Genomic DNA, 113618 nt, shown 5'->3' with positions numbered 1-113618 from the left:
CAAGGTCGAGGCGCATCTGACCGATGCCTGCGCGAAAGGCGCGCAGGTTGTCACAGGCGGCGCGCGGATGGAGGGCACCTTCTTTCAGCCCACCGTGCTGACCGGCGTCACCGCCGGGATGGCCGTGGCGCGCGAGGAAACCTTTGGCCCGCTGGCCCCGGTGTTCCGCTTCGATACCGAGGCCGAGGTGATTGCGGCCGCCAATGACACCGAATTCGGGCTGGCCTCTTACGTTTTCACCCGCGATCTTGGCCGGGTCTGGCGGGTGATGGAGTCGCTGGAATACGGGATGGTCGGGGTGAACACCGGCCTCATCTCGACCGAAGTCGCACCCTTCGGCGGCATCAAGCAATCGGGCCTTGGCCGCGAGGGCAGCCGCCACGGGATCGAGGATTATACCGAGCTGAAATATGCCTGCCTAGGGCTCGGGTGATCAGGCTTGGTGCGTGATGGTCCGGGCCGACAGCGGCACCAGCGCGACCAGCCCGGCCAGCAGCCAGAAGGCGACCGACAGGCTGGTCGCCTGTGACAGGGCACCGATGGCGGCGGGGCCGGCAAGGATGCCCGCGTAGCCCGTCGTCGTCACCGCCGCAATGGCCAGCCCGGCGGGCATGGCGGTCTGCCGCCCCGCAAGACTGAACAGCACCGGCACGAGGTTCGAGGCGCCAAGGCCGATCAGCACAAAACCCGCCATGGCAAGGGGGGCGACGGGCAGCACCAGCACGACGGCAAGTCCCGCAATCGCCAATGCGCCGCCCCAGACCAGTACCCGCCGCGCCCCCAGCGCCGCGACCACCCGGTCACCGCTGAACCGGCCCAGCACCATGGCGACCGAGAACAGCATATAGCCCAGTCCACCCAGTTCCGCCGTGGCAAGGCTACGGTCGATGATCAGCAGGGCACCCCAGTCAAGGATCGCGCCTTCCACCAGAAAGGTGACGGCAGCCAGACCGGCGAGGATCAGCACCAACCCCCGCGGCAGGGCAAAGGCCGCAGGCTCCCCCGCCGGGGCGGGCAACAGGCCCGGTGTGGCAAGGATCAGCGCCACCAATGCCAGCCCGCTGCACCAGAGGGCGGAATGGCCCGGTGCCAGCCCCAGCGACAGCAAAAATGTCATCCCTCCGGCACCCACCACGCCCCCCACGCTGAACATCGCATGGAAGCCCGACATCAGCGGCCGGGGCGAGGCACGCTCTACCTCGACCGCATGGACATTCATCGCCACGTCGATCGTGCCAAGCGCACCGCCGCAAACCAGCAGCGCCGCCCCCAGAAACAGCGGGTCCGTCACCACCGCCAGCGCAGGCAGGATCAACACCAAGCCGATGCCCCCCAGCAGGATCATCGGCCGTGCACCGGCGCGTGTGCTGATCCAGCCGGTCAAGGGCATGGCGATCAGCGATCCGACGCCAAGACACAGCAGCAAGAGGCCAAGCTCTGCCTCGCTCGCGCCGGTATTGGCCTTGGCATAGGGCACCAGTGGCGCCCAGCAGGACATGACGAAACCGGCAACGAAAAACGAAAGCCGGGTTGCGCGGCGCGTGGCAGGGGTATTGGCGGATGGTTGCATGTCACGCTCCGGTCGGGGCCAGATGCACCCGCGCCCCTGCCGCGCGAAGGGCGGCAGTGATAGCGGCAGGGGCATCGGCTGCAAGGATGTAATCGTCCACCGCCGCAAGTCCGGCGATGGCATGGGGGGCAGCGGTTTCCAGCTTGGCATTGGTCATCATCAGCGCGGTGGCCGCGCTGCGCTCCAATAGCAGGCGCTTGAAATCCACATCCGCCAGATCGAAACCCGCCAGACCTTCGGTCAACGAGAGCGCACAGGCTCCAAGAAAGCTCAGGTCGAACCGATAAAGCCCCAGCGTGGACAGGGCTGCGCTGTCGGCGCAGCCGCCGGTTACCGGATCGACTCCACCGCCGATCATCACAAGCGTCAGATCGGTGCGGTGCATCAGGGCCGCCGCTGCGGGCAGCGAATTGGTGACGACCCGCAAACCCGGCCGGGCAGGCAGCAGCGCCGCAAGTTCTGCAACCGTGCTGCCGGTATCCAGAAACAGGGTCATGCCGGGGCGGATCAGACCTGCCGCAACCTCTGCCAACGCATGTTTCTGCTTCCGATCCTCGCCGCGCCGCACCACAAGCGGGGACGAGGCCGGTGACAGCGGCAAGGCGCCCCCATAAACCCGGCGGCACAAGCCCTGTTGCGCAAGGGCGCGAAGATCGCGGCGGATTGCATCTTCCGACACGCCAAACTCTGCCGCCAAGTTGCCCGATACGACCGGCTGGCCCCGTGAAATGCGATGGGCAATCTGATCACGCCGGGCGAGGGGGAGGGGTGAATCGTGCATAAACGTGCATTAACCGGAAAAAACCACTACGTCCAGCGCGGTCAAAGCCCCCAGATCAGCAATGGCCCCAGCACGATCCCAAGCAGAAACAGGGTTTCGGCGACAATCATCACCGCTGCTGTCGCCCCCACGGTCATCAGGCCCGGCAGATTGGTGCGCAGCCCGACAGCCCCCACGGCCATCAGAAGGCTCGCCCGGATCAGCGGGTCCAGAAGGTCGCGCAGCATCTGCGGCACGAGGCCGAGCGAATTGGCCCCCGCCAACAGCAGGAAGCCTACCACGAAGCCCGGCACCAGCGGCGGGCGCCGCCCGCCCGTCGCCATGCCGTTGCGCAGTGCCAGCGCACCGATCACGACAACCGGCGCCAGCAGCATGACCCGGAACAGCTTGAACACCGTGGAAATCTCGCCGGTTTCGGGCGAGACCGAAAAACCCGCACCCACCACCTGCGCAACGTCATGGATGGTCGCGCCCAACAGCAGCCCGGTCGAAGCATCGGACAATGCCAAACGGGCAGTCAGCACCGGATAAAGGATCATCGCCAGCGTGGACATCACCGTGACCGCAATGACGGTAAAGGCGATGTCGCGTTCGCGTCGGTCATCCTGCGGCAACAGCGCGCCGATGGCCATGGCCGCCGAGGCGCCGCAGATCGCCACCGCGCCGCCTGTCAGAAAGCCGAAACGGCCGGGTTGCCCCAGAAGCCGCGCCAAAAGAAGACCGAACCCGATGGTCAGCGGCACGGCCACGGCCACGAGGCTCAGCGGGGCAAAGCCAAGACCGGCCAGCGTATCGGCGCTGATGCGGATACCCAGCAGCGCCACACCGATCCGCAACACATGGCGGGCCGCAAGCCCGATGCCCGGCGCGCTGCGGGTATCTTCGCCCAGAAAATTCAGCGCGAGGCCGATCAGGATCGCCATCAGCATGGAGGGCGCACCATAATGATCGGCCAGAAACTGCGCGGCCAGTGCCACGACTGCGGCAATGGCGAAGCCGGGGAAATAGTGGCGGAACAGGGGAACGAGGCGGGTCATGGCAAATCTCTGGGTCATCCGGCCCAGACATTCAACCATGAAGCGCCGGATCGGGGTCGGCAAGCGACGCCGATCCGGCAGAGGTGCTGTTTCAGCCTTGCGCGAACTGCTTTTCGACCGCGCGCTGATGCAGCAGGTATGCGCTGTCGCTGCGCGAGATCAGCGTATAGAACATCGGCACCACGAACAGGGTAAAGACCGTGCCGATCATCAGGCCGGCAAAGATCACCACGCCCATCGCCTGCCGCGCCGCAGCCCCCGCACCTTCTGCGATGATCAGGGGCACCACGGCCAGCGCCATGGCAGCCGTCGTCATCAGGATAGGGCGCAGACGGGTCTTGGCGGCGGCCACGATGGCCTCCTTGCGGGACAGGCCGTGTTCCTCGCGCTGCTGGTTGGCGAATTCCACCATCAGGATGCCGTGCTTGGTAATCAGCCCGATCAGCGTGATCAGCCCGACCTGCGTGTAGATGTTCAGCGTGCTGACCCCAAAGAACAGCGGCAGCACCGCGCCGAAAATCGACAGCGGCACCGACATCATGATGATGAACGGGTCGCGGAAGCTTTCGAACTGCGCCGCCAGCACCATGTAGATGACGACAAGCGCGGCGCCGAAGGCCAGAAGGATGGTGTTGCCTTCCGTCTTTTCCAGCCGCGACTGGCCGGAATAATCGACGAAGAACCCGTCAGGCAGCACCTCGCCCGCGATCCGTTCCAGCTCGGCCAGTGCCACGCCGGTAGACAGGCCGATCATCGGCATGGCGGAAAGCGTGGCGGAATTGAGCTGGTTGAACTGCTCGATAGAAGCCGCCGCCACGCCGGTTTGCAGCGATACGACCGAGGACAGCGGCACCATCTCGCCCGAGCCGGAGCGGACGAAGAACTGTTCCAGCCGTTCAGGGTTGTTCCGCCATTCGCGCGGCACCTGTGTGATGACGTCATAGCTGTTGGAATCGCGGTCGAACTGCGCGATGGCCCCGCCGCCCACCAGCAGGCCCAGCGTATTGCCGATCTCACTGACCGAAACCCCAAGCTCGGCCGCGCGGTCGCGGTCAATGGTGATGCTGACCTGCGGCGCGTCGAAGGCAAGGCTGTTCTGCACCACGATGAACTTGCCGCTTTGCATCGCCTTCATGCGGATTTCATCAGCGATCTCGACCACGCGGTCCGGCGAATGGATCGACTGGATCACCATGGAAATCGGCAGGCCACCGCCGGCACCGGGCAGCGACGGCGGCGCGAAGACATAGCCTTGCAGACCCGGCGTCGCATCCAGCTTGCCCTGAATCTCGGTTTGGATCTCGGCCTGGCTGCGGTTACGCTCCGACCAGTCTTTCAGCGCCCAGATGTAGAACCCCGTATTGTCAGCTCCGCCCATCCCGGCAACCGAGAAGGAGGTATCGACCTCGGGAATATCGGCGGTGCGCTTGCCGATTTCCGTGGTGAAGGCATCGGTATACTCCAGCGTCGCGTAACGCGGGCCGTTCAGGATGGCGAACAGCGCGCCCTGATCCTCTTCCGGGGCCAGTTCGGACGAGGTGTTGAGAAACATGAACCCGGTGGCGCCCAGCAGCGACACCACCATCAGAAGCGTGACCGGACGGTAGTCCAGCGACGAAGAAACGCGCCGCTCATACCAGTTGGCCACCCCGCCCAGCACCCGATCAACAACCCGCTGGAAACGGCCGGGGGCATCGTGGCTCAGCAGCCGGGCCGACATCGTGGGGGTAATGGTCAGCGCGACCACCCCCGACAGGACGACCGATCCGGCCAGCGTCAGCGCGAATTCGGTGAACAGCGATCCGGTCAACCCGCCGGTAAAGGCCAGCGGCGCCAGCACGGCGGCCAGCGTGATCGTCATGGCGATGACCGGGCCGGTGATTTCCTTCATGCCGGTGATGGCGGCGCGGGCCGGGCTTTGCCCGTCGTCAATGTGACGGTGGATGTTTTCCACCACCACGATGGCATCGTCGACCACCAGCCCGATGGCCAGCACCATGGCCAGCAGTGTCAGCAGGTTGATCGAATATCCCAGTGCCAGCATGATCGCGCAGACCCCGATCAGCGACAGCGGAATCGTCACGATGGGCATGAGCACCGACCGCAGCGAGCCAAGGAACAGCAGGATCACCACCACCACGATGGCCACCGCCTCGGCGATGGTCTTGAACACCTCCTCGATCGAGGCCGAGATGGTTTCGGTGGAATCGTAGACCAGCTTTACGGTCATGCCCTTCGGCAACGTGTCATTCAGCGCGGGCAGCGCAGCCAGCACGTTGGCCGCGACATCCAGCTGGTTTTCGCCCGGTGCGGGGATGATGCCGATGAAAGTGCCAGGCTGGCCCGCAAAGGTCACGATCTCGGCGCGTTCGCCCGAAGCCAGTTCGATCCGCGCCACATCGCGCAGCCGCACCGTGCCATTCTTGCCCTGCACCAGCGGCAGCGCGCCGAAGGCGTCGGCCGATTGCACGGTCGAGGCCAGCGTCAGAGAATAGATGAAGTAATCGTTCTCGGTCTTGCCGGGCGCTGACAGGAAGTTGGAGGCCCGGATCGCCCCCAGCACCTCGGAAGCAGTCACCCCGCGCGCGGCAAGCTGCAAGGGATCAAGCCAGATCCGCATCGCATATTCCGAGCCGCCCATGATCTCCATCTGCGCGACGCCGTCGATATTGGTGACGCGCGGCCGCACCACGCGCTCCAGATATTCGGTCATCTGTTCGGGCGTCATATTGGGATTCTGCACCGCCAGATACATCAGAGCGAAGGTCTGGCCGGTGCCCTTCACGATCACCGGGTCTTCGGCATCCGACGGCAGTTGCCCGCGCACCTGCTGCACCTTCGACATGATTTCGGTCAGCGCAATGTCAGGGTCTGCGCCCAGTTTCATCTGCACCGTCACAACCGAGGCCGATGGCCGCGAGGCGGTGGTGATGTAATCGACATTCTCGGTCGTCGAAACGGCCGAAGCGATCGGCGCGGTCACGAAGCCCTGGATCAGATCGGCGGATGCGCCGGGATAGACCGTGGTGATGGTCACCACGGTTTCCTCGACCTCGGGATATTGGCGCACCGGCAGGTTCACAACCGATACAAGCCCCAGAAACAGGATCAGTGCGGCGACGACCGTGGACAGAACCGGGCGTCGGATGAAGATTTCCGAAAAATTCATCTTTTCGGCCCTCACTCGCCCGCGGGGGCGTCAAGCACCACCGAATTGTCCACCTTGACCCGTGCGCCCGAGGTCAGCCGGTTCTGGCCCGAGGTCACGATCTCATCGCCTGCTGCAATACCCTCGACCACCTCGATCCGCGCGCCGGACCGGCGGCCGATAGTGACAAACACCTGTTCGACCTTCTGCTCTTCAGCAGTCTCGCCCTGGCGCAGCACATAGATGGAATCACCGTAAAGCGTGGAGCTGACGGCGGTCTGCGGCACGGCGATCACACCGTCTTCCTTCGGCAAGGCGATACGCACACGCAGGAACTGGCCCGGGTAAAGCGCGCCCGAGGTATTTTCGACCTCGGCCCGGACTGAAACCATGCGCGAATTGGCATCCACGCGCGGTTCAATGGCGATGATCTTGCCCGTCGCGCTGAAATTGCCCACTTCAGAGGTCACCGTCACCGGCCCCCCCATGGTCAGATCCTCGATCTGTTGTTCCGGCACCGCGAAATCCACCCGCATATGCGACAGATCCTGCAAGGTCGCATAGATTGTGCCTGTGGCAACATATTGCCCGATCTCGATCTGCGCAATGCCGATCACCCCGTCAAAGGGCGCCACCAGTTTCTTGCTATCCAGTGCGGTCTGCACCTGCGCCACCTGCGCGCGGGCGCTTTGCACCTGCGCATCGGCGCTTTCGACTGTATTCGCCGCGCCGACCCCACGTTCCGACAGCGTATGCGCCCGGTTGGCATCGGCCAGTGCGACGCTCAGCGCGGCTTCCGCCGCCGCCAGCGAGGCGGCTTCGCTGTCATCGTCGATCTGGACCAGATGCTGATCCTTGGTGATCCTGTCATTGGCTGCAAACAGGATGGCCCGCACCAACCCGCCGGATTCGATGGCCAGATCGACGCCGCGTGCCGAAAGGGCAGTGCCGATCGCCTCGATCCCCGGTTCCCATGTCACCGCCTCGACTTTCTCGGTGCTGACCGGGACCGGCGGCGGAACCATGCCACCCAGATATTGCGCGATCATCTCGTCCCGAAAATATTTGAACCAGACAATGCCGCCGACGATCAGCCCCAGCAGAATGACCGCGATTACCAGTCGCTTGAACATTGATGGTCTCCAATAGCTACAAACCGAAGGGAAGGGTTCGTCGTATCCTGTTCGCCGCACCTTGCTGGTTCAGCCAGCGGGCGAGGTCAAGAGACAGCATTCCCATATTGGTGGCAATATGGCCTTACGTCAGGTCACCCCGATGAATCACCGCTGAAATATCAGCGGCTTGCCTGCCGGATTCCCGCATTGCGCGGCGCGTCATGCAATGGTCTTGTATATCTGCCCGCCTGATCAGGATACCGTATGATGACCGTTCTGCACACGTTGAATCTGATCCTCCGGCCCTGCTGTCCGCTGGATGCCCCGGATTTCATCGCGCTGGAGCGGGATGCAGAGGTGATGCGGTTCCTGAACGGCGGGCCGGTCGATCACGACAACGTGGACCCGGACAGCGTGACCTTTCTGATGCCCCGTGGCCACGAGCCGCATGTCTGGACTGCCCTGCGCCGGGTGGATGGCGCCTTCGTTGGCTGGTTCGGCCTGTTTCCCGAAGGTGGTGGGCTGGCCGAGCTTGGCTATCGTCTGCGCAGGGATCACTGGGGCAAGGGACTGGCCAGCGAAGGGGCAATGGCCCTGATTGACTGGGGGTTCGGCCATGCGGGTCATGACCGGATCATCGCCTGCACGATGACCGTGAACCAAGGTTCCCGCCGAGTCATGGAAAAGACCGGCATGACGCACGAGAGGACCGAGTTTCCCGCCACCCCGGTTCCGGTCGCCGGGGCAGAAAAAGGCGAGGTCTGGTATGGCCTCAGCCGCGACCGCTGGGCTGCGCGGCGCTAAACCGTTGTCACGCCAGGTCACGCAATAGGGCGGCGGTTTCCGGCATCCGCAACAGGCTGGCTTCGATCCGCTGGCGCCAGCGCGGGCCGCGCGCCTGCGCCTCGGCCAGAGCCTCGGCCAGATCGTCCGGCCGGTCCTGCGCCAGAACCCCGATCAGGAAAGCCGCCTGGCCCCGATCTTTGCGGGCCTTGGCCTGATCGGCCCCGCCGCGCCGCCGGTCTGCCACGATCAGCTTGTGCATGGCGAACCGCTCGGGCCGGGGGATCTGCACCAGCACGCCGGATCGGTAAAGCGCAATGGCCGGAATCGGATCGGCGATCAGATAATTCAGGTAGTTCAGCGCCTGCGCGCTGACCCCCAGCGCGGGCAATGGCTTCACGGTTTCATCACCGAAAGCCGGGGTCAGAAACTCCACCAGCGCCTCGCCCCGGTTCTGCCGCCACTTCCACACCTGCCGGTCCGGCACCCCCGGCACCGGGTCGAATTTCAGCGCCTGAAGGATGTCGCCGGGGTTTTCCTCCACCCGGTCCCCCAGTGCCACGGACAGGCGCTCGAAACTGGCGAAATCAATGTCGCCGGTCTGGGCCAGTTCGTCTGAATCGAAACGCACGCCCAGTTCACCCTGATAAAGCGCATAGGCCGCTGTTCCGACCAGCGTGCCACCCAGCCGGAACACCCCGGCCCGCGCAAAGGCAAGCAGCAGAGAGCCGGTGTCGCGGTCGGTGGCGATGAAGCCTTCGGCCCGCAATATCCGGGCAAGCCGCGTCATCCCCGCCTTGCGCGCCTCGGCCCCCGCCCGCAATTCCGCCGCCCGTGCCAGCCGGGCGCGCAGCTCGGGGGTGCCTTCGCCCAGATAGCGGCTTTTCATCTCGGTCCCGAGGCGGAACCTGTCATAAAGATAGCTGCGGCCGTTGCGCACACGCTCTTCGATACTGCCGATGAGTTCGGAGGCGGTTTCCTCCAGATGCAGGCGCAGCAGATCCTGATAGGCAACCTGCGCGGCGCGGGAATGGGAAAGGGCGGGCATGGCAGGGTCCGGCTTGTGTGTAGCGAATATATGCTTGATGCACACAAAAGCACATGTGCAGCAAGAAAATTCTTGCTGCACATGAAGGGGCGGCCGGTCAGACCTCGACGGTAATTGCACCCTGCGGATGCGAACAACAGGCGAGGATCAGCCCCTCGTCGATCTCGTCATCCGAGATGCCACCGTTATGCACCATGACCACTTCGCCAGAGGTTTTCTTCACCTTGCAGGTGCCGCAAAGGCCGAAGTTGCAACTGGACGGGATGTTCAGCCCGGCGCGTTTCGCCACGGTCAGCACGGTTTCCGATCCGTCGCAGCCCAGCGTTTTGCCCGACAGCGCGAAGGTCACGCTGGCAGCACCGCCAAGTTCCACCGTCTCGACCGGCTGTTCGACCAGTGCGGGGGCGGCAAAGCTTTCCTCGTGATAGCGCGCCATGTCATAGCCCAGCGAGGCCAGCATCTCGCGCACCGCCCGCATGAACGGCTCGGGGCCGCAGCAGAAGATCTCACGTTCCAGATAATCCGGCGCCATCAGGCCCAGCATGATCTGGCTGAGCCGCCCGCGATAACCGGGCCAGACCTCGAACGGGTCCACCTCTTCCACGGTGAAGCGCAGCTGCAAGCCCGGCACACGGGCGGCGAACTGTTCCAGCCGTCGGCGGAAGATGATCTCGGCCGGGCGGCGGGCAGCATGGACGAAGGTGATGTCGGGCATCTCGCCCGAATCCCAGGCCCACATCGTCATGGACATCATCGGGGTGATGCCCGAACCCGCCGAAATGAACAGATATTTTGGCGCCTTGTGGCGCAGGAAGGTGAACTGCCCTGCCGGGCCATGGGCGCGGAGGCGCATGCCGGGCTTGAGATGGTCGATCAGCCAACGCGTGCCTTCGGACCCCGGCTGCGCCTTGACGGTAATCGACAGCGACAGCGGCCGCGACGGCGAGGACGAGATGGTATAGGTCCGGCTGACCGGACCCGAGGGCAGCGGCAGGTCCAGCGTCAGGAATTGACCGGGCTGATAGTCGAACCACGCCCCGGAAGGGGCGCGGAAGGCGATGGTGGCGCAATCGGGCGCCTCGGGGATGACCATGGCGCATTCAAGCTCTTCGCTGTCATCCCAGGGCTCGGCCGTCCAGTTCTGGCGCTGCGGCATCGGATCACTCCGCCGCCAGACGGGCACCGCCGGGCGCCTGCGCCGCGATCATCGCACGGACATACCAGTCAACAAACTGGATCACGCCGCTTTCCTGCTTCGCCGAATAGGGACCGGGTTCATAGGCGGGCGAGGTGACACCGATCTGGTTCTCCTCGACCACGCGACGATCCTCGTCATTGGTCGCAAGCCACACTTCTGTCAGGCGTTTCAGATCGTAGTCGCGCCCTTCCACCGCATCCTTGTGCACCAGCCAGGTGGTCACCACCTCGGTTTCGGTCGCGCTGATCGGCAGAACGCGGAAGTTCAGCACATGATCCGACAGGAAATGGTTCCAGGTGTTCGGATAGTGGAAGAACAGCAACGAACCGGCATTGGCGAAGGGCATGCCCGGCAGGCGCGGCGCGGCGGCGGCACCGTCCATCGTGTAGCTGACCGCCTCGCCTACAAAGGGAATGCGGACCAGGCGCCATTGCTCGTTCGGCGCGATGACATAGCGCGAGGGCAACCCCGCCTCTTCGCAGCGGTTCACATGCGCGGCGCCTGCGGGCGAGGACAGGCTGTCATCGGAACCGACCAGATCGGGGTCATCGCTGAAGGTGCGGCACAGCGACGGATGCGACCCGGCGCAATGATAGCATTCGCGGTTGTTTTCCAGCACCAGTTTCCAGTTGCCCGCCTCGACGATGCGCGACTGGAAGGCGACTTTCAGGTCGGCCATGCCATGCCGCGCGGCATAGCGGTCGGCCTCGGCCTGCACGGCGGCGAAATCCGGCGCCTCCTCGGCCAGACAGATGAACACCATTCCGGCGGCCTGCGCGCAATGAACCGGCTTCAGCCCGTGCTTGGACGCGTCGAAATCGGTGCCCATGTCGCGCGCCCACAGCAGGCGGCCGTCCGGGTCATAGGTCCATTGGTGGTAGGGGCAGACCAGCTTCGCCGCCTGACCCGAGGGTTTGGAACAGATGCGCTGTCCGCGATGGCGGCAGACATTGTGGAACGCGCGGATCACACCATCCGCACCACGCACCACGACAACCGGATAGGCGCCCAGTTGCAGCGTTACATAGCTGCCGGTCTTGGGAAACTCGGCGATCGAGGCGGCGAAGATCCATTCGCGCTGCCAGATGGCGCGCAGGTCTTCGGCAAAGACATCCGGGTCGGCATAGAAGGGCCGGGCCAGCGAAAAGCCCGAGCGTTGTTCGTTCAGCAGAGAAAGGAGATCGTCTTGCATGACAGTGTTTCCTGAAAGGAGGAGGGGGAGGAGGAAAAGCTGTGCGGTCAACCCACCTTGGGGACGAGCGCGCGCACCACGTCGCGCATGTCGATCCGCCCGGCGGGCTGGCCCTTGTTCAGAACGGTATAGGCGCGATGGGTGTCGCCATCGGACAGCGCGATCAGCGCCTCCAGTGTGGTTTCCGTATCCACCGTCTCGGGCGGCATGTCGTCTGACAGGCCCGGCGTCATCACCGACCGCACCCGCAAAACGCGAGCGCGGTTGATGTCGCTGACGAAGTCCACGATGTAGGGATCGCGCGGATGCAGCACGATGCCCTGCGGGTCGCCCTGTTGCACCACGCAGCCATCCTTCAGGATGACCAGATGATCCGCGAGCTTCAGCGCCTCGTCCAGATCGTGACTGATGAAGATGATGGTCTTGTGCAGTTCCGTCTGCAATTGCAGCAGCAGGTTCTGCATGTCGGTGCGGATCAGCGGGTCAAGCGCCGAGAACGCCTCGTCCATCAGCAGGATCGGCGCGTTGGAGGCCAGCGCGCGGGCAATGCCGACCCGCTGCTGCATCCCTCCCGACAGCCGGTGCGGATGGCGGTCGGCGAAATTGCCCAGACCCACACGCTCCAGCCACTTCATTGCCTCGGCACTGCGTTCGGCCAGCGGCACGCCCTTGACCTCCAGCGCCAGCGCCGCGTTTTCCAGAACCGTGCGATGCGGCAGCAGCGCGAATTTCTGGAACACCATGGTCATCTGGTCCTGCCGCAGCCTGCGCAGCCCTTCGGGCGACAGACCGGTGACATCGGTGCCGTCAATCAGGATCTGACCGGTCGTCGGCTCAATCAGACGGTTCAGATGGCGCACCAGCGTGGATTTTCCTGACCCCGACAGCCCCATGATGACGGTGATCTGTCCCGCCCGCATGTCGATGTTGATGTCAGACAGGCCCAGCACATGCTTGCCGTTTTCCAGAAGCTCGGTCTTGCCCATGCCCTTCCGGACATCGGCGAGCGCCGCCTCGGGGCGCGGCCCGAAGATCTTGTAGAGATTGCGGACCGAAATCTTGACCGGGGCGGGCGCGTTCATGGCTGGTCTCCGGCATTCATGCGCGACAGCGCGGTCTTGGTCACCCGATCGAGGATGATGGCCAGCAGCACGATGCCCAGACCGGCCACCAGACCCACGCCCAGTTCAAGGTTGTTGATGCCGCGCAGCACCAGCACGCCCAGGCCCGGCGCCGACACGAGCGAAGCGATGACGACCATTGCGAGGCTCATCATGATGGTCTGGTTCAGACCCGCCATGATATTGGGCAGCGCCAGCGGCAACTCGACCTTCACCAGTTTCTGCCAGCGGGTCATGCCGAAGGCATCGGCGGCCTCGGTCACATCGGGATCAACCAGACGGATGCCCAGATCGGTCAGCCGGATGATCGGCACGATGGCGTAAAGGATGATGGCGATGCCATAAAGCTTTGGCTCGGTTACGCTGAACAGGAAGATCAGCGGGATCAGGTATACGAAGGATGGCAGGGTTTGCAGCAGGTCCAGAACCGGCAGCACCGCCTTCTGCGCCCGGTCGCTTTTCGACATCAGGATGCCGATGGGCAGGCCGAGCAGCACCGAAATCGCCGTGCAGACGAGGATGATGGCAAATGTCTGGATCGCGGCGTCGAAATGATCGATGAGCGCCAGCCCCAGCATGGCCGCGCCAACGAAGGCGGTCAGGCCACGCGAGCGGGTCACGCGCTGCACCACCAACAGGACCAGCAGCATCGTCAGCCACCAGGGCAGGAAGGCAAAACCCTTCAGCGTGCCCGTCAGCGCCCAGCTCAGCGGCTGGGTCAGCGGGTCAAGCACCAGCTTCAGCCCGTCTTTCATGCCCATGAACAGGCTTTCAACGGCTGCGGTCAGATCGCGCGTGCGCCAGATGGCATTGCAGCTTTCATTCAGCACATCGAGCGACGGGAAAGGCCGCGACCAGAATGCGACCTCCTCGGCCCCGCCGGATTGCGCCTTGGCCTTGGCCAGTAGCTGCGCCATGGTCATCGGCCCGCCGGTCGAACCGGCATCGCACCAGGCGCGCAGGCCCAGCGTATCGAAAAGTTGGGTATAGGCTGCCATCGGTCCTCACCGGAAACTGGGGGGCGCAATCCGCCCCCCGATCAGGGTCACTGTGCGAAAGCAGCCAGTTTTTCCTTGGCTTCCGGGCTCACCCAAGCGGTCCAGACATCCGGGTAGGTCATCAGGAAATGCACCACGGATTCGTCGATGGACGCCTTGTTTTCTTCCTGCCAGGCCAGAACCTCGCCCATCTGCTGATTGGTGAAGGCCACTTTGGACATCAGATCGACGACGGCCGGTTCGCGTGCGGCGAAATCGGTGGTCACGGCAGTCACGACCTCGGCGCTGGGGAAATCCGATTTCTGCGGATTGGCACAACCGACGGTCTGGGTGCAGACATGCGCCTCGGCGTCATAGGGGCCGACATCGACCTTCACCATCGGGTATTTGCCCAGAACCGCGGTCGGCGCCCAGTAATAGCCGAACCACGGTTTCTTGTCGGCATAGGCCGAAGCGATGGAGGCGGCCAGAGTCTCGCCCGAACCATGGTCGAAGACCGTCATGCCGTGGCCAGCGAAATCATAGGCGACCTTCAGGTTATCATTTGCGACGCGGCAACCCCAGCCTTCGGGGCAATTGTTGAACACGCCGCCCACCATGTCGGGATGCGCCAGAATACCGTCGATCTTGGTCAGTTCGGGATGTTCGGCCGCCAGATAATCGGGAATCCACCAGCCCTCGACCCCGCCATCGGACAGCACATGCGCCACGGTCTTGACCTTGCCCGCTTCTTCCAGCGGCTTGTATTCGGGCAGCGAGTTCAGCCAGAGTTCGGTGACAATATCGGGCTTCCCGGTTTCCGCCACCGAGGCCAGCGCAGGCACAGTGTTCGAGGGAACCACTGTAACTGTGCAGCCATATCCTTGTTCCATAAGGAATTTCGATACGCCGGTCACGATCCCGGCCGAGGCCCAGTTCATTTCGGTAATCGTCACCTCGCCGCAGGCGGCGGCGGTCTGGGCTGTGGCGATCGTGGCCAGAACGGCCGAAGTCACGAAGAGGCTGGCTTTCATCATTTGCTCCCTGCGCCGGGGAGGCGCCTCCCCGGCCTGTTGCTTTGTCGGCTTGTCCCGCCGACTGGTAAGTGCCGGTGAAGTTCCGTTGCGGAAGCTTTTCGCTCAACCGCAAAAATTCTCGACGTTTGGATAACTTCAGATTATGCGTTTCGGAAAAGCGCGACAGGAGGTCGAAAATGGTCAGTCTGCGACGTACGATTTCCTCGCTGGGCGCGCTGTCCACCTTCGAGGCGGCGGCGCGACTGGAGAGTTTCACGCGAGCCGCCACCGAATTGGGGGTGACGCAGGCAGCGGTGAGTCGGCAGATCAAGCAACTAGAGGCCGAACTGAACACTGCGCTTTTCGTGCGCGCCCATCGCAAGGTCGTGCTCACCCCGCAGGGGGTGGCGCTATCCTCGGTGCTGTCAGGCTCATTCCAGCGCATCGCAGAGATGATCGAGACGATCCGCCAACCCGTGGTGAATGACAGCATCACCGTCGGCGCCACCTTGGCCTTCACCCATTTCTGGCTATTGCCCCGCCTGTCTGAATTTCGCGCGGCCTATCCCGACATCAAGCTGCGTTTGGTGGCCGAGGACAGCATCACCGACTTGCGACGCGACCGGCTGGACCTGTCGATCCGCTATGGCAAGCCGCCGTTCGACGACGCGCGCAGTCTCGCCCGTATCGCCGACGAGGTGTTCCCGGTATGCAGCCCCCGGCTGCTGGCCCGGCTGGGCATGCAGGCGGCCACCGCCGAACTGGCAAGGATGCCGCTTCTGGCCTCCGACTGGGTGGACCCGGCCTGGCTGTCCTGGCGGTCCTGGGCCAAACTGGCGGGGGACTCACCCGCCATTGGCAAGGCATCGGATACCAGCCGCCTGCGGTTCAACCATTATACCGATACGGTTCATGCAGCGCTGCATGGCGAGGGCGTGGCGCTTGGCTGGGCTACACTGATCAATCCCTATCTGACGGAAGGGCGGCTGATCCCTGTCGGCGGGCGTCGCGTGATGCTGGAGGAAGGCTATCATGTGCTTCAACCGCTTGGCCGCGACCCGTCCCCCGCCGCCATCGCCTTCCGGGACTGGATCATCGACGAATTCGCCGCGGGTATATAACCTCAGATCATCGACTCGGGCCTTTTTTCTGCACGTCACAACCGGCCGGAACCGCGCCTAAGCTCGGGCAGTTCGACGCTTTGCCACAGGTGACCTCATGGATGACCTCAACACCGAAATGAATGAGTCTGCCCGCGGGCGGCGGCGCAGCGGCGGGCGCGACATGCGCCGCAGCGAGCGCGGCACTGGCGCCACGCGCGGTGTGCATGTGCCCTATATCACGCGGGGTATCCCTACCTATGATGTGATGGGCGAGGAAAATCTGCTGAAGATCGAGGCCGCCGCCGACCGCATTCTGGCGGAAACCGGGCTGGAATTCCGCGACGACCCCGAGGCGCTGGATCTGTGGCGCCGCGCCGGGGCGAAGGTGGAGGGCGTTTCAGTGAAGTTCGAACCCGGCATGCTGCGCGAGATCGTGCGCACCGCCCCGGCCGAATTCACCCAGCACGCCCGCAACCCGGCGAACAATGTGCAGATCGGCGGGCGCAACGTGGTCTTCGCCCCGGCCTATGGCAGCCCCTTCGTGATGGACCTCGACCGGGGCCGCCGCTTCGGCACGATCGAGGATTTCACCAGTTTCATCAAACTGGCACAGTCTTCCCCGTGGTTCCACCATTCCGGCGGCACGATCTGCGAACCGACCGACGTGCCGGTGAACAAGCGCCATCTGGATATGGTCTATGCCCATATCAAATATTCCGACCGCGCTTTTCTGGGTTCGGTCACGGCGGCGGAACGGGCCGCCGACAGCGTGGAGATGGTCCGCATCCTGTTCGGTGCCGATATGGCCGACCGCAATTGCGTGATCATGGGCAATTTCAATGTGAACTCGCCGCTGGTCTGGGATGGCACGATGACACGCGGCATGCGGGAATATGCTCGCGCCGGGCAGGGCACCATCCTCGTGCCTTTCATCCTCGGCGGCGCCATGGGGCCGGTCACCAGCGCGGGCGCCATCGCGCAGGCATTGGCCGAAACACTGGCCGGTTGCGCGCTGACGCAGCTTGAACGCCCCGGCGCGCCGGTGGTCTTTGGCAACTTCCTGTCCTCGATGAGCCTGCGGTCTGGCAGCCCCACGTTCGGGACGCCCGAGCCCGCCATCGGCAGCATGGTCATCGGCCAGCTTGCCCGGCGGCTTAACCTGCCCCTGCGCTGCGCGGGAAATTTCACCACCTCGAAACTGCCCGACGCACAGGCGATGATGGAGGGCACGATGTCCATGCTCTCGGCCATCCATTGCGGCGCGAATTACATCCTGCATTCCGCCGGGTTCCTCGACGGCCTGCTGTCGATGTCCTACGAGAAATTCATGCTGGACGCCGACCTTTGCGGCGCGCTGCATTCCTATCTGAAGGGCGTGCAGGTCGATGACGACCAGCTTGCCGTCGATGCCTTCGCCGAAGTGGGGCCGGGCAACCATTTCTTCGGCTGCACGCATACGATGGGCCATTACGAAACGGCCTTCTGGGACAGCGAGCTTTCCGACAACGAGCCTTTCGAGAAATGGGAGGCTGCGGGGTCGGAAGATGCCGCGAGCCGCGCCAACAAGCTGTGGAAGCGGCGGCTGGCGGAATATGAGGCCCCGGCGCTGGACGAGGGCGTTGACGAGGCGCTGCGCGATTTCGTGGCGCGGCGGAAGGCCGAGGTCGCGGATATGTGGTATTGAGCGGCATGGCACAGGGCATCGCCATCCTCGGCGGCACCGGCTGGCTGGGGCTGGCACTGGGCCGCAATCTGCTGGCACGCGGCCTGCCCCCCGAGGCGCTGCGCGTCCTCAACCGGCGCGGGCCGACGGCGGACTACGAAGGTTTTCCGGGTGTGCATTGGGCCACAGACCTTGCGGATCTGATCGCAGGGGCCGGGGTTCTGGTGCTTTCGGTCCGGCCCGAAGATTACCACGTTCCCGCGCCGCAAGGTTTTGACGGGCTGGTGATTTCCTTCATGGCGGGCGTGCCGCTGGAACGACTGGCGCGGGACTGGCCGCAGGCCACCATCACCCGCGCCATGCCCGGCGGTGGCGCGCAGGAAGGGCAGGCCCATGTGCCGTGGTGCGCGGGCGAGATCCCCGCCGCGGCCGCAACCCGTGTGGCCGGGGTGCTCGGCGCCATTGGAATGGTGGATCGCGTGGCCGATGAGGCGGCGCTGGCCTATATGTCGGCGCTGTCCGGCTCGGGTGCGGCCTATCCGGCGCTGATGGCACAGGCGATGTATCAAGACGCTCTCAAGCGCGGCATTGCGCCGGATGTGGCGTGGCGGGCCGTGCGGTCGGTGGTCTGCGCGGCCCCGGCGCTGTTCACCCAAGGCCCGGAACAGGCGGAGGCGCTGCTCGACAGCTATCACGGTTATCGCGGTGTTACGGCGGCGGGGCTGACGGCGGCCGAGGCGGCGGGCTTTGCCGAGGCTATCACCGCCGCACTGGAGGCCGCCGCCCAAAAGGCGCTGAACTTCTGAGCCTACAGCCCGAAGCGGCCCCGAAACCGGGCAATCTCGCGCGGTTCGGGCGGGCGCCCGGTGTAGATCTCGACATAGCTTGGAATCCGCTCCAGCCGGGTTTCCAGCGTTTCGTCAGCCTGCATCGAGATATAGCCGATCTGCACCAGATAAACGGTGCGCGCCCGCACATCGGCATCCAGCGGCCCATGGCCCCAGCGTTCCAGCAGGGCGGCCAGCGCGGCAAGCCGCTGCTGATCGGCCTGGGCCACGCGGGCGAGGATGGCCGGGTCTTTCAGACCCCAGCCGCGCATGGCGAATTCCAGTTTCGTGTCGAAGGTCTCGGGCCGCAGGAAACAGGCGATGACATTCAGCATCGCCTCGGTTTCCGTTTCGGCGAATTCGCGCGTCGCGGCGGTCAGGGGGGCAGTCGTGCGCGCCTCCCACATCTCGGCCAGCGCGGCCAGCAGGGCGTCGCGGTTCTGGAAGAACCAGTAGAACGAGGTCCGAGAGAGTTTTAGCTGTTCGGCCAGCGGCAGGATCTTCACCCCGTCCACGCCCTCGCGGATCAGCGCGCCATAAGCCGCCTCAAGCCAGCCCTCGCGCGATCCACGCCAGCCCGTTTCTGGTTTTTCCAAGTCATCCATGCCGCGCAGACTAGGCGGAACCGGCAGCCTCCGCAAGAAATGTTCTCCAATGACTGTTTTCTTGACAGTTGTGAACATTTTTCCGATGATCCGGCCAGACTCACCCGCCAGCCCGCACTCGAAAGGCGCCTGCCATGTCGAACGATCCGCTTTTGCAGCCCTACAAGCTGAAGCACCTCACGCTGCGCAACCGCATCATGATTACCAGCCACGAACCGGCCTACCCCGAGGACGGCATGCCGAAGGGCCGCTATCGCGCCTATCACGCGGAACGGGCGAAGGCAGGCGTGGCGCTGACCATGACGGCCGGATCGGCCAGCGTGGCGCAGGACAGCCCGCCGGTGTTCAACAATATCCTCGCCTGGAAGGACGAGGTGGTCGGCTGGATGAAGCAGATGGTCGATGAATGCCACGACCATGGCGCCGCCGTGATGATCCAGTTGACCCACCTTGGCCGCCGCACCCGCTGGGACAAGGCGGACTGGCTGCCGGTCGTCGCCCCCAGCCACGAACGCGAGGCGGCGCATCGCGCCTTTCCGAAGCGGATCGAGGATTGGGACATCACCCGTATCATCAGTGACTTCGCCGATGCGGCGGAACGGATGAAGGCGGCGGGCGTCGACGGGATCGAGCTGGAGGCCTACGGCCACCTGCTCGAACAGTTCTGGTCGCCGCTGACCAATGATCTTGAGGCGCCCTATGGTGGCAGCCTCGACAACCGGCTGCGCTTTACCTTCGACGTGCTGCGCGCCATTCGCGCCCGCTGCGGTGAGGATTTCATCGTCGGCCTGCGCTATACCGGCGATCAGTGCCAGCCGGGTGGCATGACGGCGGCCGAGGGGCTGGAGGTCAGCCACAAGCTGAAGAACAGCGGGCTGGTCGATTTCCTCAACGTCGTGCGCGGGGCAATCGACACCGATCCGGCGCTGACCGATCTGATCCCGATTCAGGGCATGAAGAACGCGCCGCATCTGGATTTCGCGGGCGAAATCCGTGTGGCGACCGGCTTTCCGACCTTCCATGCGGCGAAGATCCCCGATGTGGCGACGGCACGGCACGCCATCGCCAGCGGCAAGCTGGATATGGTCGGGATGACGCGGGCGCATATGGCCGACCCGCATCTGGTGCGCAAGGTCATCGAAGGGCGCGAGGATGACATCCGCCCCTGTGTCGGCGCCAACTATTGCCTTGACCGGATTTATCAGGGCGGGCTGGCCTTCTGCCTGCACAACCCGGCGACGGGCCGGGAAGAGACCATGCCGCACAGCATCCCCGCCGCCGCCACGAAGAAGCGCATCACCATTGTCGGCGCCGGTCCGGCGGGGATGGAGGCCGCGCGGGTGGCGGGCGAACGCGGCCATGCCGTGACGGTGTTCGAGGCGGCTGACCAGCCGGGTGGCCAGATCCGCCTGACCGCGCAGGACGAACGGCGGCGCGAGATGATCTCGGTCATCGCCTGGCGTCAGGCGCAATGCGAAAAGCTGGGGGTGGATTTCCGCTTCAACACTTTCGCCGATGCCGCTGATATTCTGGCGACCAACCCCGACGAGGTGATCATCGCCACAGGTGGTCTGCCGCATACCGAGGTGCTGTCGGGTGGTAATGACCTTGTGGTCTCTGCCTGGGACATCCTGTCGGGCGATGTGAAGCCGGGCAGCAATGTGCTGATCTACGACGACGCGGGCGATCATGCGGCACTGCAAGCGGCCGATCTGATTTCCGCCACCGGCGCAACGGTGGAAATCGTCACCCCGGACCGCAGCTTCTCGCCCGAGGTCATGGCGATGAACCTCGTGCCCTACATGCGCAACCTGCAAAAGCGCGACACCACCTTCACGGTGACCTGGCGTCTGATGTCGGTCGCGCGCGAGGGCAATGCATTGCGCGCCACGCTGGGCAGCGACTACGGCGATTTCCGACGCGAGCGGGTGGTGGATCAGGTGGTGGTCAACCACGGCACCCGCCCGCTGGACGAGCTGTATTTCGAGCTGAAGCCGCAATCGTCGAACCTGGGCGAGGTGGATTACCGCGCGCTGACCTCCGGTGCTGTGCAGGATGTGCAGCGCAACGCCGAAGGCCGGTTCCGGCTGTTCCGCATCGGCGATGCAGTGGCGGCGCGCAACACCCATGCCGCGATCTATGATGCGCTGCGTCTGGTGAAAGACCTGTGATCCGGCTGCCGCCGCCCCGGCCTCCGGGGTGGCGGCCCGCCAAACCTTCCCCGCGGGGAATTGGCACGCCCCCGGGAAGGCCGCATAGTGCGGGCGATCAGCAGTCATGCGGCGCGGCAAGGAGCGGACCATGGATGTAACGACCAACGGTGAAGTGTCGTTCTGGTATGCCGATATGGGCGGCGTGCCGGGCTATCGCCAGCCGCTGCCCGGCGACATTTCGGTGGATGTCTGCATCGTGGGCGCGGGGTTCACCGGCCTCTGGACAGCCTATTACCTGAAAGAAGCCGAACCCGGCCTTTCGATCGCCATCGTGGAAAAGGAATTCGCGGGCTTCGGCGCCTCGGGTCGCAATGGCGGCTGGTGTTCGGGCGAATTCGGATGGAGCCGCCAGAAATACCTGTCCTCCGGCACTCGCGCGGGCGTCATCGAGTTTGAACGCCAGTTGCGCAGCACCGTGGACGAGGTGAAGCGCGTGACCGAGGCCGAGGGCATCGACTGCGACTTCCGGCTGACCGATTGCCTGACCTTCGCCCAGACCCCCGCACAGATGGCACGGTTGCAGGAGGATTACGAAGCCGCGATGTCCTGGCAAGTGCCGACCACGCGGCTGGAACTGATCGGCGGGGCCGAGGCGGCGGCGCGCATCCGGGTGCCCGATGCGCAGGGCGCGCTGGTGCGTCACCACGTCGCCCGCGTGCAGCCCGCCAAGCTGGTGCGCGGGCTGGCCGAGGCGGTGGAACGGCGCGGGGTGGCGATTTATGAACAAACCACCGTGACCGGCATCGCAAAGGGCCGTGTCACCACGAACCGGGGCAGGGTCACGGCGCACCGGATCATCCGCGCCACCGAGGGCTTTACCCATGGCATCCCCGGCAACGAACGCCAGTGGCTGCCGATGAACAGCGCCATCGTGGTGACCGAACCGCTGCCCGATGACCTGTGGCGCGAGATCGGCTGGGAGGATCATCAGCTTCTGGCCGATGCCTCGCATGCCTATTGCTATGCGCAGCGCACGCGCGGCAACCGCATCGCCATGGGCGGGCGCGGCGTGCCCTATCGTTTTGGCTCAAAGACCGATACCCGCGGCCAGACCCAGCCGGAAACCATCGAAAAGCTGAAGGACATCCTGTATCGGATGCTGCCGCAGACGCGCGGGCTGCGGCTGGATCATGCCTGGTGCGGGGTGCTGGGCGTGCCGCGCGACTGGTGCGCCACTGCCGGGATGGACCCGCAGACCGGCATCGGCTGGGCCGGCGGCTATGTCGGGCTGGGGGTTTCGACCTCCAACTTCTCGGGGCAGACACTGGCCGATCTGGTGCTGGACCGCCAGACCGAGCGGACCGTTTTGCCATGGGTCAACCGCCGCCCGCGCAAATGGGAAGTGGAGCCGTTCCGCTGGCTGGGGGTGCATGGCATGTACTGGCTTTACCACCGCGCCGACCGGAACGAGGCGGCGGGCGGCGGCAAGACCACCTCGCGCCTTGCGAGCTGGGCGAACCGTCTGACCGGACGCTGAGCCGTTCAGCCCGTGCTGCGGCTGACGAGGCGGGACCAGAACCGTTCGACCTGCGGGCTGGTGGCATGGGCGTTGCGATAGGCGGTAATGCCAATCGGCTCGGCCATCTCGGGCCGGTCCATCGACAGATCGGCCAGCGCCCCGCCGGCAAGTTCTGCCGCAACCAGCTTTTCGGGCAGCCAGGCAATGCCAAGCCCTTCGGTCACCGCAGTTTTCAGCGCGGCGCCGATACTGTCCTCATAAACCGTGTCCAAGGACAGCGCGTCGCCGTTGCGGGCAAGGATGGTGCGGGTCAGCCGCCCCAGAAAGCTGCCCGGCCCCGGCGACAGGAACGGGATGTTCCCCCCATCCAGCCCATGCAGCGCTTGCCCCCCCATGGCCTTTGACACCGGGATCAGGCGGTCGCGGTCCAGCGGACAGACCGTCTTGCCGGGAAGGAAGCTGCCGGTGGAAATCGTATCATGCGAATAGCAGATCAGCACATCGGCAGAACCGGAGGTGACGGCATCCACGCATCCGGCAAAATTGTCGGCAAAGACCCGGAACCGCGGCCGCGATCCGTGATCGTAAAGGCCGCGCAAAAACACCGGGACATAAGCCACGCTCAGCGATTGCAGGCAGGCGATGCGGATACCCGCCCGCGGCTCGCCCGCGCCCGCAAGCTCGGCCCGCGCGGATTCCCATTCAAAGATCAGGCCCTGCGCCACCGGCAGGAATTTCTCGCCCGCCGGGGTCAGCGTGACGGGGTGCACCGAACGGTCGAACAGCACCGTTCCCACCGCATATTCCAGCTTCTTGATGCGGCGGGTGAAGGCCGGTTGCGTGACGTTGCGGATTTCCGCCGCGCGCGAGAACACCGAACATTCCGCCAGCGTCACGAAATCCAGCAGCCAGACCAGTTCCATTGCATGCCCCCTGACCGTTTCGGCCTCTACCCGATTTGGCATTGATCATACCGAAACGGCATCATGCAAAAAAGGCATGATGAATGTATCAACGGCATTTCCGCAAAAGACAGCGCCGCGACATGTTTGGCCCAGCAACAACGGAGAACTTCCATGCGTGTCGAACGGGATCAGCTTGGCGTCGTCGAAATCGCCGATGATCTGGCCTATGGGGCGCAGACCGCCCGCGCCGTCCTGAACTTTCCGATTTCGCGCAGCCGCCTGAGGGACGAGCCGGAATTCGTGCGCGCCCTCGCCATGGTCAAGCAGGCCGCCGCGCGCGCCAATCTGGAGTTGGGCGTTCTCGCACCGGAAAAGGCGCAGGTCATCACTGCCATCACCGACCAGATCATCGCGGGCCAGCACCATGAGCATTTCGTGGTCGATCTGATTCAGGGTGGCGCGGGCACTTCGTCGAACATGAACGCGAATGAGGTCATCGCCAATCTGGGCCTGCGGGCGATGGGGCATGGCTTTGGCGAATACCGCTACCTGCATCCGAACGACGATGTGAACCATTCACAATCCACCAATGACGTCTATCCCACGGCAATCCGGCTGGCGCTGCTGCACCAGGCGCGGGCGCTGACCACCACGCTGGAGGCGCTGGCGCAGGCGTTCCGCAACAAGGCGACAGAGTTCGCCGGGATCACCAAGGTCGGCCGCACCCAGTTGCAGGATGCGGTGCCGATGAGCCTTGGCAGCGAATTTGCCGCCTTTGCCGCCACGCTGGCCGACAGTGTGCGCCAGATCACCGCCGCCAGCGAAGGGCTGCGGGTGATCAATCTGGGAGGCACGGCCATCGGTGACGGCATTCTGGCACCTGAAGGGTATCGCGCCCGCGCCATTGCCGCGCTGTCGGAAATCTCGGGCTTTGATCTGACCGGGGCCGACGACCTGTTCGCCGCGGGTTACGATCAGGGCGCACTGGTGCAGTTTTCGGCGTCGCTGAAGTCTGCCGCCCTGCGGATGTCGAAAATCGCCTCGGACCTGCGGCTGCTGTCCAGCGGGCCGCGCGCCGGTCTGGGCGAAATCATCCTGCCGCCGGTGCAGGCCGGATCGTCGATCATGCCGGGCAAGGTAAACCCGGTGATCCCCGAGATGGTCAATCAGGTGGCCTATGCGGTGGTCGGCAATGATGTGACGGTGACGATGGCAGCCGAGGCGGGCGAATTGCAGCTGAACGCGATGGAACCCGTGCTGCTGTGCCGTCTGCTTGAGTCGCTGAGCCTGATGGAAAACGCGGCCAACACCTTCCGCACGCGCTGCGTTGACGGGATCGTGGCGGATGCCGACCGCTGCCGCGCCCTGTTCGAGGGCAGTCTGGCGCTGGCCACCAGGCTGAGCCTCGATCTGGGATATGATCGCACCAGCGCGCTGGTCTATCGCGCCCGGCGTGAAGGCATCGGCCTGATCCCTGCCCTTGCCACGGAACCCGGCCTGCCGCGCGATCTGGTGGCCAATCTGACCGGCAATATCCCGCGCAAAAGCGCCTGATCTGCGCCTTTGGTCGCGTTGCGGTTGGCGGGGCAAGGCTGTTTTCTGGGGTCGCGTCGGCTTTGCCGACACCCCGGAGGATTGCAGATGCAGACAGCCCTGTCCCGTCACCAGCAGCGGATCGAAGTGGCGCTTTCCAGCGGTCAGGCAGTGCGATCCGCCATCGCCGCGTCCTGGGCCCGGTCGGTGCATCTGCACGGGCTGGACCCGACACGCCGCCATGCTGTCCCCCGCCTGACACTGGCCGAGTTGACACAGGCGCGCGACAGGCTCGGCCCCTTGCCCTTGCTGGCCGCGCCGCATCTGGACCGGCTGTTCCAGATCGTCGGCGGGCTGGGGGCCTGTGTCGTGCTGGCCGATGCCGAGGGCGTGGCGCTGGACCGGCGCGGCAATCCCGGCGACGACCGCGATTTTTCCGACTCCGGCCTCTGGATCGGGGCGAACTGGTCCGAGGCCGAGGTCGGCACCAATGGCATCGGCACCTGTCTGGCCGAGGGGCGGGCGGTGACCATTCACCGCGACCAGCATTTTCTGGCCCATAACACCGGCCTGTCCTGTTCGTCTGCCCCCGTGCATGACGCTCAGGGGCGGCTGGCGGCGGTGATCGACGTTTCCACCGCCCGCGCCGATCTGCCCGAGGCCGTGGCCTCGCTGATTGCCCATACCGTTGGCGATACCGCGCGGAAGATGGAGACGGATCTGTTCCGCGATCATTTCCCCCGCGCGCGGATGGTGCTGGTGCCGGGGCTGGATCAAGGGCAGGGGGCGGTGCTGGCCGTCGATGCCGATGATCTGGTGATCGGTGCCACCCGCGCCGCGCGCGCGCATCTGGGGCTGAAGGGCGATCTGTCTGCCACGCCACGCCCGCTGGCCGATCTGGTGCAACTGGAAGCACATGAACGGCTGGAAGATGCCGAGCGCGCCGTGCTGAACAGGGCAATGGCGCGCGCCTCGGGCAATGTTTCGGCCGCCGCCCGTGCGCTGGGGCTGAGCCGCGCGACCATGCACCGCAAGCTGGGCCGGAACTGAGATTTCTCTGCCCCGACTGTCGCAAACCTGAGACAGTCGGGCCGCACGAACCCTTGTGCCCCCGGTGACCGACTCATCCCCAGCCCCCATGCTTTTCCCATGGCCGCAAGGAGGCGGCTTCGGAGGAGAACCAGCATGAACCAGATGACACAGGCCGATTTCCGCACGGTCTCGCCCTTCAAATCCCGCTATGACAATTTCATCGGCGGGCGTTTCGTGGCCCCGGTTGCCGGGCGCTATATGGACAATATCACCCCGATCACCGGCGCGAAGGTCTGCGAAGTGGCCCGGTCGGATGCCGACGACGTGAATGCCGCGCTGGACGCCGCCCATGCCGCGAAAGACGCCTGGGGCAAGACCTCGGCCGCGCATCGTTCGAACATCCTGCTGAAAATCGCGGATGTGATGGAGGCGAACCTTGATCTCCTGGCCGCGGCCGAGACCTGGGACAACGGCAAGCCGATCCGCGAAACCACCGCCGCCGATATCCCGCTGTCGGTTGACCATTTCCGCTATTTCGCCGGTGTCCTGCGCAGCCAGGAAGGCACGATGTCGGAAATCGACCATGACACCGTGGCCTACCACTTCCATGAACCGCTGGGCGTTGTCGGCCAGATCATCCCGTGGAACTTCTCGATCCTGATGGCGGCGTGGAAACTGGCGCCCGCGCTGGCCGCCGGCAACTGCATCGTGATGAAGCCCGCCGAACAGACCCCGGCCGCCATTCTGGTGCTGGCCGAACTGATCGCCGACATCCTCCCGCCCGGCGTTCTGAACATCGTGAACGGTTTTGGCGCCGAGGCAGGCGACGCGCTGGCGCGGTCGAACCGCATCGCCAAGATCGCCTTCACCGGCTCGACCGCCACAGGCCGCAAGATCATGGAAGCGGCGACCGTGAACCTGATCCCCGTAACGCTGGAACTGGGCGGCAAGTCGCCCAACATCTTCTTCAGCGATGTGATGGCGCAGGACGATGCCTTCCTTGACAAGGCGGTCGAAGGTTTCGTGCTGTTCGCCTTCAACCAGGGCGAGGTCTGCACCTGCCCGTCGCGCGCCCTGATCCAGGAAGACATCTACGAGGAATTCATTGCCCGCTGCATCGCCCGCGTGAAGGCGATCAAGCAGGGCGATCCGCGCGATCTGGCTACCATGGTGGGCGCGCAGGCCTCGAAGATGCAGCATGACAAGATCATGTCCTACCTGCAAATCGGCCGCGAGGAAGGCGCCGAGGTTCTGGTGGGCGGGGATGCCGCGCGCTTCAACGGCGATCTGGCGGAAGGCTTCTACATCCAGCCGACGATCCTGAAAGGCCACAACAAGATGCGGGTGTTCCAGGAGGAAATCTTTGGCCCCGTGGTCAGCGTGACCACCTTCAAGGACGAGGCCGAGGCGCTGGCGATCGCCAATGACACGATGTATGGCCTTGGCGCCGGCGTCTGGACTCGCGATGGCACCCGCGCCTACCGTTTTGGCCGTGCCATCGAAGCAGGTCGCGTCTGGGTGAACAACTATCACGCCTATCCCGCCCACGCGGCCTTCGGCGGCTACAAGCAGTCGGGCATCGGGCGCGAAACGCACAAGATGATGCTGGATCACTACCAGCAGACCAAGAACATGCTGGTCAGCTACAACCCCAACAAGCTGGGCTTCTTCTGAGGCACAAGCGGCACGCGTTTCCCCCGCGTGCCGCGAGCCTGACGGAAACGGGCGCAGGATTGCGCCCGTTTTTCATTTGCAGGACTGTCATAATATCCCTGTCGTCAGGAAGACCCCGGGGGGCTCTACCGGCGATAGGCGAATTCCACCGTCTCCAGCGGGCTGTCGTCGGCCTCGGCCAGCAGGCGGTCGACCAGCCCCCGGTGCGGCGAGTGACGGCAGACCGGATCGGCCGCGCGGGCATCGCCTGCCAGCGCCATCGCCTGACAGCGGCATCCCCCGAAATCCCGGTCCCGCCGCGCGCAACCCTGACAGATGTCGGGCAGGTAATCGGTGCCGCGGAAGGCCATGAAAGCGTCACTTCTATACCATATGTCCGCCAGCGGCAGGTCGGTCACCTTCGGGAAGCTGAGACCGGGAATCGTCTGCGCTGCATGGCAGGGAAGCACGGTGCCATCGGGCGCGATGTTCAGACCCGTGGACCCCCAGCCCCCCATGCAGGCCTTCGGATAATCGGCATAATAATCCGGCGGCACGAAGTCGATCTGCATGCGGCCCTTGTAGCTGTCGCGTGCTTCCTCGACCGTCGCCTTGGCGGCCTCGACCTGCGCGCGGCTGGGTTGCAGGGCGGTGCGGTTCTTTAACGCCCAACCGTAGAACTGCACGCAGGCAACCTCGATCCGCCGGGCGCCAAGCTTGGCCGCCAGCGCAATCGCCTGCGGAAGCTGGTCCAGATTGTGCCGGTGCATCACCGCATTCACCGTCAGCGGCAGGCCACGCCGGGCGATGCTGTGCGCCACCGCCATCTTGCGGTCGAACCCGCCAGCGTAGCCGCCGATCCGGTCGGCCACCGCCGCGTTCACCCCTTGCAGCGACAGTTGCACATGGTCGAGGCCCCGCGCCTCCAGCGCATCGAGCCGCGCTTCGGTCAGCCCGATGCCCGAGGTGATGAGGTTGACGTAAAGACCCGCGTCACGCGCCGCGCCCACCAGATCAGCCAGATCGCGGCGCGCGGCGGGCTCGCCCCCGGACAGGTGCAGTTGCAGCACGCCAAGCGCGGCAGCCTGACGGAAGATTTCCGCCCAGGCTTCGGTTGGTAGCTCGGTATCGGATTTCAACAATTCCAGCGGGTTGGAGCAATAAGGGCAGGCGAGCGGGCAGCGATGCGTCAGCTCGGCCAGCATGGAGATCGGCGGGGGAATGGCGGTCATGGCAGCAGGTCCAGCAGCCGTCGGTCGCGCAGATCGGTCAGGAAGTCATGCACATCCCCGGCAATCTCGGCCTCGGGCGCAGAAAAGCGCGCGGCCAATCGCGTGACGATCTGGCTTTGGCGGCTGCGGTTGTCGACCTCGGTCAATATGGCATGGGCGATGTCATCCAGCATCAGGGCACGCTCCGGCCCCAACAGGACGGGCCGTCCCCGCACGCGGTCCTCATGCAGCCGAACCCCGCGCGGCAGGATGACCACCGGGTCGGCGCTCATCGCAACTGTCCCTCGCCAGGGCGCCAGGCGCCGGGCGGGATATTGCCTTCGACATAGCCATGCCACAGCGCATCAAGCTGCGCCCAAAGCACCTCGGTCTTGAAGGTCAGCGCGGCGGCGGCGGCGTCCTGATCGGTGCGGCTGGTGGCGTGATCCAACACCCAGCGCAGGGTGAAGGCCACATCCTTTGGCGCCTCGGTCAGGCGGTGGCGGAAATAGGCGGTGGTTTCGGGATTGGCGAAGGGGTAATGCGCCAGCAACCCCTCGATCCGCTGGCCGTGGATGGCGGGCGCGAACAGTTCCGTCAGCGACGAGGCCATCGCCGCGATCAGCGGTTCATCCCGCACGAAACGCACATAGGCATCGACCGCAAAGCGCGTGGCGGGCATCACCCCGCGCCCAGATGCGACGTAATCAGGGTCCAGCCCCACGCCCTCGGCCAGCTTGAGCCATCGCCGGATGCCGCCGCCCTCGGCTTCGCCGCCGTCGTGATCCTCGATCCGGCTGCGCCAGATGCGGCGCAACTGCGGATCGGAGCAGCGCGACATGAAGGCCGCATCCTTCATCGGGATGCGCGACTGGTAATACCAGCGGTTGATGACCCAGGCCTGAACCTCGTCCATCGTGCATTGGCCACCATGCAGTCGGTGATGGAACGGGTGCCGATCGTGATAGCGTTCTGCCCCGATCTGGCGCAGACGGGCCTCGAAGGCCTGCGGGTTCGGGCTCTGGTCGGTCATGGGCGGATCTCCTCCTGATCCTGAACAATCTCCCATCCGGCGGCGCGCAGGGTGGCACGTTCGGCGCTGGCGGGGTCAAGCGCGGGATTGGTGTTGTTCACATGAATGTAGCGCCGCTGCGCCCGCAGCCCGGCCAGCCGGGTCAAACTGCCCGAGGGGCCGGACATGGCGATATGCCCCATCCGCGCGCCGGTCTTGGCGCCGGTGCCGCTGGCAGGCATTTCGTCATCGCGCCAGACGGTGCCGTCGAAGAACAGCAGATCCGCGTCGGACAGTCGCGCGACCAGATCGTCGGTCACCTCGGCGCAGCCGGGGATATAGTGGAAGACACGGTCTTTGGCTTCGATCCGCAGGCCGATGGTCTGTTCGCCCAGCATCCGGGTGTCGGGCGCGGCGCCTTCCAGATACAGCGCGACCTTGCCGGGCACCGGATAGGCGGTGACTTGCAGGCCGGGCAGCGGCTCGAACGGCTTATGCAGCGTGATGTCGCGCGGGATCACCAGCGTCGGGTCCAGCACACCAAAGATCGGGTTTGCCGCCAGATCGGCGCGGGTGCCCGGCGTGGCCCAGAGGTCAAACCCGGTCTTTTCGCGCAGGGTCAGCAGACCCGCCACATGATCCACATCCGCATTGGTCACGATGACCGCCGCGATAGGTGTGTCGCGCAATCCGCGCGGATGCAGCGGCGGTGCGGCGGCCAGTTGCGCGCGGATGTCGGGCGAGGCGTTCAGGATCAGCCAGCGGTCGCCGTCCGGGGAAACGGCGACCGAAGATTGCGTCATTGCCGGGAGAGCGCCCGCTCGGGCAAGGGCACAGTTGCGGCAGCCACAGTTCCATTGCGGCAACCCGCCCCCCGCCCCGGCGCCGAGCGTTCGGACGATCATCGCCGGGTCAGATCACGTCGTCGGAACGGCGGTCATCCTCGGCTGGACCATACATGTTGATCTCCATGCCGCAGGCAACTTCCCTGAGAGTCGGTTTCTTCCAGGCCATGTCATCCTCCTCTGTATCTATGGCTGTCCAAGGCTAGCAGAGCGGGGAAATGGCGCCATTCCACTTTGGTCTTGGACAGGGCCGCGCACCTGCCTTGCGAAAGACGTTGCAAAAGCGTCATCGGGCCGATTCCTCGGCGTGCCACGGTCAATGCTGCTAGTGCCAAGAGGTGGCCCCATGTTTTCGCTTTCGGGTCGCAAGGCCCTCGTTGTCGGTATCGCCAATGACGCCTCTATCGCCTGTGGCTGCGCCCGCGCCTTCCGTGCGCAAGGGGCGGATCTGGCGGTGACATGGCTGAACCGGAAGGCCGAGCCCTTCGTGCGGCCGCTGGCCGAGGAGCTCGGCGCGGACATCGCGCTGCCGCTGGATGTGACACAACCCGGCCAGACCGAGGCGGTGTTCGACGAGATCGGCAGGCGCTGGGGCAAACTTGATATCCTGTTGCATTCCATCGCCTTCGCCCCGAAAGAAGATCTGCATGGCCGGGTGATCGACTGTTCCTCAGACGGTTTTGCCAAGGCTATGGATGTCTCGGTGCATTCCTTCCTGCGGATGATCAGACTGGCCGAACCTCTGATGGCAGAAGGCGGTTGCTGCCTGTCGGTCTCTTTCTTCGGGTCATCGCGCGTTGTGCAACACTACAACGTCATGGGTCCGGTCAAGGCCGCGCTGGAAAGTGCGACGCGTTATGCCGCGGCGGAACTGGGCGAAAAACGCATCCGCGTGCATGCGCTGTCGCCCGGACCGCTGGCCACACGCGCGGCCTCGGGCATCGACCATTTCGACGAACTTCTGGATGCCGCGGCGAGACGGGCACCGACGCATCAGTTGGCCAGCATCGCGGATGTCGGTGCGATGGCCGCATTCCTTGCCTCGGACGAGGCGCGCAATCTGACCGGCGGTGTGCATGACATCGACGGCGGCTTCTCGATCACGGCCTGAAGGACATTACTCATGGCAAGCGTATTCGAAGTTCTCGATCCCCTGCGGCAAACGGGCCTGTCGCGCGCGCAGCAGGATGCGCTGGACCGGCTGGAGGGCGGCATGGGGCAGGCGCGCGCCGAGATCGAGGCCGGCGCGCAGACCCTGCGCATCCAGCAGGCAGCCGCGGCCCGCCACAGCCGCCGCATCATCGAAACCCATTCCGAACGCGCCCGCAGGCTGATGGCGGCCGGGCAGGCGCTGGTGGAACAGTTGCGGGACGCACAGGCCAGAGGTGGCCTGACCACGGCGCTGGCGGAATACGCGCGCGACGCGACGGAACGCACGATCCTGACTGCCGACACGCTGCGCAAGCGGGGCGACATCTTTCTGGAGCACGAGGCCGCCGGTTGCCCGCCTGTGCTGATCTATGATTACGAAGTGATCATGGACGGGCGCGACATGCCCTTCCCCTGCAACTACATGCTGTTGAAGATCCTTCCGCCCGAGGATGTCACCATTGATCCAACGCGGCGGCCCTATGTCATCATCGACCCCCGCGCAGGTCATGGCCCCGGCATCGGCGGTTTCAAGACCGACAGTCAGGTCGGCGTGGCGCTGCGCGCCGGTCATCCGGTCTATTTTGTCGCCTTCCGCGCGCGCCCCGAACCGGGACAATATCTGGCCTATGTCACCCGCGCCGAGGCGGCCTTCGTGCGCGAGGTGATGCGCCGCCATCCCGAGGCGGCGCGCCCCGTGGTGACGGGCAACTGTCAGGGCGGCTGGGCCACGCTGCTTCTGGCTGCCACCAACCCGGACCTGACCGGCCCCATCGTGGTGAACGGTGCCCCGGTCGAACCATGGGCGGGTGTCGTGGGTGACAATCCGATGCGCTACAATGCCGGTGTCCTTGGCGGGACATGGATTCCGATGTTCCTGTCGGACCTCGGCGGTGGCATCTTCGACGGCGCGCATCTGGTGCAGAACTTCGAGATGCTGAACCCCGGCCGGACGCTGTTCCGCAAATACACCGACCTGTTCCGCGACATTGATGCGGGCGACACCGCCTTTCTGGAGTTCGAGAAATGGTGGGGCGGCTTTTTCATGCTGACCGAGCCGGAAATCCGCTGGATTGTCGAACAGCTTTTTGTCGGCAACCGTCTGGCGAAGAACGAGGCCCGGATCGAGCCGGGCCGTCCCGTCGATCTGAAGGCCGTACGCGCACCGATCATCGTTTTCGCCAGCCACGGTGACAATATCACGCCACCGCAGCAGGCGCTGAACTGGATCGCCGACACCTATGCCGATGTGGCCGAAATCCGCATCCGGGGGCAGCGGATCGTCTATATGGTGCATGATCAGGTCGGGCATCTGGGGATTTTCGTTTCGTCGCAGATCGCCCGCAAGGAACATGCGGAAATGGGCTCGACGCTGGAAACCATCGAGGCGCTGGCCCCCGGTCTTTACGAAATGAAGATCGAGGACATCGAGGAACGCGACGGCCGCAAGCTGTTCACGGTCAGCTTCCATGAACGCTCGCTGGATGACATCCGTGCGCTGGATGACGGGTTCGAGGATGAACGCCCCTTCGCCGCCGTCGCCCGCGCGTCGGAAGTGCAGGCGCAGATCTATGATGCCGTGATCCGCCCTGTGGTGCGCACGGGCGTCACCGGCACGGGTGCGGAACTGTCGCGTGCACTGCATCCCAAGCGGCTGGAACGTGCCCTTGCCTCGTCGAAGAACCCGGTTATGCAGCAGGTCGCCCATACCGCCGAAAGGGTGCGCACCGACCGCAACAAGGCCGCGGCCGACAACCCCTTCCTTGCTGCCGAGGCCCTGTGGGTCGAAGGGGTGGAACAGGCCATCGACATGATCCGCGACACCCGCGACATGATGTATGAGCTGACTTTCTACACCCTGTGGTCGAACCCGTGGATGCGCAGCTTCGGCCGCACCCATGAATCACGCCGCACGCTGAAGAACCCTGACGAGTTGCGCAACCTGCCCGAGGTTGCCTCGGCGCTTTACAACATCGAACGCGGCGGATTTGCCGAGGCGGTGATCCGCATGCTCGTGCTGCTGGCTGAAAACCGCAAGGGCGTGCGCCGCGACCGGCTGGAGCGGTCATCAAAGGTGCTGACCCAAGACGAGCCGTTTCACAGTCTGGGTGCAGAACGCCGCGCGATGATCATTCACGAACAGACCCTGATCGCCACCTATGAACCGGAGCGCGCGGTCGAAACCCTGCCCTGCCTTCTGGAGGACGCCGCCGAGCGCGCGCTGGCCTTGCAGGTGGTGCGCTTCATCCCCGGCGCGGTGGATGAAATGTCGCCCGAGACCCGCAAGCTGCTGGAGCGGTTCCATCAGGTGCTGGGCGTGCCATTCAGGGCCGAAACGGTAACGGAAGACCCGCTTGCCGCACTCCCGGCCCGGCCGGCGCCGGCTCAGGCCGCAGCAGCCCCCCGTGACGCGCGCGGCGGGAACGAGGCATCGGCGGAGAGATGAGATGCATCTTGTAAACCGCACATTCGATGAATTGTCGCCGGGCGAAACCGCCGAGTTGCGCCGGCTCATCACGCCCGACGACCTGTATGTCTTTGCCGCCGCGTCAGGCAATTTCAACCCGATGCACCTGCCCTCGGCCGATGTGGATGGTGACGGCAAGCCGGAAAACGTGGCGCCCGGTATGTTTGTCGCCTCTTTGATCTCTGCCGTTCTGGGCACGGTTCTGCCCGGTCCGGGGACACTTTACCGCCGTCAGTCGCTGGTCTTCCACAGCCGCGCCCATGCCGGAGACGACCTGCTGTGCCGGGTGCAGGTGATCGGGACATCGGAAGATGGCAGCGTCACGCTGGAAACCGCCGTGACGCGCCCGGCCGACGGCACATTGATCCTGTCCGGCGAAGCCGAGGTTCTGGCGCCGCGCCAGAAATTCGACCGTGATGACATCGAGGTTCCGGGCCTGCTCGTGCAGCGGCACCGGCATTTCGAGGCGCTGGTGGAACGGGCCCGGCAACTGCCGCCGCTGCCGGTGGCTGTGATCTGCCCGCATGACGCCAATTCGCTGGGCGGCGCGCTTCTGGCTGGGCGTGAGGGCGTGATCGTCCCGATCCTGATCGGATCAGAGCCTCTCATCCGCGCCACAGCAGAGGCCATGGGCGAAAGCCTCGACGGTATCGAGATCCTTGACATGCCCGGCGATCAGCCCGCCGCCACACTTGGCTGCCGTCTGGTCCATGACCGGCGGGCGGGGGCGGTGATGAAGGGACATCTGCACACCGACGATCTGCTGAAACCGATGTTGGACAAGACAAACGGGCTACGGATCGGGCGGCGCTTTACCCATGTTTTTGTCATGGATGTACCCGGCCGTCCCGAACCCGTGATGGTCACCGATGCCGCGATCAATATCGCCCCCGACCTCGCCACAAAGGTAGACATCACCCAGAACGCCATCGACCTTGCCCTTGCCATGGGGATGGAACCAAGGGCGGGCATCCTTTCGGCGGTGGAAACCGTCAATCCGGCCATCCAGTCCTCGATCGACGCGGCGCTGCTGTCGAAGATGGCCGAGCGCGGCCAGATCCGGGGCGGATTTGTGGACGGGCCGCTGGCCATGGACAATGCCGTTGACCTTGGCGCCGCGCGCACCAAGGGCTTGCAGGGCGGTGTGGCCGGGAAGGCCAATATTCTCGTTGTGCCCGGAATCGACGCCGGTAACATGCTGGCAAAGCAGTTGTCCTTCATCAGCCATGCCGAGGGCGCGGGTCTTGTGCTGGGCGCGCGTGTTCCGGTCATCCTGAATTCGCGCGCCGACAGCCCGATGTCGCGGCTGGCTTCCTGCGCGGTGGCGGCGCTGCATCACGCCTATGCCGGAGACCGCAAATGAACGCCCCCCTTACCGAAACCATCGGCTTTCTGGCGCTGAACGCGGGGTCGTCCTCGTTGAAGGTGGCGCTGTTTCCGGCCGAGGGCGACGCGGCGTTGCTGACCGGCCAGGCGGAGCGTATCGGCCCCGAGGGGCGCATGGTGCTGAAGGACAGCACCGGCGCGGAGCTGGCACTACCTCCGGGCGATCTGACCAGCCATGCGGGGGCGCTGGCCTTGGTCATCAAGGCCGTGAAGCGCCATTTCCCCGGCCTGCGCATGGGCGCAATCGGCCATCGCGTCGTGCATGGCGGGCTGGATTACGCCGAACCCGTGCGCGTCACGCCCGAGGTGCTGGAAAAGCTGATCGCGCTGGAACCCTTCGCGCCGCTGCATCAGCCGCATAACATCGCCGGCATCCGCGCCGCCATGGCAGCTTTTCCCGGCGTGCCGCAGATCGCCTGTTTCGACACCGCCTTCCATCGCGGCCAGCCCTTCGTGAACGACACTTTCGCCATCCCGCACCGCTATTACGAGGCGGGCGTGCGGCGCTACGGCTTTCACGGCCTCAGCTACGATTACGTCACCGGCGAGATGAAACGCATCGCCCCGCATCTGATGGAAGGCCGCGTGGTGGTCGCGCATCTGGGCAATGGCGCCTCGATGTGCGCGATCCATCGCGGCAAATCGGTCGCCTCCTCCATGGGCTTTTCGGCGCTGGACGGGCTGCCGATGGGCACGCGCTGCGGCCAGATCGACCCCGGCGTGCTGCTGTATATGCTCGACCGCGAGCATCTGGACACCGCGCAGATCCGGCAAATTCTGTACAATGAATCCGGCCTGCTGGGCCTGTCAGACGGGTTGTCGAACGACATGCGCACACTGGAGGCCGCAGACAGCCCCGCCGCCCATCGCGCCATCGACTATTTCGTGTTCCGTGTGCAACGCGAACTGGGGGCCATGGCCGCTGTCATGGGGGGGATTGATGCACTCGTATTCTGCGGCGGCATCGGAGAAAACTCCCGCACAGTGCGCCGCCGCATATGCGAGCGGCTGGGCTGGATGGGAATAGAAATCGACCACGGCCGGAACGCCACCAATGCCACGGTGCTGTCGTCGGAATTCTCGCGCACCACGGTCATGATCATCAATACGCGCGAGGATCTGGTGATCGCCCGCGCGGCACGTCTGGCGGCACAACAAGAGGCGGTAGCAGAATGAAAGCCCCCCTGACGGCCGAAGCCGCCGCCGCGCTCGTTCCCGAAGGGTCCAGCCTGATGATCGGCGGGTTCATGGGCGTGGGCAGTCCGGAACGGCTGATCGACGCGATCGTCGCGCGTGGCATCCAGAACCTGACGGTCATCGCAAACGACACCGCCATGCCCGGCAAGGGCATCGGCAAGCTGATCAGCGCTGGCGCGGTATCGCATTTGATCGCCTCGCATATCGGGCTGAACCCGGAAACCCAGGCCAAGATGATCTCGGGTGAGATTGTCTGCGAACTTGTGCCGCAGGGCACGCTGATCGAGCGTATCCGCGCCGGGGGGGTCGGTCTGGGTGGCATCCTGACGCCGACGGGCCTTGGCACCGAGGTCGAGGAGGGCAAGCGCAAGATCACGGTCGAGGGCCGCGACTACCTGCTGGAAACGCCGCTCAAGGCCGATTTTGCCCTGATCGGGGCATGGCAGGCCGATTATGTCGGCAATCTCTGCTATCTGCTGACCGCGCATAATTTCAACCCGATGATGGCGCTGGCCGGTGCCACCGTCATCGCCGAGCCGGAGGCCATCGTGCCTGTTGGCGTGATCCCCCCGGACGGGGTCAAGACACCGGGCGTGCTGGTCGATCATCTTGTGATCCGCGGCTGAGCGGTGGAGGGGAACATGGATGCCAAGGAACTGATCGCGCGGCGCGTGGCACGGGAAATCCGGCCGGGGATGCTGGTCAATCTGGGGATCGGCCTGCCGTCGATGGTGGCCAATTACGTTCCGGCCAATTCGGGCGTGTTCTTTCAGGCGGAAAATGGCGTGATCGGGTTGGGCGCCCGCCCGCCCGAAGGGATGGAAGATCCGCATCTGACTGACGCGGGGGGTGGTTTCGTGACGGCGGTGCCGGGTGCGGCCTCGATCGACAGCGCCATGAGCTTTGGCCTGATCCGGGGTGGCCATCTGGATGTGACCGTGCTGGGCGGTCTTCAGGTGGACGAGGCGGGACGGCTTGCAAACTGGAAGGTGCCGGGCAGGATGGTGCCCGGCATGGGCGGCGCGATGGATCTGGTGACGGGTGCCGCGCGCGTCATCGTGGCCATGCAGCACAGTGCGAAAGGCGTGGCCAAAATCGTGCCGGAATGCAGCCTGCCGCTGACCTCGACCCGCCGGATCGACCTTATCATTACAGAACTGGCGGTGATAGAACCCACGGCTGCCGGGCTTGTCCTGCGCGAGATCGCGCCCGGCGTGACGCTTGACGAGATCCACAGCCAGACCACCGCACGTCTGACAATTGCCGATGATCTGCGGGAAATGCCGCTTGGCTGACCCGGCCCGCCGGTGTCATGTATCGGCAAGGGCAGCAGGGCAGGGGAGGGCCTTCCGGCGTGACACGCGGAGAGTTTCTGACGGAAGACGCAGTGACGCTGGCCTATCGGGACGAGGGCAGCGGCCTGCCGCTGCTCGCCCTTGCGGGGCTGACGCGGGATGGTCGGGATTTCGATTACCTCGCCCGGCATCTGCCCCCGGATGTGCGGCTGATCCGGCTTGACAGCAGAGGCCGGGGCGCCTCGGGCTGGGCTGACCCGGAAACCTATACCGTGGGTCAGGAAGCACGGGATGCGCTGGCCTTGCTGGATCATCTCGGCATCGCAAAGGCCGCGGTCATCGGGTCGTCGCGCGGCGGGCTTCTGGCCATGGCGATGGTGGCGATGGCACCGGACCGTGTGGCAGGCATATGTTTCAACGATGTCGGCCCGGTGCTGGAAAAGACCGGCCTGCTTCGGATTGGCACCTATATGGGCATCAAGCCCGACGTCCGCACACTGGAAGAGGCCGCCGACCGCACCCCCGCCGCCAACCCCGGTTTTCACAACGTGCCCTCAATGCGCTGGGAGGAAGAAACCGTCCGCCATTTCGTGCAGACAGATGACGGGCTGGCGCTGCCCTATGACCCTGCGCTTCGGCTCGGATTCGACCGGGCGATGTCAGGTCCGCTCCCGGATGTCTGGGCCCTGTTCGACGGCTGTGCCGGATTGCCGCTGGCATTGATCCATGGCCGGAATTCGGATGTGCTGACCGGCGAGACCGCCGATGCCATGCAGGCACGCCGCCCCGATCTGATCCGCGCCGAAGTGGCGGACCGGGGCCATATTCCGTTTCTTGATGAACCCGAGGCAGTTGCCGCAATCCTTGACTGGCTGTCACTGTGCCGCCAGCACGCCGACTGATCGGCAGGCCGTTTCCGCCGTGTCTGCGCGTCATCCCATATGACCGCCCTTTTCTTGCGCGGGGCCGCGAAAGGGGGGCCTCAGGCGATCCGATTTCGGACCGATCTCCTCATCCACACGCGTTGGGATGATGATCCTTCTCCCGCGCACTCTCGGTGTCAGGCAGGAGACCAGAGCTGTGGCGGATCGGTTGAAACTGTGGAGATGTTGTGAAGATTTTTCGGCTGATGCTTTCAGCCATCGGCCCTGCCGCGATGCCTACGCCCGCTTAAGCCGAAGGTCTGATCGGCATCATGCTTCACCAGCCATGGCAACCCGCTCGTGCCTCAAGCGCCGAGAACCAGCCGCCAAGGGCGTGGTTCGCCCGGCTCAGTTCCAGAAATCAGGATCATGCGCCCTGCGGATTTGTCGTCAGTCACCTGCGGCTCCGACAGTCGCGGTCGCGTTGAATGCGCCGAGACGTGGGATTGTCGCCAAACAGCACGATGATGTGTTCATGGCTGACATTCTAGAATGGACCGCAGATCGTGATCCTTTGCGGATAATCAATATTATGTTGTAATCATCCGGCAACTTTATGCGTCCCAGGTTTCCAGCGCCTGCACGAAGGCGGTCAACCATGCGTTTGTCTGATAGCCGTCGAGCACCCGATGGTCGATGGTCAGCGAGACATAGGCCATCGGACGGATCTGGATGGTGTCCATTCCGCCGACCTCGCGCACCACGACGCGCTTTTCCAGTTTGCCGATACCGAGGATCGCCGATTGCGGCTGGTGAATGATGATCGGCGCGGCCAGCAAGGACCCGGAAACCCCATGGTTCGAGATGGTAAAGGTGCCGCCCCGCATATCCTCGGGTTTCAGGGCCCCGTCGCGGGCGCGGGTCGTCAGATCTTGTAGCTGCGCGGCGATCCCCAGCAGCGACAGGCCCTGAACCCGACGAATGACCGGTACCACCAGCCCGCGATCCCCCAGCGCGGTGCCGACCCCGATATTGATGTCGCTGAACAGTTCCAGATGGCTGTCATGCCAGCGGCTGTTCACCTGTGGCACCGCCTGCATCGCCTGTGCCGCCGCCATGACGATATAGGCGGTATAGGACAGCGCTATGCCCTGCGCCTCGAACGCCTTTCGGTGCGCAGCGCGATGGCCCATGATCGCGCTGAAATCCGCTTCGAACACCGCTGTCACCTGCGGCGACTCGCGGACCGAGTTCAGCATGTTGCGGGCGATGGCCAGCCGCATGGTATCATGCGGCACACTTTGACCCTGCAATCCCGGCGCGGGTTTCGGCCGGGGTGCCGGTGCGGCGGCAACGGATGCGCTGGCGGCGGAGCGATCCACGTCGGCACGGGTCAGCCTGCCACCCCGGCCCGAGCCGATGATCGCAGTCGGGTCCAGCCCGGTTTCGGCCAGCGCCTTGCGCACCGCAGGCGAGTGCCAGCCTGACATATCCGGCTGATCCGGCGCCGTCTGCTGTTGCGGCGGCGCCCCTTCAACCTGAGCCTCAGCGGTATCTATCCGCGCCAGCACCATGCCGGGGGTCGCCTGACTGCCAGCCGCGACCAGAATTTCCGCCAGCCGCCCCGCCACGGGCGCAGGCACCTCGACCGAAACCTTGTCGGTTTCCAGCTCGACCAGCGGATCGTTCAGCGCGACCTGATCGCCCACCGCCTTCAGCCAGTTGGAAATCACCGCCTCGGTGCCTTCCTGTTCCAGCGGGACAAGAACATCGACCATGTCAGAACCCCATCAGATCTTCGAGCTTCGCCCGGATCGCCGCCACCGAGGGCACCGCCCAGTTCAGGAAAGCCGGGTTATGCGGGCTGGGAATGTCGGGCATTGTCAGCCGTTCAACGGGTGCATCCAGTGCGGTGAAGGCTTCCGAGGCGACCACCGCGGCAATTTCGGCACCGAAGCCAGCGGTTTGCAGGTCTTCATGCACAATCAGGCAGCGATGGGTCCGGGACACAGAGGCCAGAACCGCCGCGCGATCCCATGGCACCAGCGTCCGCAGGTCGATCACATCGACCGACAGACCCCTTGCCGCTTCCAGACAGCGGTCCACCATCCCGCCCCATGTGACCAGCGTGGCCCCCTGCCCTTCCGCCACCAGGCGCGCCTTGCCGAAGGGTAGCCCGAAATCGTCACCCGGCCAGGGACGACGCGCCCAGGGGTGATCCAGCATGGCGCGGTGTTCGAGAAAGATCACCGGGTCATTCCCACGCAAGGCGCTGCGCAACAGGCCCACCGCATCCTCGGCATTCGAGGGCGCCGCCACTTTCCAGCCGGGGCTGTGGATGAAGGCGACCTCGTTGGTCTGGCTGTGCCAAGGGTCGCCGCATTTGAAGAACCCGACCGGCATCCGCACCACCATGGGCGCGGCAAAGCGGTTGTTGGTGCGCCACCGCATGGAGCCGCAGTCGTTCAACTGTTCAGTGGCCGGTTCGGCATATTTACGGAACTGGATTTCCGGCACCGGCAGCAGCCCTGCCAGCGCCATGCCGACTGCCCGTCCGATGATGCCTTCTTCGGACAGCGAGGTGTCGAACACCCGCTCGGCCCCGAACTTGTCCTGCAAGCCCAGCGTCACGGCATGAACCCCGCCTTTCGGCCCGACATCCTCGCCGAAAACCACCATACGGGGGTTGGAGGCAAGCTCCTGTTCCAGCACGCGGCGGATGGCGGTGACCATGTTCAGCCGTTGACCCTCGGGCCGCGGCGTGTCGGACATCGGCGGCGGTTCCCAGCCTGAAGGGCGCAAGCCGCCCATCCGCTGCATTTCGCCATCATCAAAGACATGCCGCAACACGGTGGCAGGCTCGGCCACCGGCCGCGCCTCGGCGGCAAGGCGCGCGGCTTCGGCTGTTTCGGCGGCAGTCTGCACCGCCCCTTCCCACTCCGCTGCGGTCACCTGCGACGGCACGAGGAAGGCTTTCAGCTTGTCCCAGGGGTCACGGACGCGTTCGGCCTGCACCAGCTTTTCGGATTTGTAAGCCTGCGTATCCTGAAAGCTGTGACCTTGCAGACGCGGCACGGTCAGGCGCAGCATGGCGGGCGCACGTTTCTCGCGCACATATGCCACCGCATCGGCCGTCAGTTGTGCGGCTTCCGCCGGATCGGTGCCATCGCCTGCAAAGATCTTCAGCCCCTGCCATGACGCGAGATTGGCCGCGATATTGCCGCCCGGCGTCTGCATGGTCGAGGCGACGGAAATGCCGAAACCATTGTCCTCGATATAGAACAGCATCGGAAGGCGCTGCGTAGTGGCCATGGTCAGTGCGGACCAGAACCCGTTGGAAGCAACCGAGCCGTCGCCGCCCAGAACCACAGCAATCGACCTGCCATGTTCCGCAGAACCCAGCATGCGGGCATGAAACTCCAGCGCCTGCGCCCAGCCTGCGGTCGGCGTATATTGCGCGCCGACCCCGCCGCACATCGGCAGGGCGGTCGCACCATTCGGATTCGGGTGGTTGAACACGACGCCAATATCCCGCCCGTCGGAATAGCCCCCTGCCCTGCCCATCGCCGACCCCAGCGCATCTTCCGGGTCCACCCCCAGCGAGAGCAGAAGCGGACGCGAGCGATAGTAGCCGCAGACCGCGTCATGCCTGCCGTCCAGCCGCAGCCCGAGAAGGATCTGCGCCATGTCGTGTCCGCGCGCCGAGAACTGGTAAAGCACCTTCTTTTCAGGGACGAGCCGGGTTTCCTCCATCGCGTCCAGCGCGCGGCTGAGCGCCATGTGTCGCAGAACAACCTGCCAGTCCACTGCAACTTCTGGCGTATTGCGTAGCGCGAGCCTTGCCGTGTTTCCTGCCATCCTGCATCCTCCAGCCTCGGAGAAGTTTAGCGCAAATGGACCGGAAAACCCTTTCATATGGTCCGCTTTTCAATCTATATGTGAAACATTCATTTCACCTTTCAGACAATCCGAGGAAACATGGATCAGATTGATCCGATAGACCGCAGGATTATCCAAACCCTGCAAAGCGAGGGTGGCCTGTCCAATCAGGATCTGGCCGAGCGGGTCGGATCTTCTGCCGCCTCCTGTTGGCGGCGCGTCAGGGCGCTGGAGGAGGCGGGCATTCTGGGCCCGGAGGTGCGGCTGGTCGATCCGGCGAAACTGGGGCGTGGGCTGGATGTCTTCTGTCAGATCCGGCTCAGCGCCCAAACCCGCAAGATGCGCGCGGCTTTCGAAGCTTTCATCGACCGGCAGGAGGCCGTGGTCGAATGCTATTCGATCAGCGGGGACTGGGATTACCTGCTGCATATCGTGGCGCGGGACGTCGCGGATTACGAACAGGTGCTGATGCACGGGATACTGGATCACGAGGCCATCGCAAGTTCCTCGTCCATCTTCGTGCTGCGGCGTGTCAAGCACACCACCGCGATTCCGGTCTGACCCCGAATGCGCGCGGCGTGCTATTGATGCCGCAGCGCCTCGATCGGGTCGAGCCGGGCCGCAGCGCGGGCCGGGAAATAGCCGAAGACCATGCCGACCACCGCCGAAAAGCCGAAGGCCAGCGCCACGACGCCGGGACTGGGCGAAAACGGAATGGCCATGATCTGCGCCGCGACGAAGGCCAGCCCCAGCCCGGCCAGAATGCCCACGATCCCGCCCAGCACAGACAGCACCACGGCCTCCACCAGAAACTGCATCAAGACCTGGCTTGCCTGCGCACCGACTGAAAGGCGGATACCGATTTCGCGGGTGCGCTCGGTGACCGAGACCAGCATGATGTTCATGATCCCGATACCGCCGACCAGCAGGCTGACCGCCGCGACCGAGGACAGCAGGCCCGTCAGCACCGAATTCACGGAATTCAGCATCGAGGCCAGTTCCTTCATGTCATTGACCGAGAAATTGTCTTCCTCCCCCGGTGCAATATGGCGGCGGTCGCGCATAAGGGTCTGGATGTCGCTGATCGCCCGGTCGCTTGACCGACCGGGGGCCACCTGCATGGACATCGACGAGACATCCTGGGTGCCAAGCAGCCGCCGCTGCACCGTGCGCACGGGCATCAACACCATATCGTCCTGATCCTGCCCGAACGAGCCGGCGCCCTTGGCGGTCAGCAGGCCGATGACCTCGCAGGAGATCGCCTTGATGCGGATCTTCTCGCCTGTGGGGTCGGTCGCGCCGAACAGCGCGGTGCGCACCGTTTCGCCGATAATGCAGACATTGGCGCCGCTGCGATCTTCGGTCGGGGTGAAGGCGCGGCCGCGCGCGATCTGCCAGCCGCCGGTCTCCAGATAGGCCGAGGTGGTGCCGGTGACCGTGGTGGTGCGGTTGGTATTGCCGTAGACGGCAGTTTCCGAGGTGGAGACCACGGGCGCCACCGCCGACAGGCTTTCCAGATCCTCCAGCGCCTGCACATCGGTCAGCCGGAAGGCGGGCGCGGTATTGCGCGCGCCCGGCCCCATCATCCGCGTGCCGGGGCGCAGGATCAGCACATTGGTGCCCAGCGATTCCACATTGGCCGAAACCTGTTCCGAAGACCCCTGCCCCACCGTGACCATGGCAATCACCGCCGCCACGCCGATCACGATGCCCAGCACGGTCAGGAACGACCGCAGCACGTTGCGGGTAATGGCGGTCAGCGCTAGGCGAATGGTTTCCAGCAGCATCACGCCCCCCTTGCGCGGGTCGGCTCGTCCCGCACGACCTTGCCATCGGTAAAGACCACCAGCCGCGAGGCATAGGCGGCCATGTCCTCCTCATGCGTCACCATGACGATGGTCAGACCGGCGTCGCGGTTGAGCTGCTGCAACAGCTCCATGATCTCGACACTGCGGCGGGTGTCGAGGTTGCCGGTCGGTTCATCCGCCAGCATCACCATCGGCTCGCCCGCCAGGGCGCGGGCAATGGCGACGCGCTGCTGCTGGCCACCCGAAAGCTGCGACGGGGTGTGATCCTCGCGCCCCGTCAGACCCACGCGCGCCAGCGCCTGCCGCGCCCGCGCCGCGCGTTCGGCCTTGGGCTGGCCCTTGTAGATCAGCGGCAGTTCCACATTCTCCAGCGCCGTGGTGCGCGGCAGCAGGTTGAAGCCCTGAAACACGAAGCCGAGGTAGTGGCGGCGCAGAAGCGCGCGCTGATCCTGATCCAGCGTCGCCACCTCGACCCCGTTGAACAGGTAGTTGCCCGCACTTGGCCGGTCCAGACAGCCGATGATATTCATGGCGGTGGATTTGCCCGACCCCGAAGGCCCCATGATGGCGACAAACTCGCCCCGGTCGATCCGCAGATCCACCCCGTCCAGCGCCCTGACCAATGCCTCGCCACTGCCATACTGCCGGGTGATGCCCCGCAACTCGATCAGCGGCACGGTCATTTTGCGGCATCGCGCTGGTCGGTGATGACCTGATCGCCCTCTGCCAGATCACCCGCAGCAATCACGGTGTACTTTCCGTCCGTGGCACCGGGCGTCACCTGCACCTCGACCGGGGTGCCGTCGCGCAGCACCCAGACCGTCTTGCCGCTGGCCGCGCTGCTACTGCCCGAACCGGGCGGCGCCGGCATGATCAGCCCCACCAGCCCCCCTGCCCCGCCGCCCGCGCTTTCCACCATTTGCGGCGGCGCATAGCGCAGCGCGGCATTGGACACCTGAAGCACACCCTTTTCCTCGGTCACCACGATGGTCGCTGTCGCCGTCATGCCGGGGCGCAGCGTCAGGTCGGCATTGTCCACCGCCAGCACACCCTTGTAAGTCACCACATCATCCGTCGTTTCCGGTGCATAGCGGATCTGGGTGATGGTGGCGGGGAAGCTTCGGCCGGAATAGGCATCGACGGTAAAACGCGCGGCATTGCCTACTGCGATCTCGCCGATGTCGGCCTCGTCGATATCGACCAGCAACTGCATGCGGCGCAAATCCTCGGCCAGGGTGAACAGTGTCGGTGCCGACAGCGAGGCCGCGACGATCTGCCCGGCAGAAACATCGCGGTTCAGCACCACCCCGGCGATGGGCGAGCGGATGGCGGTCTTTTCCAGATCCGTGCGTTGCAGCGCCAGATTGGCCTCGGCCAGCGTCAGGGACGCCTGCGCAGCCTCGACCGCAGCACGCGCACGGTCGCGGTTGGCCTCGTAGGTCACGAAGTCGCTATGTTTGACTACGCCGCGCTTTTGCAACTCGGCCTGGGTTTCGTAAAGCTCCTCCGCCTCGCGCTGCGTGGCTTCGGCCTGCGCAAGCTGCGCCCGCGCCGCTGCCAGCGCAGCCTCGGCATTGGCGACCTGAGCGCGAAGTTTGGTGTCGTCGAGCCGCGCCAGCACTTGCCCGACGGTCACTTCATCATTGTAATCGACATCCACCGACAGAAGCGTGCCCGACAACTCGGACGAGACCTCTACCTCGGTCGTGGGTTGCACGGTGCCTGTGGCGGTGACCGTCGCGGTCAGATCACCACGCACGACGGGTTCGGTCACATAGACTGTTCCGCCGGTTTCGGCACTGCGCCCTACCCAGAGCCACCCTGACAACCCCAGACCCAGCAGCAGAAGCGCCAGAAGCCAGCCCCTGCCGCCGCGACGTTTCGCCCCCGCAATGACACGCGCAATGTCTTCGCTACCCTGATCGGCCATTCTGCCTTGCCTTCCCATGCCCGGCCCATCGCCGATTTGTCCATTTTACGCTAACGACGCGCGAATCCGTCGCCTTCAGCGCCATGTTGTCGGCGACAAACCGCCCCGCCCCATGCTTGACTGCCCCCGACTCGGTGCCCTGGCAAAACCTGTGGATAACTCGCATGCGATCAGCCGAGCCGACGGAGCCTGAAACCTGAGGCATCAAACCCTCGCGCAAGAGTGTATTTTCTGATTATATTTCATTTGGTTGGCAGAAGGTGTTCAGAAAAAGCGCAAACTTTGGGGATATGACACCCCGGGCCCATCGGAAAAATTCTGTTGCCGCACGACGAGTTGCGTGTCATTCCTCAAATTGTCGCATGGTTTCGCTTTTGACGCCCTTATGCGACGAAAGAGAAAGTGGTCCGCGAAGAGACCATCGAGGATAGTATGACGAGCGACAGATTCCCCGAACCCGGCAGCATCGCCGGCATGATCAGTGCAAATGCCACCCGGCTATCCGAGGCGCTGAACAGCCATATGCGGAACAGCTTCCACCCTGGAAGCCGGAAAATGCTGCGCAAGTTTCATCCGGCCGAGGTGTCGGAGCTGACCGGCATCTCGATGTCCAACCTGCGGACCCGGCATCAGGAAGGCGATTTCCCCGATGTAGAGACGGATTCCCGCGGTCGCAGGCTTTATTCCGCCGAAGAGATCGACCAGATTCGCGATGTGATGGCCCGCACCGGCCGCAATGGTGAAACCTATCGCCCCGGCCGCCGCGAGGGTGACGGGCTTCAGGTCATTTCCATCGTCAACTTCAAGGGCGGGTCCAGCAAGACGACGACGGCGATCCATCTGGCGCAGCGCTATGCCCTGCGCGGCTATCGTGTGCTGGCCATCGACATGGACCCGCAGGCGAGCCTGACCACCATGTTCGGCTACCGCCCCGAGATCGAATTTGCCGAGGCAGGCACGGTTTACGATGCCCTGCGCTATGAAGACCCTGTTCCGCTGAGCCAGATCATCCGGCAGACCTATTTCCACAACCTTGATCTGGCCCCGGCAGGTCTGCTGCTTTCGGAATACGAGACCGAAACTGCCTATGCCCTGCAACACCGGATCGAACCACCCTTCACCCAGCGGCTTGGCATCGCGCTGACCGAGGTGGAGAACGACTATGATCTGGTGATCATCGACTGCCCACCGCAACTCGGCTTCACCACCATGTCGGCACTTCTGGCCTCCACCGGACTGCTGATCACAGTCGTTCCCAGCATGCTGGATGTAGCGTCCATGGCACAATTCCTTGAAATGGCTGGGGAAACTGTCCGAACGCTGGAAGAATCCACCGGACCGACCGACTGGCGGTTCCTGAAATTCCTGATCGCCCGCTATGAACCGACCGATGTTCCGCAGGCACAGATGGCAGGCTTTCTGCGCTCGATCCTGCTGGAACAGGTTTTGAATACCCCCATGCTGAAATCCACCGCGATTTCCGACGCGGGGATGACGCAGCAAACGATCTATGAGCTGGACCCGAACCAGGTTGTTCGCAAGACACTGGACCGTATTCTGGAAAGCGTGAACGGCGTTGCGGATGAATTCGAGGCGGTTATCCAGCAGGCTTGGGGACGGGGGAATAGCTGATGGCACGCCGCAACATCTTTCAGCCACCACCGCCCCCTGCCCCGCAAACAGAGCCCGCTCCTGCGGAATCACGCCCCCGCTTTCCCAATACCGGACCCATGTCCGGTGTGAAATCGACCCTGCGGGATCTGTCGTCCAATGCCATCCGAGAGATCGACCCGACCCTGATTGAAGATGACGGGCCACGCGACCGGCTTGCCATCACGGATGCCGATGTGACCGAGCTGGCAGAAAGCATTCGGCACCATGGTCAGCAGGTGCCAATCATGGTGCGCCCACTGGCCGAGACGCCGGGGCGGTATCGCATCGTCTATGGCCGCCGCCGGCTACAGGCGCTGAAACTTGCCGGGCTGCCGGCCAAGGCTCTGATCCGGTCGCTGAGCGATGAACAGGCGATCCTTGCGCAAGGACAGGAAAACAGTCTGCGCGTCGATCCAAGTTTCATCGAAAAGGCTGTGTTCGTCAGTGAACTGGCGGCCAATGGCTATGACACAGCGGTGATCCTTGACGCGTTGGCAATCGACAAGCCGATGCTGTCGCGCATGACCAAGGTGGCCCGCACCATTCCGGCTTCGGTGATCCGCTTTGTTGGCCCGGCCCATGGCATCGGTCGGCGCCGGTGGGAAGATCTGGCGGATACCGCCCGCGATCATGGATTGAATCTTGAGGAACTCGCCGACCGGCTGAGCGCGAATGCGGCTGCGATTTCGTCGGATGATCGGTTCGCCCAGCTTCAGGCGGCGACCATCAAGGCTTCCACACCGGCCCGTCAAGCCCCACCTACCGAACCTGACGTGGCCGTTCGCGACACATCCGGCGCGACCATTGCCGAAGTAAAATCCACACCGCGCGCGCTGACGATCCGGTTCGGCCAGAGTGGCGACCCCGCCTTCACCGACTGGCTGCGCGCGAATGCGGAACACGAAATCCTGCGGCTTTACCGAAGCTGGAAATCCGGCCACCGCACGGACTGACTACATCGAGCACAGCAACAACAAGGAGCACATCGCAACCACAGGAAAAGAAAGAGCCCCCCAAGGTCACCCTCGGAGAGCCCAATCTGTTGCTTAGCACCCACAGATTTACCAGCTTCTCCCCGACAGTCAAGACAGCCGATTCGGCTGATTGATGGAATTTTGCCTGATAGCGGCAGAATGCTCGGCCTTTTGGTCAGGGTAATTCCCTTTGGTTTGCCGTGAAGACCCATGGCTTTCATGCACGCCTCTGCACCGATCCGGTCGCAGGACACTTTGTCATTGTCCGCGGACAACAATCGACCCGACCGCTTTGCCATTATCGACACGCTGCGTCAGGCCGCGCCCGCGCTGGGACTCGGGCCCCAGATCATAGCAACCCTCGACGCCCTCTTGTCCTGCCTGCCAGCCAAGCGCAACCACAACCGCGTCTTTGCGTCGAATGCCACGATCATGCTGCGGCGGAACGGCATTTCAGACCGGACGCTGCGCCGACATTTTGCACAACTGGTTGAGGCAGGTTTCCTGATCCGCTTCGACAGCCCGAACGGCAAGCGGTATTCCAGGCACGACCCGGAGATGGAAACTGTCCTGCGGTTCGGTCTGGATCTGTCACCCCTCTTTGCCGCCTATGGACGCCTGCGTGAACTGGCGCAAGAAGCAGCCGAGGCCGCCGCCCGTAACAAGTATCTGCGCTGCCGGTTGCGCGCGGCACTGTCTGAACTGGCAGACGATTCCCGCCGCGAACAACTTCACCGCGTTCTGCGCCGCAAACTGACCAACGAAGAACTGGAGCACTGGCTTCATCAGCTCGGACCCGATGTTGGAAGCCGCGCGGAAACGCGCTCTGAAGCGCATCAAATGTCCGGCAACAACGGCCAAAATGTCCGCCACCAACAGAATTCAGAAAAAGAACTTAAAGATAAGGATGCAGATCCGACCAGAAATGAACCTACGGCTGAAATAGCGCTCTCTGAACTTGTCGAGATCTGCCCACAGGCCCAAGCATTCTTGCAAGATGACATCAAATCTCCAGCGGATGTGGTTGCTCATGCACGGCAACTCGCACCGATGATGGGCGTAGAAATTGCTTGCTACGAAGCTGCTGAACGCAAACTTGGCACGATGGCCACTGCCCTGACAATCTGGGGCTTGCTTGAGAAGCAGGATAGCATTCTTCGTATTGGCGCATATTTCAGGGCGATCACCATTGGCCCACGCAGCGCGGGGTTCTGTCCATGGCGACTATTGGACAGCCTCAAGCGGCGCAAGATCAAGAGGCATGTTGTCCGCGGACAATTTGATGGCGCCAGTTTCGCGACGCATGAAGCATGGTGCAAATAACCGATGATGGTTCAAAAGTGACGAAAAGCAACAGGTTATGCGCGATTTTTCATCTTGTTGGTTCGAAACGTAGCGACCATGGCGCGAAACGCCGGATATGTTTTCTCTATCCCCGCCAAGTCGAACATTCTGGGTTCGATTTTTCGTATTTCGCGTGAAAACGAAAATAAACGCTTGACCTTCATGTCGGAACGGCTACCCCTAGAGGCAGGAAAGCGTCACAGAGGGAGGAGTGTCGGTGTCCTGTTCGCAAAGCCCAGCCGATCTTTTTGTGATCGGTGGCGGGATCAACGGTTGTGGTATTGCGCGGGATGCGACGGGCAGGGGCCTTACGGTTGTCCTGGCGGAACAGGGTGATCTGGCGCAGGCTACATCGTCAGCCTCGACCAAGCTGTTCCACGGCGGTTTGCGCTATCTGGAATATTTCGAGTTTCGTCTGGTGCGCGAAGCATTGGAAGAGCGCGAGACCCTTCTGGTTGCCATGCCTCACATCAGTTGGCCCATGCGCTTCGTTCTGCCGATTTCACCCGAGATGCGGTTCGAAGGAAGCACACCGACCTCGCGGCTTTTGTCCGTGGTCATGCCATGGTTGAGGGGGCGGCGCCCGGCGTGGCTGATCCGGTTGGGACTGTTCCTTTACGATCATCTGGGGGGGCGTCAGATTCTTCCGGGAACGCGGAAGCTCGATCTGACACAAGACCCGGCGGGGAGGGTGCTGCGTCCCGGCTTCCGCCTCGCCTATGAATATTCCGATTGCTGGGTGCAGGATTCGCGGCTCGTTTCACTGAATGCCCGCGATGCTGCCGACCGGGGCGCGCAGATCCTTGTCGGAACCCGTGTGATCGCGGCCGAGCGTTCGGGCGATCTGTGGCGCATCGTGACGGAAAGTGCCGAGGGCCAGCAGACGTTTCATGCCCGCGCCTTGGTGAATGCGGGTGGCCCATGGGTCGAAGATGTAATCCGCAATGTTGCGCATGTCCCCTCGACCGAAGGGGTGCGGTTGGTGCGTGGCAGCCATATCGTTACGAAGCGGCTTTATGATCACGACAGGTGCTATTTCTTTCAGGGCAGCGACGGGCGCATCATCTTTGCCATTCCCTATGAGCAAGACTTTACCCTGATTGGCACAACCGATCAGGATCACCACGGCGCACCGGGGGAGGTTCATTGTTCGGATGCGGAACGCGATTATCTGTGCGCGTTCGCCAGTCAGTATTTTGCCCGCCCGGTAACCCCCGAAGATGTCGTCTGGAGCTATTCGGGTGTGCGGCCTCTTTACAATGACGGTGCAAAATCCGCGACAGCAGCAACACGCGACTATGTGCTGAGTCTGCATGACGACGGGGCACCGCTGCTCAATGTCTTCGGCGGCAAGATAACGACTTACCGGCGGCTCGCGGAAAGTGCGCTTGCAAAGCTCGCGCCCTATTTCCCGCAAGCGAAGGGGCCGTGGACGGCGCGTGTGGCGCTACCGGGCGGTGACTTCCCGCATGACGGCGTTGCAACGCTCATAGATCAACTCTCGGCAAAGTACCCGTTTCTGGATTCGCGTGATACGGTGCGGCTGATCCGCACCTATGGGACGGAAGCCTTCACTATTTTGGGCGCGGCGAAAGAATCCGGGGATCTGGGCCGCGACTTTGGCGCGGGGCTGACCGAGGCGGAGGTCCGCTGGCTGGTCGAAAAAGAGTTCGCCCGCAGTGCGGAAGACGTCCTGTGGCGGCGCACCAAGCTGGGCCTGCACATGACAACTGATCAGATTGCCACGCTTGGGGCATTCATTGCCGGCACGGCAGGAACAGGGGAAGCAATGTCGGTGCGCACCAAAAGCCCGGCGGCAGAATAAAGGCGGAAGTGTCGGGCCAGAGGAGGGCAGGGCGCACCGTGGAGGAGAGTGGATGACATTGGAACTGCAAGGCGTGTCGCGCGTGGTCGGCGGGCGGGATCATATCCGCCCGACCAGCCTGACACTGCAGAATGGCACGATGAATGTGCTTCTGGGGCCGACCCTTTCGGGCAAGACCAGCCTGATGCGGCTGATGGCGGGGCTGGACAAGCCAAGTGCCGGGCGCATCCTGTGGGAAGGCCGTGACGTAACCGGCGTTCGGGTGCAGGACCGGGGCGTTGCCATGGTCTATCAGCAGTTCATCAACTATCCCGGCCTGACGGTTTATGAAAATATCGCCTCGCCCCTGCGTATCCTGCGCCGCGATGCAGCCCAGATCGACCGTGCCGTGCGCGAGACAGCCGAAATGCTGCGCCTGACCCCGATGCTGACCCGCAAGCCGCTGGAGCTTTCGGGCGGACAACAGCAACGCTGCGCGCTTGCGCGCGCGCTGGTGAAAGGGGCGGGACTTGTCTTGCTTGATGAACCTCTGGCGAACCTCGACTATAAACTGCGCGAGGAACTGCGGGTCGAAATCCCGAAGATCTTCGAGGCGTCGGGCGCGATCTTCGTTTATGCCACCACAGAACCGGAAGAGGCGCTGCTGCTGGGCGGTCATACCGCGACACTTTGGGAAGGTCGCGTGACGCAGTTTGGCCCGACCGCCGAGGTCTATCGCAACCCTGCCGATGCTACGACCGCGCGGGTATTTTCCGACCCGCCGATGAACTTTCTTCCGGCAATCAAGACCGGACACCGGATCAGTTTTGGCGACGGGGCCAATGCCCCGGCAGAGGGCGCCCTCGCCGGTCTTCCCGACGGGAAATATCTGGCCGGCTTCCGAGCCAATCATATGGCGCTCAACCGCCATTCCGGCAACGCGGTAGAGTTCGCCTGCCAGTTGGGCGTGACCGAGATCACCGGCTCGGAAACCTTCATCCATGTCAGACATGGCAACGACCGATGGGTCGGTCTGGTGGGCGGTGTGCATGACCTGAAACCGGGGCAGGATCTGCGCGTATGGCTTGATCCTGCGCATGTCTATCTGTTCGATGCGGAAGGGCGGCTTGCCGCACCCGCCGCCTATGCGAAGGCGGCCTGACCGATGGCACAGATCACGCTTAAGAACCTCGCGCACAGCTACCTGCCCAACCCCAGGGGGGAACAGGACTACGCGCTGAAGGAAATGGATCATGTCTGGCAGGACGGGGGCGCCTATGCGCTGCTGGGGTCGTCGGGCTGCGGCAAGACCACGCTTCTGAACATCATCTCTGGCCTGCTGCGGCCCAGCCACGGGCGGGTGTTTTTTGGTGACCGCGACGTGACCGATGCCGCCACGGCCGAACGCAATATCGCGCAGGTGTTCCAGTTTCCGGTCGTCTACGACACGATGACCGTGCGCGACAACCTTGCCTTCCCGCTGCGCAATCGCGGGCAGGACGCGGCCTATATCAAGCGCCGCGTCGATCAGATCGCGCAGATGATCGGGATGGAGGCCATGCTGTCACGCAAGGCGCAGGGGCTGACCGCCGATGCCAAGCAGAAGATCAGCCTTGGCCGTGGCATGGTGCGCGAGGATGTGAATGCGATCCTGTTCGACGAGCCGCTGACTGTCATCGACCCCCATATGAAATGGGAGCTGCGCACCCAGTTGAAGCAGCTTCACCGCGAATTCGGTCATACGATGATCTATGTCACGCATGACCAGACCGAGGCGCTGACCTTCGCCGACAAGGTGGTGGTGATGTATGACGGCCGTGTGGTGCAGCTTGGCACGCCGGAAGAGCTGTTCGAAACCCCGGCGCATACATTCGTTGGCTATTTCATCGGCTCGCCGGGGATGAACTTCATTGATGCGAAGGTGGCAGGCAATCGCGCCACCCTTGCCAGCGGGTCCGTGGTGGATCTGGGGGCAGATCACGGCACACCCTCGGGCCGTGTGCAGATCGGCATTCGCCCGGAACATGCTGTTCTGACGGCAGGGGAGGGGCTGCCCGTCGCCATCCGCCGGGTCGAGGATGTCGGTCGCCACCGCATCCTGCGGGCCGAGCTGGAAGGGCAGGCGTTCAACATCGTCCAACCTGAAGGGTTGCAGGTTCCGGGCGAGCCGCGCGTCACCTTCGCGCCGGGGAAGGTCAGCGTCTATGCTGACGACTGGCGTGTCGCACCGCAGGGGAGGGCGGTCTGATGGACAAGACACAGAACAACCGCGCCTGGTTTCTGGTGCTGCCGGTGCTGGTGCTCGTCGCCTTTTCGGCGGTGATCCCGCTGATGACCGTGGTGAACTATTCGGTCAACGACACTTTCGGGAACAACGAATTCTTCTGGGCCGGGCTCGACTGGTTCGACGAGGCCGTGCATTCGGACCGCATCCATGGCGCGCTGGTGCGTCAGGCGATGTTCTCGGCCATCATTCTGGCCATCGAGGTGCCGCTGGGCATCTTTGTCGCGCTGAACATGCCGAAGAAGGGCTTCTGGTCCTCGTTCTGCCTTGTGGTCATGGCGCTGCCTCTGTTGATCCCGTTCAACGTGGTCGGCACCATCTGGCAGATCTTTGGGCGCGGCGACATCGGCCTTCTGGGGCATACGCTGGCCGCCATCGGCATCGACTACAACTATACCTCCGACCCGTTCGATGCATGGGCGACAGTTGTGGTGATGGATGTCTGGCACTGGACCTCGCTGGTGGCGCTGCTGGCCTATGCCGGTCTGCAATCCATTCCTCAGGCCTATTATCAGGCCGCGCGCATCGACCAGGCAAGCCGCTGGGCGGTGTTCCGCTACATCGAGCTGCCCAAGATGAAGGGCGTCCTGCTGATCGCGGTGCTGCTGCGCTTCATGGACAGCTTCATGATCTATACCGAACCCTTCGTCGTCACCGGCGGCGGCCCCGGCAATTCGACCACCTTCCTGTCAATCGACCTTGTGAAGATGGCCGTGGGTCAGTTCGATCTTGGCCCCGCCGCCGCTTTCTCGATCATGTATTTCCTCGTGATCCTGCTGGTGAGCTGGGTGTTCTACACCGTGATGACCAATCTCGACCGTCAGGAGGCCAAGTGATGCGCAACCGCTCCTCTGCCCTTGTGATGACGCTTTACCTTCTGTTCCTCATGGTGCCGATCTACTGGCTGGTGAACATGAGCCTGAAGACCAATGCCGAGATCACCGGAACCTTCTCGCTGTTCCCGCGAGAGCTGACCTTCCGCAATTACATGGTGATCCTGACCGACCCGAGCTGGTATATGGGGTATGTCAATTCGATCATCTATGTGGTGCTGAACACGGTCATTTCCATCGCTGTGGCGCTGCCTGCTGCCTATGCCTTCAGCCGCTACAGCTTCATGGGCGACAAGCATCTGTTCTTCTGGCTGCTGACCAACCGCATGTCGCCGCCGGCCGTCTTCGCACTGCCGTTCTTCCAGCTTTATTCCTCGATCGGGCTGTTTGACACCCATATCGCAGTGGCGCTGGCGCATTGCCTGTTCAACGTGCCGCTGGCGGTGTGGATCCTTGAAGGCTTCATGCGCGGTGTGCCGAAGGAAATCGACGAGACCGCCTATATCGACGGCTATTCCTTCCCGCGTTTCTTCATCCGCATCTTCATGCCGCTGGTGGCCAGCGGGATCGGTGTTGCCGCCTTCTTCTGCTTCATGTTCTCCTGGGTGGAATTGCTGTTGAGCCGCACCCTGACCAGCGTGAACGCCAAGCCCATCGCCGCCACCATGACGCGCACGGTTTCCGCAAGCGGGATGGACTGGGGCGTGTTGGCCGCCGCCGGGGTGCTGACCATCATTCCGGGCGCGCTGGTGATCTGGTTCGTCCGTAACTACATCGCCAAGGGCTTTGCCCTCGGCCGCGTGTGAGGAGCGCAGGATCATGTCTGCAACCACGGCAAACCGCGCCAACTGGCCTGCAATCTACGTTACCGCCGCCGCAGTCCTTGGCGCCGCACTGATCTTCCTGATCTGGGCCACCCCGGTGAAGGACGGTGCGAAGGACTGGTTCGCCCCGATGATCAAGGGCGGCTGGATGGCCTGGACCTTCCCGGTCGCGCTGTTCTTCTGGGTCATCGCGAGCCTTCTGGTGACCTTTACCATCCTTGCGATCCGGTTCCCGGAAACCCCGCGTGTCGGCATCCTGCGGATCGAGACGACACGCGGCGACCGGCTGTTCATCTCTCTTCTCGGCTCGGCCTTCATCTGTCTGGTCTGGCTGTTCTTCGCAGGCCCTCCCGTCTGGGGCGGGCTTGTGCTGTGCCTTGCCTATGCCGCGGCGGTCTTCGTCTGGGTCTAGGCAGAACGATCCCTCTGGCGCGGCTGGACCCCGCACCAGAGGGCAAGAATGATCAACGCCTGTTTCACATTCCAAGGGAGGAATATAATGAGACTGACATCAACCGCAATGGCACTGGCGCTGTTGGCCGTGGGGGCCCCCGCCTGGGCCGACATGGACGCTGCCAAGAAATTCCTCGATTCCGAAATCGCGGGCATGACCGTCCTGTCGCCCGAAGATCAGGAAAAGGAAATGCAATGGTTCATCGACGCGGCCAAACCCTATGCGGGCATGGACATCAAGGTCGTGTCCGAAACCATCGCAACGCATGAATACGAAGCCAAGGTTCTGGCTCCGGCCTTCACCGCCATCACCGGCATCAAGATCACCCATGATCTGATCGGTGAGGGCGATGTGGTTGAAAAGCTGCAAACCCAGATGCAGACCGGCGAGAACATCTATGATGCCTACGTCAACGACTCTGACCTGATCGGAACGCACTGGCGCTATCAGCAGGCCCGCAACCTGACCGACTGGATGACGGGCGAGGGCAAGGATGTCACCAGCCCCGGTCTGGATCTGGCCGATTTCATCGGCACCCAGTTCACCACCGCGCCGGATGGCAAGCTTTACCAGCTTCCCGACCAGCAGTTCGCCAACCTTTACTGGTTCCGTTACGACTGGTTCACCGATCCCAAGACCATGGAGGATTTCAAGGCCAAATATGGCTATGACCTCGGCGTGCCAGTCAATTGGTCGGCCTATGAAGACATCGCCGAATTCTTCACTGGCCGCGACATGAGCTATGTGGGCGGGCCGGCTTCAGGCGTCTATGGCAACATGGATTACGGCAAGAAAGACCCCTCGCTGGGTTGGCGCTACACCGATGCGTGGATGTCCATGGCAGGCATGGGTGACAAGGGCGAACCGAACGGCCTTCCGGTCGATGAATGGGGCGTCCGGGTCGATGAAAACTCGCGTCCCGTTGGGTCATGCGTGGCACGGGGCGGGGCAACCAACGATGCGGCTGCGGTCTATGCGGTGACCAAGGCGATCGACTGGCTGCAAAAATACACCCCGCCGGAAGCCCAGGGCATGACCTTCGGCGAGGCCGGACCCGTTCCGGCGCAGGGCAATATTGCGCAGCAGATGTTCTGGTATACGGCCTTCACCGCCGACATGGTGAAGCCGGGCCCGGTGATGAACGAGGACGGCACGCCGAAATGGCGCATGGCCCCCAGCCCGCACGGCGCCTATTGGGCCGAAGGCACCAAGATCGGCTATCAGGACGTGGGGTCGTGGACGCTGATGAAATCCACCCCGGTGGATCGCGCACAGGCCGCATGGCTTTACGCGCAATTCGTGACCTCGAAGCTGGTTGACCTCAAGAAATCCGATGTCGGCCTGACCTTCATCCGTCAATCCACCATCGACAGCCAGCACTTCACCGACCGCGCGCCGAAGCTGGGTGGTCTGATCGAGTTCTACCGCTCGCCCGCCCGGACACAATGGTCGCCCACCGGCACCAATATCCCGGATTACCCGAAGCTGGCACAGCTGTGGTGGCAGAACATCGGCGACGCGCTGTCGGGCGCCAAATCCCCGCAAGAGGCGCTGGACTCGCTCTGTGCTGATCAGGAAAAGGTGCTGATCCGGCTTGAGAAGTCGGGTGTTCAGGGTGACATCGGCCCGAAGATGAACGAAGAGCAGGACCCGCAATACTGGATCGACCAGCCGGGGTCGCCGGTCGGCAAGCTGGACAACGAAAAGCCGCAGGGCGAAACCGTGTCCTATGACGAGCTGATCAAATCCTGGCAGAACTGATGCCATGAAAGGTCCGGGCGGCTGCGGTCGCCCGGACCTGCATCTTCAACGACTACGGGGCAACGCTGCCATGACCCATATCCTTGCCATCGACCAGGGCACGACCTCGTCACGGGCGATCCTGTTCGACGCGGAGCTTCGCCCGGTCGCTTCGGCACAAGAGGAATTTCCGCAGCATTATCCTGCCTCCGGCTGGGTTGAACATGATCCGGCAGATCTTTGGGCCACCACGGCGGCAACAGCGCGGGCGGCCATTGAACGGGGGGGCCTTGGCGCCGGCGCCGTGTCTGCCATCGGCATTACCAACCAGCGCGAAACCACCCTGCTGTGGGACCGTGCGACCGGCCAGCCATTGCACAATGCTATTGTCTGGCAGGACCGCCGCACTGCCCCGATCTGCGAGCGCTTGCGTGCCGCCGGACACGAGGCACTGATTACCGCGCGGACCGGGCTGCTGCTGGACCCCTATTTCTCGGGCACCAAACTGAAATGGTTGCTTGATACCATTCCCGGCGCCCGTGAGCGTGCCAGAAGCGGGGAACTGGCTTTCGGCACCGTGGATAGCTGGCTGATCTGGAATCTGACCGGCGGCAAGGTGCATGCCACCGATGCCACCAATGCCTCGCGCACCCTGCTTTATGACATCGGGGCGAACCGCTGGGATGCCGATATCTGCGCGCTTCTGGATATTCCCATGGCGCTGCTGCCCGAGGTGCGCGACTGCGCGGATGATTTTGGCACCACGCGGCCCGATCTGTTCGGACGGGAAATCCCGATCCTCGGTGTTGCGGGTGACCAGCAGGCGGCGGCAATGGGGCAGGCATGCTTTCAGCCCGGCATGATGAAATCGACCTATGGCACCGGCTGTTTTGCCTTGCTGAATACCGGGGCGGATCGCGTGCCCTCGACCAACCGGCTGCTCACCACCATTGCCAGCCGTCTGGACGGCAAGACCAGCTATGCGCTGGAAGGTTCGATCTTCATCGCGGGGGCAGTGGTGCAATGGCTGCGTGATGGTTTGAAGATCATCCGCAGCGCGCCGGAAACGCAGCCGCTGGCCGAAAGTGCCGATCCGTCGCAAGAGGTGATCCTCGTTCCCGCCTTCACCGGCCTTGGCGCGCCCTACTGGCGGCCCGAATGCCGGGGGGCGATCTTCGGATTGACCCGCAACTCCGGCCCCGCCGAACTGGCACGGGCTGCACTGGAAAGCGTGGGCTACCAGACGCGTGATCTGCTGGAGGCGATGCGCTCTGACTGGGGCGCCGCCGCCGACGGTGTGCTGCGGGTTGACGGTGGCATGGCGGCAAGTGACTGGGCGATGCAGTTTCTGGCTGACCTTCTTGGCGCGCCGGTGGATCGGCCGGTTGTGACGGAAACCACGGCCCTTGGTGCCGCATGGCTGGCAGGCTGGCGCGCGGGCCTGTGTCCGGGTCCAGAAGATTTCGCAAAAGGCTGGGCGCTGGAGCACCGCTTTACGCCGACGATGGCACCTGACCAGCGCGAGGAGAAATACGCGCGCTGGTCGCGGGCTGTGGCGGCAACCATCGCTGCCGCCTGAAAGGGCAGGGGGCCAATTACCGCTCTGCCCCCTGACCGTCTTAATCCAGCCGGCGCAGAATACCCGCGAGTTTCCCGAACAGCTGCTGAATTTCGTCCTCCGTGATGATCAACGGCGGGGACAGGGCGATGATGTCGCCGGTCACGCGGATCATCAGACCTTCGGCCCAAGCCATCTTCATCGCTTCGGTGCCGCGCGCGCCGGGGGCGCCGGGACGGGGCTGCAACTCGACAGCGCCGACCAAACCCAGATTGCGCAGATCCGCCACATGCGGCAGGCCCTTCAGGCTGTGCACCGCCTGTTCCCACAAGGGCGCAAGCGCATCGGCCCGCGCAAAAAGGTCGTTCCGGCGATAGCTTTCCAGCGAGGCCAGCGCCGCCGCAACGGCGAGCGGATGCGCAGAATAGGTATACCCGTGGAACAGCTCGATCGGGGCATCGGCGTTTTCCATGGCCGAGGTATAGATCCTTTCGTCCACGATCACAGCGCCCATTGGCACACTGCCATTCGTCAGGCCCTTGGCGGTGGTGATGAGGTCGGGCTTCACGCCAAAATATTCGGCGGCTGATGCGCGGCCCAGACGGCCATAGGCGGTGATCACCTCGTCGAAGATCAGCAAAATGCCGTAGCGGTCGCAAATCTCGCGCAGGCGTTGCAAATAGCCGACAGGTGGCAGCAATACGCCCGTCGATCCCGCCATCGGTTCGACAATCACCGCCGCGATGGTCGAGGGGTCATGCAGTTCCGCGATGCGGATCAGATCGTCGGCCAGTTCAGCGCCATGCTCCGGGCAGCCGCGGGAAAAGGCATTGCGCGCCGGATCATGGGTATGGCGCATGTGATCGACACCGTTCAGCAGCGTGCCGAACTGGGCGCGGTTCTTCACGATACCGCCGACCGAGATACCGCCGAAACCCACGCCGTGATAGCCGCGCTCGCGCCCGATCAGTCGGGTCCGTGCGGCATCACCACGCATCCGGTGATAATGCAGCGCAATCTTCAGTGCGGTATCGACGGATTCCGAACCGGAGTTGGTGAAGAACACATGGTTCAGCCCGGCGGGGAACAGATCGGCCAGTTTCGACGCCAGTTCAAACGCCTGCGGGGTGCCGAAGTTGAAATGCGGCGCATAATCCAGCGTCGAGATCTGTTTCTGCACCGCCTCCACGATCAACGGGTCATTGTGGCCCGCATTCACGCACCACAGGCCTGCCGTCGCATCCATGATCTGTCGGCCGTCGTGGCTGGTGTAATACATGCCATCTGCGGCGGTGATCAGCCGGGGGTCCTGATGGAAGGCCCGGTTGGCGGTGAAAGGCATCCAGAAGCTGCCCGGATCGTTTGGAAGGGCGGGGCGGTCCATCGGTATCTCCCTGTCATGCGATTGGTCTGACTGGTGTGATCCTGCTTCCGTCGCCGATCAATCGTGCTTTGATCGAAAAATCATCTTGCTGTTTTTACGTTGATATTTTCCAATCTGCTTTGGATAGAAAGCAGGAAATCAGATGGCCGAAGCCTCCCCCTCCGCCGATGCCATGGTCGCACGCCGTTTGCGGGTGCTGCGCCGGTCCAGAGGGCTGTCGCAGCGCGAGCTGGCCCGGCGGTCTGGCGTGGGCAGCGGCACCATCAGCCAGATCGAGTCGATGGCGATGCAGCCGTCGGTCTCGGTGCTGAAGAAAATCCTCGACGGGGTGCCGATGGATCTGGCCACCTTCTTCAGCTTCGAGCTTTCCACCGATACCGCGCGGGTGTTCCGGCGCGGCGAACATGTGGACATCGGCGCGCCGGGGGTGAAATACCTGCTGATCGCCGCGCAGCGCCCCGGCCGCAACCTTCAGATGCTGCATGAATTCTACCAACCCGGAAAGGACTCAGGTCGTCGTGTCCTGTCGCATGAAGGGGAGGAATGCGGTGTGCTGATCACGGGCACACTGGAGGTAACGATCGGTGATGAGGTGCATGTGCTGAATGCAGGTGACGCCTATTACTTTGCCAGCACGATCCCGCATCGCTTTCGCAATATCGGGGCCACGGTCTGCGAAGTGGTCAGCGCCTGCACACCACCTTCGTTCTAGAACACGCGGTCGGCGGCTGTCAGACAGCGGTTACAATCCACTATTGATCGCGGCTTTTTGCCAGCGCACTATACCCGGCAACGCCCGGATTCCCCGTGCCCGTTGAAAACGCGCCCGCAAAGAGGCGCCGAGGGCACCGGGACCGGCACGATGACCATGCAGCCTTTTTGGGGAGGAAAGGCCATGATGTGTTTCGACGAGTGGAACAGTTGTATCCTCAACAACTGTGGCCACTACTATAGCAAGCCGGTGAAGAACACCCGCAAGCCGGTCGGAATCTTCAGCCTGCGCCGCCGTCACGGGGTCGATATCGCCGACATGCAATGCGAGATCGACCAGATCGAGCGGCTGCGCGCGGGCATTCGCCGCGATGACCATGAATACATGTTCCTGCTTATGCAGAAATCCGGCGAGATGCGGGTGGCACATAATGGCCGCGACGAGGTTCTGACTGCCGGTGACAGCCTGCTGATGGATTCGACCCGCACCGCCGAATTGCGGTTTGACGGCAAGGCGGCATCGTTCCTTTCGGTGCATCTGCCGCGCAGCCTGTGTCTGGCGGGGCGCGGCACCAGCCCGATGACCGGGCGGCGCGTGGAGAGGTCCCATCCGCTGCGTCCCAGCCTTGATGCGCTGATGCATGGCGAAGGCCCCGGTGACAGTCAGGCCGACTATCTGTTCGATTTCATCGCCATGATGTTCCGCCCCGAGGACAGGGCAGGGGATGCCTCCGCCTTCCGCGACCGGCACGGGCGTTTCCGGTATATCTGTGACACGATCGAGCGGCATGTCTCTGACAGCGACTTTTCGGTCGAGCGGCTGGCCGGGCTGGTGCATATGTCCCGCAGGCAGTTGCAGCGCGATTTCCGCGACAACGGAACCACCTTTACCCGCGTGCTTTGCGAAGCGCGGATGAAGCTGGTTGCCAGCCATCTGCGCCGCGCCGCGCGGCTGAAACAGCGCCCGGCGATTTCCGATCTCGCCTATCAGGCCGGGTTCAGTGACCTGTCGCACTTCAATCGCAGCTTCCGCCAGATCTATGATCTTTCGCCGGGCGGCTACTATGACGATCACCTGCAAAGCCTGATCGAACATTGATCTGAAATGCTTTTTTTGGCGCAGGGGGCCGCTTTTCTGGCGCAACCCGCCAAGACCCGGCCCGCGCCGCCGTGATCTGGTTTTCATCCAGAACCGAGGGGAGGCGGTCGAGGATGAACAGAATGGATGTGCAGAGTCTGACCGGACCGAACCCGCCCTTGTCTGGCAGGGTGGCTTCGACACAACCCATCCTCCGCCCCACCCCCCGGCTTCCGGCGGGACCGCGTCGCCGTATGAAACCCCTAGTCACTTCAGCAGGTCGCCAAATGAAACATCATCTTCTGCTTTCGCTTTCGATACTGGCCGTTACCGGCAGTCAGGTTCTGGCGCAGGAAAAAGACATCCAGCCAGAAACACTTGCCGTCGAGGCGCAGATTTCCGAAGGGAACCATATCTACCTGATGGATATGGGCATCTCGGGGTCCAGCTCGATCTTTGTGTTGAATGCCGATGATCTGTCGCTGGAAGGCAACATGGGGGCAGGCACCTTCAGCCAGATGCTGATGAGCGCGGATGGCCAGTCGATCTATACCGGCTCGGTCTACATGAAGCGCTACACGCGTGGTCCCATCGAGGCGGTGATCGAGGAATACGACCCGCAGACGCTGAACCTGCGGCGCGAATTCACGGTGTCCGACAAGATGGCCCAGACGCTTAGCCAGAAGGGCGCGCTGAACCTTTCGGCGGATGGCAAATACATGCTGGTCCAGAATGCCACGCCCGCGACCTCGATCAACGTGGTCGATCTGGCGGCGGGGAAGGATCTGGTCGAGGTGCCGACCCCCGGCTGCTGGACCGCCTATCCCGCGACCGAAGGGCTGGCCTTCACCACCATCTGCGGTGACGGCTCGCTGGTGAAATACACCGTCGGTGCGGATGGCACGGTCAGCGAACCGGCGAAATCGGACAAGATCTTTGACGCCGATACCGCGCCCATCTTCGCCACTGCGCTGCGGATCGACGGCAAGCTGGTCTATATCTCGTTCGACGGCAAACTGCTGGAGGTTGATGACAGCGGCGACAAGCCGGTGCTGGGACGCACGATGCCCTTTGCCACCGACGGCTGGGCGCCTTCGGGCTATACGCTGATGGCCTATCATGCCGCGTCGAAAACCCTGTTCGTGATGATGCATTCCAATGCCGCCGACGGCACGCACAAGAACCCGGCGGAAGAGATCTGGGCGATCAACATGACCAGCGGCGCGGTCGTGGGCCGCAGCGCCGCACATGGCGAGACCAACATCACTGTCAGCGCGGGCGATACTCCGCAACTGATCGGCGTGGATCATCTGGGCGGGTTGCATCGTTATGACGTGACGCTGGGCGATACCGTCAGCCTGACGGAAAGCGCCGCCAAGGAAGGGGCTGCCTTCTTCCCGACGATGATCGCAACGGATTACTGAGATGGCGGCGCTTGCCTCTCTTGCTTCGGTGACGGTGACCAGCTTTCTGGTCATCGTGCTGGCGCGGGCGGTCTGGCACAAGGTGGAACGGTTCCTGGAAACCGTGGGCTTCGCGCAGGGCTATGGGCTGGTGCCCGAGGCCTGGGCTGCCCCGGTGGTCCGTCTGCTGACCGGGCTGGAAGCGGCAACAATCCTCGCGCTGATCCTGCCGGTCTCGCGCCCCTTCGGCGGGCTTCTGGCGGCGGGTCTGTTCGCGGGTTACGGCGCCATCATGGCGGCGGCGCTGGCACAGGGGCGCAGCCGGATCGACTGTGGTTGCGGCGGTCTGCCGCAATTCGTGTCTGCCTTCACCTTGGGTCGCAATGCCGTGCTGACCGCACTTGCGCTGTCGGTGGCGCTGCTGCCCGCAGCCCCGGTGCCGCAGTTCGACGTTGCCGTCGCCATAGCCGGCGCGCTGGTCCTTGTCGCCATCTACACCATCATCGAGCGCCTCGCCTCGCATCTGCCCCATATCCGGCAGGGAGACCTCTAGCATGAACCTTCTGATCTTCTCGAACATCCTGCTCTGGGTCGTGGTGCTGATCCAGCTTGCGGTGATCTTCGCCCTTGCCCGCCAGATTGGCATCCTGTTCGAGCGTGTCTCGCCTGTTGGCGCGATGCTCTCGGATGCGGGGCCTGCGCTGGGTGACAAGGTTCCGGCGCTGGCCTTGCCCAACCTCAACGGGCCGGGGCTGACCCTGGGCCGGGCAGGGGGGCGTGCGCAACTGGTGTTCTTCCTGTCCACCAGTTGCCCGATCTGCAAGGCGCTGCTGCCCGCGCTGAAATCCATCAAGGCCGATGAACAAGGTTGGCTCGACGTGGTGCTGGCCTCCGACGGACGCGAGCAACTGCACCGCCGCCTGATCGAATCCGAAGCCCTTGAAGCCTTCCCCTATGTCCTGTCCTCGGAACTGGGGATGAGCTTCAAGGTCTCGAAACTGCCCTTCGCCGTGCTCATCGACAAGGATGGCAAGGTGGCGGCCAAGGGTCTCGTGAACAGCCGTGAACAGCTTGAAAGCCTGTTCACCGCCTCTGAAACCGGCATCCCGTCCTATCAGGCCGCTGTGGCCGGGATGACCTCCTGACATATCGTTACATCAAGAAGGAAACCGACATGACCCGTTTCATCGACAGATTCCTCAAGCGCCTTGACGGCGCGACCGAGGCCAACATCCGTTCCTCCGCGCGCCGCAACGGCCGCCGGTCCTTCCTTGCGCGCACCGGCATGGCGTTGCTGGGCGCCGCCGTCTCGGTGCCGGTGCTGCCCTTCGACCGGCGTGCCTTCGCCTCGACCGAGGGCGGCGCGGCGGACCCGTGCAGCTACTGGCGGCATTGCGCCATCGATGGCTTCCTGTGCGAGGATTCCGGCGGCTCGCTGACGTCCTGCCCGCCGGGCAGCAGCGTCTCTGCCGTGTCCTGGGTCGGCACCTGTTCCAACCCCGATGACGGCAAGGAATACCTCATCAGTTACAACGATTGCTGCGGGAAGCCCTTCATCCCCAGCGCGACCTTCTGCAACAACAACAAGGGCGAGCGCCCCGGCTATCGTATGGGGCTTTACAACGACATCAACTGGTGCACCGCCAATACCGACAAGGGCTACCATTGCACTGTGTCGGTTGTCGTGGGCATGGCCGATTGATGCGCGTCGCGCTGCTTGTCGCCGGTCTTGCCGGTCTCCTGTCCGGTCCAGCATCCGCCGAGGATGCAGGGGCGGCCCTGTTCGATGTGCATTGCGCGGCCTGTCACAATACCGGCGGGATCGGCACACCGGGGCTGGCCCCGCCGCTGAACCGGCCGGATTTCTGGCAGGCGCTTGGCGACAAGGCCCCGACTTATATCAGCGGTATCGTCACCAAGGGTTTCGCCAAGCCGATCACCGTGAACGGCGAACGCTATATGGGGCTGATCATGGTGCCGGTCGCCGGAACCACGGATGAGGAACTGGCGCAGATTACCACCTGGGTTTTGTCTGATCTGGGCCAGACCGACCAGTCGGTGACGCCTGCCCAGATCGCGGAGATGCGGGCCAGCATGACCACGCAGGATGACCTCAAGGCCCTGCGTCCGCCAACGGAGTGACGGGATGATGAGACAGGCTCTTCTGGCTTCGCTTCTGGTTCTGGCCACGGCTGCGCCGGGTGTCGCGGGCAATACCGCGACGTCACCCCGTGCGAATTATGTGCTGCATTGTTCCGGTTGCCACGGCATGCAGGGCCTTGGCACGGCGGAGGGCGGTATCCCCGCCTTCCCCGATTCTGTCGGCCATATCGTCAGCATCGAGTCCGGCCGCGATTACGTCATGCATGTGCCCGGCGTGGTCGGGAACAACATGACCAATGCGCAGATTGCCGAGGTGATGAACTATATCCTCGATCAGTGGTCTGACGGCAGAGGGCATTTCACTGAAGCCGAGGTGACGCGCCGTCGGGAAACGCCCATTGGTGATGTCGTTACCTATCGCCGCAAAGTGGTTGAGGAACTGCGCACATCGGGCATCGAGATTGCGGAATATCCCTGGCCGTGAACGGGCGGTTCCGGCGCTGTTGATCCTTGCGGTCATGGCGCTGGCCGATCCATGGCGCTCGGGCGGGGTGTTCTGGGATTTCGGCAATGCGCTGGGGTTTCTGGCATTGGCGGGTCTCATGTTTCAGATGATCCCCGGCCCGCGTGGCGCCTCGCGCCCGCACGAGTTGCTGGGCTACTGGATTCTGGCTGTCGCCGTTCTGCACAGCTTCTGGTTTCTGGCGGGCGATGCTGTGGTGCGGTTCTACCTGTTGCCGGGTGGTCCCCCGCATATGTGGCTGGGCCTTGCCGGTCTGTTGCTTCTGGCGGGGCTGAGCAGCCTTGCCCGCATGCCCGACCGTCTGCGCCTGCATCCGAGCTATCGTGGCTTTCGCAGGGTACACCGCCATCTGGCGCTGGCTTGTCTTGCCGCGACGCTGCTGCATGTCCTGCTCGGCGGATTCTATTTGCCCTACTGGTGGCAGGGGGCGGCTTTGACCGGGGTTGCGCTGGCTTGTGCCTATGGTCGGCGGATCTGGTCGCGTTCATTTCCCGCGCCGGTTGCGGCCTGTCTGGGTGCGGGCGGGGTTGCGGTGATCCTGTTTGTGCTGATCCGCGAGGTAATGGCATGAAGTGGCTGCTGGTCGCGCTGTTTCTGGCGGGGGCGGCGCTGGTCTTCACCGGATTGCCGACGGGCCAGCCGCTGCCGGATCGCACGGCCCGTTTCGGGGGCAGCCTTGCGGTGCTGCCCATGACCTTCACCCATCAGTCGCATTTCGGCAAACCCTGTGCGACCTGCCACCATGAGTTCGCCGACAATACCACCGGCCCACCCTGCATGACCTGCCACGTCACAGACCCCAAGGCCGCCCCGCTGCTGGAGGCGCAGTTCCATGGCCTGTGCCAAGGCTGCCATATCGACGAACACGCGGCGGGCAGGCCCTCTGGTCCCACCCGCCGCTGCATCGCCTGCCATCTGGACGATCACGGGTTCTGAGCCGCCTCGTTGCGCAGCATCTCCTGCATCCGGTCGCGCATGACGAATTTCTGCGGCTTGCCTGTGGCGGTCAGCGGCAGGTCAGTCACGATCCGCACATGACGCGGGATCTTGAAATGCGCGATCTGGCCCTTGCAGTGATCGCGCAGACTTTCGGCCGCCAGCGTGCTGCCGGGTTTCAGCACGACCCAGGCGCAGACCTCTTCCCCGAAGGTATCGTCGGGGATGCCGAAGACCTGCACATCGCTGACCTCGGGGTGGCGGATCAGGAATTCCTCGATCTCGCGCGGATAGATGTTCTCGCCGCCCCGGATGATCATGTCCTTCACCCGTCCGACGATGGTGCAAAAGCCTTCCGCATCCAGCACCCCCAGATCGCCGGTGTGCATCCAGCCGTCTGTGATGCTGGCCTCCGTTGCGGCCTCGTCGCCCCAGTAGCCCGCCATCACCGAATAGCCGCGCGTCCACAGCTCGCCCTTTTCGCCCACCGGCACGGTGTTGCCCTCGGCGTCCACCAGCTTCACCTCCAGATGCGGATGGATGCGGCCCACGGTTTCGCAGCGCTTTTCGGTGGGATCGTCGGTAAAGCTTTGGAATGAGACGGGCGAGGTTTCGGTCATGCCATAGCAGATCGTCACCTCGCGCATGTGCATGTCGCGGTTCACGCGTTTCATCACCTCGATGGGGCACAGTGCTCCCGCCATGATGCCGGTGCGCAGAGTGGACAGGTCGCGGTGCTGGCGATCCAGTTCCTGCAACATGGCGACGAACATGGTAGGCACGCCGTAACAGGCGGTGGCACCTTCCGCCGCGATGGCGTCAAGCGTCTGCGCGGGGGTGAAGCCCTCGCCGGGGAAGATCATTTTCGCGCCCTTGCTGACCGCGCCCAGCACACCCATCACCATGCCGAAGCAGTGATACAGCGGCACCGGAATGACCAGCCGGTCAGCCGGGGTCAGCGCGATGCGGTCGGTCACGAAACGGGCGTTGTTGACGATGTTGAAATGCGACAGCGTGGCGCCCTTGGGCATTCCCGTCGTGCCCGAGGTGAACTGGATGTTGATCGGGTCCGAAGGCGTCAGCCCGGCCTCGATGCCGTCCAGCCGCACCAGAAGGGCAGGGGTGGCGCGGCCGGTCAGTTCGGTGAAGGCGATCATCTCGGGCGGGACGTCATCGCCCATCACCACGACATGGCGCAACTCCGGCAGGCGGGCGGAAGCCAGCGGCCCGTCACGGCCCAGTTCCGGTGCCAGTTCGCGGATCATGCCCACATAATCCGAGCTTTTGAACGAACAGGCCGTGACCAGCACGCGGCAGCCTACCTTGTTCAGCGCATATTCCAGTTCCGACAGGCGGTAGGCGGGATTGATGTTCACCAGAAGGGCGCCGATGCGCGCGGTGGCGAATTGCGTCAGCACCCATTCCAGCCGATTGGGTGACCAGATGCCAACGCGGTCGCCCTGCGTCACCCCCAGCGACAGAAGGCCGGCGGCGCAGCGATCCACCTCTTGCGCGAAGGTGTTATAGGTCAGCCGTTGTCCGCTTTCGCAGAACACCAGCGCCTCTGCATCGCCATGGGCGGCGACGGTCTCGCGCAGAAGCTGCGGGATGGTGGCCTGTTTCAGGGCGGGCTCCATCGGGCCTTTGACATGCGACAGCCCTTCGCGCGGGGCGGCGCCTGCCGCCATGGCATGAGACATCCTCGATCTCCGATAAATGGCAGGGCCTGCCCGGCGGGGGCCGGACAGGCAGACCTGTTGCAAGGGTGGCCTCAGCCGCGGGCGACGTTGATGACCTGCATCTGGGTATATTCGGCCAGCCCCTCGACCGACTGTTCCACCCCCAGACCCGAACCTTTGAAACCCGCCATCGGGATATGTGGCCCGATGTTGAGCTGCTGGTTCACCCAGATGGTGCCGGATTCGATCTGGCCTGCGATCTCGGTCGCCTTGTCCAGATCGGCGGAATGGACCGACCCGCCCAGCCCGTAGTCCGAGGCATTGGCCCGCGCGATCACGTCATTCACGTCGCTGAAGCGGATCACCGGCAGGATCGGGCCGAACTGTTCCTCATCCACGATGCGCTGGCCGTCTGTCACGTCGCGCACGATGGTCGGGCTGATGAAGTAACCCTTGCCGGTGCGCGTCTCGCCCCCGGCGATGATGCGACCGCTTGTGCGGGCATCTTCCAGATAGCCCTTCACCTTTTCAAACTGCGCCTTGTTCTGGATCGGGCCGACGGTGGTGCCCTGTTTCAGCCCGTCATCGACCACGGCTGCCTTGGCAATATCGGCCAGCGCATCGCAGAAATCATCATAGATCGCGTCATGCACATAGGCACGCTTCACTGCCATGCAGACCTGTCCGGCATTGAGGAAGGCACCGCCATACACCTTCTCGGCGGTCGTCCGCACATCGACATCGGGCAGCACGATGGCCGGATCATTGCCGCCCATTTCCAGCGTCACGCGCTTCATGGTGTCGGCGGCGGTTGCCATGATGCGTTTGCCGGTCTGCGACGATCCGGTGAAGCCGATCTTGGCGATGCCGGGATGGGCGGTCATTTGCGGGCCAAGGTCGTTATCGTCGGTCAGCACGTTGACCAGACCGGCGGGAAAGACCCGCGCGCAGATCTCGCCCAGCTTCAGCGCCGTGACTGGCGTTGTTGGCGCAGGTTTGAGGATGAGCGCATTCCCCGCCATCAGCGCCGGACCGATCTTCCAGCAGGCCAGCAGCAGCGGAAAGTTCCATGCCACGATGGCGCCGACCACGCCCAGCGGCTTGTGCCGGGTCTCGATGCGGAACTGCGCATCGTCCTGAATGATCCGGTCGGGCAGGTCCAGCGTCGCAGTATGCAGAAGGTAACCTTGGCTCCATTCCACCTCACCCGCCGCCTCGGGCAGCGGTTTGCCCTGTTCCAGCGTGATGGTGCGCGCAAGGTCGTCGGCAGCGGCGCCGATGGTGGCGGCCAGTTCGCCGATCTTGGCGCGGCGCTCGGCCATGCTGGTTTTCGCCCAAGCCTTTTGCGCGGCAGTGGCAGCGGCGACGGCCTCGTCCAGCTGCGCCCCGGTCGCATGCGGCACGCGCGCGAACACCTCTTCCGTGGCCGGGTTGATGACGTCAAGCATACGCTCACCCGCCACCAACTTGCCGTTGATGAGCATCTTGTAATCCATGCTGTCCTCCCTTGACGGCTGAGCGCCGTCCCTCTGCCCGGAGCTTAGGCGGGGAAGGGCGGTGGAGTCTGGGGCTGGCGCGCCAATGGCTTCGCTTGCAGTGCCAAAATAATCCTTTCAGATCAATGGATCACGGAGCACCCGTTATTCCGTGCCAATCTCTGGTCCTGCGATATGCACCGCCAGAAGGCAGCCGTTGGGGGTGTAGGAGTTGTGTTCCGTGCCATCGCGGTAGAACACCAGATCGCCGGGGCGGAACACGGTGCCGTCATCCTCGATCAGTTCACCCTCAAGGATCAGAAACTGCTCGTGACCGTTGTGGATATGGCGGCGCGTGGTCATGCCCGCAGGCATCCGGTAGACGTGAAAGCCCTCGCCCAGTGGGCGGCCATCGTCCAGTTGCAGGATGTCATCCCCCAGCGCCATGCCATCGGGATAGACGAAGGGGGTATATTCGGCCTCGTGGATATTGGCGATGCGGCGGTCTTCGGGGGAAAAGCCCATATGCGTCTCCTTCATGTCAGGCGGGGGGAACTGTGGACGACAAAGCCTCTGAACAGCGTCAGCAGAACTTCGGTGGCTGAAATTTCGTCGGCGGGGCAGGTGAAGATGTCGCGGTCCAGCACGATCAGATCGGCGGAAAAGCCGGGGCGCAGCATGCCGGTAAATCCTTCGCGCCAACAGGCGCGGGCGGCATGGGTGGTATAGCCCAGCACGCATTCCTGAACTGTCAGGGCCTGATCGGGCAGGAAGGGTGGCTTTGGGCCCTCGACACGCCGGGCCTGCCGGGTGACGGCGGTTTCGATGATCTCGAACGGGTTCAGTGTGCTGACCGGCCAGTCAGATGACAGGCACCAGTCGGCCCCGGCGTCCAGCATCTTGCGGAACGCATAGGTGTCGCCCAGCCGGGAGGGGCCGATCATGTCCAGCGCGATGTCCGGCACCACCGGATCGCGCCGCGCCCAAAGCGGCTGGATATTCGCGGTGGCAAGCCCTGCCAGCCGGGCATGATCGGCCGGGTCCACCAGTTGCAGATGCGCAAGCTGGTGCTGCGCGGGCCAGGGGCCATTTGCCGCACGCGCGGCCTCTAGTCCGGCGATGGCGCGGCGGGTGGCAGCATCGCCTATCGCGTGGACATGGATCGCAAAGCGCGCGGCATCAAGCGCGGTGAACAGCGCGGCGGTCTGGTCGGCGCCGAACATGCAGGGTGCATTGCCGGGGGCATCGGCATAATCGGCCAGAAGGGCGGCGGTGCGGTTTTCAAACACGCCATCCATGAAGAATTTGGCGGAATGCACATGAAATTCCGGCCCCGGATGTCCGGCACGCAGCGCGGTCAGCCGGGCCAGCGCAGTTTCCGGTGTATCCGCCTCGGTCACCAGCGCCGCGCCCGCAACACGCAGGGACAGGGCACCTTCACGCGCGGCGCGTCCGTAGAGCGCGGCTTCGGTGGCGGTGATCTTCGGGTCCAGCACCCCGGTCAGGCCATGGGCATTGGCATGGGCCTGCCCGGTCATCAGCCCCTGCATCAGATGCGCCTCGGTCAGTTGCGGCAGGCGCGCGGTGGCCCAGGGGATCGCCTCTTCATGCAGCATGCCGGTGGCTCGCCCGCCCGCATCGCGCAGGATATGGCCATTCGGCGGGTCGGCTGTATCGGCGCCGATCCCGGCGATTTCCAGCGCGCGGCTGTTCAGACAGGCGTTATGATAGCTGCTGTCGAAGATCACCACCGGCCTGTCGGGCACCGCCCGGTCCAGCAGCGCGGCGGTCAGGTTGTGATCGCCGAAAATTCCCGGTTGCCAGCCTGCCCCCAGAATAACTGGCAGATCGGGTTTTGCCCGCGCATGGGCCGATAATGCCTCCAGCAGCGCCGCTTCATCCGCCACCTCGTAAAGCTGGGCCGCAGTCGCAAGGTCGGTGCCACCGGACAGCAGATGGATATGCGCGTCCTGAAACCCCGGCAGCACCAGCCGACCGCCCGCGTCGATCATCTCCGCCATTTCGGGCGGGTGGCCAAGGCCAAGCGCCACAACCCGTCCGTTACGGCACAGAAGCCAGTCGGCCATCGGATTGGCCGGATCCATGGTGCGGATGCGCGCATTGTGGATCAGCAGGTCAGACATCGGGCAGCATCTCCAGCCTGTCCCAGTCGGTTGCGGGCAGGATACGGGCGGGCAGGGTCACGTCGCGCGTCCAGACATAGATGGCAAGGAAGGGCAGGGACCCCACGCGGGTCAGATGCGGTTGCTCCGGCGGGTTCCAGACCGGCATATGCGCGGGTTTCATCACAAGTGGTCGGTCTGCCCCGAAGCGCCAGCCATGCGGGCCGGTGAGGGGCGCATAAAGTTCAGGCGCCGGATGGGCGTGATCGCGGTAAAGCAGGCCGGGCGCGATCAGGAACAGGCCCATGTCGAAATCATCCGCTGCGAAGGGGGCGCCGTCACCCAACACCGGGGCAAAGGCATGGCCTTCGGCGAAAGCCGGGCCGATCTCGTCCGGCGGATAGGCATCGTAGCGCTGCCATTCCAGCAGCGGCGCGGCAGCCGCTATTGCCTGCGCCAATCCGAGGTGGCCGCCGTCAAGCGTGGCCAGTGCCGGGGCGAGCCAGCGATCTACCACTGTGTTGCCGTTTGACCGGGGCGCGGAAGGCCTGCCCGGATCGGGCGGCAAGCCCGTGCGCACCTCGGCCGCGCCAGGATGATCCAGCGCCAGAAGATAGTCGCGCAGGGCATGGTAAAGACCTGCCAGCGGCGAAGCCTCCGGCAAGGCAGGCACCGGCGGCAGATGGCGTTCGGCAAGGATCGGCGCGGGGTCGCGGGCATCATGGGCTGCGGCCTCGCGGTAGACCTCCAACTGCGGCTCTGACAGCAGCCCGTCGCGCCACAGCGCCATCGCCGCGCCGTAGCGCACACGCCCTGATCCCGGCACACCCAGCGGGCAGTGAAGAAGGCAGCGCGCGTCAGTCATTGCTGCGATAGGCCATGCGTTCATCGGCGCGCCTGCGTGCCTCGGCACGGTTCATCACGATCCCGGCCACCACGACCCCCATACCCACGGTCAGCACCATAAGCGTTGCCAGCGCGTTGATGTCGGGCGTCACCCCCAGCTTGACCTTGGACCAGATGAGCAGCGGCAGCGTCGTCGCCCCCGGCCCGGTGGTGAAGGAGGTGATGACCACATCGTCCAGCGAGATGGTGAAGGCCAGGAGCCAGCCCGACAGGATGGCCGGGCTGATGACTGGCAGCGTCACGTCGAACAGCACCTGCCAAGGTCGGCTGCCCAGATCCATCGCCGCCTCCTCGATCGCGCGGTCCGCCTGCAACATGCGCGCCTGTACGATGGTCGAGACGAAGACCATGGAAAAGGTGATATGCGCCAGCGTGATGGTAGTGAAGCCCCGGCTGCCGGGCCAGCCGATCCAGTCGGCCATCAGGATGAAGAAGATCAGGCTGGAAATCCCGGTGATGACCTCGGGCATGATCAAGGGTGCGGTCACCAGCCCGGTGAACAGCATCCGCCCCCGGAACTTGCCAAACCGTGCCAGCGTGATGCCAGTCATCGTGCCAAGGATGGTCGCGATGGTGGCCGAAACCAGCGCGATCTTCAGCGACAGCATCAACGCCTCGATCACCTGCCGGTTCGACATCAGCGAGACATACCACTTGGTCGAGAACCCGCCCCAGACCGTTGCCAGCCGCGAAGCGTTGAAGCTGTAGACGATCATCGACAGGATCGGGATGTAGAAGAAGGCAAAGCCGAAGCACAGGACGGTAATCAGGAAGACCGGGCGGCGGTTCATTTCGACCCCTCCGCCTTGGCCTGATAATGGCTGTAGATCATGGTCGGCACCACCATGATGAGCAGCAGGACCACAGCCACGGCCGAGGCCATGGGCCAGTTGCGTGCGGCTGAAAACTCGTCCGAGATCAGCCGCCCGATCATCGGGCTGGAGGCATCGCCCACCAGTGTCGGAATGACCAGTTCGCCCGCAGCCGGGATGAAGACCAGCATGCCGCCCGCGACGATTCCCGGCACCGATTGCGGCAGCGTCACGTCGCGGAACACCTGAAACGGGCGGCTTCCCAGATCCATCGCCGCCTCGTCCAGCGTCGGGTCCAGCCGTTCAAGGCTGGCGTAAAGCGGCAGGATCATGAAGGGCAGGTAGGTATAGACCATGACCAGCACGACAGCGAAATTCGTGTTCATCATCGGCACGGATTTCACCGCCCAGTCCACCGGGACCAGCAGGTTCCAGCTATCTGTCAGCAGCCGGTTGAACCAGCTGTTCCGCCCCATCAGCCCCATCCACGCATAGACGCGCAACAGGAACGAGGTCCAGAACGGCAGGATCACCAGCATGAGCAGGATATTGCGCCAGCCATTCGACACCCGGCACAGCCCCAGCGCCATCGGATAGCCGATCAGCAGACACAGAACCATGGCCAGCCCCGCATTCGCCAGCGAGGTCAGAAAGGCGCGCAGGTAAAGCCCGTCACCCAGCACACGGGCGTAGGAATCCCAGTTCAGCAGCGGGTATTCCCCGCCGAAAGAGATGGGCGGGGCGGTCGGGGTCTTCGTCCCTAGGCTCATGGCCGCGACGATCAGGAAGGGCAGCAGGAAGAAGATCAGCAGCCACAGATAGGGTGCGCCGATCAGGATGTCGGCCCAGCCACGACGATCGAACCAGCGGGAGAGACGCGCAAGCATCGGCCTACTCCGCCAACACGAGAACGGACTCCGGCTCAAACCCCAGCCAGACCGCATCGTCCCAGTCGGCCACCTCGGCACCGCGCCGGGCATTCACTGCATGAGCCTGCACCAGCGTGCCCGAGGGCAGGGTGATGCGATAAAGGCTGTCCTTGCCGAAATAGGCGAGGTCTTTCACCGTGCCCTCAAAGGCATTAACCGTCTCGGGGCGAGTTCTCGAGATGCCGGCCTTTTCGGGCCGCAGCGCCATGGTCACTGCCTGACCGGGGCTGACGCCCGGCACGTCACGGGCCAGAACCTCAGCCCCGAAGGCGGGCACCGCCAGCCGCAGCGCGCCGCCCTCGCGCGCGATCACCGTCGCCTCGAAAGTGTTGATCGAGCCGATGAAGCCTGCCACGAAGCGGTTGTTCGGGAATTCGTAGACCTCGTTCGGGGTGCCGACCTGCCGCACCTCGCCCTTGTCCATCACGGCGATGCGGTCAGAAAGGGTCATGGCCTCTTCCTGATCATGGGTCACCACGATGAAGGTGACGCCGGTGCGCTGCTGGATCGACATCAGCTCGAATTGCGTATGTTCACGCAGCTTCTTGTCCAGTGCGGCCAGCGGCTCGTCCAGCAGCAGAAGTTTCGGCTGCCGTGCCAGTGCGCGAGCCAGTGCCACGCGCTGCCGCTGCCCCCCGGAAATCTGATGCGGCTTGCGGGCGGCAAAAGGCGTCAGTTGCACCAGTTCCAACATTTCGCGCACGCGCTCGGCCTTGGCGCTGCGGCTCATCGGTTCGTGCTTCAGCCCGTAGGCCACGTTCCGCTCGACCGTCATATGGGGGAACAGCGCATAGGACTGGAACATCATATGCACCGGGCGGTTCCATGGCGGCACCCCCGCCATGTCGCGCCCGTCAAGGAAGATGCGCCCGGCCGAGGGCTCCTCGAACCCCGCCAGCATGCGCAATAGCGTGGTCTTGCCGCAGCCAGAGCCGCCAAGCAGCGAAAAGATCTCGCCCTTGGCGACATCAAGCGTCACATCGCGCACCGCCTGGAAACTTCCGAAACGCTTCGATACCCCTTCGATGCGCAGAAAGGGTTCGGCGGGGGCCGCCATGATCAGCCGCCCGTCTTGATTTCGGTCCAGACGCGGGTCATCGCCTCTTCCTGTTCAGGCGTTTGAGGCTGAGGCGTGTAAAGCCGCGACAGGGTTTCGGCATCGGGATAGACGGCCGGGTCGCTGGCAATTGCGGGGTCCACCAACGGGGTTGCCGCCTTGTTGGCATTGGCATAGCCGGTGTAATTGGTGCAGGCGGCCGCCACCTCGGCGCGTAGCATGTAGTCGATGAACTTGTAGGCATTGTCGGTGTTCGGCGCGTCGGTCGGCATGCTCCACAGGTCGAACCATGCGGGGGCGCCTGTGCGCGGCACGAAATAGGCGAGGTTCATCTCGATCCCGGCCTCCGCCGCGCGGGCTTTGGCCACGCCATAGTCGCCCGACCAGTTGTTCACCGCGCAAAGCTCGCCATTCGGGATGGCGGTCAGATAGTTGGAATTGTCGAAGGTGGCGATATGGGGACGGATCGCCGCAAAAGCTTCGGCCATCTTCGCCATTTCGGCGGGGCCAGCGGTGTCGGGGTTGATGCCCAGCCATTTCAGCACGGCAAAGCCGATGTCGGTCGGGCTGTCTAGGATCGAGATGCCGCAATCCGCCAGCTTCGCCGCGTTTTCGGGTTTGAACAGCGTGTCGAGGCTGTTCAGGTCGGCATCGGGCAGCCGTTCCTTCACCATGTCCAGATTATAGGTGATGCCGACCGAGCCCCACATGTAGGGCACGCCATGGCTGTTGCCGGGGTCGAAGCCTTCGACGATCTTCAGGATTTCCGGGTCCAGATTGCCCCAGTTCGTCAGACGACTGTGGTCGATCTTCTGGTAAACGCCAGCCTGAACCGCCTGCGGCAGCGTCAGCCCGGCCTGAAGCACCACATCGTAACCCGAGGAACCGGCCAGCATCTTGGCCTGCATTTCCTCGGAGCTGGCATAAAGGTCATAGACCACGCCAATCCCGGTTTCGGCCTCGAAATCGGCGATGGTGGTTTCGCCGATATAATCCGACCAGTTGTAGACATTGACACTTCCGGCGGCAGCCCAGGATGGGCGCACATAGGGCGTTGCAAGCGTGGCGCCCAATCCGATCAGGGCATGGCGGCGGTTCAGTCTCATGGCGTTCTCCCTGGTGTTATGATTTTTGATCAGATTACGGCGCTGCGACTGACTGGCAAGTCAATTCTGCATTCGCGGCTGCCATCCGGTCCTCGGGCGGGGCATCCGCCTGCGTCATCACCGGCAAAAGCGTGCGCAGGCCATCGTGGTGGCAGCGCAGCCCGTATTCCAGATCCGACAGGTGGAACCCTTCGAAAGCCGAGGATTTCATCGACTCATTTGACCAGATCGACAGTTGCTGATCCTCGGCCGAGGTTTCGCGGTCGATCCGATAGGCCAGATAGCGCGCCGCCCGCGCCTGACGGGTTTCACCGGCCCAGCGGTAAAGCCGCCCGGTCAGCCGGGTCTTTCCCACGCTCAGCGGCAGATCCTGATAGAACTGCGCCCCTTCCGGGGTCATGGCGATGACGGTGTTCGGAAACAGCCCATAATACGTCCATGCCTGTTGCAGATGCAGCGGCAGGTCTGCACGCGGGGGGGACAGCTTCACATAGTGCCGCACCGACCAGCCGCGCCCTGGCGCGTCGCCAAAGTAGCCATGCGAAATGTTCAACCCACTTTCCAGATACAGGTCGCGGTATGTGCGGCCGTAAAGCTCTTGCAGTGCCGGGTGCGCCATGGCGACGTGATAGCCCTCGTTGTCCACGTCACGCACCGATTTCCAGTTTACCGCAAGGTCCGAGGCCCAGTGCGGAAGCTGCACCGGCAGCAGATCGCCCAGCCGGTAGGCGGTGAAATCGGCATCGTAGGGTGCCAGAAGCTCGGCGATAGCGGGCTGCGGGCCGGGGGTGAAGCGAATGAAGATGAAGCCGTGAAACAGGCTCATCTCGATGGGTTTCAGCCCGAAATCCTCGCGCTGCATGGCACCGAAGCTGGACGGCTTTGCCGCCCCGCGCAAGGTGCCGTCCAGATTATAGACCCAGCCGTGAAACGGACAGACGATGGCGCCCTTGCAATGACCGGAATCGCCATCGACCACCCTTGCGCCGCGATGACGGCACAGGTTGTGGAAGGCCCGCACCACGCCATCGGCGCCGCGCATGATCACGGCGCGTTCACCCAGCAGATCAAAGCTCAGCCAGTCGCCGGGGTTGGGGATGTCGCATTCATGTCCCGCCAGTTGCCAATGCGTCAGGAACAGCTTTTCGCGCTCCAGCGCGAACAGGGCCTCGGAGTGATAGGTCCATGCGGGCAGGCCCTTGCGGTGCCAGTCATTCGGGACAGGGGATGCGGAATAGGGAAGTTCGGTCACGGGCGGTCCTCCATTTCGGCCAGAACCCATTGGTGAAAGCGGTGAATCTCGTATTCCTCGGGCATGAGCCGCGCCGCCGTGAAGGCGGGGGAGCGGATGCCGCGCTGGTTCATCTCGGCCGCAGCGCCATCCTGTTCCAGCACGATTTTTGCGAAGGCGGCGACGGCGGCCGGGTCGAAGCCGGGTTGCGCCAGCGTATCGGGCGCGAAATGCCATTCGGCCACCAGCCGCGTGCGTTCCGGCGCCAGCGGCTCGATGCGCACGGATCGCACATGATCGACATGGGCCACGACATAGGCCGTGGGCCAGAAGGTGACGAAGCTGTAGCCTGCCTGTCGTTCAGCCTCGGTCAGCCCCGCAAAGTCCGGGCCGCAGGGGGTGCCGTCCATCGTCCAGCTTTGCGCTCCGGGACGCAGGTTGGGGCCGGGCGGCGCGTCGGGTGTCCAGCCCGGCGCCTCGTTCGCCGCCATGATGCCGCGCCCGTAGACCGGAACCATGGCGCAAAGCTCGGGGTGGATGCCGGGGCAATGCAGGCATTCGGAATAGTTTTCCCAGAAGGTTTTCCAGTTGCAGGCGATTTCGGCCTGCCAGCGGTGGCCGGTGAGCAGCCCCGCCATCGGCCAGTTATCCAGCGTCGTCAGCCCGACGTCGGCCTGCAAAGGGCCGGGATCTGGCGAGAGATTCAGGAACAGAAAGCCGTTCCAGACCCGCAGCGATACAGGTTTCAACCCATGCGCCGCGCGGTCGAAGTCTGCCGTGGGCACTGCGTGGCCGGTGGCAACCAGCCGCCCGTCACCGGACGCAAAGGCGAAGGCGTGATAGGGGCAGCGGATCAGCTTGCCGAGCGGCTCGACCTCGGCGCGGCAGAGTTCTGACCCGCGATGCGGACAGGAGTTGTGAAAGGCGGACAGGCTGCCCGCGCTGTCACAACCCACGATCACCTGCGCCGCGCCGACCGTGACGCGCCGCATCGTTCCGGCGGTGAAATCGGCCACCCGCCCGGCCATCACCCAGTTATGGGCAAAGACCGACGTCATCTCATGCTCGTACCACTCCGGCGTCAGATAGGCCGCGCGTGGCAGCCCCTCGGGGCAATGACCAAGGCGGGGCGACAGCGGGTGAGGATCGTGCTGCATCGGTTGCATTCCGGCAGGGGAGGGGGTCAGGAGGCTTTTTCGGCCGTCTCAAGATGTTCCAGTGTCAGGTCAACGGCGGTTTCCACCGCCTTCAGCGTGTCGGTCAGACAGGCAGGGTCCAGCCCGTGCGCTTCGCACATGAACCAAGGCTCGCGCGAATCCGGTTCGCAGATCACGCCCAGATCGTGCAGAAAATAGGCCATCTGATCGTAGAACGAATAATCCGATGTCTTCCAGGCGCGGTAATTGTCGGGCGGCTCGGCTGCGAAGAACAGGCCGAACATTGAATCATGCCCTGTATAGGAATGCACGATGCCCCGCGCATCAAGGATCGAGCTGACCCCGGTTTTCAGCCGCGCGCCGTAATCGGCCAGAGTCGCCAACGCCGGTGTTTCGTCAAGGATGCGCAGGCATGCCTCGGCGGCGGCAAGGCTGACGGAATGGGCGGTATAGGTGCCGCCATGGCTTGCCCCGCCACAGCGGAAACAACGCATGACATCTGCGCGCCCGGTTATGACGGCAATGGGATAGCCGTTGCCCATTGCCTTGGCGAAAGTGGAAATGTCGGGCCGCACGCCCAGCAGGCTTTGCACCCCGCCTTTCGCCACACGAAATCCGGTCTTCACCTCGTCGATGATCAGAAGCACGCCGTATTGGTCGCATAGTTTGCGGGCCAGTTGCACATATTCGGCGCGGGCAGAGATGGCGCAGCAATTGCCCTGAATTGGTTCGATCAGCATGGCGGCCAACTGATCGCCATGTCTGCGGAAGGTGTCTTCCAGCCGCTGCATGTCATTCATCGGCACAAGATGCGCCAGTTTGCGCACGGTCGGGGGAATACCCTTGCCGTAGGGCACCACTTCGGGGTCGGCATTGCTGCCTGCGTCCCAACCCTCCACATCGGCCTGCCACATCGCGGCGTCGAACAGCCCGTGATAGCCGCCTTCCACCAGCAGATAGCTTTCACGCCCGGTATAGGCCCGCGCCAGCCGTAGTGCGCCCATCACCGCTTCGGTGCCGGAGTTGGAAAATCGCACAAGCTCGGCCGAAGGCACCATCTTGGCAATGCGGTCTGCCACTGCCAACTCGCGTTCGGTGGACAGGGCGAATACGCCGCCGACCTCCATTCCGCGGCGCGCGGCTGCATCCACGCGATTATCGGCATAGCCCAGGATCGCCGGACCATAGCCCAGCCGGTAATCGACATAGTGATTGCCGTCGATGTCGCGGATGCGGCCGCCCTTACCCTCTGCCAGATAGATCGTCCGGTCCTCGCCCCAGTATCGGAAAGTCGAGGACACGCCCAAGGGCAGCCGTTGTACCGCGCGGCGGAACTGGGCGTTGGAACGGGACAGGTCGCGGCGGGGCATCTGCATCATTGGGGGTATCGCGGGGTTGTTGCTGTTCCGGTCAGCCTGTCACTCGACTGACTGAACTGTCAATCAGAACTTTTGCTTTTCGCCCCCGTCCGCTTGCGGTAAACCGGAAGCGTTGTTTTGCCGAGGCGCCCGTGACCGATCCCGTTTCCACCGATGAAAAGCGCCCGCCCCGGACGCTCAGCCGTGAGGCCCGGCGCAGCCAGTTGATCGAGGCCACGATCGAGACGCTGGCCGAACGCGGCTATTCGCGCACCACGCTGACCGAGGTCGCGCGCAAGGCGGGGCTGTCGCACGGGCTGGTGCTGTTTCACTTTGAAACCAAAGCGAAACTTCTGGCAGATACGCTTGACTACCTGTCAGATGAATACCGCGAAAACTGGCAATCCGCGCTTGAGAGGGCAGGGCCACGGCCCGAGGATCAGCTTGCCGCGCTGATCCGGGCCGATTTCAACCCGGCAATCTGCACCCCCGGCCGTCTGGCGGCATGGTGTTCGTTCTGGGGGGAAAGCCAGAACCGGCCGATCTATCAGGCGCGCTGCGGGTCCAACGACGATCATTACAACGATACGCTGGAACGAATCTGCGCGCGGATGAATGCCGAGCATGGCTACGCCCACAACCCGGCCCGCGCGGGGCGGCTGATCCGGGTCACGGTCGAAGGGGTCTGGCTGGATCTGATGACCATGGCCAATCCCTATGACGCGGCCGAGGCGCTGCGCACGGTCTGGACGGGCGCAGGTGCGCTCTACCCCCGGCATTTCACCCCCGAAGGGCCGGAAACGGCGGTCTTTTGATCGGCATTGCCCGCCTGAAGTGTTGCGTCATTTCTGCCGTCGCGCAGGAATGACGATGCGCTGACGCTGGGACAGGCATTGTCTGCTCATGCACCGCGGCCATGGCCGCTTCTGCCGGAGCTCGACCGATGATCTGCACACTCGACACGACCGAAGTTGCCAGCGCCACGGCGATGGACCAGTTCGATGCGGGATGCGTTGCGCTGATGGATCGCTGGCAGCCGATGGCGGAATGGTATGAACAGCGCCTGAAACAGGGTCTGGATGCCAGTTGCAAGGCCAATGCCTGCCGGATCGGGCCACGCGTGGTGGCCCGCGACCGGGCCGGGCGCGGGTTGTCGGGGATCAACATGGCGTCGCAGGATTTTCTGAGCCTCGCGTCGCATCCGAAAATTCTTGCTGCCGCTTCTGCTGCGGCGCGGCGCTATGGTGTGCATTCTGCGGGCACCGCCATGCAGATGGGCCTGACCACGCTGACAACCATGCTGGAGGATCGCATCGCACGCTTTGTCGGCATGGGCCAGGCAACCGTTTTCCCAAGTGGCTGGACGGCCGGTTTTGGCGCCATCCGGGCACTGGTGCGGCCCGGCGATCATGTTCTGGTCGATGCCCATGCCCGCGAATGCCTGCAAGATGGTGCCGCGGCCTCCGGCGCGCGGGTGCATCAATTGCCGCATGGCTCGTACGAGGCGATCGCGCGGCGGCTGGAACGCCTCCGCGACGAAGATCCGCAAGCAGGCATCCTCGTCGTCACCGAAGCGCTGTTCGCCATGGAGCAGGGCGCACCGGACCTGCACGCCTTGCAGAGCCTGTGCCGCCGCTATGCCGCAACGCTTCTGGTGGATGTCGCGAACGATCTGGGGGCATTGGGCCCCACCGGGCGTGGTGTATGCGAGATGCAGGATATTCATGGCGGCATCGACATCCTGACCGGCAGCTTTTCCAAGACCTTCGCGGCAAACGGCGGCTTTGTTGCCTCGAACCATCCGGCCCTGCGCCTTGCGCTGCGCGTCGGCAGCTCGGTGCAGGGGTGCAGCAATGCCATGTCACCCCTTCAGGCTGCGGTCGTGCTGGCCGCGCTGGAAATCGTGGACAGCGAGGAAGGCGCCGAGCGGCGGACCCGTCTGATGCAGAACATCGAACGTCTGCGCGAGGGGCTGCAAGACGCCGGATTTGAGGTGACGGGCGCACCGGGTGCCGTGGTGACAGTGCGGCTTGGCCGGCTTGAATGCGCGCGGCGCCTGACGGCCGACATGTTGGCGCATGGCGCCTTGCTGAATCTGACCGAGCCGCTGACCCCCGGCAGCGCCCACGCGCTGTGGCGGCTCAAACTTCTGGCCGATCATGGCGCGGACGAGGTGGACGGCTTTGTCGCCATCGCCCGCGAGGCGAAAGCCCGGCTGGATGACGTGAATGCGCGCACTGCCGCGCTGCAATATGCGGTGGCCTGAACATCCCCTCAGGGCCATCGTATGGGTGCGGATCGGTCAATGACGGCAGGTGGCGGGGGAAACCCTGAAATGTCGTCTTTGGCCGATCCGCATCTGCCATGGGTTTACGCCCGCACCGCACACGGCTATCCCTAGAATCAGACTTCGATTTCTGGGGTGTATCGAAGATGGCCGGGTGCAGTTCCTTCCGCATCCTTGATAGGTTTTGCTTGTCGATCGACGGGCAGGAGCTGCCCGTAAAAGGGCAGAAGCAGAAGGCTATTCTTGCATGGTTCGGTCTGACCGGCGAAAGTGGGATCGCGCGCGATCGTCTGGCCGATCTGCTATGGTCGGATTCCGGTGCCGAAAAAGCGCGCGGATCGCTGCGCAATACATTGCACGTTCTGGCCCGCGACTGTGCAGGCATTTCCCTGTTCGACGCCGACCGGCTGGTGGTGCGGGCGTTGTTCGCGGGATGTCCCTGCGATATTTCGCAGGCGCTGGCCGAGTTTGATGCAGGCGACATGGCGCCGCTGTCGGCGCGGTCGCTGGCCGATGCCGATATCCGCTTCGCCGCCGATCTCTGGGGGCTGGACCCGGAGTTCGATGATTTTCTGACCGAACGCAAGACGGCCTATCTGGCGCATCTGGCGGCGCAGTTCCGGGCACGGCTGCAAACCGCAGGCGACAAGGCACGCGCGCGGTTGCTGGCCGAACGTCTGCGCGAACTGGAACCGCAGGACGAAGAGGCGACGCGCGCCCTGATGCGTCTGGATATCGCGGCTGGCAACAATGCCGCGGCGATGGAACATTATCGCAAGCTCTGGACACTGCTGGACGAGGAATTCGACCTTGAACCGGCCGAGGAAACCCAGGCGCTTGCGATTTCGCTGAAGTTGTCTGCAACCGCCGCCCCCGTGCCTGCGCAACTGGATGAAGAGCGGATCACGATCTTCGTGCAGCCATTCGCGCTGTCCGCCCTGTCTGACGACGAACAGATCCTCGTCGCGGCGGTGCAGGCCGAGCTCGGTTCCGCGCTTTATGCGGTCGAGGATTGGGTGACCATCGAAACCAGCCCCGGCATGCAATTGCCGGACCGGCCGGGCAATTACGAATTGCGCGGGTCGCTGTCGCCGGGGCTGGAGGAAATGCGGCTGATCCTCTCGCTCAAGGATCTGTCAACCGGGGCGATCATCTGGTCGTGGCCCTTGCATATCCGGCGCGGCGACTGGGTGCGCAATTCCGGCTTTGCGGTGCAGCGCATTGCCATGCGCCTGACCGGCAAGCTGGAATCGCATTACATCAGCGGTCTGGAAGGGCTGTCGGATGCCGAGCTTGCCGATTACCGCAAGCTCATGCGGGCGGGTTGGCTGATGCGCGACTGGTCGCCCGATGCCGACCGGCGGGCCGAGGTGCTGCTGCGCTCGGTCACTTCGACGGGCGATCTGGGGTTGCGCGCGCGGGTCGGGCTGGCCGAGCTTCTCAACAGCCGCGAACTGATCTTTCCGGGTATGGGGCCGGTGCATGCCGGCGTGCCCGAGGCGCTGGAAATCGCGCGGGCCTGCACATCCGAGGCACCCGAACGCGGCGATGCCTGGCTGGCTTTCGGCTGGAGCTCCATCCTGCTGGATCGCATCGACGGGGCGGCCGAGGCGGCGAATGTCGTGGCGGATCTGTCGCAAAGCAACCCGCGCAGACTGTCCGCCGCATCCGAGATGATGGCGCTGACCGGGCAGGTGGACCGCGCCGCGCGTCTGGCCGAGGCTGCGGCAACGCTGGATGCCGGGGTGTGCCGCGTCTCGATGGGCTATCGCACACCCGTTGCGCTGCTGTCAGGCGATTTTGCCGCAGCAATGGACCTTGCCGACCGCGCGGCGGGGGCCATTCCCTTTACCTATGCCTATGGATGTGCGGCTGCTGTCATGTCGGGCGACATGGCCCGCGCCGCCGGTTTCTGGCGTCGTTTCAGCACCGATATATCGGCAAGGTGGCAGGGAACAGGCACGCCTGATCCGTTGGCATGGTTTCTGGCCGCGACGTCGATGCGGTCTGCGCATGGGTTGGACCGCATCGCCGATGCCCTGTGGCAGATCGCCGGTCAGCGGCAGGATCGCGTGGTGTAATCGCCCACATTGCCCCAGACAAATTGCATGGCGGTGGTTTTTCCCGCGAAATAATCATCCAGATAAGTCAGGTTCTGGAACATCGTTTCGTCCGTCTGATGCTTGAGCGCGTCATTCTCTTTCTTGGCGATGTTGTTCTTTTCGGGCAGGCGGATGTTCACATGATCGGCGTTGTTCTGGAACAGCGTCATGGCTGCGGTCTTGTGGACATGCTGGACTTCCAGCACCCCGTCCACGACCCAATGACCCAGCGGATTGTCGGATGTGTCCGTGTCCAGCGGTTTGAAATAAGCCGCGAACAGGGGCGAGTCTGTCTCTTCGGTCACGATCTCGGGCGAGCGGTCGAGGCGGCCCTCCCCCTCTGTCAGATAGGCGGTATATTTGCGGGCATAGTTTGCCAGCAGCTTGCAGAAAGCCTCCACCGTGGTGGGATAGTTCGCCGCGGGCTGGCGCGACATGGCAATCATGAAGGCGCCGACAGTGATGAAGTCGATGGTATTGTATTTTACATCCGGGAAGGCCGGGGTTTCAGTTGTCATTGTCACACTCCGCTGTTGAGGGTCAGAAATCTAACGAGGCTGGGCATATCGTCAATCAAGGGCAGGTCCGGGTCGGCGGGGGCGTCTGGCAGGGTTGAAGCCGCCACCTCAACTGCCCCCTTGATCGAGGACCACAGCAGGGCCGATCCTAGCGCCCCCAGCCGCAGACCTTCGCCAAAGCCTCTGACGCGCGGGCCGGTCCCTGCTTCCAGCAGGGCATACAGGTATAGCGGCGGATCGGCGGTCAGGTGGCCGGGGGCCGGATGCCCGCAGGCGGCGCACCAGCCGGAAAGCAAATTGGCGCGCGCGGAGTCGTCCCATAGCACCCAGTCAGGAAAGCGGTCGCGCAGCGCCGGTGCCAGCCGCGCGGCCAGGGCTGTCACTGTCTGCAAACCGCTGTCGGCGCTTCGGGCCAGATCGCGCAATGCCAGATCGTTGTCGCTGGCAACGAGAGCTGCGTGTATTTCCATCGTTTCCGGCAGGCCGAAGTCGCTGCCGAACATGGCGGTCAGGCCACCTTCAAGCCGCATTGCGCGCTGAGGGGGCCAGACGGAATCGAGGTCGAAGAAATTGCGCCAGTCGATGCGCCAGAAATTCTCGCCACCCGGCCGGGCGCGCAGCGCCGCGATGTCCGGCTCTCCCTTCAGCAGCACCCGGATGGGGATTGTGTTGACGTTGAGCTGATACTGGCTGCGCACCAGCCAGTGTCCGGCCCGAAGAATGGCGGCGGTCACCTCGACCGGAATGTCTTTCCCGCCGGGGGCGCCAAGGTCGGCGGGCAGGTCGGCGAGCTCCGGCAAGGCGAGGCGGGGCAGCAGATCGTGCAGCAATATCCGGTGCCACATCCGGGCTGTTGCCACTTTTGCCCCGCGCAGGCTGTCGGCCGGGGCATGGCCAAGCGCGGCCAGTCGCGCGGTGACACGCTCGGCATGGGCGATGAACAGCGCCGAAAGCTGCGCAATCATCGGATTGTCGTCGTTGCGGGTATCGGGCAGATCGCCCAGCGAACGACCGGGGCCACTGACAGGTTTCTGGCGTGGAATGTCGGCCGCGAAATAGGGATAGAACAGCGGCGCAGGAGGAAACCTGTGCAGAACGGGCAGCGCTGCATCCGCCGTAATCGGGCCAAACAGGCTTTCCAGATGCAGCGGATGTTCGCGGAGGGCCTGCGTGACGGTCTGTCGGGTGAAGCCCGGCGCGGGGCCAGACAGGGCGTAATCGAATTCCCCTTCTGTCGGCGTGCACAGGTCATGCGCCATAAGCTGCCCGAGATAGGTATAACCCGCAGGCATCTCTCCTTCGCCCCCCGCCTGCGCGGGTTTCATCAACCGGGCGGCCAGCGCCGGAAGTTCGCGCACCGCACCCATGAGGGACCGCGCCCCGCAGTAAAGCGTGGCCGCTTCTGCCATCTGTGGACACCCAAAACTGCGTCGCCCCACCGGCAGGGCGGGCGGGGGCAGAAGCGCGTCCTCTGTCAGCGCGCGCCACGCCATGTAACTGCTGGCGCCCTCGGGGTTGTTTGGCATCGGGTTCTCCCTTGTCACGGGGAATATGTCGGGCGATGCGTCAGCGTAACGTCAGTCAGTCGGGGTAAGCAACGGGCGGCAACGGGGCCAGTCCGGGCAGACAAATCGCCAGACAGGCACTTGAAGTTGTGGTGATGTCAGATTGGAAAATCCATAGGTTGCACGAAGGTCGCCCAACAGGCTTTCCAGCGATTTACCGGACGGTTCCGCCGCGGCAGGTGAGGCCGCATGCAGCGCAGGCAGGCGCGGGGCAAGGGATGTCTGGATATGGTTGCGGTAGGGTGTATCGGGGTGATGCGCCGGGGCGAGCCATGCCAGTTCGGCCTGCAACATCTCGCGCGTGGCGGCCTCGGCGGCTCTAGCCGGATCTGGCGAAGCGGCGCTGCCAAGCGCGATCTGCCCGCCCGCGCCATCGTCGCCCAGCATCACCCGCACAGAAAGACCCGGAAGGAAGGGCAGGGCCAGACACAGCGCCCGTCGCCCCGTATGGCCCGCGCGGTAGGCGGCGAGTTCGGGGGGATTGGCGCAGATGAGGCCGGGCAGCCTGCCTTGCCACCACAGCGCCAGCGCCGCGCGTTCGGCCGCTTCGCAGAAGGCCGCCAGCCGCGCCGCCGCGTCGCTGTCCTGTGCCGCCGTCCCTTCGCTGCCCAGACTTTCCGGCCCCGGCAGGGCGCGGGTGTCGTCCAGCACGATCCGGCCCGCAGCATCCCGCGCCGGAACGGGGTCGGGATGCGTCTCCGGCCCCAATGACAGGCCCTCGGCTACCTCCCCCAGCGCGCGCAGGCGGGCGCTTCCGGCAGAGGGGCCGGTTCCCGTGCCGGGCTGGCCGGTTGCATGGCGGGCGAAGACCACGCAAAGCGCAGGCGCCCAGGGCGCCCGCAACTGGCGAAGCTCCGTCGTTTGGGCAAGCGGGGCAAGCAGGCTCATTCCCCGCAGCCTAAGGCGCGCGGGCATCATCCTCAAGCCGGGTTCTCGACCTTGCGCAGATTGCCCGCTAGGCTCGCCCCGTCGCAGCGAGGGGAGACGCCGACATGACCATGCCACCCGTGGCCATCGAGGATGCGGCGCTGACGCGGCTTCTGTCGCGTGCCCGCGTTCTGGTGGTGGATGACGAGGCCGGGATGCGCAACTTCCTGATGAAGACGCTGGCGCCCTTCTGTCAGGCGGTCGAGGTTGCGGGCACCACGGCCGAGGCAGATGCGCAGCTGGATCGCGGCAATTTCGACATCGTCATCCTCGACAATATCATGCCCGGCCTGAAAGGGCTGGATTGGCTGGCCGAACAGCGCCGTCGCGGCGGCTTTGCCGAAACCATCATGATCACCGCCTACGCCGATCTGGAAACCGCCATCGAGGCGCTGCGCGCGGGCGCGTCGGATTTCGTGCTGAAACCCTTCCGGTCGAACCAGTTGCTGAACGCCGTGCGGCGGGCCTTGCAGATGGCACAACTGCGGCGTGAGAATCTGCTTCTGCGGCATGAGCTGGCCAGTGGCGATACCGGGCCGGGGCGGCGCAACCGGCTGATCGGCAGTTCCGCCAGCATCGCCGCCGTGCGGGACATGCTGGCACGGGTGGCGGGGGTTTCGACGCCGCTTCTGATCACCGGCGCCTCTGGCACCGGCAAGGAGGTCGCGGCGCGGCATTTGCATGGGGTATCCGACCGTGCCGACCGGCCCTTCGTGCCGATCAACTGTGCCGCAATCCCGCCCGACCGGATCGAGGCGGAACTGTTCGGCCATGTCGCGGGCGCCCTGCCGGGCATCGCCGAAGGGCGCGAGGGTTTTCTGCCTTCGGCGCAAGGCGGCACTGTTTTTCTGGACGAGGTCGCCGAACTCGGCCCCGCCGCGCAATCGGCGCTGCTGCGGGTGGTGGAGGATGGCCGGATGCGCCCGATCGGTGCCGTGCGCGACCTTGCATTGGATCTGCGTTTCGTCCTTGCCTCCAGCCGTCCGCTGGAACCCGAAGTGGCAGCGGGGCGCTTCCGGCAGGACCTGTTCTTCCGCATCAACGTGCTTCAGATCGACATGCCGCCGCTACGCCAGCGCGAAACCGATGTGATCGACCTTGCCGAACTGTTTCTGACCGAAATCGCACAGCGGCAAAGCCTCGCGCCTTTGCAGATGGACAGCACGACCCGCGCGGCCCTGTTGCGGCATGACTGGCCCGGCAATATCCGCGAGTTGCGCAATTTCATCGAACGCGCCCTGATCTTCGGGCGGTTCCCGCTGGAAACGCTGGCCCCGGCGCAACGGCAGGCCGACGGGATCGAGCCTCTGGATGCGGTGGAGCGCCGCCTGATCCTGCGCGCGCTGGATCTGACCGGCGGTAACCGCAGCGAGGCGGCGCGGCGCCTTGGCATCTCGCGCAAGACGATTGACCGCAAATGCGCGGGCTGGGGGCTTTAGTGGCGGGTCTCTTGCGCTCGGTCCGGGTGCGGCTGTTGTTGATCGCGCTGTTGCCGATGCTGGTGCTGCTGCCGCTTCTGCTTGGCGCCACGATGCAGCGCTGGTCTGGCAAGGTGGACGACCTGTTGATCGTCAAGGTGAATGGCGACCTGACCATCGCTGACCAGTATCTTGCCCGGCTGCTGGAGCTTTCGGGCGAAAGGCTGGATGCGCTGGCGCAATCGGTGGCGATGGAACGTGCGTTGCAGGCGCCGGACGACTTGGCTGCACTGATTGCGGTGCAGCGTCAGATGTTGGGTCTGGATTTCCTGTATGTGACCGATGGCACCGACGCCCCGTCAGGGTTCGCACCTGCCGACTGGCCGGTGATCGGTGCCGCGCTGCAAGGGCAGGGCAAGGCGGCGGTGGACATCCTGTCGCCCGCCGCGATGGAGGCGCTTGCCCCTGACATGGCGACGCGCGCGGCCGTGCCGCTGGTTGCCACCCCCAACGCCGCGCCGACAGGCCGCCTGACCGAGGATCGTGGCATGATCATCCATTCCGCGGCGCCCCTGCACCTGCCTGACGGTCGTGCGGCGGCGCTGGTGGGCGGCATGCTTCTGAACCGCAACCTCGATTTCATCGACACGATCAATGCGCTGGTCTACCAGTCGCGCAGCCTGCCCGAGGGTAGCCAGGGTACCGCGACGCTGTTTCTGGATGATGTGCGCATCTCGACCAATGTGCGGCTGTTCGAGAATGTCCGCGCCCTTGGCACCCGTGTCTCGCAAGCCGTGCGTTCGCGGGTATTGGATGAGGGGCAGACATGGCTCGACAGCGCCTTCGTGGTGAACGACTGGTATATCTCGGCCTATGAACCGATCATCGACAGCCACGGCGCCCGGATCGGGATGCTGTATGTCGGCTTTCTTGAGGCGCCGTTCCGGGCCGAGAAAACCCGCTCTTACCTGATTGCCACGCTGGTTTTTCTGGCCATCGCCGCGCTGTCGGTGCCGATCTTCCTGCGATGGGCGGGGCGCATCTTCCTGCCGCTGGAGCGGATGGGCCAGACCATCGCACGGGTCGAGGCGGGCGAGATGGAGGCCCGCAACCGGATCGGTGCCGGGGATGACGAAATCTCGCGCGTGGCCGATCACCTCGACGGACTGCTGGACACGGTGCAGGAGCGTGACCGCCAGTTGCGCGACTGGAACGAACAGTTGAACCAAAAGGTCGAGGAACGCACCCGCGACCTGCGCGATGCCAACCGGCGGCTGGAACGCACGACCGAACGGCTGATCATGTCGGAAAAGCTGGCGGCTGTGGGCGAGATCACGGCGGGCGTCGCGCATGAGATCAACAACCCCATCGCGGTCATTCAGGGCAATCTGGATGTGGCGCGCATGGTGCTGGGTGAAGGCGCGGCGCCGGTGAAGACCGAATTTGACCTGATCGACGATCAGGTTTACCGCATCGGCACCATCGTCTCGAAGCTGCTGCAATTCGCGCGACCGGGCGAATATTCGGGGGCGGCCAATATCATCTCGCCCGCGCAGGTGGTGCGCGACTGTCTGGTGCTAACCCGCCGCCAGATCGAAAGCGCGGGCATCGAGATCCGCACCGATCTGGCGACCGAGGCGCCGGTCTTCATGGAACGGACCGAGCTTCAGCAGGTCGTGGTCAACCTGATCCTGAACGCGGTCCATGCCATGCCGGGGGGCGGCGTGCTGTCCCTGTCGGTGGCGCAGCGGCGCGGGCGGGTGGAGATCGGTGTGGCCGACAGCGGCACAGGCATGAGCGAGGATGTCCGGCGGCGCATCTTCGATCCGTTCTTCACCACCAAACAGGCACAGGGCACCGGGCTGGGCCTGTCGATCAGCCAGACGTTGATCACGCGGGCCGGGGGGCGCATCGGCGTCCGCTCAGCGCCGGGGAAGGGCAGTCGTTTCGTGATCCGCCTGCCGGTGCTGGAAAATCCGTAAAAGGACAAAATGTCCCACATTTCTGACCGAACCCGTTCCGTTGCGGACAGAATGTCCCTGTTTCGGCGGATTGAAGAGATCATTCTGGCCAAAATGGCATGGTAACTAATTGAAATTATTAATAAATTTTGTTGACCTGTAAATGATTCCCTCGCAAGGCTGAGGCGGCATGCTGTCGCATGCCAGATCGGGAGAGGCGCAAGGCAGGAGGGGCTGGCGCGTCATCCCCCGCCAAAAAGGGAGGGAAAACCCATGAGCAACGTCAAGTCAGGCGGCGCTTTCGGCTTCTTGCGGAAAGACCATATCGTCGCCAAACCCGGCTTCAACCGCTGGCTGGTGCCACCGGCCTCGATCGCCATTCACCTTTGCATCGGATCGGTCTACGCATGGTCGGTGTTCAACCCGGCGCTGACCAAGCAGCTTGGTGTCGTGGCCCCGGCGGCTGACGACTGGTCGCTGGCCTCGGTGGTCTGGATCTTCTCGGTCGCCATCGTGTTCCTTGGCCTTTCCGCCGCATTCGCCGGGCGCTGGCTGGAGGAAGTCGGCCCCCGCATGGTGGGCGTGGTCGCGGCAATCTGCTGGGGCGGCGGTTTTGTCATCGGCTCGGTCGGGATTTCTACCCATCAGCTTTGGCTCGTCTATCTGGGCTATGGCGTGATCGGCGGCTGCGGGCTGGGGCTTGGCTATGTCTCGCCGGTCTCGACCCTGATCCGCTGGTTCCCGGATCGGCGTGGCATGGCGACGGGCCTGGCAATCATGGGTTTCGGCGGTGGTGCGATCATCGCGACGCCCCTGAAGGGCTGGCTGATGCAGATCTTCGCCAAGGCGCCCGAGTTCCTTGGCGCGCAGGACGCGGTGATGCTTGTCACCGAAGGCGGCCGGCAGTTCGCCGAAACCGCCGCCGGCAAGATCGAGGTCGTCGTGGCCTCTGCCGCGCAGGCGGCGGCGCTGCCGGGCGGCGGCGAGGCCGGCGTCTATGCCGTGGGCACCGGCAATACCGGCGCGGCGGGCACCTTCCTTGCGCTGGGGATTGGCTATTTCCTCGTGATGATCGTTGCGGCCTTCATGTATCGTGTGCCCGCGCCGGGCTGGAAGCCCGCAGGCTGGCAGCCGAAACCCGCCGCCGCCAATGGCCTGATCACCTCGGCCAATGTCGACATCAATCAGGCGCTGAAAACCCCGCAGTTCTGGCAGCTCTGGATCATGCTTTGCTTCAACGTGACCGCCGGGATCGGTGTGATCGGCGTCGCCAAGACCATGATGTCGGAAATCTTCGGCACCACCATGCCGCTGGTCGTCACCGCCGCCTTCGCCTCGACCTATGTGCTGATGATCTCTGTCTTCAACATGCTGGGGCGGTTCTTCTGGGCCTCGACCTCCGACTATATCGGGCGCAAGCCGACCTATATGATCTTCTTCCTGCTGGGGACGCTGCTTTACATGTCGATCCCCTATTTCGCCAGCACCGGCAGCGCCAACCCGTCGATGTTCTATCTGGTGGGCTTCTACATCGCCACTATGGTCATCTTCACCATGTATGGCGGCGGCTTCGCCACCATCCCGGCCTACATCGCCGATCTGTTCGGGACGATGCATGTCGGCGGCATCCATGGCCGTATCCTGACCGCATGGTCCACCGCCGGGGTGCTGGGGCCGCTGGCCATCACCAGCCTGCGCGACATGTCGGTGGGCAGTGCCATCCGCGATCTGGCGGGGCGGGTGGATCCTGCGGCTTTCGCCGACAAGTTCGGGGCGCCGCTCGATCAGCTTGACAGCCTCGTCGCCGCCAAGACGGTGACCATTGCGAAGCTGATGGAGATCGCGCCCTCGGGCACCATCGACCCGACGCCGAGCCTTTACAACACGACGATGTATGCGATGGCGGCGCTGCTGGTTGTGGCTTTCATCGCCAATATGCTGATGCGGCCGGTGAAGGAACATCATCACCATGACGAGCCAAAGCTGGCGCGGGTTCCGGCAGAATGATGGAAGGGGGCGCCATTGGCGCCCCTTTCTCTTACGGGCGCAGCAACTTGCGCAGCGCGGTTACCAGCGCCTCCACCCCGTCATCGGTGGTAACGATGCCGGGCGAGGTGCGCAGGATCTGGCCGCGCCCGTCGGTGGCAATACCTGCTGCGCGCAGCGCCGCCACGATCTGTGGCGCCGGGTGGCTGTCGGGCAGGCGCAGCATGACCGAGCCGCCGCGCGCGCTTTCCGCCCGCGGAGTAAGCAGGTCCAGCCCCATCTCATCCGCCGCCGCGATGATCCGCGCGGTCTGCCGGCGGTTCTGCGCTAGCAGCGCCGCGCGATCCTGCGCGGCATGCCAGTCCAGCGCAGGCAGCGAGGCGATGGCGGCCATGCAGGCCGGGGTGCCGTTGTCGAAGCGGCGGATGTCGGGCGCATAGGCGAAGCGGTCCAGCGCCCAACTGAACGGGTCAGGCTGGCTGAACCAGCCGCGCAGCTCGGGCTGGCACTGGCCGATCAGATCCGGGGCCACATGCAGGATGCCCGCGCCGGGCGTGCCGCACATCCATTTCAGGCTAGTCGAGACGGTGAAATCCACCGCCGGATCGGCCACGTCGAAGGGCAGCAGCCCCGCGCCCTGCGTGATGTCCACCCCGATCAGGCTGCCCATCGCCCGGCCATGCGCCACCATCGCGGCAAGGTCGATCCGGTGCGAGGTGGTGGAAGCGATCCAGGTCACCAGCGCCACCGCCACATCCGGCCCCCAATGCGCGCGGAAGTCCTCTGGCTCCACCCAGGCGGCGCCTTGCCGCATCGGCACGGTTTCCAGCGTGAAGCCCAGCCGGTCTTGCAGCTTCGTCAGCAGGAAGTGGTTGGAGGGAAAGCAATCCGCGGCGACCAGCACTCGCTTGCCGAACAGCCGTTCCGGCGGCAGGGCGGTCATCAGCATGTGCAGCCCCTGCGTGACATTCTCGCAGGTGGTCAGGCTGCCTTCCGGCGCGCCGATGATGCCGCGCCAGCGGTCGATGAAGCCTGCGCGCTTGCCCAGCAGATAACCCCATTGCCCGTCATCCGGGGCGGCCCAGACGGTCGCAAATTCGGCCATGGCGCGGGCCAGATCCCCGGCCTTGCCGGGATATTGGCCGATGGAGTGGTAAAGGAAATAGCTGTCTTGCATGGGTCTTACCGTTGATAGGCGCGCTGGAAGCGTTGCTCCAGCCAGCCGGTCAGCCGCACCAGCGGCCAGAGGATCGCCACATAGATCAGCGCGGCGCCGATCAGGGGCGTGGGATTGGCGAACAGCGCCTGCGCATCGGTGGCCTGCTTCAGCAGGTCGGTCATGGCGACGACGGACGCAAGCGAGGTGTCCTTGATGATGCTGACGCAGTTCGAGGCATGTGGCGGGATCACGATGCGCATGGCCTGCGGCAGCACGACCTTGCGCATGGCCAGCCAGAAATGGATGCCAAGCGCGGCTGCCGCCTCGAACTGGCCCTTCGGCACCGCCTGAATGCCGGCGCGCATCACCTCCGCCGTATAGGCGCCCAGCACCAGCGACAGTGCGATGGCGGCGGCGGCGAAGGAGGACAACACGATCCCCGCGAAGGGCAGGGCGTAATAGATCAGGATCAGCACCACCAGCACCGGCATGGCGCGCATGAGATCGGTATACAGCACCGCGAACAGCCGCAGCGGTTTGGGCGCATAAAGCCGCATCAGCGCGATGCCGACCCCCAGCGCCGTGCCCATCACGATGGCAGTGACACCAAGCGCCAGCGTCATTCCCAGCCCGCGCAGCAGGATCGGGAAGGCCCGCCGCATCACATCGGCGTTGAAGAAGATGTCTACGGCGTCCATGCGCTCGCTCCATGCGGCTGGGCGGGAAGGTCGGTCATCAGCATATGCCCCGGCGCATGGGTGATCGCGAAGGGCAGGTGGGCAGAGGCGATGGCGCGCTCCATCGTCACGCCGCAGGCCCAGAACACGGCGACCTCGCTGGGCAGAAGGTCGGTCAGCCCCAGCCCGTCGATCGGGCGCGACAGATCGACTCCGATCGCGGCCGGGTCGCCGGTATGGATCGGTGCACCATGCGCCTGGGGATGGTTGCGGGTGACTTCGGTCGCCAGCGCGACCTGATCCGCCGCGACCGCCCGCATCGTCACCACCAGATTGCCGCCGAACAGCCCCGCCGGCCGGTTGGGCAACGCAGTATCAAAGGCGGAACAGCTTCGCCCCGGCGCATGGCAGCGCAGGGTAACGCCTGCCGCCACCAGATCGGCCTCGAAGCTCAGCGAACAGCCGATGGCGAAGGGCACCAGATCGTCACGCCAGAGTGCGGTGATGTCGGGTAGGGTGCCGGTGGCTTGCCCGTCGCGGAACGTCCGGTAAAGCGGCAGGTCGTGGCGCAGGTCGATGTCGCCCAGATCCGGCAGCGCCGGATCGCCCGACCGCCCGCGCGCGAGCAAGGGACAGGCGGCAGGATTGGCGTGCAGAAACGCCTCGAAATCATCGGCGAAAGCGGCAGGGATCAGCGCCAGATTGGCTTGCGTCCAGCCCGGACACAGCGCCGCCGTCTGCCGCATCTCGCCCGCGCGGAACCTCTGCCGCCAGTCCGCCGGAGTCATGCCGCCCGCCAGTCGGTTTCGATCTGCGCCTTGAACAACAGCACCTCAAGCTCATGCGTCTTGCGGGTGCGCATCCAGCGCGCATCATCCATCCAGCCTGCGCGCCATGTCGTCATGGCAACCAGACAGGCGGTTTCCGGCAAACCCCAATCGGGTCCTGGCGTCACGCGGATCGAAACCCGCGGCACCCGCGCCCCCGCCGGGCCAAGATGAAAGTCGATCAGCCCCAGATCGGGATGCGGGCGGATCTCCACCACCGCTTCCGACCCGTCGAACAGCGACACACCGCGCCAGAGGCCGGGTTCGGCCTCCGGCTGCAAATCCATCGACCCCAGCGCCCAGCGGCCCAGCTTTCGCCCGTCGGCCAGATGGCCGAAGGCGAAGGCGGCGGGCGTCTCCACGCGCACCGAGGCCAGATGTGCGGTATCGCTCATCTCAGTCGGCCGAGGTCGGCACCGGCATCGGCGTCACGGTGTAGCTGGCCGCCGCCGGGGCGACGCCCATCCATTTCTCGTAGATTGCCGCCATGGTACCGTCGGTCTTCATGTCGGACAGGATCTGGTTCGCCTGCTCCAGCTTGTCCGAATCCTTCGGCATCATCATGGCGAATTTCTCGCCCGTGACGATCTCTGCCCCCACGGTCAGGCCCTTCATCTGGGTGAAGGCATAGCGCAGGCCGACCACATCATTCACCGCCGCGTCGATCCGCCCGTTCAGCAGATCGGTCAGCATGTTCGAGGTGGTGTCATAGCTTTTGTATTCGGCATAGCCGATTTCGGCTTCGCGTTCTTTCAGCCAGTTTTCGGGGAACGAGGTGGCGACCGACCCCACAACCTTGCCCTTCAGCCCCTCGACCGAAGTGATGTCGGAGCCGTCCTTGACACCGATCCCCAGCGCGCCCTGGAAATAGGGCTGGGTGAAAGACTGGCTTTCCAGCCGTTCATTGGTGATGGTCAGCGAGGAAATCACCATATCCACCCGGCCCGAGGCCGATGCGACGAACAGCGCCTTGAAATCCATGCCTTCGATATTGGCGGTGGTGCCCATGCGCTTGGCGATTTCGTTCACGATATCGACCTCGAAGCCCTCGAAGGTGCCAGCCTCGGTCTTGTTTTCCCATGGCGGGTTGGCCGGATAGGCGCCAACGCGCAGTGCATCCTGTGCGAAGGCTGCGGTTGACAGGCTCAGGCCAAGCATCAGGCCGGCGACGATGCCGGTGCGGCGGGTCATTTTCACGGGAACCTCCCTGTTGGACTTCGGGTCTCTGATCGGCCCGATTCTGCAAGGAATGGTGCCATAAACTGAATACTTTTCAAGAAGTATTTCGGGTTCAAAATGTCCGCGGCTCGTAATAATCTCCTTTATATATTGATGTAATTCAGTTTTGATACCGATGTAGCGCATGAAAAGAGTATGCAAATGTCCAGGCAAAGCCATCGTGACCGGATCTATGATGTGCTGATGACCCGTATCCGGCGGGGTGAGGTGGGCTGGGATGACCGGCTGATCGACACGGCCATCGCAACCGAGCTGGGTGTGTCGCGGATGCCTGCGCGTGATGCGCTGATGCGGCTGGCGGCCGAGGGCTATCTGGTGCCGACAACACGGGGCTTCACGTTGCCCAACCTCAGCCGTGCCGAGGTGCTGGAGGTATTTGAGCTGCGCCGCATGCTGGATCCCCGTGCCGCCGCCATGGCCGCGCAGGCGATGACGCCCGAGGTGCTGGCCGATCTGACGCATGCGGTCGCGCAGACGCAGGGATCACTGGTGTCGGGCGACGTGCCGCTGTTCTTCCATGCCTGCGAGGTTTACCGAAATCGCTGGCTCGACATCGTGCCGAACCGGGTGCTGGTCGATACGATCCGCCGCTATCTGGTGCAGGTGCAGACCGTGCGGCTGACCACCATGCGCGATGATACGACAAACCGTATCATCGTGGAGGGGCAACGTGATCTGCTCGCGGCCTTCCGGGCGCGCGACGCGGTGGCGGCCTCGGACCGGATGCTGCGTTTCGTGATCGAGGGCGAACAGGCGTTCCGCGCGACCGCGCCCTGAAACTCAATCCCGCAAACCCCAGATCCGCCGCGCATTGCGGTGGCCAAGCGCGGCGCGCTCATCCTCCGAGCAGCCTGCCAGCAACGCATGCGTCGCCGCGATCCATTCGGCGAGCGAGGCTTCCAGCGTGCAGACCGGGCTATCCGATCCCCAGACCACCCGGTCCCAGCCGAAGGCGCCGATTACACTTTCCACATAGGGGCGCAGGCTGCCGAGGCTCCATCCGGGCCCGCCATAGGCGATGAGGCCGGAAATCTTGGCATTCATGTTGGGGCGGCGGGCTAGTTCGGCGATCTGTGTGGCCCATGCGGTGAAATCGCCCGCCATGTCCGGCACGCCGCAATGATCCAGCACGAAGGTCGTCTGCGGGCAGGCGTCGGCCAGTGCGGCGGCCAGCGGCAATTGCCGCTGTGCCATGCAGATGTCGAAGGGCAGGCTGGCGCGACCCAGCCGCGCGATATTCTCGCGGAACAGTGGGGTCTGCGACACCGCGTCCTCCACCACATGCAGCACGCGGCGGATACCCTTCACGACGCCCCGGTCCTGCCGGTCGAGCCATGCGGCAAAGCCCGGCGCCTCGGGCCGGGCCGAGGAGATCGCGCCGCGGATCAGGCTGCCGGGTTGCGCCATCAGATCGGCCACCATGCCGCTTTCCGCCTCGATCTGATCGGGGGTGACGTCCACCTCCATATGCAGCGCGCCGATGACACCCAGCCGTGCGGCGGTGATTGCATAGTCATCATAACGCCAGTCCCGGTTCAGCGCGGGCAGGCTGTCCAGCCAAGGGTAGGTCAGGCGGTCGCGGTTCACGAGATGCAGATGGGTATCAAGCAGCATGGGGCCTCCCTCGGGTCATCATACCAATTTTCGCCGCGAGTGCAGCTTGACTCGGGGATGTTGTCAAGTTTAAGTATAAAACTTCGTTCTAGATATAAAATTGAAACGCCCGGCGGTATGGGGGCAGAGGAGCCCCGGCCGCCAATCCAGGGAGGAAACAATGAACCGTCTTGCGATGACATCCTGCCTTGCACTTGCTGCGATGGGGATGGCGACGGCCGCGTCGGCCGATGGCGAATTCGCCGGAATCACCATCGAGGCCAAGCTGATCGGCGGCCAGCAATACGAGGCGCTTTATGCCCGCATCCCGGAATGGGAAAAGGCCACCGGCGCCACGGTGAAGATCATCAGCCAGAAGAACCACTTCGAACTGGACAAGGAATTCAAGTCCGACATTGCTGCGGGCACGACGGACTGGTGCGTGGGGTCGAACCATTCATCTTTCGCCGCGCAGTATCCGTCGCTTTACACAGATCTGACGCCGCTGGTTCCCGCCGGAGAGGTGGCGGAATATGTGCCCGCCAACATTTCTGCCGCCACGCTGGATGGCAAACTGGTGATGCTGCCGCGTGCACAATTCGACGTCTCGGCGCTTTACTATCAGAAGTCGCTCTACACCGACCCGGCAAAGGCCGAAGCGTTCAAGGCGAAATACGGCTATGATCTGGCGGTGCCGGAAACCTGGGATCAGGTGCGCGATCAGGCCGAATTCTTTTCCAATCCGCCGAACTTCTATGGCACGCAATATGCGGGCAAGGACGAAGCCATCGTCGGCCGCTTCTATGAGATGGTCGTGGCGGATGGCGGCAAGCTGTTCAACGACGATTTCTCGCCCGCCTTCAATTCCGATGCGGGCAAGCAGGCGCTGCAATGGTTCGTCGATCTTTACAAGGCGGGTGCCGTGCCGCCGGGAACCACGAATTACCTGTGGGATGACCTCGGCAACGGCTTTGCTTCGGGCACCATCGGGCTGAATCTCGACTGGCCGGGCTGGGCCGGGTTCTTCAACGATGCCTCGGCATCCAAGGCGGCGGGCAATGTCGGGGTGGCGCCGGCGCCCAAGGGGTCTGCCGGGCTGCGCACCGGCTGGTCGGGCTTTCACGGCTTCTCCGTCACCGAGGATTGCGCAAACAAGGCGGCGGCGGCTTCGCTCGCGCTGTTCCTGACCAGTGAGGACAGCCAGATCCTTGAAAGCAGCACCGGTCCGCTGCCCACACGCACCAAAGTGTGGGAGCATGTGGCCGAGGCGGCGAAATCCGATCCCTACCGCTCCGAAGTGCTGGCGGCTTTCCAGGAAACCGCGAAGACCGCCTTCGCCGTGCCCGCGACCCCCTACTGGATCGAGGCCACGAACCTGATCTACCCGGAACTGCAAGCCGCGATCCTTGGCGACAAATCGGTGGATGACGCGCTTGCCACGGCCTCGGACGCCGTGGACAATCTGATGCGGGAAAACGGGGTCTACTGATCCTGCCATGGCGGCGCGGGTTTGATCCGCGCCGCTCCATCCCTGCCTTTCGAACGGAACATGCATGTCACGCCTCAAGCTGCCGCCATGGCTGGTTCTTCTGCTGCCCGCCATCATCATTCTGATGGCTGTCGTTCTGGTGCCGCTGGTCCTGTCGTTCTATTCCAGCTTCACCGCCTATCAGCTGACCCGACCCGACAGCCTGACCAAGTGGATCGGCACCTTCAACTATCGCAAGGCGGCGGGGGACGCGAATTTCTGGTGGGCCTTCGGGCGCACCGTGCTGCTGCTGACCATCGCGCTGAACCTTGAAATGCTGCTGGGCCTCGGCCTAGCGGTCATGGTGTCGAAGGTCACCACCGGGCAGCGGCTTTTGCGCACGGCGATGATGTTTCCCATGATGTTCTCGCCCGTGCTGGTGGGGTTCCAGTTCAAGTTCATCTTCAACGACAACGTGGGTCTGGTGAACAACGCGCTGCAATCGCTGGGCCTGACCGATGTCGCGATTCCGTGGCTGGTGGATGGCCATCTGGCGATGTTCTCCATCATCTTCGCCGAGATATGGACCAGCACGTCGGTCTTTGCCATCCTGATCCTCGCCGGGCTGTACGCCATCCCGCAAGATCCGGTCGAGGCGGCCAAGGTCGATGGCTGCACGCCATGGCAGAGCTTTCGCTTCGTCACGCTGCCCTTCCTCATGCCCTTCATCTATATCGCCATGGCGATCCGGTCGCTGGACGTGGCGCGGGCCTATGACATCGTGCAGATCATGACGAATGGCGGTCCGGCGCGGCGCACGGAATTGCTGTGGACGCTGATCGGACGAACCGCCTATGTCGATGCCCGCATGGGATACGCCAATGCCATGGGCTATATCGCGATCCTGCTGTCGATCTTCTTCACCATCTATTTCTTCCGCAAGCTGACGGCCGCCCGCAGCGAACTTGGCATGGGGGTGTGACATGGCTTCGAATGCCGAACATCGGCTGCGCAAGCGCCTGCTGCGCATCGCCCATCTGACCGGCCTGTTTCTGGCCATGAGCCTGATCTGCCTGCCGGGCCTGTGGATCGTGCTGAACTCGTTCCGCCCGACGGTGGAGATCATGGCCAAGCCACCGGTCTGGATCCCCAACAGCCTGAACCTCGACCATTACCGTGCCATGTTCGGCGGGGTGGGCGAGGGCGGCGTGCCGGTGCTGACCTATTTCCGCAATTCGCTGATCATTTCTGTCACCTCGACGCTGGTGGCGCTGCTGGTCGGGATGGCGGGCGGCTATGCCTTCGCGCGCTATCGCTTCAAGGGCAAGGCGGCGCTGTTCGTTGGCCTGATGGCAACCCGCGCGGTGCCGGGTGTGGCGCTGTCACTGCCCTTGTTCATCATCATGGCGCGGGCGGGGATCATCGACACCCATTTCGGGCTAATCCTGACCTACGTCGCGCTGAACGTGCCCTTCACCGTCTGGCTGATTGACGGTTTCTTCCGGCAGGTGCCGCGCGAACTGGCCGAGGCGGCCGAGATCGACGGCTGCACCCGCTGGCAGGCCTTCTGGAAGGTGGAATTTCCGGTGGCCCGCGCGGGCATCGCCAGTGCCGGCATCTTTGCCTTCCTAACCTCGTGGAACGAATATGCGCTGGCCAGCCAGCTGACGCGCTCGGTCAATTCCAAGACGATGCCGGTGGGTCTGCTGGATTTCACCTCGCAATTCACCCTCAACTGGGGCGGCATGTGCGCGCTGGCGGTGTTGATGATCATCCCCGCGCTGGTGCTGACCTTCCTCGTGCAGAAACACCTCATCGCCGGCCTGACCTTCGGCGGCGTGAAAGGATAAGATATGGCTCAGGTCCAACTTCAGGGCATCGTGAAAGCCTACGGCGCGCTGCAAGTCGTGCATGCCATCGACCTCGATATTGCGGATGGCGAATTCGTCGTGCTGGTCGGCCCCTCGGGCTGCGGCAAATCCACCACCCTGCGTATGATCGCGGGGCTGGAGGATATTTCGGGCGGCATGTTGCGCATTGGCGACCGGGTGGTGAACGACCTGCCGCCGCGCGACCGCAATATCTCGATGGTGTTCCAGAATTATGCGCTTTATCCGCATATGACGGTGCGCGAAAACCTTGGCTTTTCGCTGAAAATCGCAAAGCGGGCCGAAGCCGAGATCGCGAAGGCGGTGACCGAGGCCGCAGAGATCCTGTCGCTGACGCCCCTGCTGGAACGCAAGCCGGGGCAATTGTCGGGCGGGCAGCGCCAGCGCGTCGCCATGGGCCGCGCCATCGTGCGCCACCCCGACGTCTTCCTGTTCGACGAACCGCTGTCGAACCTCGACGCCAAGCTGCGCACCCAGATGCGGGTGGAAATCAAGAAGCTGCATCAGCGGCTTGGCACCACCATCGTCTATGTGACGCATGACCAGGTGGAGGCAATGACGCTGGCCGACCGCATCGTCATCATGCGCGACGGCCGGATCGAACAGATCGGCACGCCTTTGGAGGTATTTGAAACCCCGGTGAATACTTTCGTCGCCACCTTCATCGGCTCGCCGCCGATGAACCTGCTGGAAGGCCGCATCACCGACGGCACGGTCGAACTGGCCGACGGCACGCGCTTGCCCATCCCGCCCGGCCATGGCGCCGCCGAAGGGCGCGCCGTCACTTTTGGCGTGCGGGCTGACAACATCATGCCGGTCGGTCACGCCCTGCCGCCCACGGCCCACATGGCCGATGTGGAGATGGAGGTGCAATTGTCCGAACCGCTGGGCACCGAAACGCTGCTGTTCGCCATGCTGGCGGGCACCGAGGTTCAGGCCAAGATGCTCAACCCCCGTCCGGTGCGGCTGGGTGAGCGGCTGCGCTTCCAGATCAGCCTCGACAAATGCCACCTCTTCGACGCCGAAACCGGCGCCGCGCTGCGGGTGTAATCATGGCGCGCGTGGTTCAGGCCGAGGCCTTCATGGTCGATCTGCCGCCCAAGGTGGTGCGGCATGACGCTATCCAGAGCTTCAAGAGCCAGGAGACGATTTTCGTCACCCTGCGCGATGCCGAAGGGGCCGAGGGCACCGGCTATAGCTATACCATCGGTGACGGCGGGCCTGCCGTTTTGTCGCTGTTGCAGCACACGCTTCTGCCCGCTCTGATGGGGCGCGAGGCGGAGCGGATCGAGGCGAACTGGCGCGCACTCCTGTTCCATTCGCACGCCACCGCCGTCGGGCCGATCATGGCGCTGGCGCTGGCCGCGATCGACTGCGCGCTGTGGGACATGCGCGGGCGCAAGGCCGGGCTGCCGCTGCATCTGCTGGCCGGTGGCGCCAAGGATCGGGTGCCGATGTATACGACCGAAGGCGGCTGGCTGCATTTGGCGCCCGAGGCGCTGGTGGACGATGCCCTGGCCGCGCAGGCGCAGGGGTTTTGCGGATCGAAGGTCAAGATCGGCAAGCCGCATCTGGCCGAAGACGCAGCAAGGCTGGAGGCGGTGCGCACAGCCCTTGGCCCGGGCTATGAGGTGATGACCGACGCCAACCAGTCCCTGACCGCTGCCGAGGCGCTGCGCCGCGTGCCGATGCTGGAGGCGCTGAACATCGGCTGGTTCGAGGAACCCTTGCCCTCGGACGACATCGCCGGCCATGCCCGGCTGCAAGCACAATGCCGCGTGCCGGTGGCCGTGGGCGAAAGCCTTTATTCCCCCGGCCAGTTCGCCGATTACATCGCCGCCGATGCCTGCGGTATCGTGCAGGCCGATGTGGCACGGGTGGGGGGCATCACGCCCTGGCTCAAGGTCGCGCATATGGCCGAGGCGCATAACATGGCGATCTGCCCGCATTTCCTGATGGAACTGCATGTCAGCCTCGTTTGCGCCGTGCCGAACGCGCCCTGGCTGGAATATATTCCGCAACTGGATGACGTCTCTGCCCCGATGGCCCGCGAGGGCGGCATGGCGCTGGCGCCAACCGTGCCGGGCCTCGGCATCGACTGGGATTGGCCGACGCTCGCCGCCCGCACCGCGCCGGGCAGCCGCTTCACCGTGACGGGGGTCTGACATGCAGCGACACGGATCTGTTCTGGGGCTGAGCGAGGAGGGCAAGGCCGAATACCGCCGCCTGCATGCCGAGGTCTGGCCGGGCGTTCTGCGCAAGATCACCGAATGCGGCATCCGCAATTACTCGATCTTCCTCAAGGAGCCGGAAAACCTGCTGTTTTCCTATTTCGAATATCACGGCGCGGATCTCGCGGCCGATATGGCGAAAATGGCCGAAGACCCGGAAACCCAACGCTGGTGGGCGGTCTGCATGCCCCTTCAACGCCCGCTGGAGACCCGGGCCGAGGGCGAATGGTGGGCCGAAATGACCGAGGTGTTTCACCATGACTGACCTGATCCAGACCCTTGCGCCGCCCGCGCAGCCGAAACCCATCGTCATCTTCGGCGCGGGGTCCATCGTGCGCGACGCGCATCTGCCGGCCTATGCGCAGGCGGGCTTTCCGGTGGCGGGCATCCATGACCCCGATAGCGCCAAGGCTGCCGCGCTTGGCCGCGCGTTGACACTGGCCGAGGCGGTCGCCGTGCCTGATGCGATCTTTGATCTGGCCGTGCCGCCCGCCGCGATCCCCGGCATCCTGCGCGAACTGCCCGAAGGCGCGGTCGTGCTGATCCAGAAACCCATGGGGTCGGATCTGGCGGCAGCGACCGAGATCCTGCGCATCGTCCGCGCCCGCCGCCTGCGCGCGGCGGTGAATTTTCAGCTCCGCTTCGCGCCCATGGCGCTGGCCTTGAAGGATGCGATTGCGCGGGGCCTTCTGGGGGAGGTAGTGGATTTCGACGCCTGGCTGGCGCTGGATACGCCGTGGCACCTGTGGGAGTTCCTCGCGAACCTGCCGCGCGTGGAAATCCTGCTGCATTCCATCCATTACCTTGATCTCATCCGCGATCTGATGGGTAACCCGCAGGGGGTGTTTGCCCGCACCACGGGGCATCCGTCCTCCACCGTGTCGAACACCCGCAGCGCGATGATCCTCGACTATGGGCCGGGCAAGCGGTGCAGCCTGTCGATCAACCACAACCACGCCTTCGGCCGCAAGTTTCAGGCTTGCGAGTTCCGCATCTGCGGCACGAAAGGCGCGGCCTATATGAAGCTGGGCGTGAACCTCGATTACCCCAAGGGCGAGCCGGACGAGCTTTGGCTGAATACCGGCGGCGACTGGCAACAGGTGCCCCTGACCGGCAACTGGTTCATCGCGGCCTTCGTCGGCCGCATGACACAGGTGCAGCGCTTTGCCTGTGGCCTTGGCCCCGCGCTGGAAGGCAGCGCCGAGGATGCCTGGCACACCATGGCACTGGTCGAAGCCGCCTATGACAGCGCCGCCGCCCCCGCGCATCCGATCAAGGACAGCCCCGATGCTTGAACAGGTCAGTTATTACGAAGATTACGACATCGGTCAGTCGCGGCAAACTGTCGGCCGCACCATCACGGAAACCGATTTCGTGGTCCATGCCGGCCATTCGGGCGATTTCTTTCCGCATCACCTGGATGCCGAATTCTGCAAGACCCTGCCTTTTGGCCAGCGCATCGCGCATGGCACCATGGTCTTTACCATCGGCGTCGGCCTGACCGCGACCGTCATCAACCCGGTGGCGTTTTCCTACGGTTATGACCGCATGCGTTTCGTGAAGCCGGTGTTCATCGGCGACACGATCCGCAGCACGGTCGAAATCATCGCCAAGGAACTGATGGAAAAACGCCCCGGCTTCGGCCGCGTCACCGAACGCCTGACCGTCACCAAACAGACCGGCGAAACCGCGCTGGTCGCCGATCATATCTATATGGTGGAGTGTCGCCGATGACCGGCCCCTTCCTGCTGCTGCATGACGCCGACAACGTGCTGGTCGCGCGCGCCAACGCGCCCGAGGGGCTGGAGGTGGGGTTGGAATCCGGCCCGGTGCGCCTGACCCGCCCCATTCCCATGGCACACAAGATTGCCCGCCATGCCATCGCGGCGGGGGAGGCGATCCTGAAATACGGCATGCCCATCGGCATCGCGACCCAAGACATCGCGCCGGGCGCGCATGTGCATATCCACAATATCCGCTCGGCCTATACGGCGACCCACGCCTTGCAGGATGCCGACGGGATCAGCGCGGGGGTGTCACGATGAAGGGCTGGTTGCGCGCCGACGGGCGCAAGGGCATTCGCAATACGGTGGTGGTGGCTTATCTGGTGGAATGCGCGCATTTCGTGGCCAGCGAGATCGTCGCGGGTTTCCGCGATCAGGATGTGCAACTGATTGGCTTTCCCGGCTGCTTTCCCAACGAATACGCCGCCCGCATGATGGAGCGGCTTTGCACCCACCCGAATGTCGGTGCCGTGCTGTTCGTCAGCCTTGGCTGCGAAAGCTTCGACAAGGTGCGCGCCGCCAACGCCGTCGATGCCTCGGGCCGCCCGGTGAAAACGCTGGTGATCCAGAAATCCGGGGGCACGCGGGCCACGGTGCAGGCCGGACGCGATTGGGTGGCAGGCGCGCTGACGCAGATCGCCGGGGTGCCGCGCGTCGTCATGGGCGTGCATGAGCTGATCGTCGGCACCGTCTGCGGCGGCTCCGATGGCACCTCGGGCATTTCCGGCAACCCGGCGGCTGGGCGGGCCTTTGACCTGCTGGTCGCCGAGGGCGCGGCCTGCATCTTCGAGGAAACCGGCGAGCTGATCGGCTGCGAGGAAATCATGGCCGCCCGCGCCATCACCCCCGAACTGGGGCAAGCCCTGCGCGACAGCGTGCAAAAGGCCGAACGCTATTACGCGACGCTGGGCTATGGCAGCTTTGCCGCCGGCAACGCCGCCGGGGGCCTGTCCACCATCGAGGAAAAATCGCTGGGCGCCTATGTGAAATCCGGTGACAGCCCGATTTCTGGCCTGATCAAACCCGGCGACGTGCCGCCGCAGGGCGGGCTTTACCTGATGGATGTCGTGCCCGATGGCGAGGTGCGCTTCGGCTTCCCGAACATCAGCGACAATGCCGAAATCGTGGAAATGATCGCTTCGGGCGCGCATCTGACGTTGTTTGTCACCGGGCGCGGCTCGGTCGTGGGTTCCGCCATCTCGCCGGTCATCAAGATCTGCGCCAACCCCGATACCTATCGTGCATTGGCCGACGACATGGACGTGAACGCCGGCGACATCATCGAGGGCACGCGCAGCATCGCCGAAGTGGGCCGCGAAATCCGCGATCTGGTGGTGGCCGTGGCCGGGGGCGCAAAGACGAAATCCGAAGATCTGGGTCACCGCGAATTCATCCTGACCTACAAGTCATTCGAGCCGATCGGCCCGGCCTGTCTGCCCGGCGCCGCCTGAGGAGGGAAAGATGCAAAGACTGCAAGGCAAACGCGCGCTCATTACTGCGGCGGGGCAAGGGATCGGCCGCGCCTCGGCGCTGCGCATGGCGGCCGAGGGCGCCGAGGTCATTGCGACCGATGTGAATCCCGCGCTGCTGGCCGATATGCCGGGCCTGACCACCCGCGCGCTGAACGTGCTGGACGGCGCCGCCATCGCCGCCCTGATGGACGAGATCGGCCCGGTGGACATTCTGTTCAACTGCGCTGGCGTCGTTCATAACGGCACCGTGCTGGAGGCGACCGAGGCGGAATGGGACTTCGCCTTTGACCTGAACGCCAAGGCGCAGTTCCGCATGATCCGCGCGGTGCTGCCGGGGATGCTGGAAAAGGGCGCGGGGTCGATCATCAACATGTCCTCAGTGGCGGGGCCGAAAAAAGGGCCGATCAACCGCGCGGTCTATTCGGCCTCCAAGGCGGCCGTGGTCGGCCTGACCCGCGCCGTGGCCGCTGATTACGTCACGCGCGGCATCCGCTGCAACGCCATCTGCCCCGGCACGGTCGATAGCCCCAGCCTGCATGAACGCCTGCGTGCGACCGGCGATTACGAAGGCGCGATGAAAGCCTTCATCGCCCGGCAGGCCATGGGCCGCCTTGGCCGCGCCGATGAGATCGCGGCACTGGTCTGCTATCTGGCCGCCGATGAATCCGCCTTCACCACCGGCACCGAACATGTCATCGACGGTGGCTGGACCACCTGAGCCTTTCGGAAAGGAAGACCCATGAAACTCGTCCGTTACGGCGCGCGCGGCGCCGAGAAACCCGGAATGCTCGACGCCGCCGGTCGGTTGCGCGACCTCTCGGCCCATGTGCCCGACATCGCCGGGCAGGTACTGACCGACCTCGGCCGCCTCGCCGCTATCGACCCGGAGACCCTGCCGCTGGTCGAAGGCAATCCCCGCCTCGGCGCCTGCGTCGGCGGCACCGGCAAGTTCATCTGCATCGGGCTGAACTATTCCGACCATGCCGCCGAAAGCGGCATGGAAGTGCCGCCCGAGCCGGTGATCTTTGCCAAATACACCTCCGCCATCTGCGGGCCGGATGATCCGATCCTGATCCCGCGCGGGTCGGAAAAGACCGACTGGGAGGTAGAGCTGGGCTTCGTCATCGGCAAGCCCGCAAAATATGTCACCGAGGCCGAGGCGCTGAACCATGTCGCCGGTTATTGCGTCATCAATGACGTGTCCGAACGCGCCTATCAGACCGAACGTGCTGGCCAGTGGTCCAAGGGTAAGTCCTCCGACAATTTCGGCCCCACCGGCCCCTGGCTGGTGACCCCGGATGAGGTGGCAAACCCCAATGACCTGCATATGTGGCTCAAGGTGAACGGCCAGACCATGCAGGACGGGTCCACCGCGACGATGGTCTATCAGGTGCCCTTCCTGATCTCCTACCTGTCGCAATTCTTCACCCTGCACCCGGGCGACATCATCTCCACCGGCACGCCACCCGGTGTCGGCCTTGGCATGAAGCCGCCGCGCTACCTGAAGGCCGGCGATGTGGTGGAGCTGGGGATCGAGGGGCTCGGCACCCAACGGCAGGTCTGCGAGAACGACGCCTGACAAGCCGGGGGCGCTGCCCCCGGACCCCCGGGATATTTGCGCCAAGATGAAACAGCGATAACGTTATTCGCCTTGGTCCAAATATCCTCGGGGGAAGGCCCGAAGAGCCGTGGGGGGCAGACAGCCCCCCGGCGACCTTCAGCCCCAGCCGCGCGACAGCAGGTCGTTGGCATCACCCAGAAGCGGCGCTGCGCGCGCCGAGGTGGGGCGGGTGCCGTCGATGCGCAGTGGCAGGCGGGTGGTGCGGAGCGCCACATCGCCGCGCCGCACCTCCTGCACCATCTCCAGCAGGTCGAGCATCCCGGCGCGCGTTAACTCCTGCCAGTCCATCACCGGGGCGGCCCAGATGTCGGCGGCGACGAAGGCTTTCATCCAGTCAGCGGTCGGGCGGGTCGTCAGCCGGGCCGCGAGGCCCGCCTTGATGCGGTCACGTTCCGCAAAGGCATCCAGCGCGGCGGTCGCTTCGTCCAGCCCGGTGATTTGTGCCAGAAGGTCCAGCTTGCCCATCGCAATGGCGACATGGCCATCTGCCGTGCGGTAAACGCCATAGGGCGCCGCCAGATAGGCATGCGCCGGGTTCTGGGCAGAGCGTCTGGGCATCCGCCCGCCATCGTTGAACCATGTGGTCAGCAGTTCGAATTGCAGATCCGCCAGCACCTCGATCAGTGAGGTTTCGACCTGCCCGCCGATCCCCGCCCGTTCGCGGCGGAACAGCAGTGCCAGCACGCCATGCGCCAGCGCGGCCCCGGCAAGGATGTCGGCAATCGGCAGGCCGATGGCAACCGGCCCGTCCTCGGCTCCGCCATTCAGCCACATCACCCCGGCCCGCGCCTGCGCCAGCAGATCCTGCCCCGGCAGATCGACCCAGGGCCCCGCGCTGCCATAGCCGGTGACCGAGCCATAGACGATCTTCGGGTTCAGCGCCTTCACCGCATCATAGCCGAAGCCCAGCCGCTCCATCACGCCGGGGCGGAAGTTCTGCAACACGACATCGGCGCCGCGGATCAGTTCCGCCACCGCCGCGCGGTCGGTCTCGGATTTCAGGTCGATGGCGATGGACCGCTTGTTGCGGTTGATGGCGTGGAAGATCGTGCTTTCGCCGCCCACCCTGGTATCGGTCAGGTAGAGGTAGCGCGACAGGTCGCCCTGTCCCTTGCGTTCCACCTTCACCACATCGGCACCCAGATCGGCCAGTTTCAGTGCGGCATAGGGTCCGGCGAGGAACTGGCTGAAATCCAGTACACGCAGGCCCGCGAGGGGCAGCAGGTCGGGGGTCATTGCGGAAAGCTCCGTGCAAAGGCGGTGTCGAGCGCGTCCAGCGCCGTATCATGGCTTGTGCGACCGCGCAGGGCATCCGCGACAATGGCCGAGCCTTCCTCCTGAAAGCCCATGTAACCGGCATGGCGCGGGCGCAGCCAGGCGGCCTCATGCGTCATGCGGGTTGCGGCATAGGCCCCGCCAGTGGCTGCGTTCACCGCCGCGTCGGACCATGCCAGTGCATTGCCGGGCTGGCCGTTTGCGGCTGCGTAAATCCCGCGCTGCACTTCGGCCGAGGCGAGGAAGAAGGCAAAGCGGCAGGCGGCCTCGGGTGCTGCGGTGCGCGCCGAAACCGCGATGCCGGTGCCGCCGAGCGCCGAGCCGAGCGGGCCGCTGGCTCCGAGTGCCGGGATGTCGTGAAACCGCAGCCGGTGCGGCCGGTAGGCATCGCGCGCATAGGGCGCGTAAAGGTAGGTCAGCGGCACCAGCGCGAAACGGCTCCCCTCGGCCAGCGTATCCAGCGCTGCAATCGGGTCCATGGCGTGACAGCCGGGATCGACCGCCTCGGCCAGCGCCTGCATCGCCGCCAGCACCTGAAGTCCCGCCGCACGGGGCAGCAGCGGGCCGGGCACCACGGCACAGGGCGCGCCGATATTGGCGGCCAGCGTGAAGAAGCTCATCAGGATATGCGGCGCGCGCAGTGGCCAGACCACGCGCCCCGCCTTCGCCTCGGTCAGCACATCGGCGAAGCGGGTCAACGGGGCGGTCAGCAGATCGGGGCGGATCGCCTGCACCTGCGCGGCGGCGTCGATCGGCAGCGCCCATTGATGACCGGCATAGAAATAGCTGTCAAAGCTGCGCCCCACGCTTTCGCCGCGCAGCCGGTCCAGTGCATGCGGCTCAGCGTGATGGTCCAGCGGCAGCAGGCAGTTTTCGGCCACCACTGCGCCGACATGGGGGTGGTCGATGACCATCAGGTCATAGCACGCCGCCAGTTCATCGACCGGCGTCGATTCAAACCCCTGAAGCGAGCGCTTGTCCCAGGTGATCGTCACCCCCGGCATCACCTTGGCGAAGGCCGTGGCGGCGGCGACCACAGGGTCATATCCGCGCGGGTCGGACCATGTCATTCCACGCAAGCTGATGGGCTGCATCCTCGGCTCCTCTCTCATGGAGCTAGCCTAGCAGATACTTTCACAAGTAAAAGATAATTTTATAT

The 113618-nt window shown here is 64.2% G+C and carries 105 protein-coding genes (1 of these 105 cut by a window edge); 58 read left to right on the top strand and 47 right to left on the bottom strand.

All coding sequences use genetic code 11. The features are described from left to right. On the top strand, window positions 1-433 hold the end of the coding sequence (locus tag D2N39_RS14895; protein ID WP_119135567.1) for an NAD-dependent succinate-semialdehyde dehydrogenase. Its footprint begins 1010 nt before the window's first position; 433 of the gene's 1443 nt are visible here — the last part of the coding sequence; its start codon lies beyond the left edge, outside the window; its stop codon occupies window positions 431-433. Here the strand turns inward: D2N39_RS14895 and D2N39_RS14890 are convergent, their stop codons facing one another. The 5 genes from D2N39_RS14890 to D2N39_RS14870 form a co-directional block, all read right to left on the bottom strand. Then, a complete protein-coding gene (locus tag D2N39_RS14890; protein ID WP_119135566.1) occupies window positions 434-1570 on the bottom strand; it encodes an MFS transporter in 1137 nt (378 codons plus the stop codon). It abuts the gene before it with no gap. A gap of 1 nt (window position 1571) precedes the next feature. Then, a complete protein-coding gene (locus D2N39_RS14885) occupies window positions 1572-2351 on the bottom strand; it encodes a DeoR/GlpR family DNA-binding transcription regulator (RefSeq protein WP_119135565.1) in 780 nt (259 codons plus the stop codon). Window positions 2352-2392: 41 nt separating this feature from the next. Further along, entirely contained in the window at window positions 2393-3388 is a 996-nt protein-coding gene (locus D2N39_RS14880; protein WP_233557186.1) for a YeiH family protein, read from the bottom strand. Between the two features lie 91 nt (window positions 3389-3479). Beyond that, window positions 3480-6557 carry an efflux RND transporter permease subunit gene (locus tag D2N39_RS14875; protein ID WP_119135564.1) on the bottom strand — a complete coding sequence of 1026 codons (3078 nt, stop codon included), beginning with the start codon at window positions 6555-6557 and terminating at the stop codon, window positions 3480-3482. 11 nt (window positions 6558-6568) lie between these two features. Next, window positions 6569-7669, bottom strand: coding sequence for an efflux RND transporter periplasmic adaptor subunit (locus D2N39_RS14870; RefSeq protein WP_119135563.1), 1101 nt, complete (start codon window positions 7667-7669; stop codon window positions 6569-6571). A 249-nt stretch (window positions 7670-7918) separates the two neighbouring features. On the opposite strand from D2N39_RS14870, the gene D2N39_RS14865 reads away from it, so the two are divergent. Next, window positions 7919-8455: a GNAT family N-acetyltransferase gene (locus D2N39_RS14865; RefSeq protein ID WP_119135582.1), complete on the top strand. Its 537-nt coding sequence runs from the start codon at window positions 7919-7921 to the stop codon at window positions 8453-8455. A 7-nt stretch (window positions 8456-8462) separates the two neighbouring features. Here the strand turns inward: D2N39_RS14865 and D2N39_RS14860 are convergent, their stop codons facing one another. The 6 genes from D2N39_RS14860 to D2N39_RS14835 form a co-directional block, all read right to left on the bottom strand. Continuing rightward, entirely contained in the window at window positions 8463-9482 is a 1020-nt protein-coding gene (locus tag D2N39_RS14860) for a nucleotidyltransferase family protein (protein ID WP_119135562.1), read from the bottom strand. Between the two features lie 97 nt (window positions 9483-9579). Next, on the bottom strand, window positions 9580-10638 hold the full coding sequence (locus D2N39_RS14855) for a hybrid-cluster NAD(P)-dependent oxidoreductase (protein WP_119135561.1): 1059 nt from the start codon (window positions 10636-10638) through the stop codon (window positions 9580-9582). 4 nt (window positions 10639-10642) lie between these two features. Next, the gene (locus D2N39_RS14850; protein WP_119135560.1) at window positions 10643-11872 is read right to left on the bottom strand and encodes an aromatic ring-hydroxylating oxygenase subunit alpha; all 1230 of its coding nucleotides are present in this window, start codon (window positions 11870-11872) and stop codon (window positions 10643-10645) included. Window positions 11873-11919: 47 nt separating this feature from the next. After that, entirely contained in the window at window positions 11920-12954 is a 1035-nt protein-coding gene (locus D2N39_RS14845) for a quaternary amine ABC transporter ATP-binding protein (protein ID WP_119135559.1), read from the bottom strand. Next, window positions 12951-13991: an ABC transporter permease gene (locus D2N39_RS14840; protein WP_119135558.1), complete on the bottom strand. Its 1041-nt coding sequence runs from the start codon at window positions 13989-13991 to the stop codon at window positions 12951-12953. Before D2N39_RS14840 ends, D2N39_RS14845 begins: the two co-directional genes overlap by 4 nt. Before the next feature lie 47 nt (window positions 13992-14038). Beyond that, window positions 14039-15004, bottom strand: coding sequence for an ABC transporter substrate-binding protein (locus tag D2N39_RS14835; protein WP_233557185.1), 966 nt, complete (start codon window positions 15002-15004; stop codon window positions 14039-14041). Between the two features lie 179 nt (window positions 15005-15183). Between D2N39_RS14835 and D2N39_RS14830 the strand changes: the two genes are divergently transcribed. From D2N39_RS14830 to D2N39_RS14820, 3 genes are all read left to right on the top strand, one after another. Beyond that, window positions 15184-16107 (top strand): LysR substrate-binding domain-containing protein, encoded by a 924-nt coding sequence (locus D2N39_RS14830; RefSeq protein WP_119135556.1) that lies wholly within the window; start codon window positions 15184-15186, stop codon window positions 16105-16107. Between the two features lie 118 nt (window positions 16108-16225). Continuing rightward, complete coding sequence (locus tag D2N39_RS14825; protein WP_119135581.1) at window positions 16226-17773, top strand: trimethylamine methyltransferase family protein; 1548 nt, start codon at window positions 16226-16228, stop codon at window positions 17771-17773. Between the two features lie 5 nt (window positions 17774-17778). Then, on the top strand, window positions 17779-18558 hold the full coding sequence (locus tag D2N39_RS14820; RefSeq protein WP_119135555.1) for a pyrroline-5-carboxylate reductase family protein: 780 nt from the start codon (window positions 17779-17781) through the stop codon (window positions 18556-18558). 2 nt (window positions 18559-18560) lie between these two features. Here D2N39_RS14820 and D2N39_RS14815 read toward each other — a convergent pair whose 3' ends face one another. Further along, a complete protein-coding gene (locus tag D2N39_RS14815) occupies window positions 18561-19184 on the bottom strand; it encodes a TetR/AcrR family transcriptional regulator (RefSeq protein ID WP_119135554.1) in 624 nt (207 codons plus the stop codon). 134 nt (window positions 19185-19318) lie between these two features. On the opposite strand from D2N39_RS14815, the gene hpbA reads away from it, so the two are divergent. Together hpbA and D2N39_RS14805 are read left to right on the top strand one after the other, a co-directional pair. Continuing rightward, on the top strand, window positions 19319-21355 hold the full coding sequence (gene hpbA / locus D2N39_RS14810; RefSeq protein ID WP_119135553.1) for an N-methyl-L-proline N-demethylase HpbA: 2037 nt from the start codon (window positions 19319-19321) through the stop codon (window positions 21353-21355). A gap of 130 nt (window positions 21356-21485) precedes the next feature. Next, window positions 21486-22874, top strand: coding sequence for an NAD(P)/FAD-dependent oxidoreductase (locus tag D2N39_RS14805; RefSeq protein WP_119135580.1), 1389 nt, complete (start codon window positions 21486-21488; stop codon window positions 22872-22874). Between the two features lie 5 nt (window positions 22875-22879). On the opposite strand, the gene D2N39_RS14800 is transcribed toward D2N39_RS14805, so the two are convergent. Next, the gene (locus tag D2N39_RS14800; protein ID WP_158589848.1) at window positions 22880-23779 is read right to left on the bottom strand and encodes a LysR substrate-binding domain-containing protein; all 900 of its coding nucleotides are present in this window, start codon (window positions 23777-23779) and stop codon (window positions 22880-22882) included. 153 nt (window positions 23780-23932) lie between these two features. On the opposite strand from D2N39_RS14800, the gene D2N39_RS14795 reads away from it, so the two are divergent. From D2N39_RS14795 to exaC, 3 genes are all read left to right on the top strand, one after another. After that, complete coding sequence (locus D2N39_RS14795; protein WP_119135551.1) at window positions 23933-25315, top strand: aspartate ammonia-lyase; 1383 nt, start codon at window positions 23933-23935, stop codon at window positions 25313-25315. Window positions 25316-25402: 87 nt separating this feature from the next. Beyond that, on the top strand, window positions 25403-26344 hold the full coding sequence (locus tag D2N39_RS14790; protein ID WP_119135550.1) for a GAF domain-containing protein: 942 nt from the start codon (window positions 25403-25405) through the stop codon (window positions 26342-26344). Window positions 26345-26479: 135 nt separating this feature from the next. Further along, window positions 26480-28000 carry an acetaldehyde dehydrogenase ExaC gene (gene exaC / locus D2N39_RS14785; protein ID WP_119135549.1) on the top strand — a complete coding sequence of 507 codons (1521 nt, stop codon included), beginning with the start codon at window positions 26480-26482 and terminating at the stop codon, window positions 27998-28000. Between the two features lie 125 nt (window positions 28001-28125). Here the strand turns inward: exaC and pqqE are convergent, their stop codons facing one another. From pqqE to pqqA, 5 genes are read right to left on the bottom strand one after another with little or no spacing between them, the layout of a single operon-like run. Next, window positions 28126-29211, bottom strand: a complete 1086-nt coding sequence (pqqE, locus tag D2N39_RS14780) for a pyrroloquinoline quinone biosynthesis protein PqqE (RefSeq protein WP_119135548.1) — start codon at window positions 29209-29211, stop codon at window positions 28126-28128. Continuing rightward, complete coding sequence (gene pqqD / locus D2N39_RS14775; RefSeq protein WP_119135547.1) at window positions 29208-29483, bottom strand: pyrroloquinoline quinone biosynthesis peptide chaperone PqqD; 276 nt, start codon at window positions 29481-29483, stop codon at window positions 29208-29210. Before pqqD ends, pqqE begins: the two co-directional genes overlap by 4 nt. Next, window positions 29480-30223, bottom strand: coding sequence for a pyrroloquinoline-quinone synthase PqqC (gene pqqC, locus D2N39_RS14770; RefSeq protein WP_119135546.1), 744 nt, complete (start codon window positions 30221-30223; stop codon window positions 29480-29482). The genes pqqD and pqqC overlap by 4 nt, the downstream gene beginning before the upstream one ends. After that, window positions 30220-31107 carry a pyrroloquinoline quinone biosynthesis protein PqqB gene (gene pqqB / locus D2N39_RS14765; RefSeq protein WP_119135545.1) on the bottom strand — a complete coding sequence of 296 codons (888 nt, stop codon included), beginning with the start codon at window positions 31105-31107 and terminating at the stop codon, window positions 30220-30222. The genes pqqC and pqqB overlap by 4 nt, the downstream gene beginning before the upstream one ends. Window positions 31108-31114: 7 nt before the next feature. Continuing rightward, on the bottom strand, window positions 31115-31216 hold the full coding sequence (pqqA, locus tag D2N39_RS14760) for a pyrroloquinoline quinone precursor peptide PqqA (protein WP_119135544.1): 102 nt from the start codon (window positions 31214-31216) through the stop codon (window positions 31115-31117). Window positions 31217-31393: 177 nt separating this feature from the next. On the opposite strand from pqqA, the gene fabI reads away from it, so the two are divergent. Genes fabI through D2N39_RS14725 form a run of 7 tightly spaced genes read left to right on the top strand, consistent with a single transcriptional unit; the run spans window position 31394 to window position 39443 of the window. Next, entirely contained in the window at window positions 31394-32158 is a 765-nt protein-coding gene (gene fabI / locus D2N39_RS14755) for an enoyl-ACP reductase FabI (RefSeq protein WP_119135543.1), read from the top strand. Between the two features lie 12 nt (window positions 32159-32170). Beyond that, window positions 32171-34642 carry a DUF3141 domain-containing protein gene (locus D2N39_RS14750; protein ID WP_119135542.1) on the top strand — a complete coding sequence of 824 codons (2472 nt, stop codon included), beginning with the start codon at window positions 32171-32173 and terminating at the stop codon, window positions 34640-34642. A gap of 1 nt (window position 34643) precedes the next feature. Further along, window positions 34644-36026, top strand: coding sequence for a bifunctional enoyl-CoA hydratase/phosphate acetyltransferase (locus D2N39_RS14745; protein WP_119135541.1), 1383 nt, complete (start codon window positions 34644-34646; stop codon window positions 36024-36026). Next, complete coding sequence (locus D2N39_RS14740; RefSeq protein WP_119135540.1) at window positions 36023-37225, top strand: acetate/propionate family kinase; 1203 nt, start codon at window positions 36023-36025, stop codon at window positions 37223-37225. Before D2N39_RS14745 ends, D2N39_RS14740 begins: the two co-directional genes overlap by 4 nt. After that, window positions 37222-37872, top strand: a complete 651-nt coding sequence (locus D2N39_RS14735; RefSeq protein ID WP_119135539.1) for a CoA transferase subunit A — start codon at window positions 37222-37224, stop codon at window positions 37870-37872. Before D2N39_RS14740 ends, D2N39_RS14735 begins: the two co-directional genes overlap by 4 nt. A 15-nt stretch (window positions 37873-37887) precedes the next feature. Further along, window positions 37888-38541 carry a 3-oxoacid CoA-transferase subunit B gene (locus D2N39_RS14730; protein ID WP_119135538.1) on the top strand — a complete coding sequence of 218 codons (654 nt, stop codon included), beginning with the start codon at window positions 37888-37890 and terminating at the stop codon, window positions 38539-38541. A gap of 59 nt (window positions 38542-38600) precedes the next feature. Then, window positions 38601-39443: an alpha/beta fold hydrolase gene (locus tag D2N39_RS14725; protein WP_233557183.1), complete on the top strand. Its 843-nt coding sequence runs from the start codon at window positions 38601-38603 to the stop codon at window positions 39441-39443. 575 nt (window positions 39444-40018) lie between these two features. Here D2N39_RS14725 and D2N39_RS14720 read toward each other — a convergent pair. Then, on the bottom strand, window positions 40019-41182 hold the full coding sequence (locus tag D2N39_RS14720) for a dihydrolipoamide acetyltransferase family protein (RefSeq protein WP_119135536.1): 1164 nt from the start codon (window positions 41180-41182) through the stop codon (window positions 40019-40021). Between the two features lies 1 nt (window position 41183). Further along, window positions 41184-43262 (bottom strand): transketolase C-terminal domain-containing protein, encoded by a 2079-nt coding sequence (locus D2N39_RS14715; RefSeq protein ID WP_119135535.1) that lies wholly within the window; start codon window positions 43260-43262, stop codon window positions 41184-41186. Between the two features lie 120 nt (window positions 43263-43382). Here D2N39_RS14715 and D2N39_RS14710 point away from each other — a divergent pair, with 120 nt between their 5' ends. Continuing rightward, window positions 43383-43844 carry an Lrp/AsnC family transcriptional regulator gene (locus tag D2N39_RS14710; RefSeq protein WP_119135534.1) on the top strand — a complete coding sequence of 154 codons (462 nt, stop codon included), beginning with the start codon at window positions 43383-43385 and terminating at the stop codon, window positions 43842-43844. Window positions 43845-43864: 20 nt separating this feature from the next. Here the strand turns inward: D2N39_RS14710 and D2N39_RS14705 are convergent, their stop codons facing one another. The 3 genes from D2N39_RS14705 to D2N39_RS14695 are packed head-to-tail and all read right to left on the bottom strand — an operon-like array spanning window position 43865 to window position 47021. Then, complete coding sequence (locus D2N39_RS14705; RefSeq protein ID WP_119135533.1) at window positions 43865-45070, bottom strand: ABC transporter permease; 1206 nt, start codon at window positions 45068-45070, stop codon at window positions 43865-43867. After that, window positions 45070-45774: an ABC transporter ATP-binding protein gene (locus D2N39_RS14700; protein WP_119135532.1), complete on the bottom strand. Its 705-nt coding sequence runs from the start codon at window positions 45772-45774 to the stop codon at window positions 45070-45072. Before D2N39_RS14700 ends, D2N39_RS14705 begins: the two co-directional genes overlap by 1 nt. After that, entirely contained in the window at window positions 45771-47021 is a 1251-nt protein-coding gene (locus tag D2N39_RS14695) for an efflux RND transporter periplasmic adaptor subunit (protein ID WP_119135531.1), read from the bottom strand. Before D2N39_RS14695 ends, D2N39_RS14700 begins: the two co-directional genes overlap by 4 nt. Window positions 47022-47453: 432 nt before the next feature. Between D2N39_RS14695 and repA the strand changes: the two genes are divergently transcribed. The 11 genes from repA to glpK all read left to right on the top strand — a co-directional run bounded on the left by repA (window position 47454) and on the right by glpK (window position 60510). Further along, window positions 47454-48653, top strand: a complete 1200-nt coding sequence (gene repA / locus D2N39_RS14690; RefSeq protein WP_119135579.1) for a plasmid partitioning protein RepA — start codon at window positions 47454-47456, stop codon at window positions 48651-48653. Beyond that, the gene (gene repB, locus D2N39_RS14685; protein WP_119135530.1) at window positions 48653-49627 is read left to right on the top strand and encodes a plasmid partitioning protein RepB; all 975 of its coding nucleotides are present in this window, start codon (window positions 48653-48655) and stop codon (window positions 49625-49627) included. Before repA ends, repB begins: the two co-directional genes overlap by 1 nt. A 231-nt stretch (window positions 49628-49858) precedes the next feature. Continuing rightward, on the top strand, window positions 49859-50971 hold the full coding sequence (repC, locus tag D2N39_RS14680) for a plasmid replication protein RepC (protein WP_233557181.1): 1113 nt from the start codon (window positions 49859-49861) through the stop codon (window positions 50969-50971). A 232-nt stretch (window positions 50972-51203) separates the two neighbouring features. After that, window positions 51204-52817 carry a glycerol-3-phosphate dehydrogenase gene (glpD, locus tag D2N39_RS14675; protein ID WP_119135529.1) on the top strand — a complete coding sequence of 538 codons (1614 nt, stop codon included), beginning with the start codon at window positions 51204-51206 and terminating at the stop codon, window positions 52815-52817. Window positions 52818-52869: 52 nt separating this feature from the next. After that, complete coding sequence (locus D2N39_RS14670) at window positions 52870-53958, top strand: ABC transporter ATP-binding protein (protein ID WP_119135528.1); 1089 nt, start codon at window positions 52870-52872, stop codon at window positions 53956-53958. A 3-nt stretch (window positions 53959-53961) separates the two neighbouring features. Further along, complete coding sequence (locus D2N39_RS14665) at window positions 53962-55044, top strand: ABC transporter ATP-binding protein (RefSeq protein WP_119135527.1); 1083 nt, start codon at window positions 53962-53964, stop codon at window positions 55042-55044. Then, window positions 55044-55916: a carbohydrate ABC transporter permease gene (locus D2N39_RS14660; RefSeq protein ID WP_119135526.1), complete on the top strand. Its 873-nt coding sequence runs from the start codon at window positions 55044-55046 to the stop codon at window positions 55914-55916. The genes D2N39_RS14665 and D2N39_RS14660 overlap by 1 nt, the downstream gene beginning before the upstream one ends. Beyond that, window positions 55916-56719, top strand: coding sequence for a carbohydrate ABC transporter permease (locus D2N39_RS14655; protein ID WP_119135525.1), 804 nt, complete (start codon window positions 55916-55918; stop codon window positions 56717-56719). Before D2N39_RS14660 ends, D2N39_RS14655 begins: the two co-directional genes overlap by 1 nt. A gap of 13 nt (window positions 56720-56732) precedes the next feature. Beyond that, a complete protein-coding gene (locus D2N39_RS14650; protein WP_233557179.1) occupies window positions 56733-57149 on the top strand; it encodes a DUF2160 domain-containing protein in 417 nt (138 codons plus the stop codon). Between the two features lie 87 nt (window positions 57150-57236). After that, window positions 57237-58952 carry an ABC transporter substrate-binding protein gene (locus D2N39_RS14645; protein WP_119135524.1) on the top strand — a complete coding sequence of 572 codons (1716 nt, stop codon included), beginning with the start codon at window positions 57237-57239 and terminating at the stop codon, window positions 58950-58952. A gap of 70 nt (window positions 58953-59022) precedes the next feature. Then, the gene (glpK, locus tag D2N39_RS14640) at window positions 59023-60510 is read left to right on the top strand and encodes a glycerol kinase GlpK (RefSeq protein WP_119135576.1); all 1488 of its coding nucleotides are present in this window, start codon (window positions 59023-59025) and stop codon (window positions 60508-60510) included. 40 nt (window positions 60511-60550) lie between these two features. Here glpK and D2N39_RS14635 read toward each other — a convergent pair whose 3' ends face one another. Further along, on the bottom strand, window positions 60551-61873 hold the full coding sequence (locus D2N39_RS14635) for an aspartate aminotransferase family protein (RefSeq protein WP_119135523.1): 1323 nt from the start codon (window positions 61871-61873) through the stop codon (window positions 60551-60553). Between the two features lie 142 nt (window positions 61874-62015). Here D2N39_RS14635 and D2N39_RS14630 point away from each other — a divergent pair, with 142 nt between their 5' ends. The 10 genes from D2N39_RS14630 to D2N39_RS22935 all read left to right on the top strand — a co-directional run bounded on the left by D2N39_RS14630 (window position 62016) and on the right by D2N39_RS22935 (window position 68627). Next, window positions 62016-62585, top strand: coding sequence for a cupin domain-containing protein (locus tag D2N39_RS14630; protein ID WP_199725259.1), 570 nt, complete (start codon window positions 62016-62018; stop codon window positions 62583-62585). Window positions 62586-62768: 183 nt separating this feature from the next. Further along, window positions 62769-63683, top strand: a complete 915-nt coding sequence (locus D2N39_RS14625) for a helix-turn-helix domain-containing protein (RefSeq protein ID WP_158589847.1) — start codon at window positions 62769-62771, stop codon at window positions 63681-63683. A 266-nt stretch (window positions 63684-63949) separates the two neighbouring features. Then, the gene (locus D2N39_RS14620) at window positions 63950-65086 is read left to right on the top strand and encodes an amine dehydrogenase large subunit (RefSeq protein WP_158589846.1); all 1137 of its coding nucleotides are present in this window, start codon (window positions 63950-63952) and stop codon (window positions 65084-65086) included. Window position 65087: 1 nt separating this feature from the next. Next, window positions 65088-65618, top strand: a complete 531-nt coding sequence (locus D2N39_RS14615) for a MauE/DoxX family redox-associated membrane protein (RefSeq protein ID WP_119135520.1) — start codon at window positions 65088-65090, stop codon at window positions 65616-65618. A 1-nt stretch (window position 65619) separates the two neighbouring features. Beyond that, on the top strand, window positions 65620-66210 hold the full coding sequence (locus D2N39_RS14610) for a redoxin family protein (protein ID WP_119135519.1): 591 nt from the start codon (window positions 65620-65622) through the stop codon (window positions 66208-66210). Window positions 66211-66239: 29 nt separating this feature from the next. After that, window positions 66240-66767 (top strand): methylamine dehydrogenase light chain, encoded by a 528-nt coding sequence (locus D2N39_RS14605; protein WP_119135518.1) that lies wholly within the window; start codon window positions 66240-66242, stop codon window positions 66765-66767. Next, window positions 66767-67207 carry a c-type cytochrome gene (locus D2N39_RS14600; protein ID WP_119135517.1) on the top strand — a complete coding sequence of 147 codons (441 nt, stop codon included), beginning with the start codon at window positions 66767-66769 and terminating at the stop codon, window positions 67205-67207. The genes D2N39_RS14605 and D2N39_RS14600 overlap by 1 nt, the downstream gene beginning before the upstream one ends. Before the next feature lie 4 nt (window positions 67208-67211). Further along, a complete protein-coding gene (locus D2N39_RS14595) occupies window positions 67212-67652 on the top strand; it encodes a c-type cytochrome (protein ID WP_119135516.1) in 441 nt (146 codons plus the stop codon). Next, entirely contained in the window at window positions 67630-68262 is a 633-nt protein-coding gene (locus tag D2N39_RS22940) for a hypothetical protein (RefSeq protein WP_158589845.1), read from the top strand. Before D2N39_RS14595 ends, D2N39_RS22940 begins: the two co-directional genes overlap by 23 nt. Continuing rightward, the gene (locus tag D2N39_RS22935; protein WP_158589844.1) at window positions 68259-68627 is read left to right on the top strand and encodes a cytochrome c3 family protein; all 369 of its coding nucleotides are present in this window, start codon (window positions 68259-68261) and stop codon (window positions 68625-68627) included. The genes D2N39_RS22940 and D2N39_RS22935 overlap by 4 nt, the downstream gene beginning before the upstream one ends. Here the strand turns inward: D2N39_RS22935 and D2N39_RS14585 are convergent. The 12 genes from D2N39_RS14585 to D2N39_RS14530 all read right to left on the bottom strand — a co-directional run bounded on the left by D2N39_RS14585 (window position 68615) and on the right by D2N39_RS14530 (window position 82481). Further along, entirely contained in the window at window positions 68615-70327 is a 1713-nt protein-coding gene (locus D2N39_RS14585) for an AMP-binding protein (RefSeq protein WP_119135514.1), read from the bottom strand. The two genes, D2N39_RS22935 and D2N39_RS14585, sit on opposite strands and share 13 nt — an antisense overlap. Before the next feature lie 71 nt (window positions 70328-70398). Next, on the bottom strand, window positions 70399-71802 hold the full coding sequence (locus D2N39_RS14580; RefSeq protein ID WP_119135513.1) for an aldehyde dehydrogenase family protein: 1404 nt from the start codon (window positions 71800-71802) through the stop codon (window positions 70399-70401). Between the two features lie 144 nt (window positions 71803-71946). Continuing rightward, entirely contained in the window at window positions 71947-72306 is a 360-nt protein-coding gene (locus D2N39_RS14575; protein WP_119135512.1) for a cupin domain-containing protein, read from the bottom strand. Window positions 72307-72317: 11 nt separating this feature from the next. Continuing rightward, window positions 72318-73925 (bottom strand): amidohydrolase, encoded by a 1608-nt coding sequence (locus D2N39_RS14570; protein ID WP_119135511.1) that lies wholly within the window; start codon window positions 73923-73925, stop codon window positions 72318-72320. Then, window positions 73918-74793, bottom strand: coding sequence for a dimethylsulfonioproprionate lyase family protein (locus D2N39_RS22930; RefSeq protein WP_158589843.1), 876 nt, complete (start codon window positions 74791-74793; stop codon window positions 73918-73920). The genes D2N39_RS14570 and D2N39_RS22930 overlap by 8 nt, the downstream gene beginning before the upstream one ends. Next, complete coding sequence (locus D2N39_RS14560; protein WP_119135510.1) at window positions 74762-75601, bottom strand: ABC transporter permease subunit; 840 nt, start codon at window positions 75599-75601, stop codon at window positions 74762-74764. The genes D2N39_RS22930 and D2N39_RS14560 overlap by 32 nt, the downstream gene beginning before the upstream one ends. Continuing rightward, a complete protein-coding gene (locus D2N39_RS14555) occupies window positions 75598-76509 on the bottom strand; it encodes an ABC transporter permease (protein ID WP_119135509.1) in 912 nt (303 codons plus the stop codon). Before D2N39_RS14555 ends, D2N39_RS14560 begins: the two co-directional genes overlap by 4 nt. A gap of 4 nt (window positions 76510-76513) precedes the next feature. Continuing rightward, complete coding sequence (locus D2N39_RS14550) at window positions 76514-77608, bottom strand: ABC transporter ATP-binding protein (RefSeq protein ID WP_119135508.1); 1095 nt, start codon at window positions 77606-77608, stop codon at window positions 76514-76516. A 2-nt stretch (window positions 77609-77610) separates the two neighbouring features. Then, the gene (locus D2N39_RS14545) at window positions 77611-78714 is read right to left on the bottom strand and encodes a polyamine ABC transporter substrate-binding protein (protein WP_119135507.1); all 1104 of its coding nucleotides are present in this window, start codon (window positions 78712-78714) and stop codon (window positions 77611-77613) included. Between the two features lie 34 nt (window positions 78715-78748). Then, window positions 78749-79966 carry an aromatic ring-hydroxylating oxygenase subunit alpha gene (locus D2N39_RS14540; RefSeq protein WP_233557178.1) on the bottom strand — a complete coding sequence of 406 codons (1218 nt, stop codon included), beginning with the start codon at window positions 79964-79966 and terminating at the stop codon, window positions 78749-78751. Continuing rightward, window positions 79963-81102 (bottom strand): aromatic ring-hydroxylating oxygenase subunit alpha, encoded by a 1140-nt coding sequence (locus D2N39_RS14535; protein ID WP_158589842.1) that lies wholly within the window; start codon window positions 81100-81102, stop codon window positions 79963-79965. The genes D2N39_RS14540 and D2N39_RS14535 overlap by 4 nt, the downstream gene beginning before the upstream one ends. Before the next feature lie 26 nt (window positions 81103-81128). Further along, window positions 81129-82481, bottom strand: coding sequence for an aspartate aminotransferase family protein (locus D2N39_RS14530; protein WP_119135504.1), 1353 nt, complete (start codon window positions 82479-82481; stop codon window positions 81129-81131). 131 nt (window positions 82482-82612) lie between these two features. On the opposite strand from D2N39_RS14530, the gene D2N39_RS14525 reads away from it, so the two are divergent. The 3 genes from D2N39_RS14525 to D2N39_RS14515 all read left to right on the top strand — a co-directional run bounded on the left by D2N39_RS14525 (window position 82613) and on the right by D2N39_RS14515 (window position 86828). Then, window positions 82613-83275 (top strand): TetR family transcriptional regulator, encoded by a 663-nt coding sequence (locus D2N39_RS14525; protein ID WP_158589841.1) that lies wholly within the window; start codon window positions 82613-82615, stop codon window positions 83273-83275. Window positions 83276-83403: 128 nt separating this feature from the next. Beyond that, entirely contained in the window at window positions 83404-84726 is a 1323-nt protein-coding gene (locus D2N39_RS14520; RefSeq protein ID WP_158589840.1) for an aminotransferase class I/II-fold pyridoxal phosphate-dependent enzyme, read from the top strand. 209 nt (window positions 84727-84935) lie between these two features. After that, on the top strand, window positions 84936-86828 hold the full coding sequence (locus D2N39_RS14515; protein WP_158589839.1) for an AfsR/SARP family transcriptional regulator: 1893 nt from the start codon (window positions 84936-84938) through the stop codon (window positions 86826-86828). Here D2N39_RS14515 and D2N39_RS14510 read toward each other — a convergent pair. From D2N39_RS14510 to D2N39_RS14500, 3 genes are read right to left on the bottom strand one after another with little or no spacing between them, the layout of a single operon-like run. Next, entirely contained in the window at window positions 86804-87367 is a 564-nt protein-coding gene (locus D2N39_RS14510) for a hypothetical protein (protein ID WP_119135501.1), read from the bottom strand. The genes D2N39_RS14515 and D2N39_RS14510 overlap by 25 nt on opposite strands. A 2-nt stretch (window positions 87368-87369) precedes the next feature. Further along, window positions 87370-88893, bottom strand: a complete 1524-nt coding sequence (locus D2N39_RS14505) for a peroxidase family protein (protein WP_119135500.1) — start codon at window positions 88891-88893, stop codon at window positions 87370-87372. A gap of 51 nt (window positions 88894-88944) precedes the next feature. Beyond that, complete coding sequence (locus D2N39_RS14500; protein WP_158589838.1) at window positions 88945-89820, bottom strand: YcaO-like family protein; 876 nt, start codon at window positions 89818-89820, stop codon at window positions 88945-88947. A 104-nt stretch (window positions 89821-89924) separates the two neighbouring features. Between D2N39_RS14500 and D2N39_RS14495 the strand changes: the two genes are divergently transcribed. The 3 genes from D2N39_RS14495 to D2N39_RS14485 all read left to right on the top strand — a co-directional run bounded on the left by D2N39_RS14495 (window position 89925) and on the right by D2N39_RS14485 (window position 95245). Further along, entirely contained in the window at window positions 89925-91298 is a 1374-nt protein-coding gene (locus D2N39_RS14495) for a sigma-54-dependent transcriptional regulator (RefSeq protein ID WP_233557176.1), read from the top strand. A 56-nt stretch (window positions 91299-91354) separates the two neighbouring features. Beyond that, a complete protein-coding gene (locus tag D2N39_RS14490; protein ID WP_233557188.1) occupies window positions 91355-93259 on the top strand; it encodes a cache domain-containing protein in 1905 nt (634 codons plus the stop codon). Between the two features lie 252 nt (window positions 93260-93511). Then, complete coding sequence (locus D2N39_RS14485; protein WP_119135497.1) at window positions 93512-95245, top strand: OFA family MFS transporter; 1734 nt, start codon at window positions 93512-93514, stop codon at window positions 95243-95245. Window positions 95246-95276: 31 nt separating this feature from the next. Here D2N39_RS14485 and D2N39_RS14480 read toward each other — a convergent pair whose 3' ends face one another. The 5 genes from D2N39_RS14480 to D2N39_RS14460 are packed head-to-tail and all read right to left on the bottom strand — an operon-like array spanning window position 95277 to window position 99078. Beyond that, a complete protein-coding gene (locus D2N39_RS14480; RefSeq protein WP_119135496.1) occupies window positions 95277-96401 on the bottom strand; it encodes an aminotransferase class V-fold PLP-dependent enzyme in 1125 nt (374 codons plus the stop codon). A gap of 5 nt (window positions 96402-96406) precedes the next feature. After that, window positions 96407-97081, bottom strand: coding sequence for an amino acid ABC transporter permease (locus D2N39_RS14475; RefSeq protein ID WP_119135495.1), 675 nt, complete (start codon window positions 97079-97081; stop codon window positions 96407-96409). After that, window positions 97069-97848, bottom strand: a complete 780-nt coding sequence (locus D2N39_RS14470; protein ID WP_119135494.1) for a D-glutamate cyclase family protein — start codon at window positions 97846-97848, stop codon at window positions 97069-97071. The genes D2N39_RS14475 and D2N39_RS14470 overlap by 13 nt, the downstream gene beginning before the upstream one ends. Continuing rightward, window positions 97845-98282 (bottom strand): hypothetical protein, encoded by a 438-nt coding sequence (locus D2N39_RS14465; RefSeq protein ID WP_119135493.1) that lies wholly within the window; start codon window positions 98280-98282, stop codon window positions 97845-97847. The genes D2N39_RS14470 and D2N39_RS14465 overlap by 4 nt, the downstream gene beginning before the upstream one ends. A gap of 1 nt (window position 98283) precedes the next feature. Continuing rightward, a complete protein-coding gene (locus D2N39_RS14460; RefSeq protein WP_119135492.1) occupies window positions 98284-99078 on the bottom strand; it encodes an ABC transporter substrate-binding protein in 795 nt (264 codons plus the stop codon). Between the two features lie 189 nt (window positions 99079-99267). Between D2N39_RS14460 and D2N39_RS14455 the strand changes: the two genes are divergently transcribed. Beyond that, complete coding sequence (locus tag D2N39_RS14455; protein ID WP_233557174.1) at window positions 99268-99903, top strand: GntR family transcriptional regulator; 636 nt, start codon at window positions 99268-99270, stop codon at window positions 99901-99903. Between the two features lie 3 nt (window positions 99904-99906). On the opposite strand, the gene D2N39_RS14450 is transcribed toward D2N39_RS14455, so the two are convergent. After that, on the bottom strand, window positions 99907-100740 hold the full coding sequence (locus D2N39_RS14450) for an amidohydrolase family protein (protein WP_119135490.1): 834 nt from the start codon (window positions 100738-100740) through the stop codon (window positions 99907-99909). 160 nt (window positions 100741-100900) lie between these two features. Here D2N39_RS14450 and D2N39_RS14445 point away from each other — a divergent pair, with 160 nt between their 5' ends. The 12 genes from D2N39_RS14445 to D2N39_RS14390 all read left to right on the top strand — a co-directional run bounded on the left by D2N39_RS14445 (window position 100901) and on the right by D2N39_RS14390 (window position 111142). Further along, window positions 100901-102208, top strand: coding sequence for an ABC transporter substrate-binding protein (locus D2N39_RS14445; RefSeq protein ID WP_119135489.1), 1308 nt, complete (start codon window positions 100901-100903; stop codon window positions 102206-102208). Between the two features lie 64 nt (window positions 102209-102272). Then, window positions 102273-103169 (top strand): carbohydrate ABC transporter permease, encoded by an 897-nt coding sequence (locus D2N39_RS14440; protein ID WP_119135488.1) that lies wholly within the window; start codon window positions 102273-102275, stop codon window positions 103167-103169. 1 nt (window position 103170) lies between these two features. Next, a complete protein-coding gene (locus D2N39_RS14435; RefSeq protein WP_119135487.1) occupies window positions 103171-104037 on the top strand; it encodes a carbohydrate ABC transporter permease in 867 nt (288 codons plus the stop codon). A gap of 3 nt (window positions 104038-104040) precedes the next feature. Continuing rightward, window positions 104041-105126 (top strand): ABC transporter ATP-binding protein, encoded by a 1086-nt coding sequence (locus tag D2N39_RS14430; RefSeq protein ID WP_119135486.1) that lies wholly within the window; start codon window positions 104041-104043, stop codon window positions 105124-105126. 2 nt (window positions 105127-105128) lie between these two features. Beyond that, window positions 105129-106241: a mandelate racemase/muconate lactonizing enzyme family protein gene (locus D2N39_RS14425; RefSeq protein WP_119135485.1), complete on the top strand. Its 1113-nt coding sequence runs from the start codon at window positions 105129-105131 to the stop codon at window positions 106239-106241. 1 nt (window position 106242) lies between these two features. Continuing rightward, on the top strand, window positions 106243-106572 hold the full coding sequence (locus tag D2N39_RS14420) for an L-rhamnose mutarotase (protein WP_119135484.1): 330 nt from the start codon (window positions 106243-106245) through the stop codon (window positions 106570-106572). Beyond that, window positions 106565-107602 carry a Gfo/Idh/MocA family protein gene (locus D2N39_RS14415; protein ID WP_119135483.1) on the top strand — a complete coding sequence of 346 codons (1038 nt, stop codon included), beginning with the start codon at window positions 106565-106567 and terminating at the stop codon, window positions 107600-107602. Before D2N39_RS14420 ends, D2N39_RS14415 begins: the two co-directional genes overlap by 8 nt. After that, window positions 107595-108041, top strand: a complete 447-nt coding sequence (locus tag D2N39_RS14410; protein ID WP_119135482.1) for a MaoC family dehydratase — start codon at window positions 107595-107597, stop codon at window positions 108039-108041. The genes D2N39_RS14415 and D2N39_RS14410 overlap by 8 nt, the downstream gene beginning before the upstream one ends. Further along, entirely contained in the window at window positions 108038-108352 is a 315-nt protein-coding gene (locus D2N39_RS14405) for a UxaA family hydrolase (RefSeq protein ID WP_119135481.1), read from the top strand. Before D2N39_RS14410 ends, D2N39_RS14405 begins: the two co-directional genes overlap by 4 nt. Then, on the top strand, window positions 108349-109542 hold the full coding sequence (locus tag D2N39_RS14400) for a UxaA family hydrolase (RefSeq protein WP_119135480.1): 1194 nt from the start codon (window positions 108349-108351) through the stop codon (window positions 109540-109542). Before D2N39_RS14405 ends, D2N39_RS14400 begins: the two co-directional genes overlap by 4 nt. Before the next feature lie 10 nt (window positions 109543-109552). Next, complete coding sequence (locus D2N39_RS14395) at window positions 109553-110281, top strand: SDR family oxidoreductase (RefSeq protein ID WP_119135479.1); 729 nt, start codon at window positions 109553-109555, stop codon at window positions 110279-110281. 21 nt (window positions 110282-110302) lie between these two features. Next, complete coding sequence (locus D2N39_RS14390; protein ID WP_119135478.1) at window positions 110303-111142, top strand: fumarylacetoacetate hydrolase family protein; 840 nt, start codon at window positions 110303-110305, stop codon at window positions 111140-111142. Window positions 111143-111280: 138 nt separating this feature from the next. Here D2N39_RS14390 and D2N39_RS14385 read toward each other — a convergent pair whose 3' ends face one another. Both D2N39_RS14385 and D2N39_RS14380 read right to left on the bottom strand, forming a co-directional pair. Beyond that, window positions 111281-112420: a CaiB/BaiF CoA transferase family protein gene (locus D2N39_RS14385; protein ID WP_119135477.1), complete on the bottom strand. Its 1140-nt coding sequence runs from the start codon at window positions 112418-112420 to the stop codon at window positions 111281-111283. After that, window positions 112417-113553: an extracellular solute-binding protein gene (locus D2N39_RS14380; protein WP_158589837.1), complete on the bottom strand. Its 1137-nt coding sequence runs from the start codon at window positions 113551-113553 to the stop codon at window positions 112417-112419. Before D2N39_RS14380 ends, D2N39_RS14385 begins: the two co-directional genes overlap by 4 nt. Between the last annotated feature and the right edge of the window lie 65 nt (window positions 113554-113618).

Origin of the sequence: Gemmobacter lutimaris (genome assembly GCF_003570715.1) — a bacterium.
Lineage (GTDB): Bacteria > Pseudomonadota > Alphaproteobacteria > Rhodobacterales > Rhodobacteraceae > Gemmobacter > Gemmobacter lutimaris.
Note: the sequence above shows the minus strand (reverse complement) of the source record. Positions and strands in the feature narration are given on the sequence as shown.

What these genes read in the sequence shown, in the direction of transcription:
- D2N39_RS14815 (WP_119135554.1), bottom strand. Translation starts at nt 19,184, where the DNA reads ATGGATGACTTGGAAAAACCAGAAACGGGCTGGCGTGGATCGCGCGAG.
- D2N39_RS14790 (WP_119135550.1), top strand. Translation starts at nt 25,403, where the DNA reads ATGCAGACAGCCCTGTCCCGTCACCAGCAGCGGATCGAAGTGGCGCTT.
- D2N39_RS14560 (WP_119135510.1), bottom strand. Translation starts at nt 75,601, where the DNA reads ATGAACCGCCGCCCGGTCTTCCTGATTACCGTCCTGTGCTTCGGCTTT.
- D2N39_RS14830 (WP_119135556.1), top strand. Translation starts at nt 15,184, where the DNA reads ATGGTCAGTCTGCGACGTACGATTTCCTCGCTGGGCGCGCTGTCCACC.
- D2N39_RS14520 (WP_158589840.1), top strand. Translation starts at nt 83,404, where the DNA reads ATGATCTGCACACTCGACACGACCGAAGTTGCCAGCGCCACGGCGATG.
- D2N39_RS14700 (WP_119135532.1), bottom strand. Translation starts at nt 45,774, where the DNA reads ATGACCGTGCCGCTGATCGAGTTGCGGGGCATCACCCGGCAGTATGGC.
- D2N39_RS14735 (WP_119135539.1), top strand. Translation starts at nt 37,222, where the DNA reads ATGAAAGCCCCCCTGACGGCCGAAGCCGCCGCCGCGCTCGTTCCCGAA.
- repA (WP_119135579.1), top strand. Translation starts at nt 47,454, where the DNA reads ATGACGAGCGACAGATTCCCCGAACCCGGCAGCATCGCCGGCATGATC.
- D2N39_RS14800 (WP_158589848.1), bottom strand. Translation starts at nt 23,779, where the DNA reads ATGGAACTGGTCTGGCTGCTGGATTTCGTGACGCTGGCGGAATGTTCG.
- D2N39_RS14415 (WP_119135483.1), top strand. Translation starts at nt 106,565, where the DNA reads ATGACTGACCTGATCCAGACCCTTGCGCCGCCCGCGCAGCCGAAACCC.
- D2N39_RS14610 (WP_119135519.1), top strand. Translation starts at nt 65,620, where the DNA reads ATGAACCTTCTGATCTTCTCGAACATCCTGCTCTGGGTCGTGGTGCTG.
- pqqD (WP_119135547.1), bottom strand. Translation starts at nt 29,483, where the DNA reads ATGAGCGCCGACCCGGTGGTCATCCTGCCGCGCGGGGTTCGGCTGCAT.
- D2N39_RS14620 (WP_158589846.1), top strand. Translation starts at nt 63,950, where the DNA reads ATGAAACATCATCTTCTGCTTTCGCTTTCGATACTGGCCGTTACCGGC.
- D2N39_RS14555 (WP_119135509.1), bottom strand. Translation starts at nt 76,509, where the DNA reads ATGCTTGCGCGTCTCTCCCGCTGGTTCGATCGTCGTGGCTGGGCCGAC.
- D2N39_RS14465 (WP_119135493.1), bottom strand. Translation starts at nt 98,282, where the DNA reads ATGAGCGATACCGCACATCTGGCCTCGGTGCGCGTGGAGACGCCCGCC.
- repC (WP_233557181.1), top strand. Translation starts at nt 49,859, where the DNA reads ATGGCTTTCATGCACGCCTCTGCACCGATCCGGTCGCAGGACACTTTG.
- D2N39_RS14795 (WP_119135551.1), top strand. Translation starts at nt 23,933, where the DNA reads ATGCGTGTCGAACGGGATCAGCTTGGCGTCGTCGAAATCGCCGATGAT.
- D2N39_RS22930 (WP_158589843.1), bottom strand. Translation starts at nt 74,793, where the DNA reads ATGAACGCATGGCCTATCGCAGCAATGACTGACGCGCGCTGCCTTCTT.
- D2N39_RS14705 (WP_119135533.1), bottom strand. Translation starts at nt 45,070, where the DNA reads ATGCTGCTGGAAACCATTCGCCTAGCGCTGACCGCCATTACCCGCAAC.
- D2N39_RS14510 (WP_119135501.1), bottom strand. Translation starts at nt 87,367, where the DNA reads ATGACAACTGAAACCCCGGCCTTCCCGGATGTAAAATACAATACCATC.
- D2N39_RS14570 (WP_119135511.1), bottom strand. Translation starts at nt 73,925, where the DNA reads ATGTCTGACCTGCTGATCCACAATGCGCGCATCCGCACCATGGATCCG.
- D2N39_RS14850 (WP_119135560.1), bottom strand. Translation starts at nt 11,872, where the DNA reads ATGCAAGACGATCTCCTTTCTCTGCTGAACGAACAACGCTCGGGCTTT.
- D2N39_RS14695 (WP_119135531.1), bottom strand. Translation starts at nt 47,021, where the DNA reads ATGGCCGATCAGGGTAGCGAAGACATTGCGCGTGTCATTGCGGGGGCG.
- D2N39_RS14450 (WP_119135490.1), bottom strand. Translation starts at nt 100,740, where the DNA reads ATGCTGCTTGATACCCATCTGCATCTCGTGAACCGCGACCGCCTGACC.
- pqqC (WP_119135546.1), bottom strand. Translation starts at nt 30,223, where the DNA reads ATGACCGACCAGAGCCCGAACCCGCAGGCCTTCGAGGCCCGTCTGCGC.
- D2N39_RS14855 (WP_119135561.1), bottom strand. Translation starts at nt 10,638, where the DNA reads ATGCCGCAGCGCCAGAACTGGACGGCCGAGCCCTGGGATGACAGCGAA.
- D2N39_RS14750 (WP_119135542.1), top strand. Translation starts at nt 32,171, where the DNA reads ATGGCAAGCGTATTCGAAGTTCTCGATCCCCTGCGGCAAACGGGCCTG.
- hpbA (WP_119135553.1), top strand. Translation starts at nt 19,319, where the DNA reads ATGTCGAACGATCCGCTTTTGCAGCCCTACAAGCTGAAGCACCTCACG.
- D2N39_RS14875 (WP_119135564.1), bottom strand. Translation starts at nt 6,557, where the DNA reads ATGAATTTTTCGGAAATCTTCATCCGACGCCCGGTTCTGTCCACGGTC.
- D2N39_RS14505 (WP_119135500.1), bottom strand. Translation starts at nt 88,893, where the DNA reads ATGCCAAACAACCCCGAGGGCGCCAGCAGTTACATGGCGTGGCGCGCG.
- D2N39_RS14650 (WP_233557179.1), top strand. Translation starts at nt 56,733, where the DNA reads ATGTCTGCAACCACGGCAAACCGCGCCAACTGGCCTGCAATCTACGTT.
- D2N39_RS14885 (WP_119135565.1), bottom strand. Translation starts at nt 2,351, where the DNA reads ATGCACGATTCACCCCTCCCCCTCGCCCGGCGTGATCAGATTGCCCAT.
- D2N39_RS14440 (WP_119135488.1), top strand. Translation starts at nt 102,273, where the DNA reads ATGTCACGCCTCAAGCTGCCGCCATGGCTGGTTCTTCTGCTGCCCGCC.
- D2N39_RS14890 (WP_119135566.1), bottom strand. Translation starts at nt 1,570, where the DNA reads ATGCAACCATCCGCCAATACCCCTGCCACGCGCCGCGCAACCCGGCTT.
- D2N39_RS14495 (WP_233557176.1), top strand. Translation starts at nt 89,925, where the DNA reads ATGACCATGCCACCCGTGGCCATCGAGGATGCGGCGCTGACGCGGCTT.
- D2N39_RS14580 (WP_119135513.1), bottom strand. Translation starts at nt 71,802, where the DNA reads ATGGATTACAAGATGCTCATCAACGGCAAGTTGGTGGCGGGTGAGCGT.
- D2N39_RS14710 (WP_119135534.1), top strand. Translation starts at nt 43,383, where the DNA reads ATGGATCAGATTGATCCGATAGACCGCAGGATTATCCAAACCCTGCAA.
- D2N39_RS14545 (WP_119135507.1), bottom strand. Translation starts at nt 78,714, where the DNA reads ATGAGACTGAACCGCCGCCATGCCCTGATCGGATTGGGCGCCACGCTT.
- pqqE (WP_119135548.1), bottom strand. Translation starts at nt 29,211, where the DNA reads ATGACCGCCATTCCCCCGCCGATCTCCATGCTGGCCGAGCTGACGCAT.
- D2N39_RS14840 (WP_119135558.1), bottom strand. Translation starts at nt 13,991, where the DNA reads ATGGCAGCCTATACCCAACTTTTCGATACGCTGGGCCTGCGCGCCTGG.
- D2N39_RS14470 (WP_119135494.1), bottom strand. Translation starts at nt 97,848, where the DNA reads ATGACTCCGGCGGACTGGCGGCAGAGGTTCCGCGCGGGCGAGATGCGG.
- D2N39_RS14835 (WP_233557185.1), bottom strand. Translation starts at nt 15,004, where the DNA reads ATGAAAGCCAGCCTCTTCGTGACTTCGGCCGTTCTGGCCACGATCGCC.
- D2N39_RS14660 (WP_119135526.1), top strand. Translation starts at nt 55,044, where the DNA reads ATGGACAAGACACAGAACAACCGCGCCTGGTTTCTGGTGCTGCCGGTG.
- D2N39_RS14655 (WP_119135525.1), top strand. Translation starts at nt 55,916, where the DNA reads ATGCGCAACCGCTCCTCTGCCCTTGTGATGACGCTTTACCTTCTGTTC.
- D2N39_RS14550 (WP_119135508.1), bottom strand. Translation starts at nt 77,608, where the DNA reads ATGGCGGCCCCCGCCGAACCCTTTCTGCGCATCGAAGGGGTATCGAAG.
- D2N39_RS14600 (WP_119135517.1), top strand. Translation starts at nt 66,767, where the DNA reads ATGCGCGTCGCGCTGCTTGTCGCCGGTCTTGCCGGTCTCCTGTCCGGT.
- D2N39_RS14865 (WP_119135582.1), top strand. Translation starts at nt 7,919, where the DNA reads ATGACCGTTCTGCACACGTTGAATCTGATCCTCCGGCCCTGCTGTCCG.
- pqqA (WP_119135544.1), bottom strand. Translation starts at nt 31,216, where the DNA reads ATGGCCTGGAAGAAACCGACTCTCAGGGAAGTTGCCTGCGGCATGGAG.
- D2N39_RS14670 (WP_119135528.1), top strand. Translation starts at nt 52,870, where the DNA reads ATGACATTGGAACTGCAAGGCGTGTCGCGCGTGGTCGGCGGGCGGGAT.
- D2N39_RS14745 (WP_119135541.1), top strand. Translation starts at nt 34,644, where the DNA reads ATGCATCTTGTAAACCGCACATTCGATGAATTGTCGCCGGGCGAAACC.
- D2N39_RS14425 (WP_119135485.1), top strand. Translation starts at nt 105,129, where the DNA reads ATGGCGCGCGTGGTTCAGGCCGAGGCCTTCATGGTCGATCTGCCGCCC.
- D2N39_RS14630 (WP_199725259.1), top strand. Translation starts at nt 62,016, where the DNA reads ATGGCCGAAGCCTCCCCCTCCGCCGATGCCATGGTCGCACGCCGTTTG.
- D2N39_RS14805 (WP_119135580.1), top strand. Translation starts at nt 21,486, where the DNA reads ATGGATGTAACGACCAACGGTGAAGTGTCGTTCTGGTATGCCGATATG.
- D2N39_RS14880 (WP_233557186.1), bottom strand. Translation starts at nt 3,388, where the DNA reads ATGACCCGCCTCGTTCCCCTGTTCCGCCACTATTTCCCCGGCTTCGCC.
- D2N39_RS14430 (WP_119135486.1), top strand. Translation starts at nt 104,041, where the DNA reads ATGGCTCAGGTCCAACTTCAGGGCATCGTGAAAGCCTACGGCGCGCTG.
- fabI (WP_119135543.1), top strand. Translation starts at nt 31,394, where the DNA reads ATGTTTTCGCTTTCGGGTCGCAAGGCCCTCGTTGTCGGTATCGCCAAT.
- exaC (WP_119135549.1), top strand. Translation starts at nt 26,480, where the DNA reads ATGAACCAGATGACACAGGCCGATTTCCGCACGGTCTCGCCCTTCAAA.
- D2N39_RS14740 (WP_119135540.1), top strand. Translation starts at nt 36,023, where the DNA reads ATGAACGCCCCCCTTACCGAAACCATCGGCTTTCTGGCGCTGAACGCG.
- D2N39_RS14585 (WP_119135514.1), bottom strand. Translation starts at nt 70,327, where the DNA reads ATGTCTCATGCCATGGCGGCAGGCGCCGCCCCGCGCGAAGGGCTGTCG.
- D2N39_RS14860 (WP_119135562.1), bottom strand. Translation starts at nt 9,482, where the DNA reads ATGCCCGCCCTTTCCCATTCCCGCGCCGCGCAGGTTGCCTATCAGGAT.
- D2N39_RS14435 (WP_119135487.1), top strand. Translation starts at nt 103,171, where the DNA reads ATGGCTTCGAATGCCGAACATCGGCTGCGCAAGCGCCTGCTGCGCATC.
- D2N39_RS14645 (WP_119135524.1), top strand. Translation starts at nt 57,237, where the DNA reads ATGAGACTGACATCAACCGCAATGGCACTGGCGCTGTTGGCCGTGGGG.
- D2N39_RS14395 (WP_119135479.1), top strand. Translation starts at nt 109,553, where the DNA reads ATGCAAAGACTGCAAGGCAAACGCGCGCTCATTACTGCGGCGGGGCAA.
- D2N39_RS14490 (WP_233557188.1), top strand. Translation starts at nt 91,355, where the DNA reads ATGCTGGTGCTGCTGCCGCTTCTGCTTGGCGCCACGATGCAGCGCTGG.
- D2N39_RS14400 (WP_119135480.1), top strand. Translation starts at nt 108,349, where the DNA reads ATGAAGGGCTGGTTGCGCGCCGACGGGCGCAAGGGCATTCGCAATACG.
- glpK (WP_119135576.1), top strand. Translation starts at nt 59,023, where the DNA reads ATGACCCATATCCTTGCCATCGACCAGGGCACGACCTCGTCACGGGCG.
- D2N39_RS14820 (WP_119135555.1), top strand. Translation starts at nt 17,779, where the DNA reads ATGGCACAGGGCATCGCCATCCTCGGCGGCACCGGCTGGCTGGGGCTG.
- D2N39_RS14845 (WP_119135559.1), bottom strand. Translation starts at nt 12,954, where the DNA reads ATGAACGCGCCCGCCCCGGTCAAGATTTCGGTCCGCAATCTCTACAAG.
- D2N39_RS14715 (WP_119135535.1), bottom strand. Translation starts at nt 43,262, where the DNA reads ATGGCAGGAAACACGGCAAGGCTCGCGCTACGCAATACGCCAGAAGTT.
- D2N39_RS22935 (WP_158589844.1), top strand. Translation starts at nt 68,259, where the DNA reads ATGAAGTGGCTGCTGGTCGCGCTGTTTCTGGCGGGGGCGGCGCTGGTC.
- D2N39_RS14480 (WP_119135496.1), bottom strand. Translation starts at nt 96,401, where the DNA reads ATGCAAGACAGCTATTTCCTTTACCACTCCATCGGCCAATATCCCGGC.
- D2N39_RS14615 (WP_119135520.1), top strand. Translation starts at nt 65,088, where the DNA reads ATGGCGGCGCTTGCCTCTCTTGCTTCGGTGACGGTGACCAGCTTTCTG.
- D2N39_RS14420 (WP_119135484.1), top strand. Translation starts at nt 106,243, where the DNA reads ATGCAGCGACACGGATCTGTTCTGGGGCTGAGCGAGGAGGGCAAGGCC.
- pqqB (WP_119135545.1), bottom strand. Translation starts at nt 31,107, where the DNA reads ATGATCGTCCGAACGCTCGGCGCCGGGGCGGGGGGCGGGTTGCCGCAA.
- D2N39_RS14535 (WP_158589842.1), bottom strand. Translation starts at nt 81,102, where the DNA reads ATGCAGCACGATCCTCACCCGCTGTCGCCCCGCCTTGGTCATTGCCCC.
- D2N39_RS14445 (WP_119135489.1), top strand. Translation starts at nt 100,901, where the DNA reads ATGAACCGTCTTGCGATGACATCCTGCCTTGCACTTGCTGCGATGGGG.
- D2N39_RS14390 (WP_119135478.1), top strand. Translation starts at nt 110,303, where the DNA reads ATGAAACTCGTCCGTTACGGCGCGCGCGGCGCCGAGAAACCCGGAATG.
- D2N39_RS14665 (WP_119135527.1), top strand. Translation starts at nt 53,962, where the DNA reads ATGGCACAGATCACGCTTAAGAACCTCGCGCACAGCTACCTGCCCAAC.
- D2N39_RS14605 (WP_119135518.1), top strand. Translation starts at nt 66,240, where the DNA reads ATGACCCGTTTCATCGACAGATTCCTCAAGCGCCTTGACGGCGCGACC.
- D2N39_RS14825 (WP_119135581.1), top strand. Translation starts at nt 16,226, where the DNA reads ATGAATGAGTCTGCCCGCGGGCGGCGGCGCAGCGGCGGGCGCGACATG.
- D2N39_RS14870 (WP_119135563.1), bottom strand. Translation starts at nt 7,669, where the DNA reads ATGTTCAAGCGACTGGTAATCGCGGTCATTCTGCTGGGGCTGATCGTC.
- D2N39_RS14380 (WP_158589837.1), bottom strand. Translation starts at nt 113,553, where the DNA reads ATGCAGCCCATCAGCTTGCGTGGAATGACATGGTCCGACCCGCGCGGA.
- D2N39_RS14385 (WP_119135477.1), bottom strand. Translation starts at nt 112,420, where the DNA reads ATGACCCCCGACCTGCTGCCCCTCGCGGGCCTGCGTGTACTGGATTTC.
- D2N39_RS14625 (WP_158589847.1), top strand. Translation starts at nt 62,769, where the DNA reads ATGATGTGTTTCGACGAGTGGAACAGTTGTATCCTCAACAACTGTGGC.
- D2N39_RS14410 (WP_119135482.1), top strand. Translation starts at nt 107,595, where the DNA reads ATGCTTGAACAGGTCAGTTATTACGAAGATTACGACATCGGTCAGTCG.
- D2N39_RS14475 (WP_119135495.1), bottom strand. Translation starts at nt 97,081, where the DNA reads ATGGACGCCGTAGACATCTTCTTCAACGCCGATGTGATGCGGCGGGCC.
- D2N39_RS14455 (WP_233557174.1), top strand. Translation starts at nt 99,268, where the DNA reads ATGTCCAGGCAAAGCCATCGTGACCGGATCTATGATGTGCTGATGACC.
- D2N39_RS14730 (WP_119135538.1), top strand. Translation starts at nt 37,888, where the DNA reads ATGGATGCCAAGGAACTGATCGCGCGGCGCGTGGCACGGGAAATCCGG.
- D2N39_RS14595 (WP_119135516.1), top strand. Translation starts at nt 67,212, where the DNA reads ATGATGAGACAGGCTCTTCTGGCTTCGCTTCTGGTTCTGGCCACGGCT.
- D2N39_RS14485 (WP_119135497.1), top strand. Translation starts at nt 93,512, where the DNA reads ATGAGCAACGTCAAGTCAGGCGGCGCTTTCGGCTTCTTGCGGAAAGAC.
- D2N39_RS14635 (WP_119135523.1), bottom strand. Translation starts at nt 61,873, where the DNA reads ATGGACCGCCCCGCCCTTCCAAACGATCCGGGCAGCTTCTGGATGCCT.
- D2N39_RS14575 (WP_119135512.1), bottom strand. Translation starts at nt 72,306, where the DNA reads ATGGGCTTTTCCCCCGAAGACCGCCGCATCGCCAATATCCACGAGGCC.
- repB (WP_119135530.1), top strand. Translation starts at nt 48,653, where the DNA reads ATGGCACGCCGCAACATCTTTCAGCCACCACCGCCCCCTGCCCCGCAA.
- D2N39_RS14720 (WP_119135536.1), bottom strand. Translation starts at nt 41,182, where the DNA reads ATGGTCGATGTTCTTGTCCCGCTGGAACAGGAAGGCACCGAGGCGGTG.
- D2N39_RS14500 (WP_158589838.1), bottom strand. Translation starts at nt 89,820, where the DNA reads ATGAGCCTGCTTGCCCCGCTTGCCCAAACGACGGAGCTTCGCCAGTTG.
- D2N39_RS14405 (WP_119135481.1), top strand. Translation starts at nt 108,038, where the DNA reads ATGACCGGCCCCTTCCTGCTGCTGCATGACGCCGACAACGTGCTGGTC.
- D2N39_RS14460 (WP_119135492.1), bottom strand. Translation starts at nt 99,078, where the DNA reads ATGACCCGCCGCACCGGCATCGTCGCCGGCCTGATGCTTGGCCTGAGC.
- D2N39_RS14530 (WP_119135504.1), bottom strand. Translation starts at nt 82,481, where the DNA reads ATGATGCAGATGCCCCGCCGCGACCTGTCCCGTTCCAACGCCCAGTTC.